At 40.9% G+C, this 115343-nt stretch carries 89 protein-coding genes, 26 tRNA genes and 1 pseudogene (2 of these 116 only partly in view); 55 read left to right on the top strand and 61 right to left on the bottom strand.

Annotated elements, in window-relative coordinates:
- Positions 1-1306, top strand: partial view of a glycosyltransferase family 39 protein gene (locus H6G79_RS07810; RefSeq protein ID WP_190588202.1) — the 3' portion only. 299 nt of this gene lie to the left of the window's left edge; only the last 1306 of its 1605 coding nucleotides appear in the window; its start codon lies beyond the left edge, outside the window; it ends in the stop codon at positions 1304-1306.
- Here H6G79_RS07810 and H6G79_RS07805 read toward each other — a convergent pair.
- Positions 1290-1907, bottom strand: coding sequence for a TetR/AcrR family transcriptional regulator (locus H6G79_RS07805; protein ID WP_190588203.1), 618 nt, complete (start codon positions 1905-1907; stop codon positions 1290-1292). The two genes, H6G79_RS07810 and H6G79_RS07805, sit on opposite strands and share 17 nt — an antisense overlap.
- Positions 1908-2506: 599 nt before the next feature.
- Here H6G79_RS07805 and H6G79_RS07800 point away from each other — a divergent pair.
- The 4 genes from H6G79_RS07800 (at position 2507) to H6G79_RS07785 (ending at position 6006) form a co-directional block, all read left to right on the top strand.
- Positions 2507-3703, top strand: coding sequence for an HlyD family efflux transporter periplasmic adaptor subunit (locus H6G79_RS07800; protein ID WP_190588204.1), 1197 nt, complete (start codon positions 2507-2509; stop codon positions 3701-3703).
- 59 nt (positions 3704-3762) lie between these two features.
- Positions 3763-4938, top strand: coding sequence for an ABC transporter permease DevC (gene devC, locus H6G79_RS07795; RefSeq protein WP_396019788.1), 1176 nt, complete (start codon positions 3763-3765; stop codon positions 4936-4938).
- Positions 4939-5341: 403 nt separating this feature from the next.
- Complete coding sequence (locus H6G79_RS07790; protein ID WP_190588205.1) at positions 5342-5662, top strand: DUF433 domain-containing protein; 321 nt, start codon at positions 5342-5344, stop codon at positions 5660-5662.
- Positions 5659-6006: a DUF5615 family PIN-like protein gene (locus tag H6G79_RS07785; RefSeq protein WP_190588206.1), complete on the top strand. Its 348-nt coding sequence runs from the start codon at positions 5659-5661 to the stop codon at positions 6004-6006. Before H6G79_RS07790 ends, H6G79_RS07785 begins: the two co-directional genes overlap by 4 nt.
- Before the next feature lie 58 nt (positions 6007-6064).
- Here H6G79_RS07785 and H6G79_RS07780 read toward each other — a convergent pair whose 3' ends face one another.
- The gene (locus H6G79_RS07780) at positions 6065-6652 is read right to left on the bottom strand and encodes a Uma2 family endonuclease (protein ID WP_190588328.1); all 588 of its coding nucleotides are present in this window, start codon (positions 6650-6652) and stop codon (positions 6065-6067) included.
- 134 nt (positions 6653-6786) lie between these two features.
- On the opposite strand from H6G79_RS07780, the gene H6G79_RS07775 reads away from it, so the two are divergent.
- Complete coding sequence (locus H6G79_RS07775; protein ID WP_190588207.1) at positions 6787-7479, top strand: DevA family ABC transporter ATP-binding protein; 693 nt, start codon at positions 6787-6789, stop codon at positions 7477-7479.
- A gap of 179 nt (positions 7480-7658) precedes the next feature.
- Here the strand turns inward: H6G79_RS07775 and H6G79_RS07770 are convergent, their stop codons facing one another.
- Positions 7659-8393 carry a DUF1995 family protein gene (locus H6G79_RS07770; protein ID WP_190588208.1) on the bottom strand — a complete coding sequence of 245 codons (735 nt, stop codon included), beginning with the start codon at positions 8391-8393 and terminating at the stop codon, positions 7659-7661.
- An 87-nt stretch (positions 8394-8480) separates the two neighbouring features.
- Positions 8481-9350, bottom strand: coding sequence for an oxygenase MpaB family protein (locus H6G79_RS07765; protein WP_190588209.1), 870 nt, complete (start codon positions 9348-9350; stop codon positions 8481-8483).
- Positions 9351-9457: 107 nt separating this feature from the next.
- On the opposite strand from H6G79_RS07765, the gene H6G79_RS07760 reads away from it, so the two are divergent.
- The 5 genes from H6G79_RS07760 (at position 9458) to H6G79_RS07740 (ending at position 12388) form a co-directional block, all read left to right on the top strand.
- Positions 9458-10063, top strand: coding sequence for a TetR/AcrR family transcriptional regulator (locus H6G79_RS07760; protein WP_190588210.1), 606 nt, complete (start codon positions 9458-9460; stop codon positions 10061-10063).
- Positions 10050-10439, top strand: coding sequence for a tautomerase family protein (locus tag H6G79_RS07755; protein WP_190588211.1), 390 nt, complete (start codon positions 10050-10052; stop codon positions 10437-10439). The genes H6G79_RS07760 and H6G79_RS07755 overlap by 14 nt, the downstream gene beginning before the upstream one ends.
- A gap of 119 nt (positions 10440-10558) precedes the next feature.
- Positions 10559-11236 (top strand): glutathione S-transferase family protein, encoded by a 678-nt coding sequence (locus H6G79_RS07750; protein WP_190588212.1) that lies wholly within the window; start codon positions 10559-10561, stop codon positions 11234-11236.
- 8 nt (positions 11237-11244) lie between these two features.
- Positions 11245-11361, top strand: a complete 117-nt coding sequence (locus tag H6G79_RS36620) for a hypothetical protein (protein ID WP_313933894.1) — start codon at positions 11245-11247, stop codon at positions 11359-11361.
- Positions 11362-11614: 253 nt separating this feature from the next.
- Complete coding sequence (locus tag H6G79_RS07740) at positions 11615-12388, top strand: FHA domain-containing protein (protein ID WP_190588213.1); 774 nt, start codon at positions 11615-11617, stop codon at positions 12386-12388.
- 75 nt (positions 12389-12463) lie between these two features.
- On the opposite strand, the gene H6G79_RS07735 is transcribed toward H6G79_RS07740, so the two are convergent.
- Both H6G79_RS07735 and tnpA read right to left on the bottom strand, forming a co-directional pair.
- Positions 12464-17620, bottom strand: coding sequence for a calcium-binding protein (locus H6G79_RS07735; RefSeq protein WP_190588214.1), 5157 nt, complete (start codon positions 17618-17620; stop codon positions 12464-12466).
- A 1207-nt stretch (positions 17621-18827) separates the two neighbouring features.
- A complete protein-coding gene (tnpA, locus tag H6G79_RS37265) occupies positions 18828-19130 on the bottom strand; it encodes an IS200/IS605 family transposase (RefSeq protein ID WP_199333906.1) in 303 nt (100 codons plus the stop codon).
- A gap of 32 nt (positions 19131-19162) precedes the next feature.
- On the opposite strand from tnpA, the gene H6G79_RS07725 reads away from it, so the two are divergent.
- From H6G79_RS07725 to H6G79_RS07710, 4 genes are all read left to right on the top strand, one after another.
- Positions 19163-19363 (top strand): helix-turn-helix domain-containing protein, encoded by a 201-nt coding sequence (locus H6G79_RS07725; RefSeq protein ID WP_242048231.1) that lies wholly within the window; start codon positions 19163-19165, stop codon positions 19361-19363.
- The gene (locus H6G79_RS07720; RefSeq protein ID WP_313933891.1) at positions 19320-19901 is read left to right on the top strand and encodes a transposase; all 582 of its coding nucleotides are present in this window, start codon (positions 19320-19322) and stop codon (positions 19899-19901) included. Before H6G79_RS07725 ends, H6G79_RS07720 begins: the two co-directional genes overlap by 44 nt.
- Positions 19902-20375: 474 nt before the next feature.
- Complete coding sequence (locus tag H6G79_RS07715) at positions 20376-20600, top strand: hypothetical protein (RefSeq protein WP_190588215.1); 225 nt, start codon at positions 20376-20378, stop codon at positions 20598-20600.
- 178 nt (positions 20601-20778) lie between these two features.
- Entirely contained in the window at positions 20779-26145 is a 5367-nt protein-coding gene (locus tag H6G79_RS07710; RefSeq protein WP_242048228.1) for an AAA family ATPase, read from the top strand.
- Positions 26146-26523: 378 nt separating this feature from the next.
- Here the strand turns inward: H6G79_RS07710 and H6G79_RS07705 are convergent, their stop codons facing one another.
- Together H6G79_RS07705 and H6G79_RS07700 are read right to left on the bottom strand one after the other, a co-directional pair.
- Positions 26524-27294, bottom strand: coding sequence for a DUF3226 domain-containing protein (locus tag H6G79_RS07705; protein ID WP_190588216.1), 771 nt, complete (start codon positions 27292-27294; stop codon positions 26524-26526).
- On the bottom strand, positions 27287-28432 hold the full coding sequence (locus H6G79_RS07700) for an ATP/GTP-binding protein (protein ID WP_190588217.1): 1146 nt from the start codon (positions 28430-28432) through the stop codon (positions 27287-27289). Before H6G79_RS07700 ends, H6G79_RS07705 begins: the two co-directional genes overlap by 8 nt.
- Positions 28433-28515: 83 nt before the next feature.
- Between H6G79_RS07700 and H6G79_RS07695 the strand changes: the two genes are divergently transcribed.
- From H6G79_RS07695 to uvrC, 3 genes are all read left to right on the top strand, one after another.
- A complete protein-coding gene (locus H6G79_RS07695; protein ID WP_190588218.1) occupies positions 28516-28653 on the top strand; it encodes a hypothetical protein in 138 nt (45 codons plus the stop codon).
- Between the two features lie 88 nt (positions 28654-28741).
- Entirely contained in the window at positions 28742-29116 is a 375-nt protein-coding gene (locus tag H6G79_RS07690; protein ID WP_190588219.1) for a hypothetical protein, read from the top strand.
- Positions 29117-29318: 202 nt separating this feature from the next.
- Positions 29319-31196 carry an excinuclease ABC subunit UvrC gene (uvrC, locus tag H6G79_RS07685; protein WP_190588220.1) on the top strand — a complete coding sequence of 626 codons (1878 nt, stop codon included), beginning with the start codon at positions 29319-29321 and terminating at the stop codon, positions 31194-31196.
- 5 nt (positions 31197-31201) lie between these two features.
- Here the strand turns inward: uvrC and H6G79_RS07680 are convergent, their stop codons facing one another.
- The 3 genes from H6G79_RS07680 to H6G79_RS07670 form a co-directional block, all read right to left on the bottom strand.
- Positions 31202-31645 carry a hypothetical protein gene (locus H6G79_RS07680; RefSeq protein WP_199333907.1) on the bottom strand — a complete coding sequence of 148 codons (444 nt, stop codon included), beginning with the start codon at positions 31643-31645 and terminating at the stop codon, positions 31202-31204.
- 224 nt (positions 31646-31869) lie between these two features.
- Positions 31870-32805 (bottom strand): PrsW family glutamic-type intramembrane protease, encoded by a 936-nt coding sequence (locus H6G79_RS07675; RefSeq protein ID WP_190588221.1) that lies wholly within the window; start codon positions 32803-32805, stop codon positions 31870-31872.
- Positions 32798-33718, bottom strand: a complete 921-nt coding sequence (locus tag H6G79_RS07670) for a class I SAM-dependent methyltransferase (RefSeq protein ID WP_190588222.1) — start codon at positions 33716-33718, stop codon at positions 32798-32800. The genes H6G79_RS07675 and H6G79_RS07670 overlap by 8 nt, the downstream gene beginning before the upstream one ends.
- Positions 33719-34270: 552 nt before the next feature.
- On the opposite strand from H6G79_RS07670, the gene H6G79_RS07665 reads away from it, so the two are divergent.
- From H6G79_RS07665 to psbM, 6 genes are all read left to right on the top strand, one after another.
- The gene (locus H6G79_RS07665; protein ID WP_190588223.1) at positions 34271-35026 is read left to right on the top strand and encodes a MotA/TolQ/ExbB proton channel family protein; all 756 of its coding nucleotides are present in this window, start codon (positions 34271-34273) and stop codon (positions 35024-35026) included.
- Between the two features lie 226 nt (positions 35027-35252).
- Positions 35253-35924 carry a biopolymer transporter ExbD gene (locus H6G79_RS07660; protein ID WP_190588224.1) on the top strand — a complete coding sequence of 224 codons (672 nt, stop codon included), beginning with the start codon at positions 35253-35255 and terminating at the stop codon, positions 35922-35924.
- Positions 35925-36233: 309 nt separating this feature from the next.
- Complete coding sequence (locus tag H6G79_RS07655; RefSeq protein WP_062295233.1) at positions 36234-36599, top strand: phage holin family protein; 366 nt, start codon at positions 36234-36236, stop codon at positions 36597-36599.
- 248 nt (positions 36600-36847) lie between these two features.
- Complete coding sequence (locus tag H6G79_RS07650) at positions 36848-36985, top strand: photosystem II reaction center protein K (RefSeq protein ID WP_006195022.1); 138 nt, start codon at positions 36848-36850, stop codon at positions 36983-36985.
- A gap of 279 nt (positions 36986-37264) precedes the next feature.
- Positions 37265-37561 carry a 2Fe-2S iron-sulfur cluster-binding protein gene (locus H6G79_RS07645; RefSeq protein WP_190588225.1) on the top strand — a complete coding sequence of 99 codons (297 nt, stop codon included), beginning with the start codon at positions 37265-37267 and terminating at the stop codon, positions 37559-37561.
- A gap of 123 nt (positions 37562-37684) precedes the next feature.
- Positions 37685-37801: a photosystem II reaction center protein PsbM gene (psbM, locus tag H6G79_RS07640; protein WP_015113622.1), complete on the top strand. Its 117-nt coding sequence runs from the start codon at positions 37685-37687 to the stop codon at positions 37799-37801.
- 390 nt (positions 37802-38191) lie between these two features.
- Here psbM and H6G79_RS07635 read toward each other — a convergent pair whose 3' ends face one another.
- Positions 38192-39043, bottom strand: coding sequence for a universal stress protein (locus H6G79_RS07635; protein ID WP_190588226.1), 852 nt, complete (start codon positions 39041-39043; stop codon positions 38192-38194).
- 548 nt (positions 39044-39591) lie between these two features.
- Here H6G79_RS07635 and H6G79_RS07630 point away from each other — a divergent pair.
- Positions 39592-42651 (top strand): tetratricopeptide repeat protein, encoded by a 3060-nt coding sequence (locus H6G79_RS07630; protein WP_190588227.1) that lies wholly within the window; start codon positions 39592-39594, stop codon positions 42649-42651.
- 195 nt (positions 42652-42846) lie between these two features.
- Here H6G79_RS07630 and H6G79_RS07625 read toward each other — a convergent pair whose 3' ends face one another.
- The 3 genes from H6G79_RS07625 to H6G79_RS07615 all read right to left on the bottom strand — a co-directional run bounded on the left by H6G79_RS07625 (position 42847) and on the right by H6G79_RS07615 (position 46089).
- Positions 42847-43710, bottom strand: a complete 864-nt coding sequence (locus H6G79_RS07625) for an STM4011 family radical SAM protein (RefSeq protein ID WP_190588228.1) — start codon at positions 43708-43710, stop codon at positions 42847-42849.
- A 57-nt stretch (positions 43711-43767) separates the two neighbouring features.
- The gene (locus tag H6G79_RS07620) at positions 43768-45216 is read right to left on the bottom strand and encodes an STM4012 family radical SAM protein (protein ID WP_190588229.1); all 1449 of its coding nucleotides are present in this window, start codon (positions 45214-45216) and stop codon (positions 43768-43770) included.
- Positions 45217-45300: 84 nt separating this feature from the next.
- The gene (locus H6G79_RS07615; protein ID WP_242048226.1) at positions 45301-46089 is read right to left on the bottom strand and encodes an STM4013/SEN3800 family hydrolase; all 789 of its coding nucleotides are present in this window, start codon (positions 46087-46089) and stop codon (positions 45301-45303) included.
- 13 nt (positions 46090-46102) lie between these two features.
- Between H6G79_RS07615 and H6G79_RS07610 the strand changes: the two are divergent.
- Positions 46103-46309, top strand: a pseudogene (locus H6G79_RS07610) (four helix bundle protein); the annotation flags it as partial.
- Here H6G79_RS07610 and H6G79_RS07605 read toward each other — a convergent pair.
- From H6G79_RS07605 to H6G79_RS07595, 3 genes are all read right to left on the bottom strand, one after another.
- On the bottom strand, positions 46288-47505 hold the full coding sequence (locus H6G79_RS07605; protein ID WP_190588231.1) for an STM4014 family protein: 1218 nt from the start codon (positions 47503-47505) through the stop codon (positions 46288-46290). The pseudogene H6G79_RS07610 and the gene H6G79_RS07605 sit on opposite strands and share 22 nt — an antisense overlap.
- Before the next feature lie 15 nt (positions 47506-47520).
- Complete coding sequence (locus H6G79_RS07600) at positions 47521-48822, bottom strand: hypothetical protein (RefSeq protein WP_190588232.1); 1302 nt, start codon at positions 48820-48822, stop codon at positions 47521-47523.
- 97 nt (positions 48823-48919) lie between these two features.
- A complete protein-coding gene (locus tag H6G79_RS07595) occupies positions 48920-50188 on the bottom strand; it encodes an STM4015 family protein (protein ID WP_190588233.1) in 1269 nt (422 codons plus the stop codon).
- A 575-nt stretch (positions 50189-50763) separates the two neighbouring features.
- Between H6G79_RS07595 and H6G79_RS07590 the strand changes: the two genes are divergently transcribed.
- The gene (locus tag H6G79_RS07590) at positions 50764-51408 is read left to right on the top strand and encodes a hypothetical protein (protein WP_190588234.1); all 645 of its coding nucleotides are present in this window, start codon (positions 50764-50766) and stop codon (positions 51406-51408) included.
- A gap of 142 nt (positions 51409-51550) precedes the next feature.
- The gene (locus tag H6G79_RS07585; RefSeq protein WP_190588235.1) at positions 51551-52231 is read left to right on the top strand and encodes a hypothetical protein; all 681 of its coding nucleotides are present in this window, start codon (positions 51551-51553) and stop codon (positions 52229-52231) included.
- 5 nt (positions 52232-52236) lie between these two features.
- Here the strand turns inward: H6G79_RS07585 and H6G79_RS07580 are convergent, their stop codons facing one another.
- The 3 genes from H6G79_RS07580 to mutL all read right to left on the bottom strand — a co-directional run bounded on the left by H6G79_RS07580 (position 52237) and on the right by mutL (position 56714).
- Positions 52237-53322, bottom strand: coding sequence for a sensor histidine kinase (locus tag H6G79_RS07580; RefSeq protein WP_190588236.1), 1086 nt, complete (start codon positions 53320-53322; stop codon positions 52237-52239).
- A 6-nt stretch (positions 53323-53328) separates the two neighbouring features.
- Positions 53329-54501: an FIST signal transduction protein gene (locus H6G79_RS07575; RefSeq protein WP_190588237.1), complete on the bottom strand. Its 1173-nt coding sequence runs from the start codon at positions 54499-54501 to the stop codon at positions 53329-53331.
- Between the two features lie 503 nt (positions 54502-55004).
- Positions 55005-56714 carry a DNA mismatch repair endonuclease MutL gene (gene mutL / locus H6G79_RS07570; RefSeq protein ID WP_190588238.1) on the bottom strand — a complete coding sequence of 570 codons (1710 nt, stop codon included), beginning with the start codon at positions 56712-56714 and terminating at the stop codon, positions 55005-55007.
- 426 nt (positions 56715-57140) lie between these two features.
- On the opposite strand from mutL, the gene H6G79_RS07565 reads away from it, so the two are divergent.
- Entirely contained in the window at positions 57141-58745 is a 1605-nt protein-coding gene (locus H6G79_RS07565; protein WP_313933890.1) for a cytochrome P450, read from the top strand.
- A gap of 257 nt (positions 58746-59002) precedes the next feature.
- The gene (locus tag H6G79_RS07560; protein WP_190588239.1) at positions 59003-59830 is read left to right on the top strand and encodes an ABC transporter permease; all 828 of its coding nucleotides are present in this window, start codon (positions 59003-59005) and stop codon (positions 59828-59830) included.
- A gap of 75 nt (positions 59831-59905) precedes the next feature.
- On the opposite strand, the gene H6G79_RS07555 is transcribed toward H6G79_RS07560, so the two are convergent.
- From H6G79_RS07555 to H6G79_RS07545, 3 genes are all read right to left on the bottom strand, one after another.
- Entirely contained in the window at positions 59906-60256 is a 351-nt protein-coding gene (locus H6G79_RS07555) for a DUF1257 domain-containing protein (RefSeq protein ID WP_015113818.1), read from the bottom strand.
- Positions 60257-60394: 138 nt separating this feature from the next.
- Positions 60395-61909: an AAA family ATPase gene (locus tag H6G79_RS07550; RefSeq protein ID WP_190588240.1), complete on the bottom strand. Its 1515-nt coding sequence runs from the start codon at positions 61907-61909 to the stop codon at positions 60395-60397.
- An 86-nt stretch (positions 61910-61995) separates the two neighbouring features.
- Positions 61996-62349 carry a hypothetical protein gene (locus H6G79_RS07545; protein ID WP_190588241.1) on the bottom strand — a complete coding sequence of 118 codons (354 nt, stop codon included), beginning with the start codon at positions 62347-62349 and terminating at the stop codon, positions 61996-61998.
- 270 nt (positions 62350-62619) lie between these two features.
- Between H6G79_RS07545 and H6G79_RS07540 the strand changes: the two genes are divergently transcribed.
- From H6G79_RS07540 to H6G79_RS07520, 5 genes are all read left to right on the top strand, one after another.
- The gene (locus H6G79_RS07540; protein ID WP_190588242.1) at positions 62620-63150 is read left to right on the top strand and encodes a hypothetical protein; all 531 of its coding nucleotides are present in this window, start codon (positions 62620-62622) and stop codon (positions 63148-63150) included.
- A 172-nt stretch (positions 63151-63322) separates the two neighbouring features.
- Positions 63323-64477 (top strand): NAD-dependent epimerase/dehydratase family protein, encoded by a 1155-nt coding sequence (locus tag H6G79_RS07535; RefSeq protein ID WP_062294327.1) that lies wholly within the window; start codon positions 63323-63325, stop codon positions 64475-64477.
- 1050 nt (positions 64478-65527) lie between these two features.
- A complete protein-coding gene (locus H6G79_RS07530) occupies positions 65528-69661 on the top strand; it encodes an amino acid adenylation domain-containing protein (protein WP_190588243.1) in 4134 nt (1377 codons plus the stop codon).
- Positions 69662-69890: 229 nt separating this feature from the next.
- Complete coding sequence (locus tag H6G79_RS07525; RefSeq protein ID WP_190588244.1) at positions 69891-71027, top strand: glycosyltransferase family 1 protein; 1137 nt, start codon at positions 69891-69893, stop codon at positions 71025-71027.
- A 117-nt stretch (positions 71028-71144) separates the two neighbouring features.
- Entirely contained in the window at positions 71145-73751 is a 2607-nt protein-coding gene (locus H6G79_RS07520) for a GAF domain-containing protein (RefSeq protein ID WP_190588245.1), read from the top strand.
- A gap of 178 nt (positions 73752-73929) precedes the next feature.
- Here the strand turns inward: H6G79_RS07520 and H6G79_RS07515 are convergent, their stop codons facing one another.
- Positions 73930-74193: a hypothetical protein gene (locus tag H6G79_RS07515; protein ID WP_190588246.1), complete on the bottom strand. Its 264-nt coding sequence runs from the start codon at positions 74191-74193 to the stop codon at positions 73930-73932.
- A gap of 846 nt (positions 74194-75039) precedes the next feature.
- Here H6G79_RS07515 and purC point away from each other — a divergent pair.
- The 7 genes from purC to H6G79_RS07480 all read left to right on the top strand — a co-directional run bounded on the left by purC (position 75040) and on the right by H6G79_RS07480 (position 83884).
- Positions 75040-75777: a phosphoribosylaminoimidazolesuccinocarboxamide synthase gene (gene purC, locus H6G79_RS07510; RefSeq protein ID WP_190588247.1), complete on the top strand. Its 738-nt coding sequence runs from the start codon at positions 75040-75042 to the stop codon at positions 75775-75777.
- A 109-nt stretch (positions 75778-75886) separates the two neighbouring features.
- Positions 75887-78298, top strand: a complete 2412-nt coding sequence (locus H6G79_RS07505; protein WP_190588248.1) for a BamA/TamA family outer membrane protein — start codon at positions 75887-75889, stop codon at positions 78296-78298.
- Positions 78299-78452: 154 nt separating this feature from the next.
- On the top strand, positions 78453-79322 hold the full coding sequence (gene lpxC / locus H6G79_RS07500; RefSeq protein ID WP_190588249.1) for a UDP-3-O-acyl-N-acetylglucosamine deacetylase: 870 nt from the start codon (positions 78453-78455) through the stop codon (positions 79320-79322).
- Between the two features lie 57 nt (positions 79323-79379).
- Positions 79380-79904: a 3-hydroxyacyl-ACP dehydratase FabZ gene (fabZ, locus tag H6G79_RS07495; protein ID WP_062294314.1), complete on the top strand. Its 525-nt coding sequence runs from the start codon at positions 79380-79382 to the stop codon at positions 79902-79904.
- Between the two features lie 291 nt (positions 79905-80195).
- Positions 80196-81014 carry an acyl-ACP--UDP-N-acetylglucosamine O-acyltransferase gene (gene lpxA / locus H6G79_RS07490; RefSeq protein ID WP_190588250.1) on the top strand — a complete coding sequence of 273 codons (819 nt, stop codon included), beginning with the start codon at positions 80196-80198 and terminating at the stop codon, positions 81012-81014.
- Positions 81015-81146: 132 nt separating this feature from the next.
- Positions 81147-82310: a lipid-A-disaccharide synthase gene (lpxB, locus tag H6G79_RS07485; RefSeq protein WP_190588251.1), complete on the top strand. Its 1164-nt coding sequence runs from the start codon at positions 81147-81149 to the stop codon at positions 82308-82310.
- Between the two features lie 326 nt (positions 82311-82636).
- Entirely contained in the window at positions 82637-83884 is a 1248-nt protein-coding gene (locus H6G79_RS07480; protein ID WP_190588252.1) for a DNA cytosine methyltransferase, read from the top strand.
- Between the two features lie 41 nt (positions 83885-83925).
- On the opposite strand, the gene H6G79_RS07475 is transcribed toward H6G79_RS07480, so the two are convergent.
- Positions 83926-85095 (bottom strand): hypothetical protein, encoded by a 1170-nt coding sequence (locus H6G79_RS07475; protein WP_190588253.1) that lies wholly within the window; start codon positions 85093-85095, stop codon positions 83926-83928.
- A gap of 643 nt (positions 85096-85738) precedes the next feature.
- Between H6G79_RS07475 and H6G79_RS07470 the strand changes: the two genes are divergently transcribed.
- On the top strand, positions 85739-86764 hold the full coding sequence (locus H6G79_RS07470) for a tetratricopeptide repeat protein (protein ID WP_190588254.1): 1026 nt from the start codon (positions 85739-85741) through the stop codon (positions 86762-86764).
- A 16-nt stretch (positions 86765-86780) separates the two neighbouring features.
- Here the strand turns inward: H6G79_RS07470 and H6G79_RS07465 are convergent.
- From H6G79_RS07465 to H6G79_RS07340, 26 genes are all read right to left on the bottom strand, one after another.
- Positions 86781-86852, bottom strand: a tRNA-Lys gene (locus tag H6G79_RS07465).
- A gap of 332 nt (positions 86853-87184) precedes the next feature.
- Positions 87185-87258, bottom strand: a tRNA-Ala gene (locus tag H6G79_RS07460).
- Between the two features lie 179 nt (positions 87259-87437).
- Positions 87438-87511, bottom strand: a tRNA-Arg gene (locus H6G79_RS07455).
- Positions 87512-87517: 6 nt separating this feature from the next.
- Positions 87518-87592, bottom strand: a tRNA-Val gene (locus H6G79_RS07450).
- 5 nt (positions 87593-87597) lie between these two features.
- Positions 87598-87668 (bottom strand) — tRNA-Gly (locus H6G79_RS07445).
- 9 nt (positions 87669-87677) lie between these two features.
- Positions 87678-87804: transfer RNA gene (locus tag H6G79_RS07440), tRNA-Thr, on the bottom strand.
- A 125-nt stretch (positions 87805-87929) separates the two neighbouring features.
- Positions 87930-88005, bottom strand: a tRNA-Met gene (locus H6G79_RS07435).
- A 10-nt stretch (positions 88006-88015) separates the two neighbouring features.
- A tRNA-Leu gene (locus H6G79_RS07430) sits at positions 88016-88089 on the bottom strand.
- 12 nt (positions 88090-88101) lie between these two features.
- A tRNA-Leu gene (locus H6G79_RS07425) sits at positions 88102-88178 on the bottom strand.
- A gap of 197 nt (positions 88179-88375) precedes the next feature.
- Positions 88376-88449, bottom strand: a tRNA-Pro gene (locus H6G79_RS07420).
- 1 nt (position 88450) lies between these two features.
- A tRNA-Leu gene (locus H6G79_RS07415) sits at positions 88451-88529 on the bottom strand.
- 6 nt (positions 88530-88535) lie between these two features.
- Positions 88536-88612, bottom strand: a tRNA-Leu gene (locus H6G79_RS07410).
- 10 nt (positions 88613-88622) lie between these two features.
- Positions 88623-88696 (bottom strand) — tRNA-Gln (locus tag H6G79_RS07405).
- A 5-nt stretch (positions 88697-88701) separates the two neighbouring features.
- Positions 88702-88777, bottom strand: a tRNA-Gln gene (locus H6G79_RS07400).
- Between the two features lie 5 nt (positions 88778-88782).
- Positions 88783-88884, bottom strand: a tRNA-Asn gene (locus H6G79_RS07395).
- Positions 88885-88890: 6 nt separating this feature from the next.
- Positions 88891-88964 (bottom strand) — tRNA-Phe (locus H6G79_RS07390).
- Between the two features lie 82 nt (positions 88965-89046).
- Positions 89047-89121, bottom strand: a tRNA-Arg gene (locus tag H6G79_RS07385).
- A gap of 90 nt (positions 89122-89211) precedes the next feature.
- Positions 89212-89301 (bottom strand) — tRNA-Ser (locus H6G79_RS07380).
- Between the two features lie 4 nt (positions 89302-89305).
- Positions 89306-89388, bottom strand: a tRNA-Tyr gene (locus H6G79_RS07375).
- A gap of 4 nt (positions 89389-89392) precedes the next feature.
- Positions 89393-89463: transfer RNA gene (locus H6G79_RS07370), tRNA-Glu, on the bottom strand.
- 114 nt (positions 89464-89577) lie between these two features.
- A tRNA-Trp gene (locus H6G79_RS07365) sits at positions 89578-89649 on the bottom strand.
- A complete protein-coding gene (locus H6G79_RS07360; protein ID WP_190588255.1) occupies positions 89635-89808 on the bottom strand; it encodes a hypothetical protein in 174 nt (57 codons plus the stop codon). Before H6G79_RS07360 ends, H6G79_RS07365 begins: the two co-directional genes overlap by 15 nt.
- Positions 89784-89856 (bottom strand) — tRNA-Cys (locus tag H6G79_RS07355). Before H6G79_RS07355 ends, H6G79_RS07360 begins: the two co-directional genes overlap by 25 nt.
- A 3-nt stretch (positions 89857-89859) precedes the next feature.
- A tRNA-Glu gene (locus tag H6G79_RS07350) sits at positions 89860-89936 on the bottom strand.
- 3 nt (positions 89937-89939) lie between these two features.
- Positions 89940-90013 (bottom strand) — tRNA-Asp (locus tag H6G79_RS07345).
- Between the two features lie 169 nt (positions 90014-90182).
- Positions 90183-90332: a hypothetical protein gene (locus H6G79_RS07340; protein WP_242048225.1), complete on the bottom strand. Its 150-nt coding sequence runs from the start codon at positions 90330-90332 to the stop codon at positions 90183-90185.
- 244 nt (positions 90333-90576) lie between these two features.
- Between H6G79_RS07340 and H6G79_RS07335 the strand changes: the two genes are divergently transcribed.
- Positions 90577-91419 carry a polysaccharide deacetylase family protein gene (locus H6G79_RS07335; protein WP_313933889.1) on the top strand — a complete coding sequence of 281 codons (843 nt, stop codon included), beginning with the start codon at positions 90577-90579 and terminating at the stop codon, positions 91417-91419.
- A 33-nt stretch (positions 91420-91452) separates the two neighbouring features.
- On the opposite strand, the gene H6G79_RS07330 is transcribed toward H6G79_RS07335, so the two are convergent.
- From H6G79_RS07330 to H6G79_RS07320, 3 genes are all read right to left on the bottom strand, one after another.
- Positions 91453-91845, bottom strand: a complete 393-nt coding sequence (locus H6G79_RS07330; protein WP_190588257.1) for an alr0857 family protein — start codon at positions 91843-91845, stop codon at positions 91453-91455.
- Between the two features lie 16 nt (positions 91846-91861).
- The gene (locus H6G79_RS07325) at positions 91862-92380 is read right to left on the bottom strand and encodes an HNH endonuclease (RefSeq protein ID WP_190588258.1); all 519 of its coding nucleotides are present in this window, start codon (positions 92378-92380) and stop codon (positions 91862-91864) included.
- A gap of 81 nt (positions 92381-92461) precedes the next feature.
- Complete coding sequence (locus tag H6G79_RS07320; RefSeq protein WP_190588259.1) at positions 92462-92710, bottom strand: hypothetical protein; 249 nt, start codon at positions 92708-92710, stop codon at positions 92462-92464.
- 71 nt (positions 92711-92781) lie between these two features.
- Here H6G79_RS07320 and H6G79_RS07315 point away from each other — a divergent pair, with 71 nt between their 5' ends.
- The 3 genes from H6G79_RS07315 to H6G79_RS07305 all read left to right on the top strand — a co-directional run bounded on the left by H6G79_RS07315 (position 92782) and on the right by H6G79_RS07305 (position 96504).
- Positions 92782-93117 carry a hypothetical protein gene (locus H6G79_RS07315; protein ID WP_015113795.1) on the top strand — a complete coding sequence of 112 codons (336 nt, stop codon included), beginning with the start codon at positions 92782-92784 and terminating at the stop codon, positions 93115-93117.
- A gap of 765 nt (positions 93118-93882) precedes the next feature.
- A complete protein-coding gene (locus H6G79_RS07310; RefSeq protein ID WP_190588260.1) occupies positions 93883-95907 on the top strand; it encodes a GAF domain-containing protein in 2025 nt (674 codons plus the stop codon).
- Between the two features lie 9 nt (positions 95908-95916).
- Positions 95917-96504 (top strand): SRPBCC family protein, encoded by a 588-nt coding sequence (locus H6G79_RS07305; protein ID WP_190588261.1) that lies wholly within the window; start codon positions 95917-95919, stop codon positions 96502-96504.
- 81 nt (positions 96505-96585) lie between these two features.
- Here H6G79_RS07305 and H6G79_RS07300 read toward each other — a convergent pair.
- A tRNA-Glu gene (locus H6G79_RS07300) sits at positions 96586-96658 on the bottom strand.
- A 48-nt stretch (positions 96659-96706) separates the two neighbouring features.
- A tRNA-Glu gene (locus H6G79_RS07295) sits at positions 96707-96779 on the bottom strand.
- 359 nt (positions 96780-97138) lie between these two features.
- On the opposite strand from H6G79_RS07295, the gene H6G79_RS07290 reads away from it, so the two are divergent.
- Positions 97139-99061, top strand: a complete 1923-nt coding sequence (locus H6G79_RS07290) for a sodium:proton antiporter (protein WP_190588262.1) — start codon at positions 97139-97141, stop codon at positions 99059-99061.
- Here H6G79_RS07290 and H6G79_RS07285 read toward each other — a convergent pair.
- Both H6G79_RS07285 and H6G79_RS07280 read right to left on the bottom strand, forming a co-directional pair.
- A complete protein-coding gene (locus H6G79_RS07285; RefSeq protein WP_190588263.1) occupies positions 99028-99663 on the bottom strand; it encodes a cytochrome b N-terminal domain-containing protein in 636 nt (211 codons plus the stop codon). The two genes, H6G79_RS07290 and H6G79_RS07285, sit on opposite strands and share 34 nt — an antisense overlap.
- Positions 99664-99760: 97 nt before the next feature.
- The gene (locus H6G79_RS07280) at positions 99761-100456 is read right to left on the bottom strand and encodes a triacylglycerol lipase (RefSeq protein WP_190588264.1); all 696 of its coding nucleotides are present in this window, start codon (positions 100454-100456) and stop codon (positions 99761-99763) included.
- A gap of 547 nt (positions 100457-101003) precedes the next feature.
- Between H6G79_RS07280 and H6G79_RS07275 the strand changes: the two genes are divergently transcribed.
- On the top strand, positions 101004-102425 hold the full coding sequence (locus tag H6G79_RS07275) for a hypothetical protein (protein ID WP_190588265.1): 1422 nt from the start codon (positions 101004-101006) through the stop codon (positions 102423-102425).
- 225 nt (positions 102426-102650) lie between these two features.
- On the opposite strand, the gene leuS is transcribed toward H6G79_RS07275, so the two are convergent.
- Positions 102651-105338 (bottom strand): leucine--tRNA ligase, encoded by a 2688-nt coding sequence (leuS, locus tag H6G79_RS07270; RefSeq protein WP_190588266.1) that lies wholly within the window; start codon positions 105336-105338, stop codon positions 102651-102653.
- Between the two features lie 270 nt (positions 105339-105608).
- On the opposite strand from leuS, the gene H6G79_RS07265 reads away from it, so the two are divergent.
- From H6G79_RS07265 to H6G79_RS07240, 6 genes are all read left to right on the top strand, one after another.
- Entirely contained in the window at positions 105609-109154 is a 3546-nt protein-coding gene (locus H6G79_RS07265) for an N-6 DNA methylase (protein ID WP_313933893.1), read from the top strand.
- 2 nt (positions 109155-109156) lie between these two features.
- Complete coding sequence (locus H6G79_RS07260) at positions 109157-109732, top strand: Uma2 family endonuclease (protein WP_190588268.1); 576 nt, start codon at positions 109157-109159, stop codon at positions 109730-109732.
- Positions 109733-109835: 103 nt separating this feature from the next.
- On the top strand, positions 109836-110417 hold the full coding sequence (locus tag H6G79_RS07255) for a Uma2 family endonuclease (protein WP_190588269.1): 582 nt from the start codon (positions 109836-109838) through the stop codon (positions 110415-110417).
- Positions 110418-110561: 144 nt separating this feature from the next.
- On the top strand, positions 110562-114152 hold the full coding sequence (locus tag H6G79_RS07250) for a tetratricopeptide repeat protein (RefSeq protein WP_190588270.1): 3591 nt from the start codon (positions 110562-110564) through the stop codon (positions 114150-114152).
- Positions 114153-114250: 98 nt separating this feature from the next.
- A complete protein-coding gene (locus H6G79_RS07245) occupies positions 114251-114436 on the top strand; it encodes a hypothetical protein (RefSeq protein ID WP_242048224.1) in 186 nt (61 codons plus the stop codon).
- A gap of 216 nt (positions 114437-114652) precedes the next feature.
- The gene (locus H6G79_RS07240) at positions 114653-115297 is read left to right on the top strand and encodes a restriction endonuclease subunit R (protein ID WP_190588271.1); all 645 of its coding nucleotides are present in this window, start codon (positions 114653-114655) and stop codon (positions 115295-115297) included.
- 9 nt (positions 115298-115306) lie between these two features.
- On the opposite strand, the gene H6G79_RS07235 is transcribed toward H6G79_RS07240, so the two are convergent.
- A protein-coding gene (locus H6G79_RS07235; RefSeq protein ID WP_190588272.1) for an HD domain-containing protein crosses the window boundary here: on the bottom strand, positions 115307-115343 show its 3' end. 548 nt of this gene lie beyond the right edge of the window; the window shows 37 of its 585 coding nt (coding positions 549-585); the start codon falls outside the window, past its right edge; it ends in the stop codon at positions 115307-115309.

The raw sequence follows: 115343 nt of genomic DNA, 5'->3' as shown, positions 1-115343 counted from the left end.
GTATTATATTTTGGCGTGGTTTTGGTCAGCTTGGTTTGGTAATTCGGTCGCTGTAATTAGGAGTTTATCTGCCCTTATTAGTGTGCTTTCTTTAGTCAGCGTATATTATTTATGCCGAGAAATATTTACATCATCTTTAACAAGATGGATAACTGTTTCACTGATAGCCATATCGCCGTTTCATTTATTATATGCTCAGGAAGCTAGAGAATATAGTTTATGGACGTTAACTATTATTATTGCTAACTACACAATTCTCTTAGCTTTAAGAAAAAAAACATTGCTTAGTTGGGTTATTTATACAATTTCCCTAATTTTGAGTTTTTACACATTTTTATTCTCAATTTTTGTGGTGCTTGGTCATGGTATTTATATATTAGGTATTAATGGGTTCAAAAAAACTCCGTCATTAATTGCTTATTTATTATCTGTCACAGCCGCTATTGTCGCTTTTATTCCTTGGCTGATAGTTATTTATCAAGGTAAAATCTCTGGCAGAATTCAAAGGTTAGATTGGATAACAGAAGCGACGAGTTTACCCGCCTTCATTGGGAGATGGTTGCTAAATATCACGCGAATTTTTCTTGATTGGGTAATTATTAATGAAAATACACCATTTAAAACAATAATTTGGTTGATACCATTTACGTTAGCCTTGATAGTTTTGATTGGTTATGGACTTTACTATCTCTATTGTTCAACGCCTAAAACTACTTGGTTATTCATATTTACTTTAACTTTAACAACAGCCATAAGCTTAATAATTCCCGATGTTATCTTTGGCGGGAGGCGTTCAGTAGTTGTGAGATATCTCATACCAACATTTTTAGGAATACAATTAACAGTTGCCCATCTTTTAGCCAGTAAGTTAGTCGCCATTCAAAGCATAAAATGGCAAAATATCTGGAGATTAATTACGATTTTTATCATTTCCTGTGGGGTGATATCTGGTGTAATTATTTCTTCGGCTGATATTTGGTGGAATAAAGGTACGGCAAATAATTTAAGATTAAATCAAGTTGCTGAGGTGATCAATCAAACTTCTCAGCCTTTATTAGTAAGTGATGCTAAATTCCCCTCTATTTTAGGATTAACTCATATAGTCAATGCCGATGTGAATTTTCAGCTAACTACTCAGCCTCAAAATTTGGTCATTTCTCAAGTAAAAGACAATCTATTTTTGTTCTACCCATCAAGAAATTTACGCCTATATTTGAGTGTTAACTATAATCTAGAACCTATTTATATAGGAAAAAAGCAAGTTTTTGGTTTATGGAAAATCCAAGCGGTTAATCAGCGCAATTAACAATGAGGTGGGTTAAGGCATCAATCAAGCGATCGCTCTCCATTGGCATAATATTCTTACCGTGCATAATCTCTTGAGTCATCACAAAATGCACCAGTGAACCAATGAGTATCCTGGCTGTGGCTTCTGGGTCAGGGATGTTTAATTCCGAACATGAAGCTAAATATTTACTGATAGTCTCAATGGCGGGTTTGGCAATACTCGCAATAAATACCTGGGCCAATTCTGGGAAACGCGCCGACTCTCCCATTAACAGCCTCTCAAATGCTTGATATTCTTGGTCATTCACCATTTGGTCTAAAGCAGTTTTGGCTAACCGCCGCAGCACAATATAAGGTTCCCCCTGGAGGGGTTGAGTTCCTAAAATTGAATGAAACCGCTTTCTTGCCAATTTTTCGATTAATGCCCGAAATAACCCTTCCTTATCTTGAAAATGACTGTATACCGTGGCTTTAGAAACGTTGGCGGCTTCTGCTACCTTATCCATACTCGTAGCCGCGTAGCCGTGGGCGAGAAACTCCTGCATTGCCCCTTGGAGGATCTTTTCGACTTTTTCTGTGGAATTGGAACGGTCTATTTCTCCCGCTTTTGGGCGTGCCATGTTGCAATATTCCTGATTTTGTAATCGTTCTCAAGATTTTCTGTAGCCCAGGACTGACGCACCAAAATTGTCTGTGGGGATTGGGTGTGGGGGTGTAAGGGTTTTGAATACTTTCACCCTTACACTCTCATACCCCTGCACCCTTTACTAAAACCTTATTTTTTCGTTTTTTTGCGTAAGTCCTAACATACACCCCTTCACCCTTACACCCTCCCTCATACCCTTGATTTTTCCTCTCACTGCTTAAGTCCTGTAGCTGTAACACCTGATTCGGAAGTAAGTTTAGCAATGCTCTTAAATAGTAAATACTTTTTCGCGATCGCTTGACTAAACTACTCGGTTTAGTATAATCCTAATTATATAACTATACGGTTTAGTTTTATATTTCCCGCTTCATTGTTCTTGAATAACCGTTGAGCATCTACATCAGGTTTTACATAGATAAGGGTGTAAGGGTATGAGGGTGTAGGTGTGATTTTACACCTCTATATTCTTTTCAATATCCAATCATCAAAACTGGGTTATGACATTTACCAAAACTCTATTTTGCCACCGGAATTTGAATCAACCAATTGGAATGGTTTCAAAGGTATGCTATCGTGCAGAACTCAAAGCTAGGCAGACCGATATCTCGTCAGTTAATTTTCCGTCCACCTTTTTTGATAGCGACTATTGTATCTTTAACCGTAATTGGCAGCAGTTTTTTTACTGTGTTGAAATTTCGGGAAGTTGCTAATCAAAAAGCGCAAAGTTCATCTGTGCTGTTACCAGAAATCAAAACAGTTACGGCTTTAGGGCGAATTGAACCAAAAGGAAAACTGATAAAACTCTCAGCCTCGACCTCAACAGAAGTTAGTCGAGTCGAACAATTATTAATTAATGAAGGGGATAAGGTAAAAGCAGGGCAAATAATTGCCATTTTAGATAATCGCGATCGCTTAGAAGCAGCATATAAAGAAGCACAAGAACAAGTAAAAGTCGCCCAAGCAAACCTAAATCGTACCAAAACAGGCGCAAAACGTGGAGAAATTGCCGCCCAAACCGCGAAAATTGCCCGCCTCCAAGCCGAACGTCAAGGTGATATTGCTGCTCAAGTCGCCACTGTTTCCCGCTTACAAGCCGAAGTCGCCAACGCTGTTATTGAAAACAACCGTTATCAAATTCTGTTTAAAGAAGGTGCAATTTCCGTTTCCCAACGCGATAGCAAAAGTTTAAGTTTAGAAACAGCCCAAAAAAGCCTCCAGGAAGCCCAAGCTCAGTTAAAACGCATTCAAGCAGCGAGTGAACAGCAACTTCAAGAAGCCGCAGCTACATTAGACCAAATTACCGAAGTTCCGCAAGTCGATGTAGAAGCCGCCCAAGCCGAAGTCAACCGCACCATAGCAGCGATGAATCGGGCTAAGGTAAATTTAGAACAAGCTTACGTGCGATCGCTCCAAGATGGTCAAGTAATTGAAATTCACGCCCAGCCAGGGGAATTAATTAGTAACGATGGCATTGCGGACATTGGACGAACTAGCCAAATGTATGTTGTCGCCGAAGTTTACGAAAGTGATATCGGTAAAGTCAGCCCAGGACAAAAAGTCAAAATCGTCGGTGATTTTCTACCCATTGAATTACAAGGAACCGTAGAACGCAAAGGCTTACAAGTACGGCGACAAAATCTCGTGAATACTGATCCTCTGAGTAACATTGATAACCGAATCGTAGAAGTACATATCCGACTCGATAAAACATCTACTCAAAAAGCAGCCACTCTCAGCAATATGCAAGTCAAAGTGGTGATTCAAATTTGAGGAGGCAGGAGGGTAATTTATTACTTAACTCTTATTACTCAGCACTCAGCACTTAATTTATGATGGGAATAATCAAACATATACAGCGACGCACACCTTTGGGATGGCTGCAACTGAGTCATGAAAAAAGTCGGCTGTTAGTAGCATTATCAGGTATTGCCTTTGCGGATGTGCTGATGTTTATGCAGCTTGGCTTTGAGAGGGCATTGTATGACAGTAATACAAGACTGCATCGCAGTTTAAAAGCCGATATTGTATTACTGAGTCCTCAAGCCCGTAACTTGCAAAGCATGTCTTCGTTTTCGCGGCGACGCTTGTATCAAGCGATGGATGTACCAGGAGTTGAGTCAGCCGAACCAATGTATTTTAGTAACAGTATTTGGAAGAATCCCCAAACGCGCCGTGAGACGGGGGTGTTAGTCATTGGGTTTAATCCTAATAAGCCAGTGTTTGATTTACCCGATGTCAACCAACAATTACAAACCATCGCCTTACCTGATAACGTACTATTTGACCGTGGTGCAAGAGGTGATTATCAAAAAGCGATCGCCCAAATTGATCAAGGTAAAATTCTCACTACAGAAATGGAACGACGCACAATTAGAATTAGTGGATTGTTCCAAGTTGGTGCGTCTTTTGGGGCAGATGGTAGCTTGATGACTAGCGACCAAAACTTTTTGCGGATATTTCCTCGCCGCCAGTCCAGTAGTATTAGTTTGGGTTTAATTAAAGTCAAACCTGGCTATGAACCAAAACAAGTAGCAATGGCTTTGAAATCACACTTGAGAGATGATGTCAAAGTGTTAACTCATGCCGAATTTATTGAGTTTGAAAATAACTTTTGGCGAACCAACTCACCCATTGGGTTTATTTTTAGTCTGGGTGTATCAATGGGGTTTGTAGTGGGGGTAATTATTGTTTACCAAGTTCTTTCTGCTGATGTGAATGCTCATATCAGAGAATATGCCACATTTAAAGCCATTGGCTACCGCAATTACTATTTACTTGGTGTCATTTTTGAAGAGGCATTAATTTTAGCATTACTTGGTTTTCTTCCGGGAGTTGTCGTGTCTTTAGGACTTTATCAACTAACTCGCGCTGCTACAAATCTGCCAATGTATATGACTTTAATGCGGGGATTACAAGTAATAATTCTCACTTTTATTATGTGTGCAATTTCAGGGGCGATCGCTACTCGTAAACTCCAATCTGCTGACCCTGCGGATATGTTTTAAAAGCCAAGCAATTGCATGATAATATTAGTTATCTAGTGATTTTCAAGCCCAAATGATGGAGAATATTCACTTAATTTGCGTTCCCTTACTCAATTTTTAAACTTTATACTTGTTTATGAATATAGCGGTTCTCATTCTGGTGAGGTACTATAGCAATCCTAAATCACTTGTGTAATCCTCTGTCTTCTCCTTCTTTGTGTCCTTTGCGTCCTTTGCGGTTTGTTAAAAAGGAAATTTCTCACGACTCAGACAGGATTGCTATAACAAGAATAATTAACCGCAGATGGACGCGGATGAACGCAGATGGAAACAGATAACTTCGTACCTCAGTAGACTAGAAAACACTATAAAGATTGAGTAGGCTATGTTAAATCTATGTAATAATTTGAGCATTTGATAAATTATGAACCAAACAACGGCTACTGAATATAAATATATTCTGATTGATGAAAATAATGTGCCATTCATCACTGGAACTTCTATGAAAGTTGTGGAATTAGTTACTTCTATTCATGCCTATGGTTGGAGTCCAGAAGAATTACATTTTCAGTATCCACATTTGAACATGAGTCAGATTCATTCAGCTTTAGCTTATTATTGGGAACACAAAGCAGAGATTGATGCTGATATGCAGCGACGCTTTGAGTATGCAGAAAGATTGCGTTTAGAAGCTGGAGAATCCCCGTTAGCTAAAAGACTCCGCGCGGAAGGATTAATTAAGTGAGCCTCGCTCTTTATATAGATGAGAACGTCCATCGGGGGATTACAATTGGATTGCGAATGCGGGGTGTAGATGTATTAACAGTACAAGAAGATCAGCGTACTGGTTTTCCAGATCCTCTCATACTAGATCGCGCAACAGAACTTGAGCGAGTTTTGTTTTCCCAAGATGAAGATTTTTTAGCTGAAGCCAACCGTCGTCAAGGTGAAGCTATAGACTTTGCGGGTGTAATTTATGCTCATAAACTAAGAGTTTCTGTTGGTGATTGTGTACGTGATTTAGAAATTATTGCTAAAGCTGCTGATCCTGAAGAATTGAAAAATTGCATTCAATACTTACCTTTGTAAGTGCGATCGCTAAATCCTGTTGGATATTTATAGCCTATTCTCAAAGAGACAAAAATCATCACCAGATTTCCGTCAAATCCAAAACAAATCCTGGTAAAACATCTTCTCCCGATAAAGTTTTTGGACTTTGTAAAATTTCAACTTCTTGATTGGGACGATAAATTTCTACCTGCTGCTGTTGGCGATTAATTAAGCATCCCAATTTCGCGCTATTCTCCATATATTCTCTCATTTTGGCGCGTGTCTTTTCTAGAGAATCACTGGGAGACATTAATTCCACGACAAAATCGGGACACAAAGGTGCAAATCTTTCTTTTTCAGCTTGAGTCAAAGCGTTCCATCGTTCCATCTTCACCCAAGACGCATCCGGGGAACGTTCTGCACTATTAGGAAGTTTGAACCCAGCAGAAGAGTCAAAGGATTTTCCTAGCTGATTCTGACGACTCCAAGCTCTTAACTGATAAGTTATGTCGGCATTGTAGTAACCAGTTTCGCTTCCTGTCGGTGGCATAATAATTAATTCCCCTGTAGCTGTACGTTCAAATCTCAAGTCACGATTATTTTGACAAAGTTGAAAAAACTGCTCGTCAGTTAAGTCAATATTTAATTCCAGGGGAGTAGGTAAACTGACGGTGTTAGTGTTCATATTATCTGTACAAAGAGCAGCAATATATTTTTCAATTTTAGTATCGTTTGTGTATAGCAATCTTAAATCATTCGTGATCACTAAGCTCATCGACTTCTTGAAGAAGTCGGGGAGCTAAACCCCACAAATTAGTTATGACAAACAAACCCATTATTGCTATTGAAAACCTCAATCACTACTTTGGTTATGGGCCATTGCGTAAGCAAGTCTTGTTTAAAATCAACTTAGAAATTAACGCTGGTGAAATTATTATTTTGACAGGCCCTTCTGGTTCTGGTAAAACTACCTTATTGACTTTAGTTGGTGGGTTGCGCTCTCCACAATTTGGCAGTTTGCAGGTTTTAGGACAAGAACTTTGTGGTGCAACAGCAGAACAATTAGTTAAAACTCGCCGCCATAATGGTTATATTTTTCAGGCACACAACCTGCATGGTAGTTTAACAGCAGTGCAGAATGTCAAAGTTGGTTTAGAATTACACACTCATATTAGTTACCAAGAAATCCAAACTCGCTCAATTCAGATGTTAGAGCAAGTTGGCTTGGGAAATCATTTACATTACTATCCCGACAAATTATCAGGTGGACAAAAACAACGAGTTGCGATCGCCCGCGCTTTGGTGAGTTATCCCAAAATTGTTTTAGCCGATGAACCAACAGCCGCCCTTGATAGTCAATCAGGTCGAGATGTTGTCAATCTGATGCAAAAACTCGCCAAGGAACAAGGTTGTACAATCCTCATGGTGACACATGATCATCGCATTTTAGACATAGCCGATCGCATTGTGCAGATGGAAGATGGCAAACTAGTCCAAGCCGTCAAGCGGTAAGATGATTCACAACATCGTCGTGTGGTTGCAATATGGTCGTCACATCTATGTGTGATATTGAATGCTGTATTTGGTTACAAAATGCTTTTTTTTGGGTATTAAGGTAGGACTTCCTACCTTTTTTTTTATGACACTACACAGAGGTAGCAAAGATATATTCCTTTGCTACCCCAGCTTGACTAACTACTCAATGCCTTGATAAACCGTTGCAAACTCTTAAACATGCTGGGCTTTTTCACAGGTGTAGCGTCACTTGAACCCTGCGATCGCCCTTGTAGGAGAAGATAATCTATATCATCGCCTGATGGTTTGTTGGGTAGTTCGGCAATTATTTCCCAATTTTCGCCTTTTTGTACCAAAACTTCCCACTGTCCAGGATAGCAGCGAAATACAGCCGTGGTTTCATCCACTGGGCGCAGGTAATAACAAGATTCAATGGTATTCAAAAACCGTTGGCGAATTTGTCTGGCTGCATAACCAATACCCACAGTTCCAGAATCTTCGAGGCGTGGATTTAACATGACCAATGGGCGATCGCCAATAATTTCACAAACTTTTTCTAATTGGGGTATTTCCACAGAAGTGGGGGAAACAAATAAGAAAATTTCGTCTTCTGGCTGAATTTTAGATTGAATCGAAACAGCCCTACCTGTACCAATATCCAGAATTTGGAATGGTGCATCTACCCAATCACGGCGGGCTAAGGCTGCACCACCAGCATCAGCAAAGAACACTTTCAACCGCGATTCATATTCAGCAAATAGCGGTATAAATTGTTCTGCTATGGGCATTTGTTTGAGTTCTGGGAACAGCAAATCAATTTGGACACGATTGTAACCGTCTGCTAAAGCGGCTTTTGTCGCCTCACGGGCTTGAGCGATCGCATCTTCAAGTGTATCGGGAAGTTGACTCATAGTTTATATCAGGTTTGAGTAATTGAATCACCAATGCCTAATTTTTGCAGTTTTACCGCCCAGCGATCGCTTACTCAACCACAAACCTTACTTCATCTGTAACTTTTCTGGCTTCTCCTCTGGCCCCACATTAGCTATTTCATAACCATTCGGGTAACTGCGGATAGGAGAATCAATATAAAAATTAGTCTGAGTCCGAGGTGGAAGCCAGTGCATTAATCTGGCGCGGAATTTGAGGATTTTGACCATAAAAGAACGCAGCAATGGTGAAGGATGTTCAAAACCAAAGGCATCAAGCATTGTCTCATCAAGTAAGGCATAGACGATTGGTTTCAAAGGTTTTCGCATCCACCAAGGAAACCAACTTAAAAATAAAGCAAGTGTTGATTCTCCAATACGGCGGTTTGTGTCAGAATAGCGAAAATTTTCCTTTTCGTAATTGAGTTTATAGCGTTCAAATTCTGCGTAGGTTTCGGGAATATTTTCAATGTGCATCCTCTTACCGACTTCTCGCCAAAAGTAAAAGGACGCTAATTTTTCTTGCTCGCACATCAACCGCCAACCAAAATTAGCATTCCAGTGGATAGGATCATAAATAAAGGTCGAAAGCACATATAAGAAATCGGCGTTGTCAATTTTAAAGCGTCCGTGGATGGCGTTCATCCGTTGCAATGCTTGTTGACCGCGATCGCTTTCATAACCCCATTTAACAATTTCTACCAACAAAATCGATGTGTCGTCATAGCGTTTTTGCGGACGCTGATGAAATTCTTTGGTCTTATCGAGTAATTTAGACATGCTGGGAACACAGTAAGTTCGCATTAAGGCTATTTCGAGCGATCGCTGCATCTCCCACGAAAATTCATAACCCGACATCAGATAATATATCTGGCTATGGTCGGTTACTGGGTCAAGTTGCTGAATCCGATTAAGGTTTTGGTAACGGTTGGGAAGCATAATTCATCACCATGACTGTATTTATTCTTAATCATTTCTGTCAGGATTGATTTATCACTTTTTATTATGTTATTTTTTAATCAGACCAATCGGTCGGTAATGCTTTTATGTCCAAAGGTGAAGAAACCAAAACTCGCATTCTCCAACAAGCGGCGGAACTGTTTAACCAACAGGGATATGCGGGTTCGTCAATTTCAGATATTATGCGTGTTACCGGATTGCAGAAAGGAGGAATTTACAATCACTTTTCTAGTAAAGATGAACTAGCACTCCAAGCCTTTGATTTTGCGATCGCGCTTGTCAGTCAGCGTACAAAAGCCGCAATTCGGAGTAAACACCATGCAAGTGAACGTCTAGAAGCGATTATGGAAGTATTTAGCAGCTTTGTTGAGCATCCGCCAATTAAAGGCGGTTGCCCACTGTTAAATACAGCAATTGAAAGTGATGATGCTCATCCAGCATTGCGCGATCGGGCGCGACAAGCAATGAACTCTTGGCTTAACTTAATTTCTCAAATTATTACCAAGGGAATTAATCGAGGTGAAATTCGCACTGAAGTAAATGCTGAGGAAGTCGCAACTATTATTATTGCTACCTTAGAAGGTGCAATCATGATGAGCAAATTATACAACGATGTAATTCATATCCAAAGAGCAGTTACTCATTTAAAACAGTATATAAACACTAATCTTAAAAGCTATGGTACAAGTTAAAGTATATGGTTTAGCCGATAAACTAAATCCAATTAAATCAGATTTATCCCACATTATTCATACCGCACTAATAGAAATTATCAAAGTTACCCCTGAAAAGAAATTTCAGCGATTTTTCCCCTTAGAAGCAGAAAACTTTTACTATCCTCAAGACAGGTCAGATAATTATCTAGTCATCGAAATTATCATGTTTGAAGGGCGCTCAATCGAAACCAAAAAACAGCTACTTCACCAACTTATGGAAAATATTCATAAAACCTTTGATATTTCTCTGAATGATATTGAAATTACCATTTTTGAAACTGCAAAATCTAACTGGGGCATTAGAGGAACAACCGGAGATGAATTAAATTTGAATTACAAGGTAGAAGTTTAAATTTATGCCTAAGTCGTAAATCAAAATACCACTTTCTATAATTATCTTTCTTGGATAATTATTCATTTTTTTGCCTAATCACAAACCGTTCGGTCTTTTATTTTGAGGAATATTACCTGATGTTGAAGTTTTACTACAATCCCATTTCCCCGAATGCGCGGCGTGTATGGCTCACTTTACTAGAAAAAGAAATTGCTTTTGAGCCAATCTTGATGAATTTAGATGGTGATCAATTACAAGCAGAATTTTTAAAAGTTAATCCTTTTCATCATATTCCAGTCCTAGTTGATGATGACTTACAAATAGTCGAATCTCTGGCAATTATGGACTATTTAGAAGCAAAATATCCTACACCTTCACTACTACCCAAAGAAAATCAAGCTTTAGCAAAAGTGCGGATGGTACAGTATGTGACTGCTAATGAATTATTTCCACAAATAGTCTCATTAATTTATGAAAATACAGCCTCACCACAATTTCTTAAAGCCACACAACATATAGATAAAGTGCTGCTATTCTTGACGGAATTATTGGGTAATTCTTTCTACTTTGGCAGTGAACAGTTAACTTTAGCAGATATAGTTGCTGGTATAGCTGTGTCTTCCTTACCAAGTTTAGGCATTAACTTGAGTAATTATCCCAAGATAAATGAATGGACTGAGCGACTTATGCAACGTCCAGTCTGGCAGAAAACAAAATTGAGTGCAGATGATTTTGAACAGTTCAAGCGGCGAGTCCGAATTTTAGTAAAGTTGCGTAGGCGGGAGTTAAATCGGGGAAATAAAGCACAGGTTTAGGATTATCGATTAGCTACCAAATTATCGTCGAAAAACATGGTGGTAGCTTGGAATGTGTTTCCGAACCAGGTAAAGGGACAGAATTTTTGATTAAGATTTCGGTAAAGTTACACAAAAATGCTTAAACCACAAATAGCATCTCTCCCTTGTCTACCTTGTCTTTGTTGAGTATCCAGACAAAATTAATTACACACATTTTTTCTGTTACCTGTTCCCTATCGCCACGAATGAATTTAATTTTGTCCAACTACTTATTCACCTATCAACTAAGACTGCTAGTAGTAGAGATAAAATCAATCAAGCCTCTGGGTAAATACGCAAAGGTGTCAGCGATCGCCTAAACTATTTAACATAGGATTAGCGATACAACCGTAAGCCATGCAAAATCTCAATCAATTCAGCACTACAGGGCTAAGTTTACAGCTATTCCATGTTCAAACCAACACCGCTTTTGACATACCACCAAATTTAACGGTCATCCGGCTTGGTAAGTCAAATGACCAAAATCCCCCAGATATTGATTTTTCCAGTTTGCCAAATGCAGAAGTTGTTTCTCGCGCTCATGCTCAAATTATCGTCGAGAATGGCAACTACTTGATTGAAGACTTAGGTAGTTCTAACGGCACATTTCTTAACGATGTCAAGCTAGACGCGGGAACTAGATATCAGTTAAAAGTAGGCGATCGCATTAACTTTGGTCAAGGTGATGCCATCACTTTCATTTGGCAAAATTCCCCAGCTTTAGCAACAGTAGTTCATAGCACGCAAGTTGTACCCCCACCAGTTCAGCAGAAGCAACCAATAGTGGTAGATAAAACAACTAAGCTGATAGGTTTAAGTTTAATAGTTGCCAGCATTGTACTGTTAACTGCCAATGTGAGAATCGGCATATTTTTTGGTTTACCTAGCATTGCGCTTTGTTTTGCTGGGATTTTTGTATTGTGTCAACAACGGATCAATCGTCATCTGGGCTGGATTTTGATTGCTATCGGAATCCTCATAATTATATTTACTGGTCGGATTTTTGCCTCAGTTAACTTGCTATTGTTAATTGCCACCTCAGCCTTATTCTTTATTGGTTATCTACTTTTCACAACAGGTAAAATATTGGGTTATGATTGGCGATCGCTCCCACAAATAATTAATAAATAGAAAAAAGGTTACGCTGATGGCGTAACCTTTGTTTTCTGTACTATTGCAATTTCATAATTAGCTTTGCGACAGTCTTTAAACAATCACAAAATTGCTGACATTCAAAGCCGGCGCACCAGACAATTGTGCTAGTTGTACTTGTCTGAATCCACCAGCATTACCATCTTGGTCAAAGTACAACGCACCAGTAATATTGTTATAGATGAATCTTTGATCGGTGTTGCTTGCAGCAGTTCCCAAGGTAAACTGACTAATCGATAGCGCCCCAGCTAATAAACCACCACCAAAACCAGCCGCAGATATCTGAATGATGTCATTACTAATGCTGAAGTCAGTAATTGTGTCAATACCTTCATTAAAACGATTAAAGACAAAGGTATCTGCACCGCTACCACCCGTGATCAAGTCATTACCTACGCCACCAATGAGAAAATCATTGCCATTACCACCAATCAAAGTATCATTTCCGCTACCGCCATCCAGGGTGTTATTCCCAGTAGCTTCTACAGCCGACAGAGTATCATTACCACTGTCACCATTGAGTATGTTATTGCCTCTGGAATAGTCAACCGTCAACACATCGTTACCAATACCACCATAGAGGGTGTTAATGCCAAACGAACCGACGGCGGACAATTCATCATTACCAACACCACCATCAAGTAAGTTATTCCCTTCAGAATATTCCACACTTAACCTGTCATTACCGCCTGCGGCAGTGAGGATATTATTGCCCACAGAAGCATCTGCCAACAACACATCATCACCGTTACCACCATTGAGGGTGTTATCACCTGTGGATTGACTGACATCTAAGATATTGCGCCCAACACCACTGTTGAGGATGTTATCACCAGAGGAACCAATTGCCGAAAGATAATCATCACCGTTACCACCTTCGAGGGTATTATTACCACTGGACTGATCTACATCTAATGTGTCGTCACCTGCATTACCAATGAGAGTGTTATCGCCCTCAGAAAGATAAGCCGACAGGGTATCGTTCCCGGTATCAGCAATGAGAGTGTTATTACCTGTGGATTGACTGACATCTAAGGTATTGCGTCCAGCGCCACCGTTGAGGATGTTATCACCAGAGGAACCAATTGCCGAGAGATAATCATCGCCGCTACCACCATTCAGGGTGTTATCACCAGTGGACTCATCGGCATTTAATATGTCACTCCCTGTATTCCCAATGAGAGTGTTATCGCCCGTGGAACGATAAGCAGACAGGGTATCATTACCATCGTCACCAATGAGTAGGTTGTTACCACTGGAATAGTCAACAGTCACTATATCGTTACCATGACCACCATTGAGGGTGTTAAGGCCAAAGGAACCAACAGCAGACAGATAGTCATCACCAGCACCACCATCAAGCAGGTTATTCCCTTCAGAATATTCCGCACTTAATCTGTCATTACCACCTCTAGCAATGAGGGTGTTATTGCCCACAGAAGCATCTGCCAACAACACATCGTCAGCATTATCACCATTGAGGGTGTTATTACCACTGGACTGATTCACATTTAAGGTATTACGCCCAAGACCACCGTTGAGGGTGTTATTCCCAGTGGAACCAATAGCTGAAAGATGATCATCACCGCTACCACCATTGAGGGTGTTATTACCAATGGACTCATCCGCATCTAATGTGTCGTCACCTGCATCACCAATGAGAGTGTTATCACCCTCAGAACGATAAGCAGATAGAGTATCGTTACCGCCACCACCATTCAGCAGGTTATCCCCGGTAGATTCATCAACTATTAACCTATCGTTACCTTCGCCACCGTTGAGGGTGTTATTACCAGAGGAACCAATCGCTGAAATATAATCATCCCCAGCACCGCCGTTGATAACATCATTGCCACCACTGCCACCAGAAAGTGTATCGTTGCCGTTGGTTCCTATGATGTTGTCACTGAAGGCTGTACCAATCAGCTCCAGACTTTCGATATTTCTGTAGTTAACTCGATTTGTGCCTGCGGTAATTCTACCGCTATTGGTTGACGAGTTGTATGTGGAAGTGATGCCGGCTGTAGCGTTGCTGTAATCAACAAAAAGGTAATCGTAGTCTGCGCCACCGTCAACTGTTTGTACTACCAGGGTTGTTGACTGTTGTAAGGCAGTACTCACATAGATTGCGTCATCACCTCCGCCACCGTTGAGGTTGTTATTACCGGATGCACCCAGGGCAGACAATTCGTCATTTCCTGCGTCGCCATTGAGGGTGTTGTTACCTGTGGAATCGTCAACATTTAATATGTCGTCGCCTTCGCCACCGTTGAGGGTGTTATTACCAGATGAACCAGCAGCCAACAGTTCATCATCACCAGCCCCACCTTCTAAGGTGTTATCGCCTGTAGACTGATCAACAATTAAAATGTCGTCGCCATCTTCACCATCCAAGAGGTTATCACCTTCGGAACCAACGGCAGACAGATAATCATCATCAGCGCCACCATAAAGAGAATTAGCGCCACTTGATTGATCTGCGTCTAAGATGTCCTCTCCATCACCACCGTAGAGAGTATTATCTCCAGTGGAATTGATTGCCGATAAGAAATCATCACCGATATCACCATAGAGGTAATTGTCGCCACTTGACTGATCTACATCTAAGGTATCGTCGCCTGCGCCACCATTGAGGATGTTATCACCTGTGGAACGATAAGCTGTCAGGGTATCGTTACCGTCTTGGCCATTGAGGACGTTATTACCTGTGGAATCCGTCACATCTAGAGTATCGTCGCCTTCGCCACCATTGAGGAAGTTCCTACCAGATGAACCCACAGCCGTAATATAATCAGCGCCTGCATCACCATTGAAGACATTATTGCCTGTGGAATTGTCTGCGTTTACTGTATCGTCGCCTTCGCCACCATTGAGGGTGTTATTGCCAGATGAACCAGCAGCAGAAAGTTCATCATTCCCCGTACCACCTTCAAGGGTATTATCACCACTAGACTGATCAATAATTAAGATGTCGTTGCCACTTCCGCCGTCCAGAAGGTTATTACCTTCGGAACCAACGGCAGACAGATAGTCATCATCAGTACCACCATAGAGATAGTTATCGCCTGTTGATTGATCTGCTGTTAAGATATCTTCTCCATCATCACCGTAGAGATTATTATCTCCAGTGGAATCAATTGCTGACAGATAATCGTCGCCACCACCACCATAGAGGTAATTGTCACCACTTGACTGATCTACATCTAAGGTATCGTCACCTGCACCACCGTTGAGGTTGTTATAACCAGATGAACGATAAGCTGTCAGGGTATCATTGCCGTTCTCGCCATTGAGGATGTTATCACCTGTAGAATCTGTTACATCTAAGGTATCAGCACCTGCGCCACCGTTGAGGGTGTTGTAACCGGATGAACCTACAGCCGTAATATAATCAGCCCCATCACCACCATCCAGCAGGTTATCTCCTGTGGAATTGTCTGCATTTAATGTATCCTGACCATTTCCACCATTGAGGATGTTATTCCCAGATGAACCAGCAGCCGACAGTTCATCATTCCCTGTACCACCTTCAAGCAGGTTATTGCCACTAGACTGATCAACAGTTAAGATATCGTCGCCACCTTCGCCATCCAAGAGGTTATTACCTTCAGAAGCAACGGCAGACAGAGAGTCATCATTAGCACCTCCATAGAGATAGTTCTCTCCAGTGGATTGATCTGCGTTTAAGATATCTTCTCCATCATCACCGTAGAGATTATTATCTCCAGTAGAATCAATTGCTGACAGATAATCGTCGCCACCACCACCATAGAGATAATTGTCGCCACTTGACTGATCTACATCTAAGGTATCAGCACCAGCACCACCGTTGAGGGTGTTATAACCAGATGAACGATAAGCTGTCAGGGTATCATTGCCGTTCTCGCCATTGAGGATGTTATCACCTGTAGAATCGGTTACATCTAAGGTATCAGCACCTGCGCCACCGTTGAGGGTGTTGTAACCGGATGAACCTACAGCCGTAATATAATCAGCCCCATCACCACCATCCAGCAGGTTATCTCCTGTGGAATTGTCTGCATTTAATGTATCCTGACCATTTCCACCATTGAGGATGTTATCGCCAAAAGCACCGACAGCCGACAGTTCATCATTCCCTGTACCACCTTCAAGCAGGTTATCGCCACTAGACTGATCAACAATTAAGATGTCGTTGCCACTTCCACCATCCAGGAAGTTATCACCTTCGGAAGCAACGGCAGACAGAGAGTCATTATTAGCACCACCATAGAGATAGTTCTCTCCAGTGGATTGATCTGCGTTTAAGATATCTTCTCCATCACGACCATAGAGAGTATTATCTCCAGTGGAATCGATCGCAAACAAAGAATCATCACCAACACCACCATCCAGGGTGTTATCGCCACTGGACTGATCCACATCCAAGGTATCCGCGCCTGCATCACCGTTGAGTGTGTTGTCACCTGTGGAACGATATGCTGTCAAGGTATCGTCACCACCATTCCCATTTAGCTGGTTATCCCCTGTGGAATCGGTGACATCTAAGGTATCAGCATCTCCTCCACCGTTGAGGGTGTTATTCCCAGATGAACCCACAGCCGTAATATAATCAGCACCCCCACCACCATTGAGGGTGTTATTACCTATGGAATCGTCAGCATTTAATGTATCCTCGCCATCTCCACCATTGAGGATGTTATTCCCAAAAGTACCAACAGCCAACAGTTGATCATTACCAGCACGGCCTTCAAGTAGGTTATCGCCATCGGACTGATTGATATTGAGGATGTCGTTACCGCCTCCAGCATCAAGGACGTTATTACCTTCAGATGCGATCGCTGAGAGAAAATCATCATTACCACCACCATTCAGCAGGTTATTGCCTGTTGACTGATCCGCGTTTAAGATATCTTGTCCACCACCACCGTTGAGAACGTTAACCCCAGAGGAACCTACGGCGGCGAGATAATCATCACCGGCACCACCATCAACTAGGTTATCACCGCTAGACTGATCCACATCCAATACATCGTCGCCTGCGCCACCATCAAGGATGCTATTTCCAGTGCTTGCAAAATTGGAAATATTATCATCTCCAGCGCCACCGTCTAGAATATCGCTACCGCCATTACCTGATAAATTATCATTTCCACCACGGCCGGTAATAATATCATCGCCAGTTGTGCCAATCAGGTTGTCATCGCCATTGGTACCGTTGATATTTGCCATAACTTTTACCTAAATAAATTGATTGATTCAGCCAGTTGAAAGTTTTTAAACTGCAATTTTCGCTGTTTTCAAAAATGAAAATTATGCTGATGGTTGACTCTCTCAGCATATTGTTTCAGCATCACAGCAATACAATTCAGTTAAATTATTCATACACAACTCGCAACATAGTCCTGGCGGCTACTGTTGCTTTCAACAATTACAAACATATTTAACTGAAGCATATTTAGATTACATAACAAAGTAATTTTTTATAAAGTTTTCTCCAAAATTTTTCAGAAACACATTTGCAGAATAGATTGTTTTTTAGCTGATTTTTAAGTCTTATAGAATGTGATTTTGCAAAGTTTCTGAAGAAGTTTCTCGTGACATCAGTATATCAGCCCATAGATAACTGAGAAACTTTTGCAAGATATTGCAGGGTGAGTAAAATTTAAGATTAAACAATACCAATTTTCTGAATCTTGTATGAACATTACTGTTGTCCAGTAAAATCACTACACTCTTCTCAGAGTATGAGCATGTTTTTAGCTGGTTAATTGATGTATTATTTATGTCAAATTGGTATGTAGGATATTGTTAGTTGTTATTGATCTCTGCATTGTTGGTGCTTTTATGAATTCTCATACAAGCACTCATATTTAGGCTCTATTTTAACCATCCTTTGATCATTAGCGATCGCTCATCCAACAGCGAAACATCAGGCTTAAAGATGTATTTGACACAGAAAGACAATCCCACAGCTAGATAGGGGGTTTATACCTATGATTATTTAGTTGAATAAACTAGGTAATATCTAAATAATTTATTGAAATTGTACTGTATATTTACTGAGGTGTCTATTCTCACCAAAAGCATCTTTACATACTCTTTACAGTACCCATGAAATATATACATATAGTCATCGCAATATTTATATTTGTGTATTATTCACTTTTTGATAGCCAAGAAATATGGTAGAGGCAATTAGTAACAAATTTGTCCCGATTAGTGATGGTCAAGATATGAATGTTATCGATGATGAATCAAAAATAAAGAGATAATTAATCTATCTTTTGAGATGTGGTGCTGAGGGTTTATAATTTTCAGCCAGAATTTGGTGATTTAGCAGATTGCAACAATAATGTTAATTTTTTTAACCTCCTTGCGGGAAGTACCCCAGTTCCGTTTCACTACACTGGGGGATGAAAGCAAGGGCAGGATCTAGTCAACTACTCACATGAGACTTGAACTCCTTGCGAATTAGTCTACTTGATGACGCTTTTAGGACTTTTACAAACTCAGAAATATGATTGTCTGGAGACAGATTGACCAATAGATGAACATGGTCTTCTTCGCCATTGAACTCAATCAAAATGCTTTTTTGTTGTTCACAGAGATCCGTAAAAATTGCTTGCATTCTTGTGAGAATTTCAGAAGTAATTACCTTGCGTCGATACTTCGTTACCAACACAATATGTAAGTGAATGCAAAATACAGCATGAGAACTCTTTCTGAGTGAGGGTTGCACTCTCTCGTTAAGTGAATGGTATGATGACACCCATGATAGTAACACGTAGAACCACCTTTCGCTTATATCCAACTAAATCCCAGGAGTCGAAATTGCATTATTGGCAACGACTTCATAAAGATTTGTTCAATGCCTGTCTTTACCACAGAAAGACAGAATATCAGCGTTTTGGTAATTCTATTAGTTACTATGATCAGCAAAATATTCTGCCAGAGTTCAAAGAATGTAGCTAGTGAGAAGTTGAACATCAAGGGGATGACTCGTAGAGCCACGGCAGTTTGCTCAAGTCGGGAAACCCTTTCAGCAGTTCCTCCTGGGGGAAACCCCCAAGACCGGACTGCTTCACCACGCAACTGCCTCAAGAAGGGCAGCAAGAGAAAGCATCAAAAAACAGGATTAAATCGGTCACTGTTAGATGTTGGAATTGGCAACTTGATATCGCTTATCAAATACAAACTTGATGAGTGTAATGGGGTATTTGTTTATGTACCCCTCAAGATTGCTCCATCTCAAACCTGTCCTAGATGTGGACACAAAAAGAAAAAAGAGTTGTCCCAACGTGTGCATAATTGTGAGGTCTGTAATTTTGTTGCTGATCGTGACGTAGCAGCAGCTATGGTAATGCTCAATTATGCTAAGGGGTTAGGAACTAGCCTCTCAAACGCTGATGCTGAACCTCTTTCTAAAAACCCACAGCATTGTGGAGGGTTTAGGAAAGTTCAGCAGGTGAAGCGTCTGAAACCAAGGGACGTAGCGAAGCGAAGTCCGTAGGTAGTTCATGATAATTGACTAATTTGTAATTTGTAATTTACATATTTTGTACTTAGCTTCCAATACAGTTTGGTTAACGTTTTAGTATTTTGAGATCCCCCCAAACCCCCCTTAAAAAAGGGGGCTGAAAATCATATTTTACTCCCTTAAAAAGGGGGTCGCCGTAGGCGGGGGGATCTTAACCGAACCTTATTGACTTAGCTCCGATAAATGGAAGTTGTGTTAATTATCAATTGTGGCGTAAACCATATCCTAAAAATCATCAACATTTTCATATTTATAACTTCTTTAAGGGGTCTGGAGTATGGTAATTTAATTTATGAGCTTTTACTGGCTTTTCAACAAGCTTTAATCCTAAAGAATGAGGGTGCGGACAAAAAACTATAACCAGAGAATAATTTATTAAAAGATAAAATAAATAATAATAAAAGCATAGGTTTTATATACCTATAAACTTAAGTGAGGTAAAAAATTATGTCAAATAAATTCATTACATCTAATTTAGTTGTTGACTTATCAACAGCAGAACAGCAGTTATTATCTGGTGGACAAGGTACTGGAACAACATCAGATAGTCAGCCAACATACGGTGGACAACCTTCAGGCGGTCAATCAAGATATCCATCAAGTGGGTATAACTATCCTACCTACATTTGTCGTCCGGTTTACGGCAATGAAAGCGGCGAGAAGGATGATTAATGAATACTGAAAGTTAAGCTTAACTTAGGGTAATTACCCAAAACTTAAAGATTGTTATTTTAGCTCAGTGCGATCGCTACACTGAGTTTTTTACATTGTTAACAAAAAACTATTACGTAATCTTACCACTTTTAAAAGCGTCCAAACTATACTGGTGAGGCTGACAAACATAGCTCTGATGCTTGAGCAATTTATGATCGCACTGGAAGGGTACAAAATTTTAAGAGAACTGTATGATAGCCCTCGTTCTCAGGTGTATCAGGGATACCGAGAGTCCGATCGCCAACCAGTCGTGCTGAAATTATTGCGGGAGGAATATCCTACCCCAGAAGCGATCGCTCGGTTTAAACTCGAATACGAACTGACACGCCGCTTTCAGGTTCCGGGAATTATCCAAGCTTACAGCATCGAAAAATATCAAAATACCTTAGTCTTAGTTTTAGAAGATTTTGGTGGACAACCTCTGCGGAGTTGGCTAACTCAAAATCCCTTGGCGCTGGAAAATTTTCTGCACATTGCAATTCAAGTAGCAGCAGCTTTAGGTGCAATTCACCAGCAACAAATTATTCATAAAGATATTAATCCTGGCAATATTCTGCTAAATCCCCAAACGCACCAAACCAAAATTATTGATTTTGGCATTGCAACGCTGTTGTCAAAGGAAAATCCAACTGTACTCAACCTAAATATTTTAGAAGGAACCCTGGCTTATATTTCGCCAGAACAAACAGGAAGAATGAACCGAGCGATTGATTATCGCAGTGATTTTTATTCTTTGGGGGTGACGTTTTACGAACTGCTGACACAACAATTACCCTTTATTAGCGAAGATCCTGTAGAACTTGTCCACAGTCATATTGCCAAACAAGCGATTCCGCCCCATAAAATTAATTCGGCAATTCCTGTAGTTATTTCGCAATTAGTGATGAAATTACTCGAAAAGACTGCGGAAGAAAGATATCAAAGCGCCTTTGGTTTACAAGCAGATTTACAACAATGCTTAGATTTATTGACAACAACAGGAGCAATTTCACCCTTTGAACTAGGAAAAAAAGATAGTTCTGATAGATTTCAAATTTCCCAAAAACTTTACGGTAGGGAACAAGAAGTTACCGACTTATTAATAGCTTTTGAACGGGCTAGTCGTGGACAAAGTGAAGTGATGTTGATTGCCGGTTACTCTGGAATTGGTAAATCAGCTTTAGTGCAGGAGATTTACAAACCAATTACGCAAAAACGGGGATATTTCATCTCAGGAAAGTTTGACCAATTTCAACGTAATATTCCCTACAGTTCCTTAATTCAAGCCTTCACAGCTTTAATTCGTCAACTATTAACGGCAACAGAAACAGAAATCAATATTTGGCGGGAAAAATTATTAACTGCTTTGGGTGACAATGGTCAAGTTATTATTGATGTCATTTCCGAAGTAGAACTGATTATTGGTAAGCAACCGCCTGTAGTAGAATTACTACCCCAAGAAGCTGAGAACCGCTTTAATTTAGTATTACAAAACTTTATTACTGTTTTTACTCAAAAAGAACATCCTATAGTCATTTTTTTGGATGATTTGCAGTGGGCGGATGTTGCATCTTTACAGTTAATTGAATTATTGATGAGTCAGTTAGATAGTAAATACTTATTGCTGATCGGGGCGTATCGAGATCATGAAGTAGATGCAACTCATCCTTTGCGGAGTGCGATCGCTACTTTAACAACAGCCGGGGTCACAATTAATGAAATTGCCTTAACACCCTTAGAATTGCCGCAAATTCATGCACTGCTGAGTGATACCTTTAATAGTCATGATTGGGATAAATTAACTCCCCTGGCACAATTATTACAGCAAAAAACCAACGGCAATCCTTTCTTTATGAATGAGTTTCTCAAGTCGCTGTATACAGAAGGATTGCTGCAATTTGATGTGCTGCGCCGGGAATGGGATTGGCAACTCAGCCAAATTCAGGCGGCGCAAATTACCGATAATGTTGTGGAGTTAATGGCAGGTAAAATTCAAAAACTGCCAATTAATTCTCAGCAAGTTTTACAGTTAGCATCTTGTATTGGCAATCAATTTGATTTAAAAACTTTAGCCATTGTCCAAGAAAAATCTCTGCCAGAAACAGCCGCCGAGTTATGGGAAGCGGTAGAAATGGGGCTAATTTTTCCCCAAGGTAACGACTATCAATTATTACAAGTGGGCGATCGCGAAGTTGCTGCCAACTTAACAAATTTAGATATCGTCTACAAATTCTTACACGATCGCGTCCAACAAGCAGCCTATTCACTCATTCCTCCCAGAGAAAAACAAGCAGTGCATCTGCAAATTGGGCAATTGTTATTGCAGAATATTACTATTGCAGAACAAGAAGAAAAGATTTTTGACATTGTTAACCAATTAAATTTCGGTTGGGAATTAATTACAGATGCACAACAGCGACAACAATTAGCCCAGTTAAACTTAACAGCCGGAAACAAAGCAAAAGCTTCCGCCGCCTACGAACCTGCTTTGCAATATTTAAAAACAGGAATTAATTGTTTAACAGCAACAAGTTGGCAACAGCAATATTCTCTGACTTTATCTCTGCACGAAGCGACTGTAGAAGCTGCTTATTTGGCTGGGGCGTTTGAATATATGGATGAATTAATTGAGGTGGTGTTACGTCACACTCAAACCACAATTGATCAAGTCCAAGTTTATGCCATTAAAATTCAATCTCTTGTCGCCAGAGATGAATTATTAACAGCCGTAAAATTAGGTTTGCAAGTTCTCAAACTTTTGGGAATCCCTTTAGCAGCTAACCCTGGACAATTGCAAATTTTGTTGGGACTATTAAAAACAAAACTCGCCTTAGCTGGTAGACAAGTACAAAATTTAGCTGATTTACCTCAACTAACTAATCCGACTAAGTTAGCTGCAATTCATATTTTATCCAGTATTGCTTCTTCAACTTATTTAGCAGCGCCAAACTTGTTTCCTTTAACGGTGTTTAAACAGGTGGAACTTTCCGCCATATATGGCAATACGCCAGAGTCAGCTTTTGCTTACGCTACTTACGGCTTGATTTTGTGTGGCGTTGTCGGAGATTTAACGGGGGGATATGAGTTTGGTGAGTTGGCATTAAAACTAATAGAACGCTTCAATGCCAAAAATATGCAAGCTAGAGTATTGTTTGTGGTGAATAGTTTTGTGCGTCACTGGCGAGAACCAATTGCTAATACCTTACCTGCATTGCAAATTGCTTTTCAAGTAGGCCGAGATACAGGGGATACAGAGTATGCGTCCTTTTCAGCAAATGTTGGTACCAGTCATAGTTATTTTTGTGGTCAAGATTTAAAAGAAGTAGATCAAAGTTTAGCTAATTATTTAGAAGTAATTCAGAAGTTTAAGAAAAAGCCAGTTTTAGATTTAATTAAAATTTATCGGCAGGCGATCGCTAATTTGCAGGGTAAAAATGCCAATCCCTGTGAGTTGGTAGGGGAATTTTACAATATCACAACCAGCTTACACCTACACATTGAGACAAATTACCGCACAGCAACTTTTACTGTCTACACTCATTTATTGACATTGAATTATTGGTTTGAAGATTACCAAACTGCTTGGCAAAATGCCGAACTAGCAATTCCTTATATAGATGCTGTAGTGGCGTTATTTATCATTGGTTGGTTTTATTTTTATGATTCTTTAGTGCGGTTAGCCTTAGTAACAAATAGCAATTTAACAGAACGGCAAACATTCCTCAAACAAGTTACAGCCAATATCAAAAAGCTAAAAACTTGGGCGCAGTCTGCACCGAGTAATTACAGCCATAAATTAGCCTTAGTCGAAGCAGAATGGCATCGAGTCCATGATGAAACAGCAGAAGCGATCGCTTGTTATGATCGTGCCATTAATTTAGCCCAAGAAAACAACTATCCTAACGAAGCGGCGTTAGCAAATGAACTTGCAGCCAAGTTTTATCTCGCCCAAAATAAACAGAAAGTTGCCCAAGGATATATGCAGGATGCTGCTTATCTTTATTTACAATGGGGCGCAACTGCAAAAGTTAAACATCTGGAAAATCAATATCCTCAATTATTAAGCCGCAAGTTAGAAAGAATTACTAGTCCTCATCTTTCTACCAAAAGTACCAATGCCAGCAGCGTTACCAGTACCAGTGGTTCTGCTTCCCTGGATTTAGTCACAGTGATGAAAGCTTCCCAAGCTTTATCAGGAGAAATTCAGCTAGATAAACTGCTGACTAATTTAATGCAAATTTTAATGGAAAATGCCGGAGCGCAACAAGGGTGTTTACTATTAGAAACTAAAGGCAAGTTTTTAATTGAAGCCCAAGGTACAGTTGAACAAAATAACATTCAAGTCTTAAAATCATTGCCGATAGAAAATAGTTCAATGCTGTCTGTGGCAATTGTCAATTATGTCATCCGCACTAAAACAAGTGTAGTGTTGAATGATGCCACGCGCAAAGGTGAGTTTATCCGTGATCCTTACATTCGCCAATTTCAACCGCGATCGCTTTTATGTGCGCCTTTAATTAATCAAGGCAAACTCACTGGTATCATCTATTTAGAAAATAACTTGACCACAGGCGCATTCACCCCTGACCGTTTAGAGTTACTCAACTTACTTTCGACTCAAGCAGCAATTTCTCTGGAAAACGCTCGTTTATACACCGACTTAGCCGCCTTAAACCAAGCCTACGAACGCTTTGTTCCCCGTCAGTTTCTGCAATTCCTGAACAAACAAAGTATTGTTGATGTGCAGTTGGGTGATCAAGTCCAACAAGAAATGTCAGTTTTATTTACCGATATTCGCTCATTCACCACTTTATCAGAAACTTTAACCCCCGCCGAAAACTTTCAATTTATCAACTCATATTTGAGTTGTATGGAACCAATAATTATTCAACATAATGGTTTTATTGATAAATATATTGGCGATGCGATTATGGCTTTATTTGCTGGTAATGCTGATGATGCAGTGCAAGCCGGCATTGCGATGTTACAAGCTTTAGTCACTTACAATCAAGAACGGCAAACTCAAGGTCAAACCCCAATTCAAATTGGTATTGGGATTAACACTGGTTCCCTGATTTTAGGCACAGTCGGCGGCTTTAATCGCATGGATGGCACAGTCATTAGTGATGCGGTAAATTTAGCCTCAAGAATAGAAGGCTTAACCAAAACATTTAACACACCACTATTAATTACAGACCAAACATTTCAACGGTTGAAAAATTGCGATCGCTCTGATATTCGCATAGTTGGACAAGTAAAAGTCAAAGGTAAAATTACAGCCGTCACCGTCCATGAAGTATTTACCGCCGATGTTCCTGAAATCCGCCAAGGTAAACTAGCAACCACCGAATTATTTAACACTGCCCTTAAGCTTTACCAAACCCAACAATTTACCTTAGCCGCCCAACATTTTCAAGATTGTTTACAACAAAATCCCTTAGATCAAGTCGCGCGAATCTATCTTAATCTTTGTCAGTCAGAGTTGCCGTTATCAACTATTTTCACGGAAGAGATTAAATTGTGAAAATTTAGCTAGTTATACCAATTTAAGAAAAGAATGCGACAGATAGAAATCAGGAAAGTCTTACTGGAGCTAAATTTTTAATTACGTTAGCGCAGCGTTAGCGAGCCTGCGATAGCGAAGCGTTAGCGAGGAACGAGCGTCGCGTCATTGCGACTTGCGAATTGCGAATTGGTATTACATCTCAATACAGTTCAGTTAAGGTAACAACTTAGACTGGTGTAGGTTGGGTAGAGGAACGGAACCTAACATTCACGCATATTTTGTTGGGTTACGCTATCCCTACACCCAACCTACTATTCTCTTAACTGCGGTTTATTTTCTTTAACTAGGTATCATTGATGTCAACATTTTCATAGCTAGTGTAACTATTTTGATTAGTTATACTATTCCTAAAATTTCATCCAGAAATGTTTTAACAAGATTTACACTTTCTATCATAAGTGTAGTTTCATCAATCCAGCGATTATCCTGTATTGAAACTTGTAAAGTTCTTCCTGGTTTAAGGATGCTGCTAATGATTGATATGACTGCTTTATTTTTACCTGATGGCTTATTTAATTCTCGTAAATCATCTTTGCTTAATTGACTCTGATCAATACTAGAAACATAATTTAGTGCAAGTTGCAGTAAATCTGGGTAGTTTAACTTAGCACATTCTAGCAGAATGTCTTCTAAAGTACCTGCAACCAGATTATTAGGCATAATAAATATGCCACATCGTGGAGAAGTATTTGTGACTTTTCCTAGTGCAGATGGCAAAGGTAAAGCAATAGATTGAATTTCATTAATTAAGGCGTTAAATCTTGCTGAAGGTGTTTCATTGCTATCAGCGTCTAAAACAAAACCGACACTAAAAATCTCAGCAGATGAAATTAATGCTAAACTCTCTTCTACAGTATTCGCTAAACGTGTAATTCCTACCGCACTGTGTAAAGCAATAGACAATTCACTATTTTCTAAAAAAGTAGGAACAGGTACACGTTTCATCAAATCATCATCTACAGGAAATGTTTTTGGTACAAGTGGTTCCCAAAATGGATCTAGTGCAGATAATCTTGTGACTCGACGCAAGTTATAAAATTTTAGTAATCGAATTAAAAATTCAATATCTTGTGGCCCTTCTGCCACTATATAACAATATTTAACCATGACTACCTCTAATATCCAATCCGCGCTCAGAGCGTAGTCTATGCAGAAGATTACCAGAAAATCTTTGTGGTGGTTTTCCTTGGGGATTTAATCGAAAAGCAACAATATTCTCTGTACTCATATCTGTTTGTAACATAGCATCAACCGCTTCCAGACTATGAGTTGTAGTGAAAAGCTGTACATTTCTTTTACAACAAGCTTCCACAAGCCAAGAAAATACTCTACTCAGTGCTGAAACATGAATAGATGTTTCAATTTCATCAATTAACAACACACCATTTTTAGTAGAGAACAAAGTTAAAGCAATTACTAAAGTTCGCTTCAGTCCGTCGCCAAAAGTATATAAAGGCGCAAAACCTAATTGTTGATGTTCTATATAAAGAGTTGCTTTAGCTGTAGATGGAGATAATATTTGAATATCAATAATATTTTTGTCAAACCATTGAATTATTTCTAATACTTCTTGTTTTCCACCTGGATCTTCCAAAATTATTTGTGTTAGTCGCTCTAAAATTGGCTGTGATGAAGAATATGAGGGAGATACAGTTGCATTGTTGACAAAAGGTTTACTTCTTTTACGCCAAATAAACCGCTCATTTTCCCAAATTTGAAATATTTCTTGGCGTTCTACTTCCTGAGTAAATAAATCTCTTTGTCCTGTTTTAGAATAAGCTATAACTTTTAATTCCAGACCTGAACGTACAGAGTCAGTTTCAGCAGTAGACACATCTTCATTTAATTGCTCATTATGAGGATTTTCTGATCCACTACCATAAATTTCTTCTAAGGTTGCTTTCAGCCCAATTATAGAAGTATTACCACTGGTATTAATTAAAATCTCGCTGTTGCTCTCTTCTTGATTAAAAGAGTTGATATTTTGCGGAAAAATCCATTTTAATGCGTCAATATCTGGGCGAGGAATTGCCAATGCTTTACCAAGATAAACGCGGCGTTGTGAAATTTCTAACCACTGAAATGGATCAAGTGGATTACATAAAATTGCAATAGCTTCTAAAATGCTAGTCTTTCCTGAATTATTATCACCAACAAAAATATTTACCTGTCCTAATTGGGACAGTGCTATTGTCTTTAACCCGCGATATCTATTGATTTGTAGATGGTCAAAGACATGATTCATGTTGATGATTCCTGAAACCTAAAATTTTTAGCTAAAATAAATATCATTGTTATGTAAATATAATTACTTACATAATAAATGTGATGAGTCATATTTATTATGTAACAACTCACATTATTAATGCGATCGCTCACATCATGAATGTACTGGTTCACATTATGAATGTAACGACTCACATTCACAATGTATCAGTCTGCAATCAAACTGCACGCTTACGTTAAATATTATCCTAGCTAAAAAATTTATATTACTGATAATTTTTTAGTTGCAATGGGTACGTTAAATATGTATCCTTATACGGAAACATCCATGCCTACCCAAGATACGACACGTCGTTTATCTCGTCAGATAATTATTCAAGACACCACTTCCTTACACGGGTTGCAAACGATTAACAACTACACAACAACCCGCGCTGATGCCACAGAAGACGCTTTGCAGACAGCTTATCAAAAAATGTTAATGCTGCAACAAGTCGAAAATGAAAAACTCACTTTATACCGTGCGGCTACTGATGCGGCGAGATTAGCCGAATGGGAATTTCACAACGCAGTGTTAGCCATGAAAGAAGTTGTGCGGGGACAATATGGTTCAGATAGTGATCAAGCGCAAGCCGTAGGATTTAAGAAAAAATCAGACCGTAAACGTCCCGCTCGCAAAAAGTCAGTAGCGATCGCTAGTTAATTAATATATAAATCTTACGTACACAGTTTGTCTGTGAAAACTGGGTAAAAGGGTGTAAGGGTATGGGGTGTCAGGTTTTAGATAAATAAACTTTTATACCCTTACACTTTCCCGGTTCTCTTTCATCCTCAGATTCCGCAACGCTGAGTTTATTCTCTAAAATAGAGGTAGGTAAAAGCGTCAGATTACCAAAAATTTAATTGTGACAACATCTGCTCAAATACTACCACTAGTCAAAGATCCAGAGCGTCTAGAAAACCGATTAGCTGAAATCCCGCCGGAACCCGGTGTTTATTTTATGCGGGATGGCAGCGATCGCATTATATATATAGGTAAGTCACGGAAATTGCGATCGCGTGTGCGTTCTTATTTTCGTGAAGGTTATACAAAAAGCGAACGCATCGCCACAATGGCGAGACAAGTCACAGAAATTGAGTTTATTGTCACCGACACAGAAGCTGAAGCTTTGGCGTTGGAAGCCAATTTAATCAAGCAGCATCAACCATACTTTAATGTGCTGCTCAAAGATGATAAAAAATATCCTTACGTTTGCATCACTTGGTCAGAAGACTATCCCCGCATCTTCATCACACGCAAACGTCAACTAGGTAAAGAAAAAGATAAGTTCTACGGCCCTTATACAGATACAGGTTTATTAAGAGAAATCCTCCGCATTAGTAAGCGCATCTTTGCACTTAGACAACGACCCCAACCATTATTTAAAGACCGTCCCTGTTTGAATTATGACATGGGGCGTTGTCCCGGTGTCTGTCAACAATTAATTTCCCCGTCCGAATATCGCAAAACTGTGCAGAAAGTAGCAATGGTATTCCAAGGTAGAACTCAGGAATTGATTGATATTTTGAGCGAACAAATGCACAAAGCCGCCGAAGCTTTAAACTTTGAATCGGCGGCGCGGATACGTGATCAAATTTCTGGGTTAAAATCTCTGACGGCAGATCAAAAAGTATCCTTACCAGATGATACAGTTTCGCGGGATGCCATAGCGTTAGCCGCAGATACACAACACGCCTGTATTCAATTATTTCAAATTCGCGCTGGACAATTAGTCGGACGTTTAGCCTTTGTTGCTGATGCACAAGCTGAACCAGGTGCAATTTTACAACGAGTTTTAGAAGAACATTACCAAACTGCTGACGCGGTGGAAATTCCGACGGAGATTTTGGTACAGCATGAGTTACCCGACACAGAAATATTAGCGGATGTTTTAACTCAGAGGAAGGGTAGAAAAGTCACAATTGTTGCGCCTCAACGCCAAACCAAGGCAGAATTAATTGAGATGGTCGAGCGTAATGCCCAATACGAATTACAAAGAATGCAAAAATTGGGCGATCGCAATACACAAGCTATGCAAGATTTAGCTGATATTCTCGACTTACCAGAATTACCCCACCGTATTGAAGGTTACGACATTTCCCATATCCAAGGTTCTAATGCGGTTGCTTCTCAGGTGGTATTTATTGATGGTTTACCCGCCAAGCAAAATTATCGCCATTACAAAATCAAAAATCCCACCGTCACAATAGGACATTCCGATGATTTTGCCAGTTTAGCAGAAGTCATTCAACGGCGGTTTCGGAAATATAGCGAAGATTCCCAACTACCACGCGCCGGCAATCCTGACTGGCCTGATTTAATTATGATTGATGGCGGTAAAGGTCAGCTATCATCTGTCGTTGGCGTGTTGCAAGAAATGAACTTACTAGAAGACTTGCGGGTTGTGAGTTTGGCAAAACAGCGCGAAGAGATTTTTTTACCGGGAGAGTCGCAACCCTTACCCACCGACGCAGAACAACCAGGAGTCCAATTACTTAGAAGGTTACGGGATGAAGCCCATCGGTTTGCCGTGAGTTTCCATCGTCAACAACGCAGTGATAAACTAAAGCGATCGCGTTTAGATGAAATCCCCGGCTTAGGACATCATCGCCAAAAGCAACTATTAGGTCATTTTCGCTCAGTCGATTATATCCGCCAAGCTACACCCGCTCAACTCGCCGAAGTTCCAGGAATCGGCCCACGACTAGCACAGGAAATCTACGATTACTTTCATCCCGCGTAAAAGCTTCAAGGTGAAGAAGAGTCGAACTGCATTCTTCTTAATCCGCCTTCAGTTGTACAATCTGCCATTTCACTGAGAAACTCAGGATAATATTCTGTATTTCTAATTAACCAGTCAGCAGTTCTAACTTTAGCATTGCTTTGAAATTTACCTCCAACTGGATAAATTTCATTATTTTTCAGTGCCAAAAAACTTTCAACTCTCCCTGAAACCCTGGCATTAGTCTTGTCTTGATAGATTGCTTTAAACCCAGCCATTTTAGTAATAGAAGTACCTTTGTTTAAAGAGCAAGCAGAACCACTCTTGATGTTGGCAGCAATTAATAAGTTATCACTAGTAATAAAAAAGCGCATATTGTTTATTACTGATTCTGTAACTTCAGCACGAGCAGGCAATAAAGCAATAGTTAAACTGGCTAAAGCAATCGGTATGACTAAAAATCTTTTCATTGTCTTCAACATTAAATTCCATGTTTCTAATATCTATAAATTTAGCGATGATGACAATCGTAAGATTAGTGAAATTAAAATCAAGGGAAAATGAACCTTCAGTATATTATTATTAAGTCATTTTCATCTTAGATAATATCCAAAATCATCTGCGTGCATCCGCGTCCATCTGCGGTTAATTCCTTTTTAGTATCTGACTGCAAATTTCAACCTCACTCTATAACCTATCCCCCATGACGTAAATACAAATAAATCAACAATGCCAAAATTGCTAAAAATAAATTCAAGGAAAAACGACTCAGAATAAAACGCCCAATTTCTGGATAAAAAAACTGCCTCCAACGTAAAGGTTCAAGAACTCTAGCTAACAAAAATAACCCAAAAATAGCATTTCCTCCCAACATCAGTGCAAATAACACTAAACCTCTATGCCATGAGCGAGAAATTAAGATGATTGGTGGTTGCTTCTGTACCCTTCTTAATAATTGTTCTAATCGCCAAAACATCCACAATAAAAAGGGAAATAAACCATAACTGAGAAAGTTAATTGGTACAGCATAACGCCAAGCAATTGATAAAAAATTCACCAGTGCATGACAAACCACAGAATTGATCAAAGCTGAGAAAATTAACTTCTGGTGGTGATGTAATTTGAGATTTGAGGCAAAATAAACTCCTAAAGCATAACCCCAAGGTGCAGAAAACATTGTATGAACTGGTGTACCAATACTCCGGTCAAGAATTGAGGCGGTACCGTGGTAAAGGTAAATCCAGTTTTCTTCGGCGGTAAACCCCAAAGCCACAGCAATGGTAAATAGCAAAATGCTACTGCTGCGGAATCGATATCTGCGTTGGAGATAGATAATGGGGAGAATAACGGCGATGAACTTGCAACCTTCTTCAATGGGGCCGATTTCTATGAGTTGACGTAAGGCTGCGCCAAAAAGCGATCGCTGAATTTGTTGCCAGTTTACAATGGAATTAAGTCCAAGTTCCGCCAACCATTGTAAACGCAGGGCAGCACCACCAGAAATTGCCCCGGCTATAAAAAACCACAGCAAACGCAGTAAAGCCGGAGCAAAGGCGACACGGTAATAGTAATAACCTAAAAGTAACAGTGGGGGAATTGCCGCCCAAAGTATTACAGCTAAATTAGTCACGCACCTTAGCAATTACAGTCCGGTGGCGCGGGCTATTGCTGCTAATTGTAGGACGTTGAAAACCTGCATCCATCAACGCTTGCTCAATATCCAAAGAAAAGTACTCATCTAAATATGGTTCAGTACTCTTGAGCAAAGTCAAAATGTAGGGAGGCATTTTTTTGTAAATCTCCGATTTAGGATTCATGTCCATAATTGCCAAATGGCCACCAGGACGCAACAATCGCCGCGCTTCCGCAAAAATTTGGCGAGTTGGTGCTTGAGGTAGTTCATGACAAATCAGAAATAGCGAAACCAAATCAAAAGACGCATCTGGTAGCCCTGTTGATTCGGCTGCGGCATGAAGCCAGTTGATATTAGCTTGACGTTGCTGGGCGCGGTAGTTAGCAACAGCCAGGAAGTAGGGAGACAAATCTAAGCCTGTCACTTTCGCTTCGGGATAAACCTGTTGCAAAGCAAAAGTACTTAATCCCACACTACATCCCATATCCAGAATGTCGCGTGGTTCCTCAGCCAAAAAAGGTTTGAGAATATTATGATAACTTCGCCGGAGTTGGCGATCGCCTTCAACTTCAGCACCAGGCCAAATTTTCGCGTGAACAGCATGGGCCGCAGGTTCGACTTCAAACGCCGCTTGCCAACTCAGATTGCCCTGTTCGTAGGCATGAAATGAAGTGACATAATAATCTGGATAGGAAAGCTGCGGATTTTGGACTTGCGCTAAATCTGTTGACCAATTACGCGCTTTTAGTCTCTCTACTTCCTTTGTCCAAGGCACACCAATTTTTTCAGCGCGTTTAATCATCATTTGCCGGGCTTGGTGCTTGGCTAGGTTCGCTAAAGGCTTAATTGCTAAAATGCCGTTTACCAAGTTAACAGCCCAGTTGGGAGAGTTTTGTACAGCAGCAGTCATAAGTTGATTTGCATTGAACAGCCTTTTTTACTTATGACATAATTCCTGCAAGCCAGTCTAGCAATAGTTAAGTTCCGTAACTGAGTTGGAGGTGGGGAATAGGGAGTTGGGAGTGTGGGAAGAGAGGGGAGAGAGGGGAGTGTGGGGAGTGTGGGGAGTGTGGGAAGAGAGGGGAGTGTGGGGAGAGAGGGGAGTGTGGGGAAAGATTTCTTCACCATCCTCCCACACTTCCCCCGCATTTCTCACAAGCTTCAGGCGTTTGATGGGGCAGAGGGGCAGAGGTGCGGAGGGGCAGGGGAGAGAGTACCTTCATTCTCCCCTGCTCCCCTGCTCCCCTGCACAGGCTTTGAAAGGTGTGGTGAGAAATCCGGGTTCCCACCCTTCCCACACCCCTGGATTTCTCTCTTGTGAGAAATCCAGGTAGCCCCTAACCTCTAATCTTTCTTTGCTTCAGGAAATTTATATTATCTGAGTTTCTAACTGCACATTAATCTTTAGAATTAAAATGCTTTGGGATAATTGCTCTAAGTACGGAGGGAGGAAAGTTAAGCAGTGGATATTTTAGACCTGTTTCAAAAGGGTGGGCCAGCGATGTGGCCTTTGGCAGTTTTGTCAATTCTGGCTTTGAGTGTGATTTTAGAGCGTTTGTGGTTTTGGCTGCGGATTTTAAATCAAGAAAAGGAAGTAGTGAACCGTGTACTAGATGCAGCCCAAGAAGATTGGGATATAGCCGCAGATATCGCTAAACGATCTACAGATCAGCCCATTGGGCGATTTCTCTACGCGCCTTTACGCCTGTTAAAAGTGGATTTGGAAACTTTTCGTTTAGCACTAGAAGCCACAGCCGAAGACGAATTAGCCGGGATGCGTCGTGGTGAAAAACTCTTAGAGGCGGTGATTGCACTTTCCCCACTGTTGGGACTATTGGGTACAGTTTTGGGTTTGATACAGTCCTTGCGCTCAATTCGCATTGGTGATTTAGGTACAGAATCAGCTGCTGGCGTAACTACTGGGATTGGTGAATCTTTGATTAGTACTGCCGCAGGGTTAATCGTTGCAATTATTAGTTTGGTATTTTATCGGCTATTCCAAGGTTTTTTAGTTAACCAAGTCAAAATTTTTCGCAAGGCGGGGAATGATTTGGAATTACTTTATCGTCAATCTCCACCAGAATTTAGCAACAATACAGCAATTGTGCATGAAGCTTCTCGTGAAACTGTCACTCCACCCCGCAAAAAAGCTAAAAATCTATTTCCCCAACCTCCAGAAGAACCAGATGTGACTGATTCATTAGATCCTGAGTCATAAGAAGGCAGTGGTTCGGCTCCTTTCGACTGCGCTCAAGGCAAGTCGCTCACCAACCAGAGGCAGGAGGCTCACTTCGACTACGCTCAGTGACCAGGAGGCAGGAGGCAGAAGACAATTTATTACTCAGCACTCACACTTCGACTTACCTCGACTTCGCTCGGTACAAGTCGCTCAGTGAACAGCACTCAGCACTCAGCACTTTGCTATAACTAAAATTTTACAGACGATGAAAGTTAATCTGCATACTCCAGTTGAAGAAGTACAAATTCAAATCATTCCTTTAATTGATGTTGTTTTTTGTATTTTGACGTTTTTTTTGTTAGCAGCATTACAATTTACTCGCCAACAAGCCATTAATGTTGACTTGCCTAAAGCTTCTACCGGGACATCTGCGATCGCAGGACAATCTGGTAGTCAAATTGTGACCATTGATGCTGTGGGTAATATTTACATTGAAAAACAGCCTGTAAAACGCGAGGAATTAGCAGAGATACTCAGGCAATATCTCGCACAAAACCCGAATGGGATTTTGGTATTAAATGCTTCTCGGACTGCAACTTATAATGATGTGGTGGAAACCCTAGATTTGTTACGCCAAGTCGGAGGCGATCGCGTTTCTTTAGGCATTATCCCTGGGCCGAGTCAAACTTCCACCACTCAACCTAATCAACTGCCAGAATCCTATTTTCCAAATAATCCTAGCGTGCCTAATGCACCAATTCCCGAAACCAATCCCCAGGGAAATTTTAATCCCAATATCCCTATTAACCCTAACCAAATACCTCCCAATTATGGACAGCCCCCCACTGGGGAAGGCGTAATTCCTGGTGTACCAAATGCACCAGCAACACAAATACCAGTAGCACCAGGAAATACTAATAATTCTGCTCCAAACTGATAAATTTGAGCAGAATTTTCCCACTCAAAATGCAGTGATGGAAGATGCAGCAAAAATCCTTCTTCATCTTCCATTGTGGATTTTGGATTATGACTCCTGACTTCTGACTTTTGGTCACTGAGCGTAGTCGAAGTGAACCTCCTGCCTCCTGATAATTTCTTACCCAAACCTAAAGATATAAAAAATAAATTATTGATAGAGAAAAATATCTGGTAATTTACAAGTAATTGGCAAAGCTTCAAAAAATCTGAAATCGGTTGCTTAAACAAGCGATCGCCAATCGCCATTCGCGTTTCAAGGGTTGTGGCAATGAATGCAATTGTAACGCTTTTTATTGTGTGGGTAGTAACATCTATCAGCCTGCTGATTATTAGTAAACTTCCCCTCGGAGTTGAAGTTGACTCACCTAAAAAAGCCTTTATTTCAGCAGCAGTTCTCGGTATTGTTACGGCGATCATCAGACCGATTTTACGCCTAATCTTTGCAGTACCGAATTTCCTTACATTTGATTTATTATCCGGCATCTTCACTTTTATGATTGCCGTTGTTTGTTTTAGTATTGCTGCTTGGTTAGTAGAGGGCTTCCGGTTACGTTTCGGTATCTGGAGTGCTGTGTTAGGCGCGTTAGCTCTCACCTTCATCAACAGCTTAATCTACAAATTACTCGGTGTCTGATATTTCAGAGGTTAGAGGTTAGTACCGCTACGCGGAAGTCAAAAGTCAAAAGTTAAAAGTCAAAAAGCTTATATTACAAGCTTTTCACTAACTTGAAATGATATCTTTATTTCCGCCGACCTGTACTAGTCCTTAGTCTCTACTCACTTTTTTTCAAAGCAGCGAATAACTAATTCTCAGTGGCGAAACCATGTTAAGATACATCTCAATTATGAAAGCTGTGTTGGATAGATTGGATAAAAACGAACATGGAAGCAGCACTATTATTAGCTAAACTGCCCGAAGCTTACCAAATTTTCGATCCTCTGGTAGACGTTCTTCCAGTAATTCCTGTTTTCTTCTTGTTACTTGCTTTCGTATGGCAAGCAGCTGTGGGATTTAGGTAAGTTAAGTAAATTTTTCATCAATGGGACAGGTATTGTACCTGTCCTATTTTTTTTGACAATATGTTTTTGCTAAAACTTGATATTTCTTAATTATTTGTAACAACTAGCAAAAAGTTAAGTAATATAGTTGATACAGACTAATTTAAACTTATGCCAATTGGAAAAAAGATTGCGATCGCATGGATTGACAGAACCTAGACATAGACTGCAATTCTTAATCCAAAATGGTATTAATCTTTTTAGCCAAGGGTTTTACAGTCAACAAGGAATTAAATATTTATGGGTAACATTAAATTTGTTAAAGAAGACAAAGAAGTCATAGCTGCTAATGGCGCTAACTTGCGGCTAAAAGCGGTAGAAAACGGTATTGATTTGTACACACTATTTGGAAAAATGACCAACTGCGGTGGTTACGGTCAGTGTGGTACTTGTGTTGTAGAGGTAGTAGAAGGTTTAGAAAATCTTTCGCCGCGCACCGATGTAGAAAAGCGCAAATTTAAGAAAAAACCCGATAATTACCGCCTCGCCTGTCAAGCTTTAGTACATGGCCCTGTGAGTGTAGTAACAAAACCTTAACCCTTAAAGCTTACCTGCCAGCAGCATTGGTGACATAAGAAGTAAAAAAAATAAGGCTAACACGGGCATCGATGATGCTATTCTAAAGTTGTTGACTGGAAAATATAGAGAGGCTTCTTTGCCATGCAAGTTAATGACTTAGGGTTCGTAGCGAGCATTCTGTTCGTACTAGTTCCCTCTGTGTTTTTATTAATTCTGTACATCCAAACAGCCAGCCGCGAAGGTAAAAAAGATAGTTAATAGTTTGTGCATAAGATAAAAAACCCCTACACCACTGGTGCGGGGGTTTTTATTTATCAACCGCTAAATTTTGAGTAGAGAGAGGTTAGAGACTAGAGGCTAGTTAAAAAAATACTTATCCTAACGCGATGTGCAACTTATTTTTAAAACCCCTCTCCAAACCTCTCCGCTTCGGGGAGAGGCTTTGAGTCTTGCTCCCCTTCCCTGCGAGGGAAGGGGTTGGGGGTTAGGTTTGAGAGAAAGTTGCACACGGTTTTATCCTAGTACAACGTGGCGGAAGTAAAGATACCATTTCAAGTTAGTGAAAAGCTTGTGATATAAGCTGTTTGACTTTTGACTTTTGACTGTTGACTTCCGGGTAGCGGTACTAGCCTCTAGCCCCTCGTAGTTTTATGCACTAGTTCTTGCCAACAATACTGGACAAGTAGCGTTAACTCGAACATAATCAGACAAAGAAGCACCGATGAGTCTGTCTATATCGACAAAGCTCTTGGCTACTGATGGACGACGATCTGGAGAACCGAGTAGAAGTAAGTCTACACTCAACTCTTCGGCGAGACGACAAATTTCTTCACCGGGTTTACCGCTACTGGTGTAGCAGCGAGTTTGGACACCATATTTTTGAGCTTCGGCGTAAGCTGCGCCAAAAATGGGATTTTTTTCGGGGATAACTTCAGCAACTTCTGAGGTTTTACCGCGCAAATCAGTATTAATATGAGTCAGAATTAATTGGCTACCAGGAACACCTCGCAGCAAGAATAAAGCTAAACTTAAACAATGTTTGGCTGGATCAGAATTATCTAACGCTACCATGATGCGTTTAATTCTTTTGACATAAATGTCATCTTTAACCAGCAACATGGGGCGAGAAGACAATTGAAAAACATACTGACTGACAGAGTTTGCCAAAATTGACTGCAAACGCTTGAGTCCGCGTGAACCCATGATGATTAAGTCAGCATCAATTTCATCGGCTACTTGACAAACTACGTCTTTGGGTTCACCTTGCCGTAAAATCGAAGAAACTTGGCTAGGATCTAAGTTTAAAGACTGAATGGCGTTGGCAAGAATTTTACCCCCTTCTTCCCATTTATTTGTCATTGCAGAAGCAGTACTTTGGGGAGGTACAACGTGCAGAACTGTTACTTTAGCACGTTGAATTGATGGTACTTCTTTCAAGGTTTTGAGCATTTCTTCTGCATGACCTAAGCCCGAAACCGCTAACAAAATTTTTTCTATCATTGCTTAATTCTGACTTGTAAATGTTGCTTTAGTGTTTGCTATTCAGGAATTGGCTCAGTTGATTTACCAACTTTTGGCTCAATAACCTAACTTTTTTACGCAGGATTACCTGTTGTTTGAAATGTTAATTATTTCTGCCTAACTATCGGACTGAGTATTTGAGAGCAAGTCAAGTTGAAATCACTAGTATATTGCAGATAAAATACATGAAATCAACTAGAAACATTTAGTTTTATTGCTACCTCTTACCTAGTCTTTTTACTAGGCTTCAATAATTAAGCTTACTCTTAATATTAGCTCAGTTAACTTTATAAAATATGATGTTATTTATTATTTTTAATCTATATTAACTTTTATTCATTAGAAGCAAGTTAAGTATTGCAAAGAAGTCTGAGAAAATTAGGGCAATTATACCATTGTTTCTGGGAGCGATCGCCTGCTTTAAAGAAAAGATAGCTTTATCAAATATTAAGTTTTTAATTATAACTTTAGTTTCGTTTATGGGAACAATAAACTATAACTATTTAACTGCATAAAAAACTGTGCTTATGCAATTTTCCCCAATACTTGCTACTCTCCTACTGGCTGTCACATCACCAGCTTTAGTATTGTATCATTCACAACTTATCCTTGCTCAAGCGCCAACTCCCACTGCGGAAGAACGCCTCACCGAAGCCATCATGTTAAATAATCAAGGTGAGGGAATAGTTTATAAGGATTTAGTGGGTTTGGCTGATTTACAAGCCGGGTTAGAACTCTTTCAACAGTCCTTAGCAATATTTAAACAGTATGGTGCGAAGGCTGGAGAAGCCAATAGCTTGGTAAATATTGGCTACGTTTATTTACGGAAAGGAGAGTACCCTAAAGCACTGGATTTTTTGCAGTCAGCCTTAGATATTCGCCGCAAACTCCGCGATAAAGAGAACGAATGGATACCATTATCTTATATCGCTGAAGTCTATCTGAATCTCGGAGATTATCAAAAAGCTCTCGATTTTTATCAACCTGCTTTAAAAGTTCTCCAAGAACTAAAAGCGGCAAATCCTCAAGGTTATAATTACACAACTAGCGAAACTATTTTATTAGCAGATATAGGCTCAGTTTACTTCCGTACTGGCAAATATTCTCCAGCTTTAGAGTTTTATCAACAAAGTTTGACAATTCAAAAAGCCAAGGGTGATAAAAGTGGTACTGCTCAAACTTTAAACAACATTGGTGTTGTTTATCTCAACTTGGGAAACTATGCTCAAGCCTTAGATTCTTATCAGCAAGGATTAAAAGATTTACAAGAATGCTGTTCTACTTTTTATGGAACGCAAGCAGCGATTTTCAATAATATTTCCGGTGCATATTTTAGCTTAGGTCAGTATCAAAAGTCCTTGGAGTTTGCGGAAAAGTCTACAAATATTTATAAAAAACTTGGCACTGGAGAATATAAAAGTACAGACGAGCAAGCAATCAAGTTATTGTATAATGCCCTTGGTCAAAATGCTCAAGCTCTGCAACAAGTTACCAATCGTGCTAATGTTGGTGATGCGTTTGGCAAAGATTCATTTCAATTTCAAGGTGCAGCGTTAAATCTGAATAACATTGGGCAGATTTATTTTAGCTTGGGTAAGTATGACGAAGCACTCAAGTTATATCAGCAAGCTTTAGAGATATACAAGCAAAATAACTATAAATTAGGGATAGCGGTAGCACTAAATAATATTGGACGAGTTTACCAAAATTTAGGTAACTATAACCAAGCCTTGGAATATAATCAGCAGGCTTTAGCTAATTATCGGGAAGTTGGCGATCGCACTGGCGAAGGCGTAACAATTAGTAACTTAGGGCAAGTTTATCAAAAACAAAATCAATACGATCAAGCTTTGGGGTTATATCAGCAAGCTGTTGCTATTCATCGAGAGGTGGAAGACAAAATTAGTGAAGCTGCGACACTGAAGTTTTTAGGGGACGTTTTAGCAGCCCAAAATCAACCACCACTAGCGATCGCATTTTACAAGCAATCGGTTAATTTAACCGAAACGATTCGCCAAAGTTTGCGGGGTGTGCCGACAGATGTGCAGAAATCTTACACCGAAACCGTCTCGGAAAGATATCGCCGTCTAGCTGATTTATTATTGCAGCAAAATCGTCCAGCCGAAGCGCAACAAGTTTTAGATTTGCTGAAAATTCAGGAAGTTAGTGATTATATTGGCAATCGCGGCGCTAGTACACCAAAAGTCACAAATCGCAATACTCAACGGGGAAGTACTGCAACCGTAGCAGTGACACCCGAAAAATTACCGTTGAAACCACAGGAAGAGCAAATATCTCAGAAGTATAGCGCCATTCAAGAGCAAGCGATCGCACTTGGTAAAGAACTCACCACCCTGCGAAAAATTCCCCCGCAAACCCGTACCGCAACGCAAGAAAAACGCCTTGCTGAATTAGTGAAACTAGAACAAACCACCAACGCCGAATTTAACAAGTTTATTAAAAGTCCCTCGGTTGTGGCGTTGGTACAACAATTATCAGCCACATCAGGACAGGAAAATTTAAACTTACGCCAACTTAATTCTTTAAGAGATAACTTACGCCAGTTAAATCAAAAAGCTGTTTTGTTATATCCTTTAGTTTTAGATGACAGGTTAGAATTAGTTATTGTCTCGGCTGATGCGCCACCAATTCATCGTACTGTACCAGTCAAAGCCGCAGAATTAAACCAAACAATTAATGAATTTCGAGAAGCAATTCTTGTTCCTTACAAAAATAGTAAAACCCCAGCCAATAAATTATATAACTGGTTGATTAAACCTATAGAAAATGATTTGAAACAAGCCGAAGCTAAAACTATAATTTATGCCCCTGATGGTAAATTGAGATATGTGCCGTTAGCAGCATTATATGATGGTCAGAATTGGTTAGTGCAGAAGTTTGTCATTAATAATATTACCTCTGCTAGTTTGACTAAATTAGTGAATCAACCACCAACCCCAAGCAATGCTTTAGCTGCGGCTTTTACTAAAGGCGAATATACAGTAGCAGTTGGTCAACGCCAAGAAATGTTTAGTGGGTTAGAATTTGCTAAAGCCGAAGTTGAAAACGTAGCTAAAATTCTTCCTGGTAGCAAAGTTATATTAGATAAAGATTTTAATCCTAATGCAACAATTCCCCAAATGAATGATTACAAAATTGTACATTTGGCGACGCATGGTAAGTTGGTAGATGGTTCCCCAGAAGATTCATTTATTGTGTTTGGTGATGGCGAACACGCGACTTTACGAGATATCGAAAATTGGTCTTTGTCAAATGTTGATTTAGTAGTGTTGAGTGCTTGTCAGACTGGTTTAGGTGAAAAATCAGCCAATGGACAAGAAATTTTAGGGTTAGGATATCAGATCCAATTAGCAGGTGCGAAAGCTACAATGGCTTCATTATGGGCTGTATCTGATGGCGGGACACAAGCTTTAATGAATGAGTTTTATGCAGCTTTGAAAGCGGGGAAAGTTACTAAATCTGAGGCGTTGCAAAAGGCGCAAATTGCTTTATTGACGGGGAAGAATAGTGAGTTTAATCATCCTTATTATTGGTCAGCTTTTATTTTGATTGGTAATGGGTTGTAGATGATGGATTCTTCTATCTCTTGCAATGCTGCTATCAAAAGTTGTGCGATCGCTCTATCTTGCACCAACTATCTTATCGCAATCCTAAATGATTTATAAACATCTCTGTCCCTGTTCTACCTTGTCCCCCTTGTCTCCCTTGTCCCCCTTGTCTCCCTTGTCTTTATTGTTCACATATCAACTAGGACTGCTATATTATTTATGGATAGCCCAATTATCGGGAATCCTTTCTAAAAGTCCAGAACCAAAAACTTGATTCATGTTTAAGTAATCAAGATGGACATAACCAATGTGACAATGACAAGTTTGGTTGGTACAAGGTTGGTCAGATAAAGCTGTTTCCCAATCAGAATCATAAATATTACCAATTGGTGATTTAATAAAATGACAACGGCGTATTGTTCCATCGCCATCAACAGAAATTACTGATTTTCCAGCCCGACAAGAATGACCAAAGCTAGGATAATGTTTGGTATTTAATTCATATAATGGGTCGATAGATTGGAAAAACTCTCTGTCTGCTGGTGATAAATTGGGGATTTCAGCTTTGACAGCATTAATCCACAGATAAACTTGGTTTGGTAATTCTTGACGTAAAGCGGCTATTTCTGATTTAAACTTGGGGAAGCCCACAACTCCGACGCTAAATTTAACATTTTGGTGGTTTAATTGAAGACATTTGGATAAAAAGCGATCGCGTGATACCCATTCTGAGTGAAAAGTAGCCCAAAGTGCCAATTTATCTTTGTTACATTCCTCTACCCAATCTAGTTGACAAGAGAGATTAGTTTGAATTGCGGCTTTATTAACGTTGGGTAAATGGGTTAATTTTACCAAGGCTTGCTGATACCAAGAATGAATTAAGGCTTCTCCCCAAGGAGTGAACAGAATTGAAAATTGATGTTGGAGATGTTGGGAAATCCAATTGACAAACTTTTCTAAAGATTGTTGATCAATTGCTAATTCTGCGGCTGTTTGTTGGCGTTTCGCAAAGGGACAATATTCACAGCCATAGTTGCAACTGATTAAAGAGCCGCGATAAAGGATGGTGAGGTGCATATTAGTTTATCAATTTTTATTTAGTCACTCATAAAACTTAGGTCATTGAAAAACCTACTATTTCAACTCATAACCCTGCATTAATTCCTGAACTTTTTCAGAAAATAACCACGCGCCGATAGTATCAGAACGTTCAATACCAAATTCAGTTAAGTGTAAACTATCTTCATCTTTCATCGCCAAACTTAAAGTTAGCAATTCTGAAAGTTCGGGAAAATCAGCGTCTACTTCACTAGCAAATCGCAGGCGATAATTAACGAAATTTAATCCTTCATCGGAAAGTAAAGATAATAAAATATATCGCCGACGTTGTTCTTCTGCATCTAGTTGAAAGCCATAGTGCGCGTATTCAAATAACTCATCGGGTGTTTGAATATATGCTTGCAAAATCTCGCTGATTCCCTTTGCACCCACCGCATACTCATTAGAATAGTGCAGAGTATTGGTGTAGGAACGTGCGCCGCAACCTAAACCAATCATACCGTCGGCTTGACAGCAGTAGACGGGAGATGAGGGAGACAAGGGAGAGGGGGGAGACAGGGGAGAGGGGGTAGAAAAATTGCTACCTTGTCCCCCTTGTCTACCTTGTCCACCTTGGCTACCTTGTCTTCCTTGTCCACCTTGTCCACTTTGTCGAAACATCCGCATCGATACTTGAGTATACCCTTGAGATAACAGGAGCGATCGCCCTTCGCGGTAACAAGCTAAACGAATATCGTCCCATTCTTTATCTGTGCGTCCCAAACCTGTTAACGGCCGTACATATAATGGATACAGATAAATTTCCTCTGGTTGAAAGCGCAAGGCAGTATGTATTGATTGCAACCAAGTATTGACAGTTTGACCGGGTAAACCGTAAATCAGGTCAATATTCAAAGTGGGAAATCCGGCTTGTTTTATCCTTGTCAATGCGGCTTCTACTTGAGTATTAGATTGACGACGCTGGGTTGCTAAGACTTCCGACTCGATGAAACTTTGGACACCAATACTAACACGGTCAACGGAGTGCGATCGCAACAACTTTAACTTTTCTTCAGTTGCGGTTTCTGGTGAAACTTCCACAGAAATGGGAATTTCCTGTAACTTTGCACCCATTGTATTTTCAGCAATATCGAGAACAGTTGCGAGATGCTGAATGGGTAACTGAGTTGGAGTTCCCCCACCAATAGCGAACCTTGCAAATGAAGCATCACCCAACACCGCTTTTATCCGTTGCGCCTGTCGCTGTAATGTGCGGACATATTGACTGATAAAATCTTCATTGTGGCTGACTGTGGTAAACAAATTGCAGAAACCACAACGCATTTCACAAAACGGTATATGTATATAGAGAAATAACGCTTGTCTATCTTGCTGCGTCCAAAGTTCGGGGAGATATATCGGCGGAGTTAAAGGACGATAAGCTGTTTTGTGGGGATAAGAATAAACGTATGCTTGATAGGGTGATTGAGCGATTTTTGATTTGAGATTTTGGATTTTAGATTGAGGATTTTGGGTTTTAATCATAAAATTTCGAGGATTTTTATCACAACTTAGGAATTTGCTTTAAATCTCAGACAAAGAATAACTCTGCGCCTCTGCGTGAAATTTTCATAAAATAAACTCTGTATATGGAACAGTCCAAACAACGGGATGGCTGAGTCGATGTCCAGTGTAACCATCCTCACCATAAGTTGTCCCGTGGTCGGAACAGAGAATACAAAATGTAGAATGTCTTTGGCGTATAATATTCCAGAGTTTAGCTAATTGACTATCTACATATTGCAAAGCTGCGGCGTGAGATTCAATGGTGTCAATTTGATCCTTAGCATTGGGAAGATAAAAGTAATTTGGCTGATGCAAAGCCGAAATATTTATAAATAAAAATAGGCGTTGATGACTTGGCGTTTTTTCTAAAATCTCCCTCGCCAGATTCACCTGATTTTCTGTAGATTTGGGGTGAGTAACACCTAACTCTAGACTCCAGTAACTTTCAGCAAACATCGAAGGAATTACATTACCTAAAGGATTGCGTTTGTTAAAAAAACCTACACCACCAATGCAAACTGTATGATATCCCTTAGCAGCTAATCCGCTAACAATATTTGAGCCATCTAACACACAAGTTTTATCAGTTGTGGTGGTGCTTCCTTCAAATCCTAAAGCAAAAATTCGGGGGTGAATTCCTGGCGTTATCGGAGTAGGTAAAAAGCCAGCGAAAAAAGCATGATGCGCCGCGTAAGTGAAATTTCCTGGTGAATGACGTTCTTCCCAACCTGTGTTTATAACTTTTTCTAAATTAGGCGTGTGTCCTTGTGCGAGTAAATTTTGAGCTACATCGTAACGCAGTGTGTCTAGAGTAATAAATAAGATGTCGTGAGTTCCCACGATTTCATTCATATTGAACATAGTTAAACGAAGATATAAAGCTGCTTTTATTGCGAAACTTAGTGATTGTGAAGCGGAAGCGGCGGAAACTCAAGTATGGATTAAATTTGCTGTTAAATGTTCCTACATGGATATTCAGCAAGGTAGAGAATTATATAAAACCTACAATCAAGTCCTTAAAGGCTTAGTCAAAATGATCAACAATCCAAATCAATGGATTATCGGCGAATAATCCCCCTTGTCCACCTTGTCCACCTTGTCTACCTTGTCTACCTTGTCTACCTTGTCTACCTTGTCCCTTCCCAAAATCGCTTTAACTTCACTCGTATAAGTATCCATCCCATTCCACAAAATCCCCGGTAATAAGTCACCAAAAGCATTAATCTCTAAAATCGCGTGAGTTTTCCAATCTGGTAAAATTAGTAAATCAACTCCGCAATATAAACTATTAGGAAATAACGCTGCTGCTTGTTCGCAAGTTCGCTTCATCATCTCCCAGTTTTCCGCATCAATTTTTGCTAAAAATTCCTCTGTATCTCCCCGTTCATTTCCTAAATGTAAATTTGTCATGGGACTTTTACCCAGGCGAACAACTATATGTTGTGCTTCACCATTAATCACCACCACGCGCACATCAAAACCGCATCCTTGTAAATGTGCTTTGGGTAGCCATTCTTCAACTTGTACGCCTTCTGCTGTTAAGATATTGATGATATCGGCGATTTCTTCATGGTGGGTATAGTGACTAATTTTCCGGGAGTTATAAAGTAGAGTTTCCCCATTTTCTCGCACTCTTTCGACAGTGGTAATAGCTGATTCCAAACGGGAATTTACACGATAAGCAACGACTCCAGAAGCGGCGGAACCGTGGGAAAGTTTGACGAATACTCGTTCTATTCCTTGGGTTTGCATTTGTTCGCGCAAGTGTTCGTAATTGTGAATTTTTCCAAGAGAATGAGGAACGGGGATATTGTGACGACTGAATCTTTCGTGACAGGCTGGTTTATCAAACATGACTGCGATGTCTTGGGGATGGTTCATAAAGTCACCCTGGAGGGGAGTAAGTTGAGATTCCCATTTTTGCAGGAGATATCGCCAGCCTAAATACCACTGTCGCGGATAGAGGATGCGTCCTTTGTCGAATTCTAATTCCATAGCTTCGCCAGGACTGATGCGTTGATGTTCTCCGTTATCTGATACATTGAAACCTGCGGCGATGATGGCTTTATCAATATCAAAGTTTTTTTCTGGAGAATCGAAGCGGATAATCGTGTTGGGTGTGTTGAATTGTGCGAGGTTTTGTTTACCGGAAATTAAGTCTGCGTAATCTACTACCGTGGCTGGTGGTAAGTTGAAATGAGTTAGTGCTTGTTGGAGGAAATCGACACGGCGATTTTCAGGGTTAGCGATTAGGACAAAGTTAAGCATTTTCTGATATATTTTTTATTCGTGAATGGCTGAGTAGCGATGCCCATATTCACCATCTTGAGGTTGTGCAATTACCTGGCATAAAAGTTGGTCTAAGACTTGGGTATTTGAAATGTAGTTCATAGAAAGATTAAGAGTGTGTAGTTGGTTGACTGCGGGACAATTTAAAAAATATTCCACTCCTTGATTTGTCATCTCTCCCATAGAAAGGTCGAGAATTATCAGACGTTCTATTAAAGGAGAACTCACTAATGCTTTGGCTACTTCATCAGCATCTTCACAACTGCGTATACCTAAATATTTAAGTTTCGGAAACTTTTCAGAAATTTTTGGGATTAAGTTAACTGCATCAAATCCCGCCCTTCCTATCCACAGTTCTAGATATTCCAGATTTGGTAACCTAAGATTAACAATCTCATTAAGTGTTGATTCTGGTAAAACCTTAGTTTCAATAATCAGCGTTTTAAGATGAAGATGTTCCGTTGGAGTAAATGACAAGCACGAACCTAAAAAAGGATCGTAGCTATCTCCGTTAGCTCTACCACGTATTTGAAGAACCTCCAAGTTGGGATAAGCTTCTAGAATAAGGCTCATATTCCTAGTTAATTTATGCTTGGAGATATCTTTATAAGAGTCATCTCTAGGGTCTCCCCAAAATAATGCTTTAAGGTTGCTAAGTTGGCTCTTGGCTTCAACAAAAACATCTAGAAAACAGTGACTAGGATAGTAACAGTGTAAAGCTTGAATTTGATGACTCTGGGGAGTATTTAGAAATATTTGAAGTTTTTTGATTGTGTCTTCTCTGTCAAGACGATGTGTTTCTGTCCTGAAACGCAATTGTTCTTCATAAAAAGACAATCCAGATGCGGATTTTACTATTGCTCTAACCTTCGCATACAACGCCTGCCAATCTAACTGTAAATTTAAAGAATAAGCTGTAATTTCAGTATTTAAAATACCTACATCTGAATTAAAATCTTGAACTAACCAGTTGGTCATAGTGGTAAAAGCAAGGTAAGGATCATAATGTAACAAAGCCTGTTTCCCTTTCTCCCCTCCCTTTTGTTTCAATAACCGTGCTGCAAAATGCTTTGCCTCATTTACAGAGTTTTGTAACGCTTCAATTACTAAATCTAAACCCTCATCCCCATAATTCAAAGCTTCAGAAAGTGCTGCAACTTGCACCTCCACAACGGAACTTCCTAACCGATTTTTAACTCCTTCAATTCCTCCTAAAACCACACCACTAACAGGAGGTGGTGCTTCTCTACCAAGCACTGCGTCATACTCTCTGGGTTGATTTGGATTATTGTTCATTAGTTTTATATCTTGACAAATGGTAATTTTGAATTTGATTATTCCCAGACTGAGTAATAGCGATCGCTAAACTTATAAAGAGAACTTTACCTATAAGCTACTCAGCAACAGAACAATAGCGGCTGTGAATATAGCTATCATCCTCTTCTTCTTTCTGATCATTTGCTATGACACGCACATCCAAACTTGATAATTTCTCAATCATTTTCTCAGATAAAAAGTTTTCTGACACATTGAGAATATCTAGATAATTAATCGCCTCACAATTCAGTAACTCTTCCGCACCTGCATCACTCAAAGTTCCTAGTGAAAGGTCAAGGACGCTGATAGAGTTAAGAATTGGGGAAGTTACAATCGCACTGGCTATTTCATCGCTAAATTGACTATTACATAATCCTAAATAAGTTAATTTAGGAAACTTATCTGCAAAAATAATTGGGTGTACATCTTCAACCCAACAGTTTCCGCCATAATCTTCACAGCCAAACCATAATTCTAGATGTTCTAATGCTGGCAGATTTAAATTACAAATCTGTGCGACGGTATCCCGACTTAATCCCCCAGTTTCAACAATTAATGCTTTGAGGTGATTATGTTTTATTGGTGGGCTAAATTGTAAACCGTCACCGCCACGAACTTGTAAAACTTCGAGTTGAGGATATGCTTGCAAAACAGGGCTAATATCACTTTGTCTAATCCAAGAAATCTCGAATTCATCAGAAACAATATCACCAATAAAAACAGCTTTGAGATTTTTTAAATATTCTCTTGCATTAACTAAAGCTGCTATAACGTTACTTGAATCTACATTTTCAGATGCTTCTGCCCATAAACCTAAAACTAAAGCTTCTAATTGGTGGACGTTATGTTGTTGCTGAAGTTTACTTATTTTACTAGGTAAATTATTATCATATTCATAATGCTCGCATCTCAGGGCATAGGCTTTTTTTGTAGGTTCAGAAATACTTACATTTGCATCAAGTTCTACAACTTGCCGATTAGCAAATTGAGTAGCGTTATTTCCTTTATACCCTTGATACCCATCAAATCTTTCTTCTAATTTCCAAGGTTTATATGTTTGCAAAGCTTGTTTAACTTGTGATTCTGTTCTTGGCTTTAATAGTCGATAAGCAAAACGTTCTACTAATCTTGATTCATCTTGCAAACCTTGAATTAAAACATCTAAACCAGCGTCACCATATTTCAAGGCTTCGCTAAGTGCTGCTATTCGCACATTAACCACAGGATTTGATAAACAACGCTTAATTCCCTCAATTCCTCCCAGCACAACCCCATCTATAGGCGGTGGTGATTGTCCTCCTAATACAGCATCATAATCCTGGGGTTGATTTTGATTGTTAGTCATCTTGCTTCACCTGTTGAGTTTTATTAGGTTTGTATACAATGTCTATTGGAACTGGGTGTAAGGGGTTAATTTGAAAAGTTTTTAGCTGTGATTTTCAGCAGTTATCCTTTTCAAATTAGACAGAGTAAACGCATATTTTGTTTTCTCTACCAACTCAATCCCTTTATATGACTTTTTCTCTTCTATCTCTAATTTTTGGTATTCTCTTTGGTTCTTATCAAAGTAGTCTGGTTCTCTAGTCCATCATTTTACTGTACTTATTCCTAAATGTAATCCACTTTTTGCGTCTATTGTTAATGTGGGGTGAAGATAAAATCCCGCGTTTTGATTATTTCTGACTACTCCTATTCTCTCTTTTTTCAATCTTCCTGAATGCGACTGTATTTTCACAGAATATCTTTAGGATTTTTTAGGATATAAGCTCTCTATTCCTCGATTGTAGACTGTTAAAATATTCAGTTAAATTGCGTAGAGTTTTTGGCAAACTTATGGAGACTGCATCACACCCCTACACCCTTAAACCCTTGATATTTCGTCTTACTGCGTAAGTCCTATAAAAATTGGAGTTAAACCCCGTGAGTGACCAAAATTCTTTGAGTGTAGGAGTGTGGGGACGCTGGATGCTGTTAACAGTAATCGGCTTTACTCTTGGTGGATTTTTTGGCACTGGCGTAGGATTGTTAGCTATTAGTATAGTGAGTGTGTTGTTACCTTCCTCAGCTTTACCGTATGTAGCGTATGGTGGTATGGTTGCGGCGGCGGTGGTGGCTGGTGTAGTGATTGGGATATTTCAATGGTTGGTTTTGCAGAGATGGTTTACCAATTGTCTTTGGTGGATACTTGCCAGTGCTGTTAGCTGGCTGGGAATTGCCTTCACTATTGCTTTTGTGATGTCTACTACCTGGGGAGTTCCTCAAACTCTTTCTCTTTGGGATAATAGAGGAGCGATCGCTAGTTCTGTTACTGGCTTAATGATAGCGGCGTTGGTAATGGGAATTCTCCAATCTTTAGCACTCAGATTTACACCTCCACAAGCAGCATTGTGGATAGTTATGAATATTGTGGTGTTTTTAATCGCTGCGATAATTATAATTTTTGCGGTACGGAATTTAGCTGGCATTTATAGTCTTCCAGTTTTTCTTGTAGCTTATTCACCCATTTATGCAGCCGTTAGTGGTGTGACACTTATTCGAGTTCAGAATTCAATCACAGTAAAATAATCACTATGACTATCGCTGTCTGAAATTGAGACTCATACCAGCAGATATCAGAAAACACTTGCTTTAGCTCAAATCTCGCTTATCATGGGTCAGTTTTTATAGTAATTGGCAATGGCTTGTAATTAAAAACTGGAGTTAAACCATGAGTGACCAAAATTCTTTTAGTGTAGGAGTCTGGGGACGCTGGATGCTGTTAACAGTAATCGGCTTTATTGTTGGTGGAGTTGTTGGCACTGGCGTAGGATTTATAGCTATTCCTGTAGTGGGTATATTGTTAGCTTTCTTGCCTTTACCAGGAGCGCAAGGTCAAGGAGCTATTGGTTATCTACTATATGGTAGTGCGATCGCGGCGGCAGTGGTGGCTGGTGTAATAATTGGTATATCTCAATGGTTTGTTTTGCAGAGATGGTTTACCCAGAGGCTGTGGTGGATATTTGCCAGTGCTTTTGGCTGGGCTGGAATTGCCTTCACTATGTCTATTTTGACGTATACTCATGTTGCCGGGCCAGTTGGTCAACCTGATGGGACATTTTTAGAAACAACTCTTTGGGATAATAGAGGAGCGATCGCTAGTTCTGTTACTGGCGTACTCATAGCGGCTTTGGTAATAGGAATCCTCCAAGCTTTAGCACTCAGATTTAAACCTCCACAAGCAGTATTGTGGATAGTTATGAATATTTTGGTATTTTTTATCGCTGCGGTAATTATCATTTTGTGGGTAAGAGGTGCAGGTGGAATTTTTGGTGTTCCAGTTTTTTTTGCAGCCTATTCACCAGTATATGCAGCCATTAGTGGTGTGACACTTATTCGAGTCCAGAATTGAAACATTCAGTTATTTAAGGCTGAATTTTGAGATTGTCGAATCGGAATTTGAATAATAAATTTTGCTCCTGTTCCCGGTGTTGAATGACATTCCAATTGACCTCGATGCAATTCCACAATAATTTTATAGCTAATAGATAAACCCAAGCCTGTACCTTTACCAATATCTTTAGTGGTAAAAAAGGGATCGAATAATTTTGTTTGCACCGTCTCGGCAATTCCTAACCCATTATCAGCAATACTAATTTCTACCCAATCATGATTGATAACTTTAGTTTCAATCTCAATTGTGGGATGGAAATTCTCTTGAGTGCATCTTTTTTTTATGACTGCTTCTTCTAAAGCATCGGTCGCATTAGCTAAGATATTCATGAATACTTGATTAAGTTGCCCTGCATAACATTCAACTAATGGTAACTTTTCATAATTACGGATAATTTGAATGTCGCTTAACTTATTAGATGATGCCTTAAACCGATTATTTAAAATTACTAAAGTACTATCAATCCCATCATGAATATTAACAGTTTTAAACTCGGCTTCATCCAGGCGAGAAAATGTCCGTAGTGATTTGACGATTTCGCAAATACGCTCTGCACCACACATCATTGATTGAAATAGCTTGTGTGCATCTTCTTGGATAAACTCAAGTTCAATGGCTTTGATTTTTTGCTGGATATCAATTGCGGGGTTGGGATAATGTTTTTGGTAAATTTCCAATAAATCTAGGACATCTTGAAAGTATTTATGAGCATAATTTAAGTTGCCGTAAATAAAACTCACGGGATTATTAATTTCGTGGGCAATTCCCGCTACCAAAACTCCTATAGCCGACATTTTTTCAGATTCTACTAGTTTGATTTGTAAAGCTTTGAGATTCCCCAAAATGGTTTCTAATTCTTGACCGCGATTTTCTAAGGCAATTTGTGATGCTTCCAATTCTCGAATCACATTTTTGAGAACAGCTTCTCTAACTTCACTAGCATTTTCTAATTGTTGGCGGTCTGCTTCAGAACGATCTAATTTTCTTTGCAAAACACGCACAGTTTTTTCTAATTCTTTGAGTCTGCCATCGTAATCTATATCTTGCATAACCCTTTATTTTGTGCCTAATAGCAAAGTCACAAATGTCTCTTGATGATAATATGTAGAACCTTGTGGTTGTATGGGAGCAAATTCACCATAAGTATAGAACCCACAAATCGGAATTTCTTTACCAAGTTCTGTTTTGATAATTTGATACTCTTCTTTGGCTCTTGTGCCTAATAACCAACGCCGACAGCAACAAGAAAATAGTAATATAGCATCTGGTTCTGTACCAGGATAATTTTCTAAGGCTGTTTGCAGTGATGTTTTGACAGCGTGAAGAACATCATCGCGGTTAAAGTCGGTCATCTGAACTGTGGCTTTTTCTGGTACACTGCCTAAAAAATTAATGCTACTAGTTGATGTGCAAGTATTGGGAACTCGCATATAGTAGCGATCGCTATTTCCTTCGTATACTGCTAAAGGATTTTCTGCTGTTGGTTGGCGATCGCCCAAATATCGCTGATAAAATGTCAGTGCTGAGACTCCATCAATTTCCTCAACCACCGTTCCGTGAGATTTTGTCACAAGACTCTTGCGTCCAATGGGTGTCCAACCGCAGCCAGTCCCATAAGAAAACAAGATATCTCCAGAAAAAATCAGAATTGGCAGTGCATCGGTAAAAACTTCATTCCCAAAAAATTGATAAGCGGTTTTAAACCTAAATTGATCTCCTGCTGCACCGCCTAAAATTGGTACTTCAGAACCTAAAGCTGATTTCAACCCTGCCAAAATTAACTCGCCATTGGTAGTGGAACCATCTGCTAAATAACTCGCAGGTAAGGTGACACATAATTTTGCTGGGGTTCCACATTTCTGCGTAGCCTGTTGTACAGCTTGCTGCGCCGCCGCCAAGGGATTTTCTTTGGCTTTGTACCCTACCCCTGCATGAATATCTACAGTGTCAGAACAGAACAACATCAGCGTCAAAGAATCTTGCTGAAACCCTAATATTGAAGATATTTCACCATCTGTAGTACAACCAATCAAGTCAATATCTGGAAATACTTGCCGAATTTCTTTGAGAATCAGTGCATGGTCAAAGTCTATCGCTGCAAATATAATACCAGCCTTAATTGGCAGTTCCGGTAAATTACGTAATTGACTCACACATCTATCTATTACCTCTTGCGTCGCCTCTTGAGTATCGGGGTCATCACTATGACCAAGAATCACCTTTAACATTTCATCCTCCCAATTAATTAAAAATGTATTTACTTCATTCGTAAAGTAAAGGCAGAAAAAACTTAAATCAAAATATTATTGCCTCGATAACAGTTGGATAAATCAATGCACATTTAAGTCTGTGCAAACCGTAAAATTCAGCTATTTCCAGAGTTCCCACAAATAAGTAGAGAATAACGCTACTTATATAAATTTTTCAGTAAACTATTATTTAAGAACTCATATCCAGTTCAAATTAACTGGGAAATTGTCATAAAAAAATAGGTAATATATCGTAATTATTCGCAGTATGTCAGCCGCAAATTGACGAGGAATATCATGTTTTTTAAAATCTGATTAAAAATACCAATTTGTACTTAAATTATGAATATGAATGAGCGATCGCCATAAAAGTTTTTGTTATAAATAATACTTAAATTACTTAAAAATCAAGCAAATGACATATTAGCTCACTTTGATCACTTTCGGTCGATAAAAATCTAAAACCCTTACACCCCTAATTCTTAAATTCCGTGGCTTTTCCCAATTACCCAATGTCTGCGGAAAAATCGGGCTAAGGCTGATTCTTCTAGGGATAAATAGATAGGTCTACCGTGGGGACAGGTGCGGGGGTTACGGGTGCGTTGCCATTGGTCTAACAATGTTTGCATTTCTGGTAGACTCAGTGGTGTACCGTTACGAATAGCGGTACGACAAGCAACTGCAACTTGAGCCGCTTGTAAGTCTCCGCCCCAACTAAGTTCTAAAATGGCTGCTGCACAGTCTTCTCGTTGTTGCAAAAGGGCGGGTATATTCCGAACTGCCCAAAGTTGTTCGCCAAAGGTTTCTATATCTAAACCAATGCGTTGCAGTTGTGAAACTTGCGCGGGTGACAATTGATAAAGAATAATTGGGGGTTCCACAGGAACAAGTTGCCAATTATCACAAATTTGTTCATACAAAACTCGCTCGTGGGCAATATGTTGTTCTACTAGCCACATACCACCAGGATGTTCAGCCACAATGTAAGTGTTGCTTACCTGGGCTACTGCTTTTAAGTGCTGAGTGCCGAGGGCTGTACACTGAGCGGAGTCGAAGCGTGAGTGCTGAGTGTTTTCGGTTTTGCTGGGATTAAATTGATAACCGCCTTTTTCTTCTGCGGCTTTAATTAATTTGCTGACTCTAGTTGTTTGGACAGCTTCTTTAAAGTTCGCATCATCAATGCGGAGTGCTTGGTCAATTGCTTGGGTGATTTGCTCTTGCCAATAGTTTAATTCATTCAAATAGATTTCTGTTTTGGCTGGGTTGCGATTCCAGTTAATTTGGTCGGGAGAAATTTCTAGATGTAATAAACAAATAGGATAGCGATCGCGTGGTAAAGTACGATGAAACGCTGATAAAATTGTCTGCTCAAGTTCTGGCGATTTTACCATTCTGCCATTAACAGCGATTCTTACCCAGTCTGGGCGATGGCGATGACACCTGTCTGGTAGTCCGACTACTAGGGAGAGTTGGGAGTGGGGAGTGGGGAGTGAGGAGTTGGGAGGAATTTCGAGTTTTAGTTCTTGTAAATCACCTTGGCGGACTTGGGGTAGAATTTGCGGCAGTAGTTGTCCGGTGGTAGTGGCGGGAGAAATGGTGAACCAGATGCGGTCATTGTGCCACAGTTGCCATGTTACTTGCGGATGACACAAAGCGATTTGATGAATTGTGGCTTGCACAGCTTTGATTTGCTGTGCTGCACTGGGTAAACCTTGGCGGCGAGATGGGCAATTACCAAAAAGATGAGAGACTGTAACTACTGTACCAGGTGCGATCGCTGTTGCTTCTACTGTTTGTGCTTTGCCATCATCACCATAAACAACTCGCCACCCCAAATTACCATCAGCAGGACGACTCAAAATTTCTAACTCTGCCAAAGTCGTCAAGCTGTGCAACGCTTCACCCCGAAATCCCAAGCTGTGAATTTTCCATAAATCATCGCTAGAGCGAATTTTACTCGTACTATGGGCTGTGGCAGCTTGTTGCAAATCTTCCAGGTTCATCCCACAGCCATTGTCAGCCACACGGATGCGCCATTGTTGCGGCCATAAATAAACCACAATCCTCGTTGCACCTGCATCTAGAGAATTTTCCACCAATTCCCTCACAGCAGATGCCAAGGAGTCTATCACCTCACCAGCTGTAATGAGATATACGACTTCGGTTGGTAAAGCTTGAATAGTAGATGCCATAAATTACAGTTTAGGCTAGTGGGCAACTCTTGTGCAGGAAAAATTACAACCTGTATAAGTCTGCTAGAACTTATACCATTTTGGATTTTAGATTTTAGATTTTGGATTGGGTAAGGGTTGATTGGTAAGCTTTTGAGCCATCCATTTGTCGCAATCATTTTTTAATTTGGTATTACGCAAAAAAACGAAAAACTCAGGTTTTAGAGTAGGGTGTAAGGATGTATCCCGGATTTCTTACGCATGGGTGGGGAGTGTGGGAAGTGTGGGAAGTGTGGGGAGAGAGGAGGGAAAGATTTCTTCACCATCCTCCCACTCCTTCCACACCTCCCACACCTCATCTCCACAATTCTGGTACGTAAGTCCTCACCATGAACACCTAATGCTGAACCCCTAAACTAAAAGAAGGAATTTTAAAATCTGAGGAAGGTGGCTAAAGTGAATTTTTTGGTAGACAAAGGCGGACTCATGTTTCTAGATATTATTGCCCAGACTGCTTATTCTGAAACTTTTCCCTATCTCGCTACAGCACTGGGTTTTACTAGTGTGTTGGGAACAATGGGGTGGCGCAGATGGAAACAAAAAAACACATATAAACCGCTAGAATCACTTCCTTCACCGCCTAAACATTGGTTGTTAGCAAATATTCCCCAAGTGTTAGCAGCAGTCAAACAAAAGAAATTATTTTGGCAATTTTTTGTTTGGAGTCAACAGCTAGGCCCCATGTATGTGGTGTGGAATGGTAGTAACCCTGTTGTTATATTAAGTAAACCGAAAGTTATTGAAGATACCATTATCAATGGGATGAAAGATGGTAGCTTAATTAGGTCGACGCGATCGCGCCAAGCTTGGAATGATATTACAAGCCCCATTATGATTGGTGAAACTGGGGCTGAGTGGCAATGGCGACGCAAAGCTTGGAACCCAGAATTCAGTTCTAGTAATCTCTCGAAATATGTAGAAATTATCAGCCAAGCTTGTGAACAAGTAATTACAACAATTAAAGAAGCCGCACCACCAAAAGAAATCCAAGTAGATCCTTTATTTGTCGAACTCACAATGAGAGTGATTTCTTGTCTAGTACTGGGCATTCCTGTAGATAGAAACAGTACGAGTCAAGAAGGACTACCCCTCGACGTTGCCAAAGTATACGACGCGATGTCTGTGGTCGGCTATCGCTTCGTGAGACAAGCAACAGGCGAGAAAATCTGGATGAAATATTTGCCAACTCAAAATTCCCGTGATTATTGGAACGCAAGACGATATTTAGAGGAATTTCTCACTCCCCGTGTAGACTTAGCTTTGCAGATGCGAGAAGCAAACCAAACAGATTTACTAAATGTCAGTCCTTTGTTTCGGGAATCAATGTTAGTCAAAATCGCCGCCAAAGAACCGAAATATAATCGTGAAACATTAATAGCAGAATCGGTAGAATTTTTAATAGCTGGAACAGATACAACAGCCCATACTTTATCTTTTGCAGTCGCTGAGTTAAGTTTAAATCCCCAGGTGTTTCAGCAAGCACGAGACTTAGTTGATCAAGTTTGGCAAAAATTTGGTGGTGTTAATTTAGAAACCTTCAAAGAATTAACTTATATTCGCGCCATTCTCAAAGAAACTTTGCGTCTTTATACTATCGCCTCTGGCTCAACATCATTAGAAGCTCATCGGGATACCGTCATTGAAGGTCAAGTAATTCCGCGCGGTACTAGAATATCTTGGTCAATATTAGCTGCTGGCAGAGATCCAGAATTTTATCCTCATCCAGAAGAATTTCTGCCAGAACGTTGGTTAGACACCAGTAAAGAAACTAGTTCTCTACCTATGATAAATTTTGGTTCAGGGCTGCATCGTTGCTTGGGTGAGCATCTATCAATGCTGGAAGGAACGATGATGTTAGCATTGTTACTCCGCTACTTCGATTGGGAATTAGTCAACGGTCGTTCTTCTGTAGAAGAATTACAGCAAAATCTGTTAATTCATCCGGCTGATAAAATGCCAGTGCGCTTTTGGTTACGAAATTTGCCTAGTTAATTACCTCAAGTTATACCAATTCGCAATGACGCGACGCTCGTTCCTCGCTAACGCTTCGCTATCGCAGGCTCGCTAACGCTGCGCTAACGGAATTAAGAAATCTAGCTCCAGTAAGACTTTCCTAATTTCTATCTGTAGCATTTTTTTCTTAAATTGGTATAAATTGTAAAATAAGCATTTTTGATGCTAAGTATTAATTGCATCACTGAAAAGTGTAAAGTATTATTACAAAAACTTTGATCAGTGACTGCAAGCAAGTGACAACTCAAAAAGTATTTCTCTGGGGAAAACAAGTTAAAACTACACAATTTCAACTTCTAGTGGCGGATAGTCTGACAATTTTTTGGGGAGAGTGGTTAAAATTGCGAGCCAGAATCACTCAAGTTGCCGCAACTGGTTTAATCTCACCACTAATATATATTTTGGCTTTTGGTTTAGGATTGGGTAGCTCAATTAGGCCAGGCTCAAGTGTGACGGGGAATTATGATAATTATTTAGAATTTATTCTGCCGGGGATGGTAGCTTTATCATCAATGACGATTAGTTTTGGTGGTACGACATTTTCCATTTGCGGCGAAAGGCTATTTAGCAAAACCTTTGAAGAGATGTTACTGGTTCCCATAAATCCTTTAGCTCTGCATATTGGTAAAATGCTGGCGGGAATTTTGCGGGGTTTGATGACATCGGGTTCGGTAATTTTAGTAGCACTACTGTTTACCGGAAATTGGAATTTTCTAAATCCGTTATTTTTGTTGTTGCTAGTGTTGAATTGTGCTGTATTTGCAGGGTTGGGGGTAATTGTTGGGTTAAGTGTGCGATCGCTCGAATCTGTGGGACTATATAACAACTTCGTAATTGTACCAATGTCTTTCCTCGGTGCAACCTTTTTTGACCCCAGCACCTTACCAGTCGCATTGAAATGTGTAGTTTACCTATTACCTTTAACTTACGCCAGCACTGGTTTACGGGCAGTTGTTTACTCACCTTTATCCGAGTTTCCTTGGTACAGTATACCGATTTTATTAGTAGTGGCGATCGCTTTATCCTTGTGGGGTAGTTACAAATTTTCTCAGCAAAAAGATTAAAACATAAACATAAAAAAAGCGGGCTAACCGCTATATGGTTAACCCGTGCAGCTTTGGGAACGCGCAGAGAAATTACTATTGCAATACCAACTTAACGTTAGCGTTTTGCAAACCGCGCTGTTTTACTTCAGCCAAAGTTTTGTTGACTGCATATTTTTGATTAATAGAGTTGATTAACTCGGTTTGGTTGTGCTTTTTAGCAACGCCCCACAGGTCAGCGATGAGGTCGAAGGAACCATCGCTATTGCGAGACCAACCTAGATCATATTCGCCTTCCAAAACAGCAACGATGTCGGAACGTACACGCTGACCGTTATAACCGCGTACATCAGCTTCTGTCTTTACGGTAATACCCAAGTCGCGTAAAGAAGCTTTGAGGATTTCTGCATCGGTGATTTTGGTGCGAAGAGTGCTAAAGTGAGACATTTGGGTTTCCTCCAATGAGAAGATTGAGAAAAGAACAACGGTTTATCATCGGCAAGCCGCACTGAACAAGACGCGGCTTTTTCTCTCAACTGCTAGTTTATTCAACTAGCCTTTCCCCTGGGTTAGCAGGGAAAGCTTTTAGAACTCCATTCGCTGATATTCAGCAACGGAGGATGCGGCTGGTCTTGCTCGCTGTCTAGCCCAGTCTCTGAGGGCTGTTACCTGTTCTTGCATCGTGCGAGACAGTGGCAAGGTTGCTTTCAGTGCCGCAATAATATCTAGTTGGGTGAACTCACGGTCTTGGGCAAAGGCTTCATACATTGCCGCAATAATCGCTTGTTCAATTTCTGCCCCAGAAAAGCCATCCGACATCTTGGCTAGTTGCTCTAAATCAAAGCGGGAGATGTCTTCACGACGGCGCTTGCTTAGGTGAATATTGAAGATATCACGCCGTTCTTCTGGTGTAGGCAGATCCACAAAGAAAATCTCATCAAATCGACCTTTCCTCAAGAATTCTCCAGGTAAGCGTTCGACTCGGTTGGCGGTAGCCATGACAAACACTGGAGATTTTTTCTCTTGCATCCATGTGAGGAAAGACCCAAATATCCTGCTTGATGTGCCACCATCAGAGTCACCAGAACCAGCACTACCAGCAAAGGATTTGTCTAACTCGTCAATAAACAGAATCGCTGGAGAGATAGATTCTGCTGTTTTGAGGGCGTTACGCAGATTTGCCTCACTTCGTCCCACCATTGAGCCGTCATACACACGCCCCATATCCAAGCGTAACAACGGTAAACCCCAAAGCCGGGATGTTGTTTTGGCTATCAATGACTTACCGCAACCGGGTACACCTAAAATTAGCATTCCTTTGGGTTGGGGTAAACCATACTCTCTTGCTCTTTCGGTAAAAGCATTCGAGCGTTGCTTCAGCCATTTCTTTAATTCTTCTAAGCCACCTACACCATCAATGGTTTCATCTTCTTCGATATATTCTAAGATGCCATTGCGCCGGATTAGTTGCTTTTTCTCTGATAAAACTATATCAACTTCTTCTTCGGTTAGTCGTCCGGTGGTGACTTGGGCTTTGCGATATACTTTTTCAGATTCATCTTTGGTTAAACCTAAAGCGGCTCTGAGCAGTTTTTCGCGTGCTTCTGTTGTCAACCGTCGCCCACGATGGTGATCTAAATGGGAAGTTAAAACTTTATTCAACTCCGCCATATCTGGAAGCTGGAAGTCTAATACTACTACTTCCTTCTCCAATTCTATGGGGACTTGGTGCATCGGCGACATTAAAATAATATTTTTTTGTTGCCCTTTAAAACTAGCGATCGCATCTCGCAACGATCGTGTTGTTGCAGGTGCATCAATAAATGGGTGTAAATCTTTAAGAATAAATATACCAGGCTCTTTTTGCCGAATTATCCAATCAATTGCCGCCTCTGGGGAAACTGTGTTGTGTTGGCTTACATTCCGGGGTTGACCATATTCCACTATGCCATGAGTTACTGTCCATACATAAACTCGGCGTTGGGGCTTTAACACTTGAGCGATTGTGGAAATTGATTGCTCTGCTCGCTCTTCCTCGGAGGTCACAAGGTAGATTAGAGGGTATTGAGCTTGAATTAAGATGTTGAGCTCTTCTTTCATACAATCGACCTACTTGAGACCTAATACTGTAAAGAACAGAATTGTAACGATGACTGAATTATGAATCAATTACTCATAATTCTTATCTAGCAAGGGACTAACTCTTCTTCACTCTTGGGATGGGTTGGCACTTCTTCGATTTCATCAATGGATATAGGCTCTTGACCAATCAATCCAGGCTGATGACCTAAAGCAACTAATTCCCCATCACGTAACGCAAGTGAACTTTCGCAAGTCGGACAGGAATAAACTCTGTGAGTTCTCCCGTAAGCAGAAGCTTCTAATTCTTCTACTAATTCTGAATTCGCCAAGTAGAAGTAGAGGGCGCGTTCGGCAAGCTCCGACATTGGCTCAGAATCAATTGCTGAACGGATCTTCAACCTTTTGTGCAGTTCTGGCGATATATAAAAAGTAACCTTTTGCTTAGTTTGCGTTTGCATATAACTCTTTGGCGGTCTTACCCGGGTATGTATATCACGTTATCGGCTCCTTGATTGCTTGTCAAGCTGGTAAAACGTTTTGACGGCAATTTCGTTACATTTATTTACATTGTTTTATGCCTGTTAAGGTAAGCTAAGTTATATTTAGAACAAAGCTAAAATTAGCTTAAATAGCAGTCAAATATTAGATAAAAGCTGGAATAATCTCGATAAAACTAAATAATTGCAAGACTTGTATAAACTCAGTGATATGGAAGAAAATATATTATTATGTTTATTTTTTCAGTGAAAACTGGTAGTAAATATAAAAGTTTTTATACAAATTGGCAAGCTGTGGCGAATGCGATCGCTTTATCGTTGCTGTTATCAGGATGCAGCCAACCTTTTAGGGTTGCTGACACTCAATGGCAGACTTATAAAAATTCCCGTTATGACTTTGAATTTCCCTATCCCCGCAATTGGACTGTGTTAGCAACTCCCGACAACGATGATGGTGTTGTCTTAGTTTCACCACGCAGTCAAAATGTGGAAATTAGAGGCTGGGCAAGCAATCTCTCACCAGAACCCAAAAATGCCATCCCGCCTAACTTTCAGACTACACAAGGAGTATCTGGGGTTTTGTTAGTAGAAGTTGGTCAGCAAGAAGGTTCGATGAAATTGACCTTAACTCAAGGTAAAGTTACCTATTACTGGCAGGGAAAAAGCCCCAGCCAAGAGTTTTCCAACTATTACCCGTTGTTTTATTACATAGCCCAGCAATATCGCATTTATAGGGAGTCGGGAGTCGGGAGTCGGGAATAGGGGAAGAAGGATAAAAAGAGTGAAGTATGGAATTTAATGCTTTCAGCTTATGTCTTTTGACAGATGACCAATGACTAATGACTAATAACTCATCACTAATCACTACTTTTGATGGTTGAGGGGGTACAGAAACCTGATAGATTTAGCTATCAGCGAGTAAAAACTGGTGAAAATGAAAGTCCTGGTTATTGGTGGCGATGGGTATTGCGGTTGGGCAACCGCACTTTACCTCTCCAATCGAGGTTACGAAGTTGGAATTTTAGATAGTTTGGTGCGTCGGCACTGGGATAACGAACTTGGGATCGCAACTCTGACTCCGATCGCACCGATTCAGCAACGTATCCAGCGCTGGCAAGATTTGACCGGCAAATCTATCGACCTATTCGTAGGCGATATCACTAATTACGAATTTCTGCAAAAAACTTTACATCAATTTGAACCAAATGCGATCGTGCATTTTGGCGAACAGCGTTCCGCGCCATTCTCCATGATTGACCGCGAACACGCAGTTCTCACCCAAGTCAACAACGTAGTTGGCACACTCAACTTGCTGTATGCCATGCGCGAAGACTTCCCCGACTGCCACTTAGTCAAGTTGGGAACAATGGGTGAATATGGTACACCTAACATCGATATTGAAGAAGGGTATATCACCATTGAACATAATGGGCGCAAAGATACCTTACCGTATCCCAAGCAACCTGGTTCAATGTATCACCTCAGCAAAGTGCATGATAGTCATAATATTCACTTTGCTTGTCGGATTTGGGGATTGCGTGCCACCGACTTAAATCAAGGCGTGGTTTATGGTGTCTTAACCGAAGAAACGGGAATGGACGAACTGTTGATTAATCGCCTAGATTACGATGGTGTATTTGGGACAGCATTAAACCGCTTCTGTATTCAAGCTGCCATTGGTCATCCTTTAACGGTGTATGGTAAAGGTGGGCAAACTCGCGGATTCTTAGATATTCGGGATACAGTGCGCTGTATGGAATTAGCGATCGCTAATCCTGCTGAACCTGGAGAATTCCGCGTATTCAACCAATTTACCGAACTATTTAGTGTGGGTGACTTGGCATTAATGGTCAAAAAAGCAGGTAACGCCTTGGGATTAAATGTTGATATCAACAACATAGATAACCCCAGAGTTGAAAAAGAAGAACATTATTTCAACGCCAAAAATACCAAACTGCTTGACCTCGGCTTACAACCTCACTACCTCTCAGACTCGTTACTTGATTCACTGTTAAACTTTGCAGTTAAGTATCAACAACGAGTCGATAAAAAACAAATTTTGCCGAAAGTTTCTTGGCATAGAAATTAGGTGAAAACTGTATGAGGTTGGTGACAGAATCTTATCTCAATCAAATCTCTTGCTGGCCTCAAACTGGTCGTCATATACTAGCGCAGTATGACGACCAGACAGTTGTAGTTTATCAGCGAAGCGCAGCGCAAGCATGATAGGCAGGGAGTAGGGAATGGGGAGTAGGGAGTAGGAAAGAAGCCTGATCTGGTTGTACTGATTTTTTTCCAAATCAAAAAATTATGAGTCCTATATCGTCTAGAAAAGGTGAAAGCCTTCTCGAACAGTAGCAATTGCAATAACAATTATGTAATTAGGGGCTTGCAGAAAATAAATTATCCAATTTTCGAGCGAGGGTATTTTTCTTTTTCCCCTGCCCCCTGCCTACACAATGATAGTATATTTTTTTAATTGGAAGCCCCTTACTAAGCTCCTCTATCGCTACGCTCGTAATGACAATTTAAAGGGTATATCAAGTCTGAAACCCTTGTAAATAGTAATTGTGTGTACGCCGTGAATACGGCGTTTTTATGTTAGGCAATATTTCGCCAACGGTATCCGTATCTCGTATTAATACCATATTGGCGACCAATCAACGGTCAAAAATATCAACCTTATTATTCAAAATTACGTAAGATTAATTTTATCTTTATATTTTCTTCTTAAGATTTTGATTATTCTTCATTATTTTTAGACAGATCAGAAAATACTACTTAGTAAATTCTAGTGAAAGTTATTGAATTTACCAATTTCTGATTTGCATAAGTTATCAGCCTTTGCTTAGGGTATTGACAGTACTGTTGAAGTAAGTGAGGTACACCATGCGTATTAAGTAATGAGTAATAAGCAGTGAGTAATAAGTAAATTTCTGACTCATTACTAATTACTTTTTTCAATCAGTTGCTGTAGCTCATAAACATTGGGTCTGTTGTATTTAGGAGGCATCTAGATATCTTATGGTAATCATTCATTAATTGGTAGAGAAAGCAGAGGATTTAAATCATCTGATTCTCAATTTGAGAATGACACTTTAAAAATCTTTGTTCCCTAGAAACTAGTTAGATAAACAAAATGAAAGTAGTAACTGTAAACAAATCATACCAGCTTTCATCTATACAACAAGGAATGCTTTTCAACAGTCTAGTTGCTCAAAACTCAGGAGTGGATATTGAGCAGATAATCTGTTTAATACATGAAAAAATTGATGTTTTGGCATTTCAAAAAGCATGGCAGAAAGTTGTAGAAAGACATGCAGTTTTGAGAACTAGTTTTGATTGGGAAACCGGACAAGAACCTCTACAATGTGTGCAGCAGCAGGTAAAAATTTCCTTAGAACAGCAAGATTGGTGTGGCTTGTCTGATACAGAACAATCCACTAAATTGCAAGTTTATCTACAAAGCGATCGCACTCTTGGGTTTCAGTTAAATACCGCCCCATTGATGCGTCTGGCATTATTTCAGTTGAGAGAATCGGTCTACCAATTTGTTTGGACTTTTCACCATGTTTTGTTAGATGGTCGCTCTTTGTCCATCATTATTAAAGAAGTGTTCACCTTTTACGATGCTTTCTGTCAGGGTAAAGACTTACAACTACCCCAACCTCGTCCTTATCAAGACCACATCGCATGGTTACAGCAGCAGGATTGGTCTAAATCAGAAAGTTTTTGGCGGGATTTGCTCAAAGGTTTTACTGCACCCACGCCTTTATTAGTGGACTCAAACCCTGGTGAGAAAAAGGGTTTTGGCGAACAAGCAATCCGACTATCAGCACAAACTACAGTGATGTTGCAGTCTTTAGCAAAACAACATCAAATTACGCTAAATACTTTAGTACAAGGTGCTTGGGCTTTATTGCTCAGTCGTTATAGTGGCGAGTCTGATGTTGTGTTTGGGGCGACAAGAGCCTGTCGTCATTCTTCTGTAACTGGTGCAGATTCGATGGTAGGATTGCTCATCAATACTTTACCAGTGCGAGTCAAGGTGTCAGGGGAAAAACCGCTTTTGACTTGGCTAAAAGAATTGCGATCGCAGTGGGTAGCGTTACGAGACTATGAACACACCCCCTTAACTAATATTCAAAGATGGAGTGATGTTCCTGGCGGTACACCTCTGTTTGATAGCATTCTGGTATTTGAAAACTATGAATTGAATTCGGTTTTACGTTCTCAAGGTGATAGATGGCAAAACCTGGAGATAAAACAAGAAGAACAAACTAACTTTCCCCTGACATTGGTTGGCTATGCAGAGTCAGAACTGTTATTGAAACTCAAATACGACCAAAACAAGTTTGATGATGCCAAAATTGGTCGAATGCTGGGACATCTTCAAACTTTATTGTCCAGTATGGCGACTAATCCTTGGCAGTGTTTAGGAGAATTACCACTCTTGACGACAGATGAAAGACAGCAAATGTTGATGGAGTGGAATAATACACAAACAGATTTTGCAGAACAACTTTGTATTCATCAACTGTTTGAGGCGCAGGTAGAGCAGACACCAGACGCTATAGCTGTCATCTGTGGACAAGAACAACTCACCTACAAAGAGTTAAACTGGAGAGCTAATCAGTTAGCCCATCACCTCAAGCAACTGGGTGTCAAACCAGGGGTGTTAGTGGGTGTATATTTAGAGCGATCGCTAGAAATGATTCCGGCTGTCCTAGGGATTTTGAAAGCTGGCGGCGCGTATGTTCCACTAGAACCCAGTTTCCCTAAAGCACGCATTCAATTATTGCTGTCTTCTCTGCAAATTAACTGTCTAGTCACCCAAACTTGCTTGTTACCTAGTATTCATGATCTAGAACTGAGCGCACTGCAACATTTAATCTGTTTAGATAAATCTGCACATAGTAAATTTTCCCCTACACCCCTACACCCTCATACCCCTACACCCTCTATTTGGCATCGTTCCTATCTAGATTTACTGCCCACAGAAAATTTACCAACATCTGCAAGTTCTGATGACATCGCCTATGTAATTTTTACCTCTGGCTCTACAGGTACACCCAAAGGAGTTGTAGTTCGTCATCAACCAGTAATCAACTTGATTGAGTGGGTGAACAAAACATTTAATGTGAATGCTAACGACAGAGTTCTATTTATCACATCCTTATGTTTTGACCTGTCAGTTTATGACATTTTTGGACTATTAGCCGCAGGTGGTTCGATTCGGGTTGTATCTAGCCATGATGTCCGAGATCCAGAAGCTTTACTACACATTCTCTGTCATGAGCCGATTACCTTTTGGGATTCTGCGCCGCCTGCACTACAACAACTGGCTGGCTTTTTCCCCAAGGTTCAAGCAACTAATTGTCATCCCCAACTGCGGTTAGTATTTATGAGTGGTGATTGGATACCAGTCACCCTACCCGATTTACTGAAAACCACCTTCCCAGGGGTTGAGGTGATTAGTTTGGGTGGAGCAACGGAAGCAACTGTTTGGTCTAATTATTATCCCATCGGCAAAGTCGAGCCGCATTGGAAGAGTATTCCCTATGGCAAACCCATCCAAAACGCTCAATATTACATTCTCGATGATTACCTCAATCCCTGTCCTATTGGTGTGACTGGAGAGTTATATATTGGTGGAGAATGTTTAGCCTCTGGCTATTTAAATCAACCAGAACTTACAGCCCAAAAATTTATTCCCAGTCCCTTTGGCAATTCCAAACTATACAAAACTGGGGATTTAGCCCGTTATTTCAGCGATGGGAATATTGAATTCCTCGGTCGAATTGACCATCAAGTTAAGATTCGCGGTTTCCGTATCGAGTTGGGAGAAATTGAGAGTGTACTCACACAACACGAATCTGTAGAGGAAACTGTAGTTATAGCCAGAGAGGATGAGCCAGGAAATAAGCGGTTAGTGGCTTATGTGGTGGTAAATGATGAATCTAAACCTAATATGAATGAATTAAGGCGGTTTCTGCGAGAGAAACTACCAGAGTATATGATTCCATCTGCCTTTGTCGCGATCGCCAAAATTCCTCTGACTCCCAATGGTAAGGTAGACCGCCGCGCTCTGCCTGTCCCCGACCAAAGACCAGAATTAGAAAAAGCCTTGATTGCGCCGAGAAACACCATAGAAATTGAGTTAGCGCGAATTTGGTCAGAGGTTTTAGGTATTCAATCAGTTGGAATTAGAGATAATTTCTTTGAATTGGGGGGAAATTCCCTACTGGCGGTGAAATTATTTACACAAGTTGAAAAGGCATTTGGTCAAAAACTCCCCCTCGCTACCTTATTACAATCACCAACCATAGAGCAATTAGCTAACATTCTCAGCCAATCAAATACAAAAACTTCTTGGTCTTCTCTGGTGACAATTCAGCCTGGTAGTAGTGCGAAACGTCCTTTATTCTTGATTCACGCCCTTGGTGGTAATGTGATTGGCTATCAAACTCTAGTACGTCACCTGGGTAAAGAGCAACCTGTATATGGCTTACAAGCACAAGGACTTGATGGCAAACAAGCTCCCCACACCAGCGTTGAGGATATGGCTGCTCACTACATCAAAGAAATTCGCACCGTTCAACCTCATGGCCCTTATCTGTTGGGTGGTTTCTCTAGTGGGGGGACAATTGCTTATGAAATGGCGCGTCAGTTAGTTGCTCAAGGCGATCGCGTCGAATTACTGGCAATGTTTGATACCTATAGCCCCAGTCTATATATCAATAATCCCTCCCTCTTGCGGACATTGTATGTCTACTGGCTCACCCTATTACGTCTGCCATCTGTAGATAGAAGAAACTATGTTCTCGCCAAAGTGGATTGGTTTAAATCCATGTTATTAGGGAAACACAGTAGCAAATTTGACTTATGGAACGAACATTCTTTCACTGACGATGCCAACCCTTACAATATGGCACTAATAGAAGCAATCAAACAAGCAACAATGGCAGATTATGTAGTCAAATCCTACCCTGGCAAGGTAACTTTATTTACCACCAAAGAAGTTTTGCGATGGTGTCAGTTCAAACCCTGTAGAGGCTGGAGTGCAATGGCTAAACAAGGGGTAGAAATTCATGAAGTTCCTGGTACACATTTAGGTATGTTGGGAGAACCAGGTGTGCAGATGTTAGCTGAAAAATTGCGGTTTTGCTTAGAGGAAGCACAAGCAGATCATCAGGTAGTATCACCAAAGGCTGAGAAGATGCGGTGGATACTTCAAAACCAAGATTATCGAGTATTTGAACATCAGCATTGATGTAATTAGGGTATTGGGTATAAGGGTGTGTGACGTAAGGTTTTTAGATACATACACCCCTGTACCCCTACACCCTCGCCAAAACCCTTGATTCTTCGTTTTTATGGGTAAGTCCTATATATTTCTCACCGTACACAATTGATTCCGCTACGAGAAACAGTTTACTCTGTTGTAGAACCTGAAATTCAACAGCAGTTGAGATTACCTGCGTGGACTGAAGAATTTTTGTATGAGAATAGCCCTATTCACCGAAACCTTTTTGCCGAAAGTAGATGGCATAGTTACACGTCTACGCCATACAGTTGACCATCTACAGCGTGATGGAAATCAAGTTTTAGTGATTGCCCCAGAGGGTGGAATCACGGAACATAAAGGAGCGAAAGTTTACGGCATTAGTGGCTTTCCTTTGCCTCTGTATCCAGAGTTAAAAATGGCACTACCCCGCCCAGCCATTGGTTATGCTTTAGAAGAATTCCAGCCTGATATTATTCATGTTGTAAACCCTGCTGTTTTAGGATTATCAGGCATTTTTTATAGCAAAGTTTTGAAAATTCCCTTAGTAGCTTCTTACCATACCCATTTACCGCAATATCTCCAGCATTACGGCTTAGGAATGTTAGAAGGCTTGTTGTGGGAATTGCTCAAAGGCGCTCATAATCAAGCATTGTTAAATCTTTGTACCTCGACAGCCATGATGGAGGAATTGTCATCACATGGCATTGAAAGAGTAGACTTGTGGCAGAGGGGCGTAGATACAGAATTATTTCATCCTAATTTAGCCAGTTTAGAGATGCGATCGCATCTTTCCCAAAACCATCCCGAAAGTCCCTTATTATTGTATGTTGGTCGCTTATCTGCCGAAAAAGAAATTGAACGCATTAAACCAATTTTAGAAGCAATTCCCCAAGCGCGATTGGCTTTAGTGGGAGATGGCCCCCATCGCCAAGCCTTAGAAAAACACTTTGCTGGAAGCAACACCCATTTTGTTGGCTATCTCATGGGACGTGAGTTAGGTTCTGCTTTTGCAAGTGCTGATGCTTTTATTTTCCCTTCCCGCACAGAAACTCTGGGGTTAGTCTTATTAGAAGCAATGGCCGCTGGTTGTCCAGTGGTGGCTGCCCGTTCTGGCGGCATCCCTGATATTGTTACAGATGGTGTGAATGGATATCTTTTTAACCCCAAAGCAGACATTCAAGATGCGATTTCTGCTACAATTCGCCTCTTGGAAAATCAGCAAGAACGAGATATCATTCGTCAAAATGCTCGTAAAGAAGCAGAAAAATGGGGATGGGCAGCGGCCACACGCCAGCTGCAAGATTACTATCACAAAATAGTCTCAGTAAAACAGCCAACAGCAGCAGTTTAAATGCAGGATAGGAATTGTGGGGCATTTCTGCTCCACGATTTTCGGAACGATTAACGATAGATAAAAGCACAATCTCAGCTTTAAATCTAAAATCTAAAATCTAAAATCTAAAATTCCATGACTCTTCCCAACCCTGGTAGCGTCTTGGCTACATTAACTGAACTCACACAAGTTAATCGCACCCACGCCTTACTACGTCGTGTCAAAGACCTTTCTGTTAACGAATTTGTCTGTCTACTTGATTTTATAACGGCTGAGTTCCAACAATTTCTCAGAGCCATTGAATTAATTAATAATGAAGCTCTAGAAACAATGTTGGAAAAGGTACTAGAAGCCATTACCTTGAAAATTGGTCAAATTCTCCAAGCTGAACACACAGCAATTTTTTTAGTTGACTATGATAAAGGTCAACTCTGGTCAAAAGTTCCCCAAGATAATAGTCAAAAATTTTTAGAAATTAGAACGCCAATTAATGTTGGCATTCCTGGGCATGTAGCGAGTACAGCCCAATATTTAAACATTGCGGAAACTGCAACACATCCTTTATTTAGTCCAGATTTAGAAAAACAAATGGGCTATAAAATTCGCAATATTTTATGTATGCCTGTTGTTAGTAGTAAGAGTCAAACTGTTGCTGTTGTGCAACTGGCAAATAAAGAAGGTAATGTGCCTTTTAATCATGAAGATGAAGAATCATTCCGAGATTTTGCCGCTTCTATTGGGATTATTTTAGAAACTTGTCAATCTTTTTATGTAGCAGCCCGCAATCAACGAGGCGCAACAGCATTATTAAGGGCGACTCAAACATTAGGGCAGAGTTTAGACTTAGAAGCAACTTTGCAAATAGTCATGGAACAAGCCCGAATTTTGATGCAAGCAGACCGGAGTACGCTGTTTTTGTATCGCAAAGAAATGGGTGAACTTTGGACAAAAGTTGCAGCCGCAGCATCGCCCACAGACTTTCTTGAAATTCGGATGCCGGCAAATCGGGGAATTGCTGGTTATGTAGCATCAACAGGAGACGCATTAAATATTCCTGATGCTTATAAAGACCCGCGTTTTGACCCCAGTACAGATAGAAAAACTGGCTATGTAACGCGGAATATTTTATGTTTACCAGTGTTTAATTCTGCTAATGAATTAATTGGGGTAACGCAGCTAATTAATAAGCAAAAAGGCAGTTTTAGCGCCTCTGATGAAGAGTTTATGCGGGCTTTTAATATTCAAGCAGGCATAGCATTAGAAAATGCGCGGCTGTTTGAAAATGTCCTGTTAGAAAAACAGTATCAAAAAGACATTTTGCAAAGTCTATCTGATGCTGTAATTTCGACTGATATGATTGGTCGAATTGTGACAATTAATGATGCGGCTTTAGAGTTATTGGGTTGTCCTTTGGCTGATACTAATAACAAAAGTAATAAATTATTGTGGGAACAAAATTTAATCGGGCGCTTTGTGTGGGAAGTAGTACCCATTGAAAATTTGCAAATGCGCTTAGAAGACAGTTTGACATCGGGCGCTAGACATTATGTTCCAGAACAAAGTTTGATAGTGGGGCTATATCAAGCACTGACTTTAGACGGGCGAGTGAATAGTGACAATCAAGACTCAGCTTTGCAAACTGGCACAACTCATCAGTTGATTTTAACAGTCCGCGATCGCAATAATCCCGACCTTTTCATTCCTTGGAATTTACTGTTAACTCCTCCATCCCAATTAATCCCCGCTAATCAAGTAGAACAGTTAGAACGCAGTATTAATTTAACTGTAAATCCCCTCACCAACCCAGAAGGGGGAGTGAGAGGCGGTTTAGTAGTTTTAGAAGACATTAGCCAAGAAAAACGCCTGAAAACCACAATGTATCGTTACCTGACTCCCCATGTTGCAGAACAAGTCATGGCTTTGGGTGAAGATGCTTTGATGGTGGGTGAACGTAAGGATGTGACTGTCTTATTTTCTGATATTCGTGGCTACACCACTTTGACGGAAAATTTGGGCGCAGCAGAAGTTGTATCGCTGTTGAACCAATATTTTGAAACAATGGTGGAAGCGGTTTTTAATTACGAAGGCACTTTAGATAAATTTATTGGCGATGCTTTAATGGCTGTGTTTGGTGCGCCTTTACCAATTACAGAAAACCATGCTTGGCAGGCGGTACAATCAGCCTTAGATATGCGCCAACGTCTGCAAGAATTTAACCAACGGCGAATTATTCAGGAACAACCCCAAATTCGTATCGGGATTGGGATTAGTTCTGGGGAAGTTGTTTCTGGTAATATTGGCTCTCACAAACGTATGGATTACACCGTGATTGGCGATAGTGTAAACTTAAGCGCCCGTCTAGAAGCCGTCACGAAAGAATATGGCTGTGATATTATTTTGAGCGAATTTACCTACCAACTTTGCAGCGATCGCATTTGGGTGCGGGAGTTAGATAAAATTCGCGTTAAGGGTAAAAACCAAGCTGTGAATATTTATGAGTTAATTAGCGATCGCAATACGCCTTTAGATGCTGATACCCAAGAGTTTTTGTTTCACTATCATAACGGCCGGGCTGCTTATTTAGCAAAGGATTTTGCCGGGGCGATCGCTAGTTTTACCGCCGCAAAACACCTCCGCCCCAAAGACCAAGCCGTAGAAATTCATCTAGAACGCGCCCAAAATTATCACCAAACACCACCGCCAGATTCCTGGGATGGTGTTTGGACAATTGTCAGCAAATAAATACCCAAATTTTTTAATTTCTGATTACAAAAGCTTTTTGATATTCCTGAATCAGTGAGATGCTGGCAAGCAGTCACGACAAGATAAAGTAATGACTAATATTTGATTTTGAAAAAAATCATTGAACTTAGAAAAGGCTTTTTACTACTCCCTACTCCTTACCTGCACAATTTTTATCTCATTCCTCAGCTTCTCCGCCTTCATTTCTAAAAGGATTTTCGCCAATTTTTAGCTGTTTTTTACTTTGTTTTAGCTGTTTCCACAAAGCTTTGATTTGTTCGTAAGCATCTTGTGGCGGGATTTTTCCACCCGTTTCTAAGCTACAAACATAACTAACTTTATTCGCAAATTCCTGAAGATTCGCATTAAATACTAAGTTTTCGGGTTTAACTTGCCCATAATATCGACCTTTGGGATAAATAAAATCATCTTTGTCCACCATCTTCTGCTCCACTTATTAAACTCCATTATTGTTTTAATATCTGAACTCAAGCCATGATTTATGCACTTCTAGCAAGTATTTTATGAATTACCAACAAATCGACTCTCTTGTTTCTACCTCAACAGGTATTTGAGAAATCGAGTAGGATTTCTATATTTTGCTGCTAAAAGCAAAAAGGCTTGATTGGCATTGATCGTTGTGCAGTAATTCCTAATAGTGTATCCTTCTGCCAATTACTAATTGACATTCTCTGGTATTAAACACCAATCAAAATTTTCAATGGCTATTTACTTAGTCATGATTTATACTTTATTTTCTATAAAAAAATCAGTTTTTGAGTAAAAAAATCTACAGTCAGAGTGTAATAGTTTCCTGGGAAATTTACCTCTACTAGAGGTTATATATTATATATCTGAGTTTCAGCATCAGGTAATTAATCTTTACTATAACTTACTGGTGCTGACCAGTAAAATTTAATTCTCTAAGGGCAGCTTTTGTCCCACTCCATCAAAGGTATAAACCAATTTTATGCGGGTGTATTACAGTCACAAGATTTACGGGTAATACTCAGCAAATTTGATATCAGACTACTGTTGAAAACCCTGAAATCTCATTTCAAAATTGATGAATTTACAGCAGAGTGTCAGTCAATGAAATACAGAATTTAGTTCTCACAGCTAGTAGAGAGCCTATTCTTATGCAGAATTCAGGCTTCTGACTCCTGAATTCTTAGCATTTTTTGATTATGCACTGGCGATTAATTAGCGAATCTTTGTTAACTAAAGATAAAATGGTGAAGCCCGAAAGGACACAAGTCTCCCATTGCTGAAAAGTTGACCTCCTACCATGTCTGTTCATTCTAAAGTCTACGAAGGCAAAGCAAAAATACTCTATACAACAGATAATCCAGAAATCTTGCTGGCTGATTTTAAAGATGATGCGACTGCGTTTAACGCCCAAAAGCGTGGCAGTATCATTGGCAAGGGAAAAATTAACTGTAGTATTTCTAGCCAGTTATTTAAACAGTTGGAAGCCCAAGGGGTTAAAACCCACTTTATTGACAGCCCGTCCCCTAATCAAATGCGGGTGAAAGCGGTGAAAATTTTACCCTTAGAAGTAGTCGTGAGAAATATTGCGGCGGGTAGCCTGAGTCAACAAACAGGTTTACCAGTGGGTACAGTTTTGCAACAGCCCTTGGTAGAGTTTTATTACAAGAATGATCAATTAGGAGACCCGTTGTTGACACGCGATCGCCTACTCTTAATGGAATTAGCTACAGAGGAACAAGTAGACCTAATTAAGAATCTAGCATTGCAAATCAACGAGTTTCTGCGGAGCTTTTGGCAGCAATGTGGCATTACCTTAGTAGACTTCAAACTAGAATTCGGCTTAGATTCACAACAGCAAATACTCCTGGCAGATGAGATTAGTCCAGACACCTGTCGTTTGTGGGACACTACAGAAACTGACCCCAACCGTCGCGTCCTGGATAAAGACCGCTTCCGCCGAGATTTAGGCAATGTAGAAGATGCGTACCAAGAGGTTTTACAGCGAGTGCTGCAAACAGTAGACAGTAAAAATTAAACTGATGTACCTTGTCATTGGTCATTGGTCTTGACAAAGGACAAATGACCAACGACTAATGACTAATAACTAGTGTGTGATTGTGTGCGGAAGTGAAGAGGAATATATAATGCGTTTATCTCCTATATTAGTAGCAGCTGTAGCAATTGCAGCGCCATTAAGTGGCTCTTTTAGAGCGAATGCCCAAACTGCTGAAGATTTACAACCCACAGCGAAAATTTTAAAACCCGCTACAAAGCAGCCACAAGAGAAGGACGCAGGGCAAAGTTCAGCGAGGGAAAGTTTACCAACTGCGATCGCCTCCCCAGAGGCTAAAGTACTCAAAGATACTCAAGCAAAATCTGTGACCATTTTGCCAACACCATCAGATGTAAAATCACAGGTGATAGTCCCAACCATTGCCCAAACGCCAGAAACAATCCCCAACTCTGATACTCAACAGCCCAACACCATTCCTGACAGTTCCACTCCAGCCACAGAACCTGCATCTCCAGAAAATACTACCCCCCCCACTACCATTGAACCGGCATCTCCCCAAAATCCCCAGCCGGAAAATACTACCCCAGCAACCATCGAACCGGCATTTCCCCAAAACCCTCAGCCGGAAAATACCACCCCCCCAACCATCGAACCTGCGTTTCCCACATCTCCAGGGAATACCCAACCGAATGGCGCTACCGAATCAACAGAACCAAGGGTATTGGTATCAGAAGTAGTCGTCAAACCCCAAGCAGGACAATTACCCCCAGAATTAGAAGATCGAGTTTATCAAGTCATTCGGACTCAACCAGGGCGGACAACCACCCGCACCCAACTACAAGAAGATATTAATTCGATTTTTGGTACAGGTTTCTTTTCTAACGTCCAAGCTGTACCAGAAGATACACCTTTGGGCGTGCGAGTCAGCTTTATTGTCCAGCCCAACCCCGTACTTACAAAAGTGCAAGTCGAAGCTAATCCTGGAACTGGTGTTGCTTCGGTTCTGCCAGCAAGTACGGCGGATGAAGTTTTTAAAGATCAGTATGGTAAAATCCTCAACCTACGCGACTTGCAAGAAGGAATCAAGACCTTAAGCAAACGCTATCAAGACCAAGGTTATGTGTTAGCCAATGTGATTGGTGCGCCCCAAGTTTCGGAAAATGGGGTGGTGACGCTGCAAGTCGCCGAAGGCGTAGTGGAAAATATTAAAGTCCGGTTCCGCAACAAAGAAGGTCAAGAAACAGACGACCAAGGTAGACCAATTCGCGGACGGACACAAGAGTATATTATTACACGGGAAGTAGAATTAAAACCAGGACAAATATTTAATAGAAATACAGTCCAAAAAGACCTACAACGGGTATTTGGACTAGGTTTGTTTGAAGATGTGAATGTTTCTTTAGACCCTGGTACTGACCCCAGCAAAGTAGATGTAGTAATTAATGTTGCCGAACGCAGTAGCGGTTCGATCGCGGCTGGTGCTGGTATTAGTTCTGCCAGTGGATTATTTGGTACAGTCAGCTATCAACAGCAGAACCTCAACGGCAGAAACCAAAAATTAGGTGCAGAAGTCCAGGTAGGAACCAGGGAATTACTATTCGATTTACGCTACACCGACCCCTGGATTGCGGGTGATCCTTACCGCACCTCTTACACAGCCAATATTTTCCGCCGCAGTTCGATTTCCTTGGTATTTGAAGGAGATGAGAACAACGTGGAAACCTTCAGAGCCGGAGATGACGATGGCGATCGCCCCCGTGTGTTACGTTTAGGTGGTGGCGTTACCTTTACTCGTCCGTTGTCCAAAAATCCCTACGAACGTTCCGAATGGACAGCCTCAGCCGGGTTGCAATATCAGCGCGTTTCCACCCGCGACGCTGATGGTAATCTCAGAAGATTTGGTACAGTTTACAACAATGGCCAAGCTGGAGAATTAATTCCCTTAAGCTTCTCTGGTACAGGTCAAGACGACTTAGTATTATTACAACTAGGTACGCAGCGCGATCGCCGTAACAATGCCCTACAGCCTACCAGTGGTTCGTTCCTGCGCTTCGGAGTTGACCAGTCATTACCAATAGGCGAAGGTAATATTTTACTCACCAGACTACGGGGGAGCTATAGCCAATACATCCCCGTGAAGCTCTTAAACTTTTCCAAAGGCGCACAAACTCTCGCCTTTAACATTCAAGGCGGTACTATCCTCGGTGATTTACCTCCCTACGAAGCCTTTACTTTAGGCGGTAGTAACTCCGTGCGTGGTTATGAAGAAGGAACACTAGCCAGCAGCCGTAGTTACGTGCAAGCAACTTTAGAGTATCGCTTCCCTGTATTTTCCATCGTAAGTGGTGCAGCCTTTGTCGATTTTGGTACTGACTTAGGCACCAATACTAGGGCGGCGGATGTTCTCAACAAAAACGGTACTGGCTATGGTTATGGTTTGGGTGTGCGCGTCCAATCACCATTGGGGCCAATTCGTATCGACTACGGTATCAACGATGATGGTGATAGCCGCATCAACTTCGGCATTGGGGAAAGATTTTAAAAAGTATGAAGTGTGTAGACGCGCTCTGCGCGGCTTCCCGAAGGGTAGTATGAAGTATGAAATTAGCTTTTTCACACTTCATACTTCATACTTTCTCTTGACTCTTTGACCCTCGACCCTTGACTATTTATTAAGGTGTATTAAATTTTCGCCGATGCAACAGCACACCATCGCCGGGGAAATCTGCCAAACAGGAGTCGGACTGCATAGCGGTATTGCTACCAATGTGCGGATATTACCAGCCCCAGCCAATAGCGGGCGTTATTTTGTGCGGGTAGATTTACCAGATTTGCCAATCATTCCCGCCCAAATTGCCGCAGTCAATGAAACTGTACTGTCTACTCAATTGGGTAAAGGTGCAGCATCTGTCCGTACAGTCGAGCATTTATTGGCAACCTTGTCAAGTATGGGTGTGAATAATGCCCGCATTGAAATTGATGGGCCAGAAGTGCCGTTGTTGGATGGTTCAGCCCAAATTTGGGCTGCTAGTGTGGCTCAAGTTGGCTTACAACCGCAAACAGTAGACGATAACTCAGCGCAATGGGTTCTTGCAGAACCAATCTGGATTTATCACAATGATGCCTTTGTTTGTGCTATCCCAGCCGCAGAAACCCGCTTTAGCTATGGGATTGATTTTGATTTACCTGCAATTGGCAATCAATGGCACAGTTGGTTATTAGCGGCTGATGTCGGTGAGGCGGCTGTTAGCTTTGCGGCGGAAATTGCCCCTGCGCGTACCTTTGGTTTATTACATCAAATAGAATACTTACAACAGGCTGGATTAATTAAAGGCGGCAGCTTAGACAATGCACTCGTTTGCGGCTCTGAAGGATGGTTAAATCCGCCATTAAGATTTGCAAATGAGCCAGTCCGTCATAAGATGTTGGACTTAGTAGGAGATTTGAGTTTATTGGGAAATTTCCCCCAAGCTCATTTCTTAGCGTATAAAGCCAGCCACAATTTACATATTCAACTCGCCGAAAGGATTTTAGCGGCACAGCAAAATCCCACTGACAAAATCTGAGGGGTTTCAACGCCATTCCACTTTTAATTTCCACAGTCAAAGTCACACAAACTGCCAATGTCGTCAATTCTTGCAGAAGTAAATAGTAGCGATGCGATCGCATCCTCATCTGATACCACCCAAACTCCCACTGCACCGGAAGTGAAAAAAACCTTCACATCCGAAGAAATTCAGCAGTTGCTCCCCCATCGCTATCCATTTCTACTGGTAGACAAAATTATTGACTATGTACCAGGAAAAGTGGCTGTAGGCGTTAAAAATGTTACTATTAACGAACCTCAATTTCAAGGACATTTCCCCGGTAGACCACTCATGCCAGGTGTGCTAATTGTCGAAGCAATGGCACAAGTCGGTGGAATTGTGTTAACACAACTACCAGAATACAATGCAGGTGGACTGTTTGTCTTTGCTGGCATTGATAAAGCCCGCTTTCGTCGTCAAGTTGTCCCTGGAGATCAACTGATTATGACAGTGGAACTGTTATGTATCAAACAACGTCGGTTTGGGAAGATGCAAGCTCGGGCCGAAGTTGACGGACAACTCGCTGCTGAAGGCGAATTGATGTTTTCTTTAGTTGGTTAACAACTTGTTTGAGTGTCTTGGTACAACCGTGATATGGCAACGTGCTGAGTATAAAACCAGTTATTACAATGTCATAACTGGCTTGGCTATTGTTATATACTGAGGCTCAAATCTAAACAAGCATCACAGATTAACAACTGTCCACACAGTATTTGAAAATTTCTGAATTTTCGCTGCCCTCACACTTAACTTGCTTTGCCCGACACTTTCGATTGTTGAAGTTATCACAACTCAGCAACACCAGTTGCGATTAACGCACTGGTTTCTCACGACAGTTCTGGAGATTCACCCTTGAAGACTCTTATTCATCCAACGGCGGTAGTTCATCCTAAAGCGGAACTCCACCCTACAGTGCAAGTTGGTGCCTATGCTGTGATTGGAGCGCATGTCAAAGTTGGCCCAGAAACAATTATTGGCGCTCATGTAGTGCTGGAAGGGCCTTGCGAAATTGGGGCGCGAAATCAGATTTTTCCAGGTGCAGCTATTGGTATGGAACCCCAGGATCTCAAATTTGTAGGAGAGCCAACCTGGGTAAAAATCGGTGACGACAATGTAATTCGAGAGTATGTCACCGTTAACCGTGCCACAGGTGAGGGAGAAGCCACAATCATCGGCAGTAATAATTTGCTGATGGCTTATGTGCATGTGGCGCATAATTGCATCATTGAAGATCATGTAATTATTCCCAACTCGGTAGCTTTAGCAGGTCATGTCCATATCGAGTCTCGCGCCAGATTAGGCGGCGTTTTGGGAGTTCATCAATTTGTCCATATTGGTAGACACTCAATGGTAGGTGGGATGTCTCGCATTGATCGGGATGTGCCGCCATATATGCTAGTAGAAGGTAATCCAGTACGGGTCAGAACCCTGAATTTGGTGGGGCTGAAGCGTTCTGGAATGTCCGCCAGTGACCTGCAAACCCTCAAAAAAGCCTTCCGCATTCTCTACCGTTCTAACTTGAGTTTCAAAGAAGCATTAGAACAGTTAGAACAACTAGGAGATACAGAAGAACTACAACATTTGCGTCGTTTTATACTCTTGTCTCAAATGCCAGGAAGACGTGGCTTGATTCCAGGTAGAGGTAAAGCAGGCACAAGTGATGATTCTTAAGTTATATCTGAGAAATTAGGGTGAATTCAGCAAGTAAGAATTCAGAATTAATTCTGACTCCTGGATTCTGAATTCTTCTTTAACTCAACTTCTAATTTCTCATGGCAAAATTTTTAGTAATTGTTAATTAAAATGCGGATATTTATCAGCACTGGCGAAGTGTCTGGCGATTTGCAAGGTTCGCTGTTGATTGCAGCAATGCAACGCCAAGCTGCTGCTGCTGGGTTGGCGTTAGAAATTGTCGCCCTCGGTGGCGAAAAAATGGCAAAGGCAGGGGCAAATATTTTGGGCAATACCAGTGGGATTGGCTCAATGGGTCTTTTAGAATCTTTGCCTTATGTTGTACCCACTTTATTAGTACAACGAAAAGCGATCGCCTATCTCAAGCAAAACCCGCCAGACTTAGTGGTGCTGATTGATTATATGGGGCCAAACCTCGGCATCGGCACTTATATGCGACAAAATCTGCCAGATGTGCCTGTGGTTTATTACATTGCCCCACAAGAGTGGGTTTGGTCAATGAGTCTGCGAAATACCTCTCGCATCGTTGGTTTTACAGACAAACTCTTAGCAATATTCCCCGAAGAAGCCAGATATTATCAAGAAAATGGCGGAAATGTCAGTTGGGTGGGACATCCGTTAATTGATCGGATGCAGAATGTACCTAATCGTCAGGCGGCGCGTGCTGAATTAGGAATTGCATCAGAACAAATTGCGATCGCACTTCTCCCCGCTTCTCGTCAGCAAGAACTAAAATATCTTTTACCAGTCATTTTTCAAGCAGCGCAGACAATTCAAGCCAAGTTACCAGAAGCTCACTTTTGGATTCCTTTATCTTTGGAAAGCTTTAAACAACCAATAGAGTCAGCAATTCAAAATTACGGTTTACGAGCCACAATTGTCTCTGGTCAACAAAAAGAAGTGTTTGCTGCGGCTGATTTCGCCATTACTAAATCTGGCACAGTCAATTTAGAACTGGCGCTGTTTAACGTGCCGCAAGTTGTAGTTTATCGCCTCAATGCCGTTACCGTTTGGATTGCGCGGAAAATCCTCAAAGGTTCCATTCCCTTTGCTTCTCCAGTCAACTTAGTGGTAATGCGGGAAATTGTACCAGAGTTGTTACAAGAACAAGCCACACCAGAGAATATTACCCAAGCCGCAATGGAAATACTACTGAATCCTGAACGCAGACGGCAGACATTGACAGATTATGCCCAAATGCGACAATGTTTAGGAGATATTGGCGTATGCGATCGCGCGGCTCAAGAAATTTTGCAAATGCTAACTGAAGTGTGAAGTATGAAGTATAAATTATGAAGTGTGAAGTCTGAAGTGTGAAGTTTGAAGACATGAATTCGACAGACCTCTCCCTCTCCTAAAACGCGCTACGGTGTACACACAAATCCGGGTTGAGTGCATCTATCCCGCCTCGGAATCAATTCCGAGTCTCATAGCGCAAGTCCTCTTGGGAGGACTCAACCACAAGTTCATTTCAGTCCACGCTTTGTGGATTTTGGCTATGAGCCTGGAACTAAAGTTCCAGGCTTGATGCGGTTTCATACAGCAAATTTTCGAGCAAACTATTTTTTACTCAGCACTCAGCACTCAGCACTTATTACTCAATGAGAAAACGACGACCAATCGCAGTTGATTTGTTCGCAGGCGCAGGTGGTATGACCCTTGGCTTTGAACAAGCTGGCTTTGATGTATTGGCCGCCGTCGAAATTGATCCTATCCACTGCGCTACTCACGAATTTAACTTTCCGGGGTGTACAGTTTTTTGTAAAAGCGTAGAAGACACCACAGGCAAAGAAATTCGCAAACGTTCCAAAATTGGCAGTCGTGAAATTGATGCGGTTATTTGTGGTAGTCCCTGTCAAGGCTTTTCCCTGATGGGTAAACGGGTTTTTGATGACCCGCGTAACTCTTTAGTATTTCACTTTCATCGATTGGTGTTAGAACTACAACCAAAATATTTTGTGATGGAAAATGTTCGCGGTATAACCGTTGGCGAACACAAACAAATTCTGAAAAGTTTAATTAGTGAGTTTCAAACTCACGGCTATCAGGTAGAAGAAAATTATCAAATTCTGAATGCTGCTCATTATGGTGTACCACAATCCCGTGAGCGATTATTTCTGTTAGGCGCGAGAGGAGATGTCAACTTACCCAAGTATCCCCAACCAATTACCCAAATAGCCAAGCCAAATCAGTCAATATCACAAAATGCTTTACCACTGAGTCCGACAGTGTGGGATGCAATTGGTGATCTCCCAGAAGTAGAAAATTATGCAGAGTTATTAGAAAAAGATTGGGTATTTGCTGATTATGGCAAACCGAGTGATTATGCCTTGATACTGCGCGGTATTAGTAATTTAGCAGATGATTATAGCTGCGATCGCCAATTCGATGCCCGCATTCTCTCTTCTAGTTTCCGCACTCAACACACACCCACAACCATTCAACGTTTTCAAGAAACTCCCCAAGGCGAAAGAGAACCCATCAGCCGTTTTCATAAACTGCATCCGGCTGGTGTCTGCAATACCTTACGCGCCGGAACAGATAGACACAGGGGTTCTTTCACTTCTCCGCGACCAATTCATCCCATGACACCCCGTTGCATCACAGTCAGAGAAGCTGCACGGCTTCATTCTTACCCAGACTGGTTTCGATTTCACGTCACTAAATGGCATGGTTTTCGCCAAGTCGGTAATTCTGTACCGCCACTATTAGCCAAAGCTGTCGCCACCGAGATTATCCGCAGTTTAAATACCATCCCCATCAAACCCAAGTTTCCACAGCAGCTAGGAGATGAAAAGCTATTGCAATTGAAGATATTGCAAGCTACACAACATTATTTAAAGACTTAAAATATTCAGATAAAAATCAAGTTATATTTTCTGCGATCGCATTACTTAGTACTAGTGGCATTTTTTTGAGCATAGCTAAGATTACGCTGATATTCAACAATCTTTTGCTGTGCTAGTACATAATTCGGACTAGATGAAGGTACTGATTGCATCAATGATATAGCAGTTTCCCATTGTTTAACAATGTTTTGCCACTCTGTTGAAGATTTAGCCGATTGCGTCAGATTAGCAGCACTAATCGCTTGATTCACAGCCTCACGAAAATTATCCAGTTGAGGTGATACTATAGGCAACTGTGAATCAACTGGTGTCGGTGTTGGCTGAGATGTTATTGATAAAGTTGGTGATTGATTGTTCGAGGAAGCAGACAATATAATCTTATTTTGAATATTTACTAATTTGATTATTAAACATAAAGCTGCAATTATTGATGTAATTAATATCCAAAGCCACTTTTTTTGCTTTAGATTCCAAAATTTTTGCTTGTTGACTTGATTAAATTTTGGCTCGATTTTAGGGTTTATTTTGGATGAAGTTGCGTATACTCCCATTTCATTTCGTAACTTATTAAACTCTATATTGATTTCTGAATCAGTACTTTTTTCATATTTAATTGCTTCTTTATTGAGAGAATAAACTGATATATATCTGAGTTTTACCAAGTATTCGACATGATATATTACAGAAGAAATAGAAATATAAAAAATCCCGAATATTACTATAATTGTTCTTTGATACTCCGTATAGTAAATGATAGGTTGATTGTAACTAATATCAAATATAGGCAGAAAAAAAGTAGTCAAAAGAAATGCTGTTAAACCAGCAATAATAATCACCAGCCAGCCGTACAAACCTTCCCACCAACTCATTAATCCTGGTAATAAACCTCTTGGTTTACCTATTTCTGGAGCTTGAATTTGAGAAAGAAAAGAACCAAGGAATAAATGTAAAAAATGGTGGGTAAAAGCAATGACTGGAATAGGAGAGAGAATGATTAATATATAGAGGATAACAAATAATTCTATACTTCCGGTTAAATAAGTTACACGGTAACTTACCATTCCAGCTTTTTCGACTATAAAGATAATAACTCGTAAAAATATGGCTAAAATCAACGCTTTTAGCCAAGAAGTGGGATAAGGAAACCATATAGGCCAAGGAGAATTATTCTGTTGCTCTTTGGTAAAATCCAGAGACTTTGGCTTTTTCATAAGTGATAAAAGGGAACATCAAGGTCATAACCTACTAGTTTTAAAATTCCCAATTTATCAGCCAAATAAACATTGAATTTTTTTATATCGTATACAAAAGCATTTAAGCGGAAATGTTGACTAAGTGTTATCTACAGCAAATTTAATCTTATGCTCTAGGTAAATATAGCCATTCTAAATGATTTATGCTCATCTCTCCTCGTCTCTATTCTTTTTAGTTCATCTATCAAATAGGGATGCTATATCTCTTCAAGGCATAGTAACAATCTTTTGACTTAGCGTGGAATTGTCATATTTCTTAACAAAAATACAAAATTTACTTTACACAAAATCTGAAAAAAACACGTCTTAAAATTACCTAAAAATTCCCTAATCTTTGAGATTTTCGCAAAAACGACTTATCCAGTTACTAAGAATATGAATTTACAAGAATAAGCTATAAAACTTAACCAATTATCTTATAAATTTATAGCAATTAGTTAGTTTGGTTGAAAAATATACCACATTTTACTATTTACATCCTATATCTCAAGGTAGAGAATAATGTTTAACATTATTTTGGGCAATCTAAGCAAATTTATGTCTTAGGGATGTTGGCTCAAAATTAGCCTGCCTAATTTTTCTTTGGTGCAACTGAGGTCAAATGACGCAATCATTTAATGCAGTCCAAGAGTGGGAAAAACGTCGAGATCAAGCAACCCGCTACTACCAGGAAGGAAAACTTCAAGAATCACTCGCCCTGGCAACAAAAAATCTAGAATTAGCTAGAGAAATTTCTGATCGAGCCAAAGAGGGTTATACATTAAACGACCTCGGTTTAGCGCACCTTGGTTGCTGGCAACCTCAAAAAGCATTAGAGTGTTTTGAGCAGGCGCTTTTGGTTGCTCAAGAGATAAGTAACGCCAGCGCCGAAGCCACCGCCTTGAGTAATCTTGGTTCTACTTACAGCCGTCTGGGAAAGTTTTCGCAAGCATTGAAATATTTAGATCAAGCCTTAGATATTTTTAGAAGATTGCACGATACTCAAGGTGAAGTTTCCACGCTCAATGATGTGGCACTAATTTACACCAAATTGGGAGAACCCAAACGCGCACTGTTGCTACAAAACCAAATTCTCTCAATGCGACGATTTTTAGGCGATTTTTCTGGTGAAGCAGCAACATTAAATGGTCTTGGGTTTGCTTACAGTCTTTTAGGCAAACATGGGCAAGCCCTAGAATATTTACAGGAAGCACTTTCTATTCAAAGAGCCGTGAAAAATTTGGTGGGTGAAGCAACCACGATGAATAATATTGCTTCTGTTTACAGTGATTTAGGTCAACCTAAACAAGCACTGCTAATTTACTATCAAGTACTTTTATCTCGTCGCGCCCTCAAAGACATTTCTGGTGAAGCCACAACCTTGAATAATATTGGTTATACCTACAGCATTTTAGGTAATAACTGGCAGGCGATGAAATTTTATAAACAAGCGATCGCAATTTATCAACAATTAGGCGATCGCTTGGGAGAAATTTCGACTTTACTAAATATGGGCAGTTTGTACGCATCAACAAAACGCAAAAGAAAAGCCCTATCTTGCTACCAAAATGCCCATGAATTATCTCAGCAAATCGAGTCTCAGCCACTTTTACAGAAAGTACAGCAGCACATAGACTCTCTTTTATAGAAGTTAGTTTTGAAAATGGGTGGTAGAGGAGTCGAACCTCTCTATGACGGATTAAAAGCCCGTTGCACAGCCGCTATGCCAACCACCCATAAAGAAAAGACAAGGGAGACAAGGAAGACAAGGGGTAGGGGGAAAAGGAGACGTACTCCCTACTCCCTATTCCCCAAATCAAAATCCACCAGGGAGGTACTGCCCCTCCTATAACTGTGTTATCAGCACAGCGCCTCACTTTTCGGCTTCAGGTGGAAGGCGGAAGATGGAGGAATTGAACCCCTGGGTGTTACCCCACCCCGGTTTTCAAGACCGGTTGCCAACCATTTAGCGGCATCTTCCATTCAAGGGTGTCTGACGGGGCTTAAACCCGCTATGACTGGTTCCACAAACCAGTGCCGCGATCGCTTTGGCTTCAGACACCATCAGTGGAATCAATGGGAATTGAACCCATAACCTCCTGCTTGCAAGGCAGGCGCTCTAGCCATTTGAGCTATGACCCCATGAAGAAAGTAAAAAGTGTAAAGTAAAAAGTAAAAAGAAATACTTAGGACTTACGCAATAACTCTCTAAAACTCTTATAACTTCGTGTCCTTTGTGTCCTTTGCGGTTCGTTTTTTCATACTTTTGCGTAAGTCCTGATACTTTTGCCTTTTAACTTTTAACTTTTGACTTGTTCAGGCGAGAGTGGTAGGACTCAAACCTACAACCTTCGAGTTAGAAGCTCGATGCTCTCTTCGATTGAGCTACACTCCCATTAATTGGTAGTCCTGGCAGGATTTGAACCTGCAACTTATTGCTTGTAAGGCAATTGCTCTACCATTGAACTACAGGACTACGCAAGCGATCGACGAGACTCGAACTCGTACCGTGAGTTTGGAAGACTCTGATGCTGCCGTTACACCACGATCGCACTTCATTCTGGAGCTGGTGACAGGAGTTGTAGACGCGGTAGCGGCTTCCCGTTCGGCAAAGCCGTTCCCGAAGGGTAGGGTACCTGCAACCTACTGATTACAAGTCAGTTGCTCTGCCAATTGAGCTACACCAGCACTTGTGAAAAAGTAAAAAATTTTCTTTTTCCTTCTTTTGCCTTTTAACTCTTGCGAGTTCGCCAGTTGCTTTATGCCGGGGAACCCGTCCACCGCACTGGCTCACTTTTTACTTTTGCCTTATTTGGTGACGGGGGCAGGAGTTGCACCTGCTGATATGAGGCTTATGAGACCTCTGAGCCACTCTTGCTCCATCCCCGCATTTCACCAATGCCCCTGACTGGATTTGAACCAGCAACCTCTTCGTTCTAAGCGAAGCGCCTCTTCCGGTTGGGCTACAAGGGCATACTTTGATTTTGGTACTCCCGACAGGAGTCGAACCTGCAAAAAACTAGATCCTCGGTCTAGTGCGTCTTCCGTTCCGCCACGGGAGCTTATACCAATTCGCAATTCGCAACTAAAAAACTTAGATGTAGCAAGGATTTTAGGGTTTACATATTTCTCAGATTTTTCGTGAAATGGTATTAGTACCCCTGACAGGATTTGTAGACGCGAAGCGGCTTCCCGAAGGGTAGCTGCAAAATCTGGACTCTGATTCCAGCACGTATGCCAGTTCCGTCACAGGGGCATATCGGGATGGCAGGATTTGAACCTGCAACCTTCAGCTCCCAAAGCTGCCGCGCTACCAAGTTGCGCCACATCCCGTTGGTACTCCTGGTGGGAGTTGAACCCACACAATTAACAGATTTTAAGTCTGCCGCCTCTTCCAGTTGGGCTACAGGAGCTAGTTTTGGTACTCTTGGTGGGAATTGAACCCACAACATACCGTTTTTGAGACGGCAGCCTCTTCCAATTGGGCTACAAGAGTATAAAGAAATTGGCTGCCTCGCTAGGACTCGAACCTAGAACTTCTGATCCAAATTCAGAAATGTTGCCATTACACCACAAGGCAATAAATGGTTGCCAGGGCAGGGTTTGAACCTGCAACCTCATCGTTCAGAGCGATGCGACTTTCCAATTCGTCCACCCGGCAATGAATGGCTGCCTCGGCAGGTATCGTAGACGCGAAGCGGCTTCCCGCAGGGTACCTGCGACCTTTCGCTTAACAGGCGATCGCTACTACCACTGAGCTACGAGGCAACGCAGCCCCCCAGGTCGGAATTGAACCGACGACCTCCTGTTTTTCAAACAGGCGCTACTACCAACTGAGCTACTAGGGGATAAGAAGGAGAGATGGGTAATTACCCAGTGGACTGGTTTAATTCAACTTGAATCAGCCACTCCACCATCTCTCCTATGTAACGAGAGCGGAGGGATTTGAACCCTCAAGTCTTCAGTTTCGTAGACTGAGATGTTATCCAGTTACACCACGCTCTCAATAGGGATTAGGGGCTAGAGGCTAGAGACTAGGGGCTAGGGCTAGTGTTTTTCTCAGCACTTTGAACTCAGCACTCAGGACTTTTCAGGCGGAGAGAGAGGGATTTGAACCCTCGACGAGTATTAACTACCCGTTTCCTCTTAGCAGGAGGATGCTTTTAGCCACTCAGCCACCTCTCCACAGTGGGTCGAGCAGGATTTGAACCTGCGAACAAAATAGAACAGTTTTACAGACTGTCGCCTTTAACCAGACTCGGCCATCGACCCATAATTCCCCCGACGAGAATTGAACTCGCATCTCCGCTTTGAAAGAGCAGCGACTTAACCGTTCGTCCACGGGGGCAAAAGAATTTTAGATTTTAAATTTTGGATTTTAGATTAAAAACTCAATCTAAAAGACGCTCGCGGACTCGCTAACGCTACGCTATCGGCAATCCAAAATCCAAAATTGTGTGACGCAGGGACTAGGATTTGAACCTAGAACATCGGATTTGGAGTCACGAGGTGTTGCCGTTACACCATCCCTGCATTAGCAGTGGCGGGAGTTGTAGACGCGATAGCGGCTTCCCGTTCGGCGAAGCCGTTCCCGAAGGGTAGGGTACCCGCATATACTCGGTTATGAGCCGAGAACTTTGCCGTTAAGTTACACTGCAACGTACCAAAGGCTGAGGTGAGAATTGAACTCACGATGTCGGTTTTGCAGACCAATGCCTTCAACCACTTGGCTACTCAGCCGTTTGGGAGCCTTGACGGGAGTTGCACCCGCTTCTCTGTGCTTGAGAGGCGCAGCGACTTATCTAGTCGTCCACAAGGCTACACGGGAGTAACGAGACTTGAACTCGCAACCTATCGCTCGACAGGCGATCGCTCTCACCATTTGAGCTATACCCCCATGATTGGTATCTGTGCCTAATGTTTAGAAGGAAAAAGTAAAAAGGCAAAAGAAAGATTTTTTACTTTTATCTTTTTAATTTTTCAAGGCACAGATAATTTTTGATGAACTTGCCCATTCCTTATTCAGTTTTCAAGGTTCGGAAAAATTACTTTGCTTGAGAAAACTTTTAACCAAATAACCGACGCTCTAAGTAATAAATCTTTTGTGTATTACTGATGTATTCGGCGGTTTTCGCTTGAGCCAATTGAGAATTTTTGGCTTTGATATCCTCTACTTCTGGTTGTTTAGAAGTGAGAGAGGCTTGGTTGACTGGCAACTTTCGTTGATTCCAGTGCCTGTTCTGTATGTTTGTGTAGAACATGACTTTTACCGTTTGGAGGCTTTGTCTTTCGCCTCACTACACATATACTACATAAATACTACAAAAGATGTCAAGGGGTTGAGGAAAAATTTTTTAAAATTGCTGAAAACCCTTATATTGCTTGGCTTTTGATTTATTAACCTCTCTAAAAAGTAAAACTACAAGCTTATGATGGGCTGAATATTTTTAGGAACCTAATGTGAAAGAAAAAGACCTGAAGTTATACAGAATATTTGGTTGTGTAGCGATCGCCTTTTGTGTAACAAGCTGTAGCACGTCTGCAAAATTGGAAAATACCCAACCAATGAACAAAGTCCATGCAGCACCAGTGCCAGATCAACCAGTAACCAGTCCAACAGATGCTAAATCACAGCCATCAACTAAGCCAGAAAACCTTAATTTCCAGGTTCCGGCGAAATTTCAAGGAAAAACCTTATATAAAATAGAGCCTAGTAATCAAGAGAAAGTTATTGCCTTGACTGTCGATGATGGCCCCTGGCCAAAAACAACCTTACAAATGCTGGATATATTCAAAGCAAATAACGTCAAGGTGACATTCTTTTGGGTAGGGAGTGCTTTACAAGCCAATCCTGAAATTGCCAAGCGAGTTGTAGCTGAGGGACACGCCATCGGCAACCATACTTGGCATCACTGGTACAAGAATATGGATGCAGCCACCGCCAAAAAGGAAATTGACCGCACCTCTGAATTGATTTACAAAACAACAGGAGTCAAAACAACTTTGTTTCGACCTCCTGGGGGCTTTCTAAATAATGGATTAGCAGCTTACGCCAAAAGCCAGAAATATTCTGTAGTTATGTGGTCTTTGACTTCCGCCGATACTGACCCCCGTGCTAAACCCCAAGCATTTGTCAATAATGTATTGAAAGGCGCAAAACCAGGAGCTATTGTTCTAATGCACGATGGTGGAGGCGATCGCCATAGAACAGTAGAAGCATTGCCACAAATCATCACAGGGCTGAAACAGCAAGGCTACCGATTCGTGACAATACCAGAACTGCTAGAAAAAAGTGGAAAGTAGAAGTATGAAATTTCACACTTCACACTTCATACTTCACACTTCATACTTCACCGATTCACAAGCTTGAGCTTCTTGCCACAGTTTTTGCAAAAAGAACTCAGTGCGATCGCTCATTGTGGTGATGAACACACCCACAGAATCTTCAGCACCATTCGATAGCCAAGAACCGCGCAGGGTAACTTCCACATATTCGCTATCGCAGATACACAAGGCGATGACTTCCCGATCATCTCGTTTCACCTCCGCCTTAAGTGCTTCTACCCCTGGTAGATCAACAGGGAGCAAAAAGGAAGCAGTACTGGGTTCAACACACAAATTTTGTCCAACTCGCATAGCGAAAATTACGCGCTGTGCTACCCACTCCTCTAGTGACTGAGGAATACACTCTAAACAAAAGCTCCTTTCGGTGTAAGTTAATTTCAGCATTCCTTATGCTCTCCTGCTATTCCAGGTTTGCTTGCACATTTGTCCAAAATTGTTCTGCAAAAGCGATCGCGGGGTGAATGGGTGCTTTTGGTATTTTCCGTAGCCGCATTCCAGTCTCAGACAAGGTGCGATCGCCTTTATGGGAGTTACATCTTTCACAAGCTGTGACTACGTTATCCCAAGTATGTAAGCCACCTTTGGATCGGGGGATGACGTGATCTAAGGTCAGACGTTTGCTGCTACCGCAATATTGACAAGTGTGATGGTCTCGCCGCAAAACTTCTCGCCGATTTACTGGTGGTACTTTCCATGTCCGTTCATTAGAGCCTATTTTCAAACGAATGTGTTTTGGTACGTCAATTACTAAACTGGGTGAATGAACTCGCCATCCGCCTTCAGTAGCAAAATCCAGTGGTTCTGCTTTGTTTGTTACTAACAGCACAATCGCTCGTTTGATATTTACGCGACACAGAGGCAAGTAATTTTGCGAAAATACCACTACGGATTGCTCTAACACTTGCATTACGCTCGTCACAGCTTCACTCCTTATTAAAAAACCCCCGCTTCTGGTCTAAGTGAAGCGGGGGTTAAAAATTTACCAAAAACTTCTCTGGTGTTATATCGGTACAGCATTCTCTTGTCTGTACCTCCCGCTTATTTTTTTCAGTTGTGGTTTTGCATTCAGCACGCCTATGCCGAGATATCTAAAATCATAATTCCCCTCTGTGACTAGCCAATGAATATGGCTACCATCGCCCATAAATAAATACTCCACTTCCATAGCGGCTGATTCCCAACGCAATCGGCAGTTGGTAGCACACAAGAAAGTAGAGATGGGGTAAATGGATTTCACAGAAAATTTCACCTATTGAACATTCCTTTAAACATACTACACTTGTATTACTATCCTGTCCATACCTTTAAGGAGAAAAAGTCATGCACACAATTACTCGCACCCCAACAACCGACATGGAAGTTACTAGCATTCGCCTAGAACGAGAACTCAAAGACAAACTTAAAGAAATAGCTGGCAATCAAGGCTATCAAGCCTTAATCCGCGATATTCTCTGGAATTATGTCCAGCAAAAATCCGGTGAGTGGAAGCCGCGATTTTCACGAGCCGACATTCGAGCTAGTATAGCCGCCACCGCCCAGCAGGAAGAACGTTGTGTACTCACGGGTCAATTAATTCAACCTCAACAGCCTATGTTATTGGGACTCACTCGAAATGGGGATATGGTTCCTCTCAGTGTCGAAAGTTTAGCTGGATAGTTGTTTATTCCTGGGAAAGCAGCTTGGTTATTCATTCCGGTAACTAAGCTGCTTTCCATCTTTAGGGGTTACACCCAATCAATATTTTTTATTTAAAATATTTATATATATTTGTTAAGCCATCAACACAGAAGTCAAACTCAAAAGCAAACTGGAGTTTTAGTCACAGGTATGTGATGACACTTGATACAGGAAATGACAAGTTTGATTACCACATCATCAATAATAAACAAGAATTTTATATTACAATCTACAAACCTTGTAGAGAGGGACAAACACACTCACAACGTTTTTCCGAGGTTCTGTCATAATAGAATTTAATTTTTTGCAAAGCCACAGAGATGTACTTAGCACAGGAAAAAGATTTGGCAACAAATATTACTAAAATTAATATATTAGCCAGTATTAATGCGGGAATACTTTTGAGAGTTTTTATCTTAATTCCAGAGAAATTACGGTTTATGTATAGTTACGGACAAGCTATCCTAGGCCAAAGTCTAGTACTTTAGGTCTGCATCCAAGCCCCAAACCCTCTGTAAGCAGTACCTTAATATATTTTAGAGATTTTTATATACCCATGTATAAATTAGTTTAATATACCAGTTACTTATTCATCTGCCAAAGAAAGGGGCTATAACAGGTGAGAGAAACTCTTGATAAAAGACTTGCCACTAACTAGGGTGCAGCGACATAACTAAATGAAAATAATATGCCAAGACATTGGGTGCATACGATATGAGGTCATTATTCAAAAGCGTGCCAGGAATGAAAAAAAGTTTATCATTGCCGCCACAGTGTCCAGATGACCTAGACAGACTACAATCATACCCACTCAAGCTGATGCAGCATCAGAACGAACCAACTCTTCAGTTGGTACAAAAAATTAATCACATCATCGCCAATAACTCAGCAACGACATTGATGCTGCAAGAAATTGCCAGATTACTGGGCAATGCCTTCAAAGTCGATTGCTGTTGTTTAGTCACAGTATCTGCCAGTACAGCAGCCAGTGAATCAATTGCTGCCCATTGGTGTTCTGATGAGTATTTGGCAATGCCGTATCCCGGTCAATTATTTTCCACAGAACATTTGTTAATGGACTCGCCTGTAGTTCAATGTGCGGCGGAACCCTTCACTATTGAGGATATTTCGACTATCCAAGATAGTCTGGTAGTGGGAGGACAACACATCCAAGTACCTATTAGATCAGTTTTGGCGATTCCTACTAGGTTTGCCGGACAAATCAATGGTGTTATTAGCCTGATTAAATTCCAGCAATACGATTGGAGTGAGTCAGAAAAGCAGCTGTTAAATTTTGTTGAGTCAGCTTGTGCGATCGCTTTTTCTCAAGTCGGTCAAATCAATTTAATCGCTTCACAGCAAGAGCATTTGCAAAAAAGCGAACAGCATCAAAGCTTAATCAAACAATTAACAATCTTAAGTCGGAGCAACTTGGAGCTAAATCAAATGCTCCAGTTAGCAATTTCCTCAACGGCCGAATCTTTACAGGCAGACCGAGGATTGTTGATCTTACTGAAATATAAAGATCCTTTATTTAGAGCTCAAACCAAAAAACAAGTTCCCAAAGCCAAGGCCACTGTAGCGGCGGAGTGGAATCGGAACGTACCCAGTGGCACAACTAGTAAATCAGATGTTGAGCCGCAGTCATTTTTGGTTTCTGAGTGTAGTTTGTGCCAACGTGTGTTTACAGACTCCGGCAAAGCCGTAGTAATTGAGGACTACACAGACCTGCAAGATATGGTGACGGTTGCTTCATTGTTTTCAGTGGGACTTTTACCGTCTTTGCTGTTAGTGCCATTAGAAAATCAAGGCAAAGTTCTAGGATTTATTGTCCTGCAACAAAAAACAGCCCGTAGTTGGCAAGCTTCTGAATTAAATTTGGTGGAAATGGTCTGCGCTCAAATGAGCAATGCTATTATTCAATCACAAACATTGCGGCAAGTACAGACTTTGGTAGATGAGCGCACAGCTAAACTCCAAAGTAGCCTAGAACTGCAAGCAAAGTTGCATGAAAAAACACGGCAATATGTTGAGCAGCTACGGGAACTCAATCATCTCAAAGATGAATTTTTGAGTAACATGAGCGATCGCTTGCGGTATCCACTGACAAACATGCAAATGTCCATCAAAAATTTGCGCTTACCGGGAATTCAACCAGAGCGTCAAGCCAGATACATGGATATTCTAGAGCAAGAATGTACGAAAGAAATTAACTTAATTAACGATTTGTTGACACTCCAGAAATTAGAGTCTAAGCAAGAACGTCCCCAGTTTGAAACCATAGATTTAAATACCAGAGTTCAAGCATTGACAACTAATCTGAACTCAAAACTATCAGCTAAAGCTTTAACTATAAATCTCGATTTACCCCAAGATTCTTTAAAAATACAGACTGAATTAGAAAGTTTTAACCGGATCTTGCAAGAATTATTCACGAATGCCTGTACATACTCGGAGCCGGAAACGGTGATTAATGTGCGAGCATATCACCAAGTTGAACAATTAATTGATCAAGTTATTATTAAAGTGACTAATACAGGACGGGGAATTTCTGAAGAAGAAGCAACCTACATCTTTGATCGGTTCCGTCGTGGTAAAGGTGGAAGATGGACTCCGGGAACGGGTTTAGGGCTTGCTTTAGTTAAATCTTTAGTACAGCATTTGAATGGAGCGATCGCCGTTGAAAGTACTCCTATTCCCAATTCTGAACAAAGCCAAGTTTGTTTTACTCTCACACTGCCACAATTTTCCGACGAAAGCGAATTATAACTTCAGACCGTGACTGAACAACACAACCTCACAGCTAACCTGGATTTCACCGCCCCTATTGACGACACTAGCCTAGATGACAATTTGGCTGTTGATACAGCTAATTTGCCCCCAGTAGTTGTCCAAATCGAGAAAATAGCGGAGCGCAAACGACAAATTTCTGCCACAATCCACATTCCTCATCCTGTGGAACGTATATGGCAAGTATTGACAGATTACGAAGCCTTAGTTGACTTCATCCCTAATCTTGCTAAAAGTCATTTACTGGAGCATCCTAACGGTGGTATTCGACTTGAGCAAGTAGGCTCTCAGCGTTTATTGAATTTCAACTTTTGCGCCCGTGTCGTTTTGGACTTGGAAGAACATTTTCCCAAAGAAATTAGTTTTTCGATGGTTGAGGGAGATTTCAAAGGCTTTTCTGGTAGTTGGAGCCTAGAACCCATTTCCCTTGATGGCACTATGGGAACTAACCTTTGTTACACCATCCAAGTCTGGCCTAAATTAACTATGCCAGTGACAATTATTGAACGTCGTCTGAGCAAGGATTTGCAACTAAATCTTTTAGCCATCTATCAGCGCGTAGAACAATTACCCTAATATTTCGTCAAGTTTCCCTGATTTAACTAGTTCTAAACAGGTAAACTTGACCTTTATTATTGGTAGTAATTTTGTTTAAAATACCCCCAGGGGAATTCGAATCCCCGTCGCCTCCGTGAAAGGGAGGTGTCCTAGGCCTCTAGACGATGGGGGCATAAGACTCTCGACTGTGCTTTAGTTTGATGCTGCCTTGCTGGTAAAGTACCCCCAGGGGAATTCGAATCCCCGTCGCCTCCGTGAAAGGGAGGTGTCCTAGGCCTCTAGACGATGGGGGCATCGCAATCAAACCTTTTATAAGTTAACTAATTTTTTCAATGATGTCAACGGCTTTTGCAAAAAAACAATTTTTGTTGCAAACAAACTCAGATGCGGAGAGAGGATGCAGACAGAAGTTGTAAGGCAGCCGGGGTGCAAAGGAGAATTAACAAAGGACAAATCACAAATGACTATTGACCCTTGAGTATGAACTACCACTTTTCTGGGAACTAGTGGACAATGGAGTATTGTACACAACCAAGTATGAAACAAAATCGCAAGTTAATCAGGTACAAAGGATCTAATGCGGTACTCTGGAGAAGTAGTTTTTACACTTCTTTACAAGAGATTTTGAAATCAATCGCTCAAAATCCACAACATGGAAGCATCTCTTGAAATCACCCTACAAATGGTGATCGCCGTTGTCGCAGGTATTAGCGCCCAAGTGATAGCTGCATACTTGCGTGTACCCAGTATTGTGCTATTGCTCTTCTTGGGTATTATCCTCGGTTCTGATGGTCTGGGACTGCTGCACCCCCATTTGCTGGGTACAGGATTAGAAGTAATTGTTTCTCTAGCGACGGCAATCATTCTGTTTGAAGGTGGACTGAATTTAGATTTACGAGAGTTAGGTAGGGTTTCAGTCAGCCTGCAATTGCTCGTTACTCTAGGAACACTAATTACACTCCTGGGCGGTAGTATGGCAGCCCATTGGCTGGGGGAATTTCCTTGGAATATCGCTTTTCTTTATGCTTCTATAGTCGTGGTTACGGGGCCGACGGTGGTTGGGCCGTTGCTCAAACAAATTAATGTAGATCGACAAGTCGCAACGCTATTAGAAGGGGAAGGGGTTTTAATTGACCCAGTAGGTGCGATTTTGGCATTCGTTGTCTTAGATACGATTGTGAATGGTGATGCTGACCCAGTGAATGCCATTGTGGGTTTAGTGATGCGTTTGGGGGTGGGTGCAGCAATTGGGGCAGTTGGTGGCTACCTGATGAGTTTGGTTTTCAAACGTGCTAGTTTGCTGTCGTTTGAGTTGAAAAATCTGGTAGTTTTGGCAATCCTGTGGGGTCTATTTTCCCTCGCCCAGACAATTCGCAGTGAATCGGGTGTGATGACAACGGTCGTTGCAGGTGCGGTGTTTGCCAATTCTTCTGTACCAGAAGAAAGATTGTTACGCAGCTTTAAAGGTCAGTTAACAATTCTCAGTGTGTCTGTATTGTTTATTTTGTTAGCGGCTGATTTATCAATCGCTAGTGTGTTTGCTCTGGGTTGGGGTAGTGTTTTAACGGTTTTAGTACTGATGTTTGTGGTACGGCCGATTAATATCCTGGCTTGTACTTGGAACAGTAACCTCAACTGGCGACAAAAATTATTTTTAAGCTGGGTAGCTCCGAGAGGCATTGTATCGGCTTCTGTGGCTTCGTTATTTGCCATTTTACTAACGCAGCATGGCATCAATGGTGGAGATGCGATTAAGGCTTTAGTATTTTTAACTATTATTATGACTGTGGTTTGCCAAGGGTTAACAGCTGGCGGCATTGCCCAGTTATTGCAAATCACCTCCAAAGATGCGACTGGAGTGGTAATTGTTGGTTGTAATCCTTTGAGTTTGTTAATTGCTCGCTTCTTTCAAGAACGGGAAGAATCTGTGGTGATGATTGACACTGACCCGGAACGCTGTGAAAAAGCCGCCGAGCAGAATATTCGTGTGATTGCTAGTAGCGCCCTAGATACGGGAGTTTTGGAAGAAGCTGAACTGGCTTCGATGGGGACTTTTTTAGCAATGACGAGTAACGGGGAAGTAAATTTTGTGCTGGCGCAACGGGCGGCGGAAGAATTTAATCCTCCACGGGTGTTAGCTGTATTTCCGCGTGATCCTCAAGCTAGTAATGGCGGAAATCAAAAGACGGTGAGTCAAGCTTTTGTCAGTGAATTAACAATTAAGACTTGGAATGAGTACCTGAATGACGGGCGTGTGAAGTTAGGGACAATTACTTTGGATGCAGCAGATGTTGACGGTCAACAAGAACGCATCCAAGAAAAAATTCGGACTGGGGTGCTGCTACCGCTACTCTTAGAACGAGAAGAGCGTCTCCAAGTTATGCCAGCTAATTATGACTGGGAAGTAGGCGATCGCATTATCTATTTACTGCACGACCCCAGACCAAATTTGTTAAAACGCTTGTCTGGTGCAAGTCAATCCACACCGTTAGTTATCGAAAAGTTACCAGAATTAGAAGAAGTTGCTGTACCAACTTTGGCTCAACTTTCTACTAGCGAAGTTTCAGGAAGTTGATTTAAAACTTCTGCTGTATAAGTTTGCTGTTCTTGCCAGACAAGCGCCAGTAAATGTACCACAGCCAAAATTAAGGTAGCCACCGCCACTATGTAACTGTGGATGGTGTAAAGATGTTCAACTGTGAGGGTGTTAATCGCGCCACCGCCAGTTAAGATATTTCGCAATTGCCCGCCAATCAAGGGAATGGCTTCGATGGTTCCCAATTCAATGCTGAACCGCCAGTATCCTTCTTGTGTCCAGTCGAGGAGCATAGCTGTCCAATCTAGCCCGATCGCACTTAAGGTTAACAAAATTCCGCTTACCCAAGCAACTAGCCAACTCTGGCTAAATTGTCGCCCTAAAAACATCACGACAATCTGCACCAAGGCGATCGCAATTAAACCGTTACCTGCGATTTCGTGGGTTCGGTAAAACAGCCAGCCATAAGGCACTTGAGTGTTAATCATTTTCAAAGAATTGTAAGCGCCACCTGCTGTCGGTTCGTAATAAAAAGACAGCAAAACGCCAGTGGTAGTGTAAATCAAGCACAGGGTCAGAATTACGACTGATAATACCGTTGCGAGTCGTCGCAAAATTCTCTCGAACTGGGTGCTTTGCATGGTTCACCCCTCCTGATTTTTAAAAAATATATATTTTTATTACATTCTACATAATTAATCTAAATATTTGTTGAGGTTATTAAAGATATATGTATTTTCAAAGCAAATATTTTACCCAAACCTGGATTGCTTCTGGGGAACCGTACCAAATTCCCGGACTTCTGGGTGAGTGTCTCACGCCTTCAATGATTAGATTTTCGGCTTCTGCTAGATGGGCGGCGGCAATGGGAGTGATACCATCTCCCCAGGTATTACCTTGGCCGCAGGTTAATTGGTAACTACTGTAAGCCAACCAATTACCAGGCCGTCTTGCGCCCAGAATAGTTTTGCCAGCCACACAGACATAACGGACATTTTTGTAAAATGCGCCGGGATAGTTGTTGGTTACAAAGTCTAAATTCCAACGTGTCCAGCGTTCTTGGCTGATATGAGGTGTACCTAAAGTGATGAGGGAGGCGACTAAAGGATGAGCATTCCAAATGGATGGATGAGTTTGATTGCGGGGAGTGTAAGGTTTTTCTCCTAAATAAATCCGGGAAATCCAACCGCCGGCTGAATGTCCAATTAGGTTGATTTGCTGGGACTGATATTGCTCCAATATTTGTTTAACAGTCAGGTCAAGCTTTTGCAAAATGGATGTGACAGGCCTACCGCCAATGGTGGGGAGCCAATCGCGCCGTCTTAGTGGTACTGTAACTGTGGGAAACCCCAACTGTGTTAGGGATGTTTCGAGAGGGCGGTAGGCGATCGCACTTTCTAAATAGCCAGGGACAATAACTGTAGGTAACGGCATTTTGTGATGAAAATCCGAATTTTATAGTTAGATTATGATGTCATTAAAATATCAGTAATTAGCAATCCCTACTTATTAGCGAAACAGCTAACTTAGCCACAATTAAAAACTAGCTGATGTGATACCATGTCATCTGGATGCAATTTCTGGCATACAATTGACTAAGTGCCTACTGCCACAACTCAACTGACTAAATAACATTTATACTGCTATTTGAGTCGGGTAAATTTTAGATTGATATACCTCTAGACTGATGCGTGGATTTTCACTGCCAACTACTGTAAGTGTCAGTTGGGACTGCGTAAATCTATACACAAGATAGAAATTATTGAAGCGTTAACTATTTAATTCACATTTTGATTTGCATCTGCAACCAAAAGAGATAAAATTGCGTCATTAAAAAATTGAAACCTGACAAAAAATCTAAATTTTGTCGTTTTGAATTTTACCCAAGAAGTTATTCTCTTTAGAAGGGCGCATTTTGTACCATCAAGATAATATTGATTTGCGAAAAAACTGTAACTGAGCCGAGTGAACGATAACAGCTATGTCTTACGTCTCCCTACTAAAAAATATACCTGAAATTTTAAGCCAGCCAACTGGAATCGCTGCTTTAGCTTCAGTTGGGATTCATGGCGCTATTGCACTGATTGTGCCATTAATGCCAGTAGATCCCAGTAAACCAAAAGATGCAGCGTCATCAAAATCAGTGGGTATTTTGGAGTTAAGCCAAGCTGATCAAAATCGTTTACCCCAAACTCCTGGTACATCTCAATTTGCTGTGCAACCACAATTACCAACATTGTCGCAACAGCAACTAGCACTACAACCACAAGCACTTCCGCCTAACTTTGGTGGACAAACAACTGTCATTCCTCCCTTACCACCATCTGGTTATACACAGTCAGTAATACCATCCATACCGACTACTTCTAATAACTACCGGATCTCCTCAATGCCTGGTAGGCAGTCTATACAATTTCCCAGACAAAGTTATGGCTTTGACTCCCGTTTTAAAGTTGGGAACCAAAAATTTACTGCTGCAATTCCGAATTTTGATAACAAGCCAGTCATTCCCGAAAATTCGCAACCGCAATTACCAGATTTACCCCCAGCACAAATACCACCGGACATCCTCAATAGTCCAACTCCCAATCCAGCATATAGCTCAAGTGTGACAACTGCAAATAGCAAAGTTACTCCCCAATCTGTACAGCCTGAGCCTGAGAATAATGTGGCGACTAATCCCAACCCAAATTCGGGAACCGTCATCAATCAAACACCCAAGACAGGGGATAATACAACATCAACCGCAAATCTCCCTGCTTTAAAGCCAATCAATACACCGAACTTACCGACAAAAGCTCCTAACCAAACGCTAATAGCCCAAGTTCAATCTTACGAAGAACTGCGAAAAGAATTACAACAGAAATACCCTAATTCAGAAGAAAAACCCGTGATTCGGGATACAGTTCCTGTGAGTAAAACAGGTGTAGAAGGCACAGTACTAGGGGTTTTAGTAGTAGATCCTGATGGCAAAGTATTAGATATCAAATTCCAAGATAAATTGCTTTCTCCAGCACTGTTATTAAAAACAAGACAATATTTTAATGCTAAGTCTTTGAAGGGTGAGAAAACAATTAGCCGTTACCCATTTAACCTGCGTTTTCAAGATGGTAGCAACACTGCGGGAGATGGTTCACAACAGACACCATCAGCGACTAATCAACCAGCAACAGATAGCCAGCCAATCATTCTTCCCGCAGGTAATAGTAGCAAACTCAAGCCTAATCCAGTGGTGACATCTCAACCATTGACTACACCTGCTGGTGATAACCTGCAACCTAAATCATCAACATCTATAACTAATCGGAATCAATTATCTTCTTCTCAAGAACCTAATCCTGAACTAATTCAAAAGTTACGTGATGTCAAGGAAAAAAGAGAAAATTCTGATTCAGGGAAATAAAATTTGCCAAATGTTTGCTGATTTTATCCTGAATAATTCGTAGTGAAGCAATTCAGGAGAAACTGGATAAACAGAAACAGCAAAGTACAGGTTAATGGCGTTGCTATAAAACAAGTTACAAAATTAGCGATCGCATAAATAACAAATGCGATCGCTATATTTTAGAACCATTGTTGTTTTTAAGCTAATACAAGGGAAACTTGCTTAACTGAACCGTATTAGTCTTTAAGCAACAACAAAATTTACTAACTTACCAGGTACGACAATCACCTTTTTAATCTCCTTCCCTTCCAGATGACGCTGCACAACTTCTGATTCACGGGCGTATTTTTCCAACTCAGCTTTATCTGCTTGTGACGGAACTTGAATATCAGCCCGCTTTTTGCCATTAATTTGAATTACCAAAGTAATTTCATCAGCGATTAAAGCAGCAGCATCATAAGATGGCCAAGTTTGGGTATGCACTGAATTTTTATTACCCAATAAATGCCACAATTCATCAGCAATGTGTGGTGCAAAAGGAGCCAACAATATAATTAAACTGTGAATACCTTCGGCATAAATTGGCGAATTTTTACAATCGCTATCAGTTAAGGAATTACTCAACTTCATCAATTCCGAAACAGCAGTGTTGAATTGATATTCATCTTCCAAATCTTCGGTGACTGATTTAATGGCTGTGTGAATTGCTCGACGTAAATCTTTTTCTGATTTACTTAAATCAGCGAGTTGCGCTTTTTTACGAGATACCCCAGCCGCCACATAATCTGTTACCAACCGCCACACCCGATTTAAAAAGCGGAATTGCCCTTCCACATCAGCTTCATCCCATTCCAAATCTTTTTCTGGTGGTGCTTTGAATAAAATAAACATCCGTGCTGTGTCTACACCATACTTAGCAATTACATCTTCTGGCGCAACACCATTACCCTTAGATTTGGACATGGTAGCGTACAGGCGTTGTAATGGTTCTCCGGTTTGGGGGTCACGGGGGTCGACGGGGTTAACCAAATGGGAGGGAACCCATTTATCTTTGCCACCCTTGTTGGGATTCATGTAAGTTAAACCCTGCACCATCCCTTGAGTTAACAACCGGGCAAAAGGTTCATCAAAATTCAACAAGCCGCGATCGCGCAATACTTTAGTAAAGAACCGTGAATATAACAAGTGCAGAATCGCGTGTTCAATCCCGCCTACATACTGGTCTACTGGCATCCAGTTGTTAGTTTTGCCAGAATCAAACACCTGCTGTTCGTTCTTTGCGTCGGTAAACCGCAAGAAATACCACGAAGAATCAATGAAAGTGTCCATCGTGTCAGTTTCCCGCTTTGCCGGTGTACCGCAAGTGGGACAAGGTACATTTACCCAGCTTTCCAACTGCGCCAATGGTGAACCACCCCGCCCCGTAAATTCCACTTCTTCCGGTAACTGTACTGGTAAATCCTTGTCTGGGACTGGCACAATTCCGCAGTTCGGACAGTGAATAACTGGGATGGGTGCGCCCCAATAACGTTGTCGAGAAATCAACCAATCTCGCAAGCGGTATTGTACTCGTTCTTTACCAAAACCTTGTTCTTCGGCATATTTAACAATCGCAGCTTTCGCATCTACTGAATTCATCCCCGTAAACTGCCCAGAATTAATTAAAATTCCTGGCTCAGTATACGCTTCGTTATATTGAATAATAAAAATTCCTGGTGATGTGTATCCCTCCACATATTCAGCAATTTCTTCTTCTGTATTTGAGGTCGGCGTTAAATCAAAATCTGCCACATCTTCGGGTGCAGCAATCACAAACTCAATTGGTAAATCATAAGCCTGGGCAAACTTAAAGTCGCGCACATCATGGGCTGGTACACCCATCACCGCCCCAGTACCGTATTCATACAAGACATAATCAGCAATTAAGATTTGCACTTCTTCCCCAGTGAAGGGGTTAACGGCTTTACCACCGGTGGGGATACCGCGCTTGGGTTTGTCTTCGGCGGTGCGTTCCAACTCACTTTGATTGGAAACTTCAGTAATAAAAGCTTCCACTGCGGCTTGTTGGTCTTTAGTGGTGACGCGCTTGGTTAAGGGATGTTCTGGGGCTAAAACCACATAGCTGACACCAAACACTGTATCGGGGCGAGTGGTGTACACGCCGATTTTCTCCTCCATCCCCACAATCGGAAATTCTAAATACGCACCAACAGATTTACCAATCCAGTTTGCCTGCATTAACTTGACACGTTCCGGCCAACCTGTCAATTTATCCAAGTCGTTGAGTAATTCTTCGGCGTAGTCGGTAATCTTGAAAAACCATTGGCGCAATAATTTGCGCTCGACCTTTGCCCCACTGCGCCAAGAACGACCTTCGCTATCAACTTGTTCGTTGGCTAATACAGTTTGGTCAATCGGGTCCCAGTTCACCGCCGCTTCTTTTTGGTAAGCTAACCCCGCTTGCAAAAATTGCAAGAAAATCCATTGTGTCCACTTGTAATAATCTGGTGAACAGGTAGCAACTTCACTTTCCCAGTCGATAGATAAACCCAAACGCTGTAACTGTTGGCGCATTTGAGCAATATTTTGATAAGTCCACTTGGCGGGGGGAACTCCACGGTCGATGGCCGCGTTTTCTGCGGGTAAGCCAAAAGCATCCCAACCCATTGGGTGCAAGACTCGATAACCTTGCATTCGCTTGAGACGAGCAATCACATCTGTAATTGTGTAATTACGGACGTGACCCATGTGTAAGCTACCCGATGGATAGGGAAACATGGATAGAGCGTAGAATTTTGGCTGATTGTTTTCTGTAGGGGTATGATCTAAATTCAGTTCCGCCCAGGTTTTTTGCCATTTTTCCTCAATGGCGGCGGGAGAATATTTATTTAACGCAATATCATTACTTTTAGCCTTTAAATTCTCTGTCATGCTCAGTCTAATACTCAAATGTGTAATTTTCAGTGTTTGAGAGGGAGTTTTGAGCAGAATTTGACACTTAGAGTCTATGCTCAAAAAATTCTCATTCTTTATTATCTCTTTCTCGCTGTTTTATGTAGCTCAGAGTTAGGGAAGAAATCAGTGCGATCGCCATTAAACAATTAAAAAAAATTTATCGGGCAGTGGCTACAATGACGCTAAACTCTTATGACGAAGCAGCCCTGAAAGTCAACTTAATAGTCCCTGATGAAGTTAGCCGATATCCTCAAAGACTCAAATTACAAGCTGTCGCAGTTTACGATCGCTGAAATTGAGCAGTTAGAGCAAACAATTACCCTCAAGTCCACCAAAAACGGTGAGGTTCCTTATGTCGTTTGTTTAGTGCGCCAAAAAGCGATCAAGCTCACACCAGAGGAGGCAATTCGGCAATTATATTTACAGGTTTTGCGCGATCGCTTGCACTATCCCCTCAATCGCATTCAAGTTGAGTATGGGGTGAACTTTGGGCGCGAGGTGAAACGAGCAGATATCGTGGTCATGGATAAAGACCGTCCCAACACAGTTTATATGCTCGTAGAGCTAAAAAAGCCAAAGCTCAAGGATGGCAAAGACCAGCTACGCTCTTACTGCAACGCCACAGGTGCGCCGATCGCCGTCTGGACGAATGGCGATCAAATTTCCTACTACCAGCGCAAAGACCCCAATTACTTTGAAGATATTCCGGGGCTACCCAATGCGAATCAAACCCTAGCAGATATTCTCCAGATCAAGTTCACCCTGGAAGACCTGATCAAAAACGACAAGTTGGTGAAGGAGAATAAATCCCTCAAAACCTTAATCGAGGAAATGGAAGATGAGGTGTTAGCCAATGCTGGGGTAGATGTATTTGAGGAACTGTTTAAGCTGATTTTCACCAAGCTTTATGATGAGTGGTATTCTGGGCAAGGCAACAGGCGATCGACCCGTTCTCTGGAATTTCGCAATACGGGACAGACAGAAGCCGCACTAAAAAATAAGATTCAGGATTTATTCGACAAAGCCAAAAAGAAATGGGAAGGGGTATTTAGTGAGGATGCCAAAATTAGCCTCACGCCGTCTCACCTGTCGGTTTGTGTGTCGTCCTTGGAAAATGTCAAGCTGTTTAACTCCAATCTGGATGTGATCGATGAAGCGTTTGAGTATTTGATCAACCAGAGTAGCAAGGGCGAAAAGGGACAGTTTTTTACGCCGCGCTATGTAATCGATATGTGTGTGAAAATGCTCAACCCCCAAGAGGATGAGTATATGATTGATACGGCTGCGGGGTCATCGGGGTTTCCCGTGCATACGATTTTTCATGTGTGGCGGCAGATTTTAGAAGATGAGGGATTGCAAGCGAGTCATTTGTTTTCCCTAGAAGATAAGCCGCCCCGGTGCAAAGAGTATGTGGAAGACAAGGTATTTGCGATCGATTTTGATGAAAAGGCGGTGCGGGTAGCGCGAACGCTAAATCTGATTGCAGGGGATGGACAGACGAATGTGTTGCACCTGAACACCCTGGATTATGAACTGTGGGATGAAGTCACCGAGCAAGATGATTGGGATAACATTTACCATGAAGGGTTCAGGCGACTGAAAAAGCTGCGGCCGAAAGGCAGCAAGGACTATCGAGAGTTTCAGTTTGATGTGCTGATGGCGAATCCACCTTTTGCGGGGGACATCAAAGAACCGCGCATGATTGCCCGCTATGACTTGGCGAAAAAGCCGGATGGCAAGTGGCAAAGTAAGGTAGGGCGCGATATTTTGTTTATTGAGCGCAACTTGGATTTTTTGAAACCAGGGGGCAGAATGGCGATCGTGCTTCCCCAGGGACGGTTCAACAATTCATCTGATAAGAACATTCGAGATTTTATTGCGGAACGCTGCCGGATTTTGGCGGTGGTGGGGTTACATGGCAACACCTTTAAGCCGCACACAGGCACAAAAACCTCAGTGCTGTTTTTACAGAAGTGGAACGACGACCCCAAAGCAGGCGCACTTTGTCCCCGCAAGGATGACTACAACATCTTTTTTGCCACCATGCGAAAGTCGGGGAAAGATAACTCTGGCGACAAGATTTGGCGCAAAATTTCATCGTCTAAGGCTTCACCAAACAATGAAGAAATCAGCGATTTGATGCCGCCTTCTCCAGTGCAACGAGTCGTTGGGGTAGAGAGTGATTTTTTACAAGATGAACACGGTCATTTAGTGGTGGATCATGACCTGTATAACCACGAAGGGCTGACAGAAGACGGTATTGCAGAAGCCTTTATTGAGTTTGCCAAAAAGGAGAACTTCAGTTTTTTTGAACTCAGCCCATCTGTTATGCCGTTTGATGCTGTGAAGTATCAGAGGTTAATGGATGGGCTGGAAGCGGTTGAGGCTAACTTTTGTGATATTCAAGCACAGAAAATATGTAGGCTTGAGGCAGAATTTTATATTGCAAAAACAGGTAAAATTCATAAATTCCTGAGTGGAGAAGAGATTATAGAATTTGTTCAATATGGCACTTCTAAAGACTTAAATGAAGATGAATTAGGCTATCCAGTATTAAGACTTAATGAGTTTGAAAGTTATTTTACAGCAACCCCAGCCAAATATTGTCGTCTTATTGATGAAGATACATTTCAATCGTTAAAACTCAGAAAAGGTGATGTGGTTATATGCAGAACTAACGGCAATCCAAAGCTTGTTGGAAAAAGTGCATTAGTTACAGAAAATACCAATTTTGCATTTGCTTCTTACGTGTTCCGTGTGCAACCAAAAAAGCACCTAATCAGTTCGGAAGTTTTAACAGTTTTTTTGAATTCTCAATATGGTAGGCAGGAAATTGAGAAGTATTCTATGACGGGTAATCAGACAAATTTTAGCCCTGCCAAGTTTAGAGAAATTCAAGTTCCTCATTTTATCGATGCTTTTCAAATAATTATTAATAAACTAGTTGAAAAAGCATTTCAATTCCTTGAAAATTCTAAAATTTTCTATCAACAAGCTGAGGATTTGCTGTTGTCGGAGCTTGGTTTGAAGGACTGGCAACCAACGAAAGAAACCATTGCCATCAAGAGTTTTGCTGAGTCGTTCCTGTCCTCCGGTCGCTTAGATGCTGAGTATTACCAGCCAAAATACGATCAAGCAGAAGAAGCTATTAAAGATTGTGGTTTTTTATCTCAAAACTTAGGTTCATTGATAGAACCAATTCAAAACGGTTTTGATTATAGAGAGTATACGGAAGAAGGAACGCCCTATATTCGTGTCGGCGATATCAAAAACGGACAGATTAATTTTGACAGTGCCGTAAAAATTCCCATTACAATGGCTGATGTTGATAAACCTGTGGGTTTACAAATCGGAGATATTCTTTTTACCCGTAAAGGTAGTTTTGGTAATTCCGCAGTTGTTACAGAACTAGAAGTTAATGGGATTATTAGTAGTGAAATTATGCTTTTGCGTCTAACTTCAGTTTCTAGACAAAAAGTTTTACCAGAGTATGTCAGTTTATTTTTAAATTCAAAATTTGGTTACTTACAGGTTGAACGTCGAGTTCATGGTGTGGCTTACTACAGTATTTCTCAACCGGATTTAGCCAATTTGCTAATTCCAATTTTACTAAAACATCAGCAGCAAAAGATTGTTGAAAAGATAAAGTCCTCATTTTCATTAAAACTAAAATCAAAACAACTGCTAGAAATTGCTAAAACAGGAGTAGAAAGGGCAATAGAAACTGATGAAGCAACAGCAACCCATTGGATAAACCAACAACTTGAAGCCTTGGGGGTAAGACTAACGTGATTATGCAGGCTGAAGCAAAGAAAATCCATACAACCGAAGAGTATCTCGATTTCGAGGTAAATTCAGATATTCGGCATGAGTATATCAATGGAGAAATAATCCCTATGACTGGCGGTACTCCCGAACATAATGAAATTGCCAGTATTCTTAATGCCGCCTTAAGAGTCAGTTTGAAAGGTAAACCCTACAGTATTTTTGTAGCGGATCAACGGCTTTGGATTCCTGAACGCAAGCTTTATACCTACCCGGATGTTATGGTTGTTCCCCGTCCACTTGAACGACAACAGGGACGAACTGATACGATTACTAACCCAGTAATGATCGCCGAAGTGCTTTCAAAATCAACCAAAAGCTACGATAGGGATGAAAAATTTTCAGCGTATCGTACCATTCTCACATTTCAAGAATATTTATTAATTGATCAATATACTGCTCATGTTGAGCAATACTCTAAAACAGACTCTCACAAATGGATCTTTACTGAATATGACGATCCAGAATCGTATATTTCACTCTCATCGATTCCCTTTGAAATTCGTTTAGCAGATATCTATGAAAGTGTTGAATTTGAGCCATAGTAGAAATTGCTAAAACAGGAGTATAACGGGCAATAGAGAGTGATGAAGTAACGGCAACGACTTGGAGAAACCAGCAACTAAAAGCCTTGGAGGTCAACCGATCATGATTGCTCAACCTGAGACTAAACGTTACACCATTGATGAGTATTTAGAACTGGAAATCGCCTCAGAAACGCGCAACGAATATTGTGATGGAGAAATTATTCCTATGACTGGTGGGACACCCAACCACAACGATATTGCTGGAAATTTGTATATTTTGCTGAAATCTGCCCTAAAAAGCAAAAACTACCGGACTTTCTATGTTGATCAGCGACTATGGGTTCCTGATGCAAATCTCTATACTTACCCTGATGTCATGGTTCTACCCAAACCCTTAGAACTTCAAATGGGACGCAAAGATACTGTGGTGAACCCCTGCTTTATCGCCGAAGTATTGTCTAAATCCACCCAAAATTATGACCGTGGCGAGAAATTTGTTGCCTATCGTAAAATTCCGACTTTCCAAGAATATCTGCTGATTGATCAATATCGCATACATGTTGAACATCATCTCAAAACAGCCGCCCATCAGTGGCTATTTTCGGAATACGATGACCTCAATGTTACCCTTTCTTTGAGTACTTTGGAGTTGCAAATTTCAATTGCCGAACTTTACGAAAATATTGATTTTTCAAATGTTTGAGTTGAATTGCTAAAACAGAAGGAGACTGCGGCAGCGATCGCAATTTTACAACCATCATATAAGTGATACAATATGATGCCTCTAGAACTGTATTCTTACAGTTGTCTAGTTAAGAAACATTACTTCTCCCACTTAGGAGCAATTATGACAAAGAAACATCTGTCGGCGTTTGCACATCGCACACTGGTTATCTTTGTCACTATGATGATGTCATCGGAGTTAATGATGACGGCGGCTAGGGCGAATCATCTCTACATAGCCCAAAAACCGCAAAATACTATTCCTGAAAGGCAAAGAGCCGCAGCACAAGCCAAACAACTGCTGCAAGAAGCACAGCAATTATATGAACAAGGTACAGCCACAGGACGACAGGCAGCGATCGCAAAATATGAAGAAGCATTGAAAATTTGGCAGCAAATTGGCGATCGCAATTATGAAGCTACCACATTATTAGCGATCGGCACACTTTACTATACACAAAATGATAACCAACGGGCGTTGGGATATTTTCAACGAGGGCTAAATATTCGCCGCGAACAAAAAGACCGTTTTGGCGAAGCGATAATGCTAAATTCTCTTGCTAATGCTTACGCCAACTTAAGTCAACCAGAAAGAGCTTTGCAATTTTATAGCCAAGCATTGCGATTATTTCGTGCTGAAAAAAAACCTGATTTTGTCGCTAAAACTTTATTAGGTATTGGGGGCGTTTATTTCAATGCAGGTGAAACAAAACAAGCACTACAAGCTTATAATCAAGCCCTGGTAATTCAACGTGAGCAAAAAGATTTAGATGGGCAAGCGGATATTTTACAAACTATCGGGATTACCTATACTAATTTGGGTGAAACACAAAAAGCCTTGGAAGCTTTTCAACAGTCATTAGAAATTCAACGCGCCAAAAATGATTTGGGTGGACAAGCCGATGCACTCAACTATATTGGTGTACTTTATTTATCCATTGGTGATGAGCAGAAATCTAGAGAAGCTCTCAATCAATCACTCAAACTGCAACAACAAATTGCTGCTAATCTTTCTGGTGTAGCTTTGGCATTTAGCCTCACAAAGCAAGCTGTAACTATGAGTGGACTTGCTGGTAGCTATTCTTTTAGTGAACCACAAAAATCTTTAGAATATTATAACCAAGCGCGATCGCTGTTACAAAAAGCAGGTAATCCCCACTCGGAAGCGGAACTATTAGGTCAGGTGGCTTTTGTATATGATCGATTGGGTGAAAAGCAAAAAGCACTTGATACTTTAAATGAAGCAATTGCATTACAACGTCTCACTAAAAATCGGGCGCGGGAAGCTTTTACTCTAGATACAATTGGGGGAATTTATGCTTCATTAGGTGATTATCAAAAAGCCATTAATACTTATAACCAAGCCCTAACTATTGAACGGGAAGTGAAAGATGTTAGCGGGGAAGGCAATACACTAAAAAATATTGGTTTAGTGTATAGTTTACTTGGTGATCACAAAACAAGTATTGACACTTATAATCAAGCCCTAGAAAAATTTAAAAGTACAGGCGATCGCGATAAACTAGCTTTAACTTTAGATAACATTGGCAGTGCCTATCGGGCTTTAGAAAATTATCCCAAAGCCATAGAATATTACAACCAAGCACAGCAGGTAAGGCGTGAACAAGGCAATATAATTGGTCAAGTTAGTGCCATTAGCGGTATTGTCCGCGTTTACGAATCATTAAAAGATTATCCCAAAGCTTTAGAAGCGACTAACCAAATTTTGGCATTGGCGCAGCAAACAAAAAATAGCTTTGCCCAAACCAGTGCTGACGGTTTTTTTGGCAGAGTTTATTTAGCGGCTGGTGACTATCAAAAAGCTTTAGAATTTTCCCAAAAAGCTGCGGCTGGCTGGCAAAAATTAGGGCTAAAAACTGCCCAAGCCAATGTTATTGGGAATTTGGGTAAAACTTATAATGCCTTAAAGCAACCACAACAAGCGATCGCCACTTACAATCAAGAATTAAAATTGCGGCAGATGATAGGCGATCGTACCGGAGAAGCAGACACCCTGTATTCTATAGCTCAGACAGAACGCGATCAAGGCAATCTCACCGCCGCCCGCACCCATATCGAAAACACCATTAAAATTGTCGAAGATATCCGCACCAACGTTACCAGCCAAGATTTGCGGACATCTTACTTTGCCTCTGTGCAGAAATATTATCAGTTTTATATCGACTTGCTCATGCGGCTACATCAAAAGCAACCATCCCAAGGTTATGATGCTTTGGCATTGCAAGTCAGCGAACGTGCGAGGGCGCGTAGTCTTTTAGACTTACTCCAAGAAGCAAACGCAGATATTCGTCAAGGTGTCAACCCCAAACTACTGCAAACAGAACGCAACTTACAGCAGCAACTCAATGCCAGAGAAACATTGCGTATCCAACTGTTAAGCGGTAAATATACGGAATTACAAATTAAAAATTTAGACAAGCAAACTGAAGAAATATTGCAACAGTATCAACAAGTCCAAGCAGAAATTAAAAATAGCAGTCCACGTTACGCTGCCTTGACCCAGCCACAACCCTTATCATTAAAGCAAATTCAGCAGCAAGTATTAGATGACAATACTTTACTCTTGGAGTACTCCTTGGGAGAAGAACGCAGTTATCTTTGGGCTGTGAGCCAAAACAGCATTACTAGTTATGAACTACCCAAACGTGCTGATATTGCCGTAGCCGTGCAGAAATTCCGCGATGCTTTAACCGCCCCATCCCAAAGAACAAGTGTCGCCAGAGGCAGCAAAGCCGCAATGGAATTGTCACAAATAATTCTCGCTCCAGTTGCCCAGCAACTCGGCAAAAAACGCTTAGTTGTAGTTAGTGATGGCGCTTTGCAGTATGTCCCCATTGCGGCATTAGCAGTACCCAACAGTCAAACCTACCAACCACTAATCACAACCAACGAAATTATTTCCCTCCCCTCAGCCTCAACCATCGCTTTACTGCGTCAGGAAGTCAAAGGGCGTAAAAAAGCCCCAAAAACCGTAGCTGTACTTGCAGATCCTGTTTTTTCTGCCAAAGATGAGCGAATCAAAAACCAACCCCCAAATCGGCTATCCATCACCCCAGACTTGGATACCTTTGACCTAAAACAATTAGCACGTTCAGCCAGAGAAGCAGACATTGACTTTGAACGGTTGCGCTTTACTCGCCAAGAAGCCGAGACAATTCTTTCTCTGGTATCTAATAAAGAACGTAAGCAAGCCTTAGACTTTACCGCTAGTCGGAATTTAGCCACCAGCCCAGAGTTAAGCCAATATCAAATCATCCATTTTGCCACTCACGGCATCCTCAACAGCCAAAATCCCGAATTATCTGGGGTTGTGCTGTCGTTGTTTGATAGTAACGGCACTCCTCAAAATGGCTTTTTGCGCCTCCGTGATATTTTTAACCTGAATTTGCCAGCAGAGTTAGTCGTTCTCAGTGCTTGTCAAACAGGGTTAGGTGAAGAAGTCAAGGGAGAAGGATTAGTTGGGTTAACTAGAGGATTTATGTATGCGGGTAGTCCTCGTGTAGTCGTGAGTTTGTGGAGTGTGGATGACCAAGCTACATCGGAATTGATGAAACTATTTTATACCAATATGTTACGCAAAAATTTAAAACCTGCGGCAGCGTTAAGGGCAGCACAAATAGAAATGTTTCAGAATCAAACTTATGCTGCACCTTATTATTGGGCTGCCTTTACATTGCAAGGTGAATGGAGATAATTCGGAAAGAATTCAGGAGTCAGGAGTAATAATTCAGATAGAGTAGGTCTTTTTTCCTGCTATATAATACGGTTGTACCCCCTATTCTTTAATTAATTATGGTACAAACAATCCAAGCACGGGATATCAGTCTTTACGAACTGGAAGAGAATTTTGGATTAGAGTTAGTTACCAATAATGATTTTTTCACTGAATGGGTAGAAAACTTACCGTTACTAACAGATGTTGAAAAATCATCTTTAGACAGAAGCCAAAATATGCTCGTTCCTATGCTTTATCAATAGAAAAACCAGATGAGCTACAACAAGTTTTAAGTGTATTAAAAAAAATTAGTGAATTAATTTTATTGTAGTTATGACTAATATTTGATTTCTGAAAAAAATAAGTACACTCCGAATCAGGCTTCTTTCCTACTCCCTACTCCCCATTCCCTATTCCCTACCTACACAAATAAATTCAGAAATCAAACCGGATTCCTATATTCCTAATCTGCTAAAGTTATGACTCAAACCTTACAAGCTAAAGATATAGATTTACGCTACTTAATTGATAATTTTGGAATTCAGTTAATTTTAGATAAGCAATTCTTCCGAGAATGGCAAGAAGACTTACCTGAGATTACAGAGTTAGATAAACAACTGTTGGATAAAGTCAAATTCGGTTATTTAAATCTGCTCAATTATCCTCCCTTATTAGAAGATGTCGTCAGAATGGCAGTTGTAGATCCCATTCTTTTTATTGGTGATTTTTATTTAGCTCCATTTTATGTCAAATCGGAAGAACCTATAGATATTGCTGTACCAGATGAAGATACACTCATCAAAGGCAGAATAGATACTTTAGTCTTACAAGACCAATTATGGGTAATGATTATTGAATCAAAAAAAGCTTCCTTTTCTATTGAAGAAGGACTTGCACAAATTCTTGCCTATATGTTAGGACATCCCCATCCAGACAAACCTAGTTTTGGAATGATTGCTACAGGTAGTGAGTTTATTTTTGTGAAATTAGTTAAAGAAGAGCTACCCCGTTATAGCTTATCCAAAGGTTTTTTAATGCGTAACCCTGGCAATGAATTATACGATGTACTGCGTATTCTGAAGCGTTTAACTCAATTGGTGGTTTCTGAAAATATTAGTAACTAACAGACTGTATCAATCTGATTCAACATTCTCTGATTGTGTATATGTC

Origin of the sequence: Anabaena sp. FACHB-83, from assembly GCF_014697485.1 — a bacterium.
Taxonomy (GTDB): Bacteria; Cyanobacteriota; Cyanobacteriia; order Cyanobacteriales; family Nostocaceae; genus Nostoc_B.
The sequence above is the reverse complement of the archived record's forward strand: the minus strand, read 5'-3'. Positions and strand labels throughout refer to the sequence as shown.

Coding starts and splice junctions, on each gene's coding strand:
- H6G79_RS07600 (WP_190588232.1), bottom strand. CDS start 48,822: ATGAACAATAATCCAAATCAACCCAGAGAGTATGACGCAGTGCTTGGT.
- H6G79_RS07775 (WP_190588207.1), top strand. CDS start 6,787: ATGACAAACAAACCCATTATTGCTATTGAAAACCTCAATCACTACTTT.
- H6G79_RS07555 (WP_015113818.1), bottom strand. CDS start 60,256: ATGTCTCACTTTAGCACTCTTCGCACCAAAATCACCGATGCAGAAATC.
- H6G79_RS07735 (WP_190588214.1), bottom strand. CDS start 17,620: ATGGCAAATATCAACGGTACCAATGGCGATGACAACCTGATTGGCACA.
- H6G79_RS07595 (WP_190588233.1), bottom strand. CDS start 50,188: ATGACTAACAATCAAAATCAACCCCAGGATTATGATGCTGTATTAGGA.
- H6G79_RS07770 (WP_190588208.1), bottom strand. CDS start 8,393: ATGAGTCAACTTCCCGATACACTTGAAGATGCGATCGCTCAAGCCCGT.
- H6G79_RS07540 (WP_190588242.1), top strand. CDS start 62,620: ATGTTTATTTTTTCAGTGAAAACTGGTAGTAAATATAAAAGTTTTTAT.
- H6G79_RS07710 (WP_242048228.1), top strand. CDS start 20,779: ATGCTTGAGCAATTTATGATCGCACTGGAAGGGTACAAAATTTTAAGA.
- H6G79_RS07750 (WP_190588212.1), top strand. CDS start 10,559: ATGTTGAAGTTTTACTACAATCCCATTTCCCCGAATGCGCGGCGTGTA.
- fabZ (WP_062294314.1), top strand. CDS start 79,380: ATGTCGTCAATTCTTGCAGAAGTAAATAGTAGCGATGCGATCGCATCC.
- lpxC (WP_190588249.1), top strand. CDS start 78,453: ATGCAACAGCACACCATCGCCGGGGAAATCTGCCAAACAGGAGTCGGA.
- H6G79_RS07515 (WP_190588246.1), bottom strand. CDS start 74,193: ATGGTGGACAAAGATGATTTTATTTATCCCAAAGGTCGATATTATGGG.
- H6G79_RS07475 (WP_190588253.1), bottom strand. CDS start 85,095: ATGAAAAAGCCAAAGTCTCTGGATTTTACCAAAGAGCAACAGAATAAT.
- H6G79_RS07250 (WP_190588270.1), top strand. CDS start 110,562: ATGACAAAGAAACATCTGTCGGCGTTTGCACATCGCACACTGGTTATC.
- leuS (WP_190588266.1), bottom strand. CDS start 105,338: ATGACAGAGAATTTAAAGGCTAAAAGTAATGATATTGCGTTAAATAAA.
- H6G79_RS07660 (WP_190588224.1), top strand. CDS start 35,253: ATGAAAGTTAATCTGCATACTCCAGTTGAAGAAGTACAAATTCAAATC.
- lpxB (WP_190588251.1), top strand. CDS start 81,147: ATGCGGATATTTATCAGCACTGGCGAAGTGTCTGGCGATTTGCAAGGT.
- H6G79_RS07255 (WP_190588269.1), top strand. CDS start 109,836: ATGATTGCTCAACCTGAGACTAAACGTTACACCATTGATGAGTATTTA.
- H6G79_RS07290 (WP_190588262.1), top strand. CDS start 97,139: ATGGAAGCATCTCTTGAAATCACCCTACAAATGGTGATCGCCGTTGTC.
- H6G79_RS07680 (WP_199333907.1), bottom strand. CDS start 31,645: ATGAAAAGATTTTTAGTCATACCGATTGCTTTAGCCAGTTTAACTATT.
- H6G79_RS07790 (WP_190588205.1), top strand. CDS start 5,342: ATGAACCAAACAACGGCTACTGAATATAAATATATTCTGATTGATGAA.
- H6G79_RS07585 (WP_190588235.1), top strand. CDS start 51,551: ATGAGTGACCAAAATTCTTTTAGTGTAGGAGTCTGGGGACGCTGGATG.
- H6G79_RS07645 (WP_190588225.1), top strand. CDS start 37,265: ATGGGTAACATTAAATTTGTTAAAGAAGACAAAGAAGTCATAGCTGCT.
- H6G79_RS07605 (WP_190588231.1), bottom strand. CDS start 47,505: ATGCTTAACTTTGTCCTAATCGCTAACCCTGAAAATCGCCGTGTCGAT.
- H6G79_RS07630 (WP_190588227.1), top strand. CDS start 39,592: ATGCAATTTTCCCCAATACTTGCTACTCTCCTACTGGCTGTCACATCA.
- H6G79_RS07700 (WP_190588217.1), bottom strand. CDS start 28,432: ATGAATCATGTCTTTGACCATCTACAAATCAATAGATATCGCGGGTTA.
- H6G79_RS07245 (WP_242048224.1), top strand. CDS start 114,251: ATGGTACAAACAATCCAAGCACGGGATATCAGTCTTTACGAACTGGAA.
- H6G79_RS07725 (WP_242048231.1), top strand. CDS start 19,163: ATGATAGTAACACGTAGAACCACCTTTCGCTTATATCCAACTAAATCC.
- H6G79_RS07615 (WP_242048226.1), bottom strand. CDS start 46,089: ATGAATGAAATCGTGGGAACTCACGACATCTTATTTATTACTCTAGAC.
- purC (WP_190588247.1), top strand. CDS start 75,040: ATGTCTGTTCATTCTAAAGTCTACGAAGGCAAAGCAAAAATACTCTAT.
- H6G79_RS07650 (WP_006195022.1), top strand. CDS start 36,848: ATGGAAGCAGCACTATTATTAGCTAAACTGCCCGAAGCTTACCAAATT.
- H6G79_RS07635 (WP_190588226.1), bottom strand. CDS start 39,043: ATGATAGAAAAAATTTTGTTAGCGGTTTCGGGCTTAGGTCATGCAGAA.
- H6G79_RS07280 (WP_190588264.1), bottom strand. CDS start 100,456: ATGCCGTTACCTACAGTTATTGTCCCTGGCTATTTAGAAAGTGCGATC.
- H6G79_RS07545 (WP_190588241.1), bottom strand. CDS start 62,349: ATGCAAACGCAAACTAAGCAAAAGGTTACTTTTTATATATCGCCAGAA.
- H6G79_RS07330 (WP_190588257.1), bottom strand. CDS start 91,845: ATGCTGAAATTAACTTACACCGAAAGGAGCTTTTGTTTAGAGTGTATT.
- psbM (WP_015113622.1), top strand. CDS start 37,685: ATGCAAGTTAATGACTTAGGGTTCGTAGCGAGCATTCTGTTCGTACTA.
- H6G79_RS07760 (WP_190588210.1), top strand. CDS start 9,458: ATGTCCAAAGGTGAAGAAACCAAAACTCGCATTCTCCAACAAGCGGCG.
- H6G79_RS07705 (WP_190588216.1), bottom strand. CDS start 27,294: ATGGTTAAATATTGTTATATAGTGGCAGAAGGGCCACAAGATATTGAA.
- H6G79_RS07260 (WP_190588268.1), top strand. CDS start 109,157: ATGCAGGCTGAAGCAAAGAAAATCCATACAACCGAAGAGTATCTCGAT.
- H6G79_RS07310 (WP_190588260.1), top strand. CDS start 93,883: ATGAAAAAAAGTTTATCATTGCCGCCACAGTGTCCAGATGACCTAGAC.
- H6G79_RS07505 (WP_190588248.1), top strand. CDS start 75,887: ATGCGTTTATCTCCTATATTAGTAGCAGCTGTAGCAATTGCAGCGCCA.
- H6G79_RS07670 (WP_190588222.1), bottom strand. CDS start 33,718: ATGACTGCTGCTGTACAAAACTCTCCCAACTGGGCTGTTAACTTGGTA.
- H6G79_RS07535 (WP_062294327.1), top strand. CDS start 63,323: ATGAAAGTCCTGGTTATTGGTGGCGATGGGTATTGCGGTTGGGCAACC.
- H6G79_RS07625 (WP_190588228.1), bottom strand. CDS start 43,710: ATGCACCTCACCATCCTTTATCGCGGCTCTTTAATCAGTTGCAACTAT.
- H6G79_RS07575 (WP_190588237.1), bottom strand. CDS start 54,501: ATGTTAAAGGTGATTCTTGGTCATAGTGATGACCCCGATACTCAAGAG.
- H6G79_RS07470 (WP_190588254.1), top strand. CDS start 85,739: ATGACGCAATCATTTAATGCAGTCCAAGAGTGGGAAAAACGTCGAGAT.
- mutL (WP_190588238.1), bottom strand. CDS start 56,714: ATGGCATCTACTATTCAAGCTTTACCAACCGAAGTCGTATATCTCATT.
- H6G79_RS07620 (WP_190588229.1), bottom strand. CDS start 45,216: ATGATTAAAACCCAAAATCCTCAATCTAAAATCCAAAATCTCAAATCA.
- H6G79_RS07285 (WP_190588263.1), bottom strand. CDS start 99,663: ATGCAAAGCACCCAGTTCGAGAGAATTTTGCGACGACTCGCAACGGTA.
- H6G79_RS07720 (WP_313933891.1), top strand. CDS start 19,320: ATGATCAGCAAAATATTCTGCCAGAGTTCAAAGAATGTAGCTAGTGAG.
- H6G79_RS07275 (WP_190588265.1), top strand. CDS start 101,004: ATGTCTTACGTCTCCCTACTAAAAAATATACCTGAAATTTTAAGCCAG.
- H6G79_RS07525 (WP_190588244.1), top strand. CDS start 69,891: ATGAGAATAGCCCTATTCACCGAAACCTTTTTGCCGAAAGTAGATGGC.
- H6G79_RS07580 (WP_190588236.1), bottom strand. CDS start 53,322: ATGCAAGATATAGATTACGATGGCAGACTCAAAGAATTAGAAAAAACT.
- H6G79_RS07315 (WP_015113795.1), top strand. CDS start 92,782: ATGCACACAATTACTCGCACCCCAACAACCGACATGGAAGTTACTAGC.
- H6G79_RS07755 (WP_190588211.1), top strand. CDS start 10,050: ATGGTACAAGTTAAAGTATATGGTTTAGCCGATAAACTAAATCCAATT.
- devC (WP_396019788.1), top strand. CDS start 3,763: ATGATGGGAATAATCAAACATATACAGCGACGCACACCTTTGGGATGG.
- H6G79_RS07715 (WP_190588215.1), top strand. CDS start 20,376: ATGTCAAATAAATTCATTACATCTAATTTAGTTGTTGACTTATCAACA.
- H6G79_RS07530 (WP_190588243.1), top strand. CDS start 65,528: ATGAAAGTAGTAACTGTAAACAAATCATACCAGCTTTCATCTATACAA.
- H6G79_RS07805 (WP_190588203.1), bottom strand. CDS start 1,907: ATGGCACGCCCAAAAGCGGGAGAAATAGACCGTTCCAATTCCACAGAA.
- H6G79_RS07780 (WP_190588328.1), bottom strand. CDS start 6,652: ATGAACACTAACACCGTCAGTTTACCTACTCCCCTGGAATTAAATATT.
- H6G79_RS07520 (WP_190588245.1), top strand. CDS start 71,145: ATGACTCTTCCCAACCCTGGTAGCGTCTTGGCTACATTAACTGAACTC.
- H6G79_RS07690 (WP_190588219.1), top strand. CDS start 28,742: ATGCCTACCCAAGATACGACACGTCGTTTATCTCGTCAGATAATTATT.
- H6G79_RS07655 (WP_062295233.1), top strand. CDS start 36,234: ATGAATGCAATTGTAACGCTTTTTATTGTGTGGGTAGTAACATCTATC.
- H6G79_RS07695 (WP_190588218.1), top strand. CDS start 28,516: ATGAGTCATATTTATTATGTAACAACTCACATTATTAATGCGATCGCT.
- H6G79_RS07550 (WP_190588240.1), bottom strand. CDS start 61,909: ATGAAAGAAGAGCTCAACATCTTAATTCAAGCTCAATACCCTCTAATC.
- H6G79_RS07740 (WP_190588213.1), top strand. CDS start 11,615: ATGCAAAATCTCAATCAATTCAGCACTACAGGGCTAAGTTTACAGCTA.
- H6G79_RS07480 (WP_190588252.1), top strand. CDS start 82,637: ATGAGAAAACGACGACCAATCGCAGTTGATTTGTTCGCAGGCGCAGGT.
- H6G79_RS07240 (WP_190588271.1), top strand. CDS start 114,653: ATGACTCAAACCTTACAAGCTAAAGATATAGATTTACGCTACTTAATT.
- H6G79_RS07765 (WP_190588209.1), bottom strand. CDS start 9,350: ATGCTTCCCAACCGTTACCAAAACCTTAATCGGATTCAGCAACTTGAC.